Origin of the sequence: Frondihabitans sp. PAMC 28766 (assembly GCF_001577365.1) — a bacterium.
Classification (GTDB): domain Bacteria; phylum Actinomycetota; class Actinomycetes; order Actinomycetales; family Microbacteriaceae; genus Frondihabitans.
In genome coordinates this window covers 1,236,452-1,348,721 of record NZ_CP014513.1, presented here as the reverse complement: position 1 = coordinate 1,348,721, position 112,270 = coordinate 1,236,452, and the positions used below count along the sequence as shown (strand labels likewise).

General features: G+C 68.0%; 117 protein-coding genes and 2 pseudogenes (2 of these 119 cut by a window edge). 25 read left to right on the top strand and 94 right to left on the bottom strand.

Going from position 1 to position 112,270, the window contains the following annotated elements; genetic code table 11:
* From AX769_RS06595 to AX769_RS06570, 6 genes are all read right to left on the bottom strand, one after another.
* Positions 1 to 424, bottom strand: the start of a protein-coding gene (locus AX769_RS06595) for a 6-phospho-beta-glucosidase (protein WP_066277330.1). The gene continues 848 nt to the left of window position 1, outside the view; only the first 424 of its 1,272 coding nucleotides appear in the window; it begins with the start codon at positions 422 to 424; its stop codon lies off the left edge, out of view.
* 2 nt (positions 425 to 426) lie between these two features.
* Positions 427 to 1,308 carry a carbohydrate ABC transporter permease gene (locus AX769_RS06590; protein ID WP_082763538.1) on the bottom strand — a complete coding sequence of 294 codons (882 nt, stop codon included), beginning with the start codon at positions 1,306 to 1,308 and terminating at the stop codon, positions 427 to 429.
* Positions 1,305 to 2,300 (bottom strand): carbohydrate ABC transporter permease, encoded by a 996-nt coding sequence (locus AX769_RS06585; RefSeq protein ID WP_066277328.1) that lies wholly within the window; start codon positions 2,298 to 2,300, stop codon positions 1,305 to 1,307. The genes AX769_RS06590 and AX769_RS06585 overlap by 4 nt, the downstream gene beginning before the upstream one ends.
* Positions 2,300 to 3,652 carry an extracellular solute-binding protein gene (locus tag AX769_RS06580; protein WP_066277324.1) on the bottom strand — a complete coding sequence of 451 codons (1,353 nt, stop codon included), beginning with the start codon at positions 3,650 to 3,652 and terminating at the stop codon, positions 2,300 to 2,302. The genes AX769_RS06585 and AX769_RS06580 overlap by 1 nt, the downstream gene beginning before the upstream one ends.
* 120 nt (positions 3,653 to 3,772) lie before the next feature.
* Positions 3,773 to 4,990, bottom strand: coding sequence for an ROK family transcriptional regulator (locus AX769_RS06575; protein ID WP_082763537.1), 1,218 nt, complete (start codon positions 4,988 to 4,990; stop codon positions 3,773 to 3,775).
* Positions 4,991 to 5,067: 77 nt separating this feature from the next.
* Positions 5,068 to 6,330 (bottom strand): alanine racemase, encoded by a 1,263-nt coding sequence (locus tag AX769_RS06570; protein WP_066277320.1) that lies wholly within the window; start codon positions 6,328 to 6,330, stop codon positions 5,068 to 5,070.
* Positions 6,331 to 6,422: 92 nt separating this feature from the next.
* Here AX769_RS06570 and AX769_RS06565 point away from each other — a divergent pair, with 92 nt between their 5' ends.
* Positions 6,423 to 6,833, top strand: coding sequence for a RidA family protein (locus tag AX769_RS06565; protein WP_369824069.1), 411 nt, complete (start codon positions 6,423 to 6,425; stop codon positions 6,831 to 6,833).
* Positions 6,834 to 6,842: 9 nt separating this feature from the next.
* On the opposite strand, the gene AX769_RS06560 is transcribed toward AX769_RS06565, so the two are convergent.
* Positions 6,843 to 7,691, bottom strand: a complete 849-nt coding sequence (locus AX769_RS06560; protein ID WP_066277316.1) for an HAD family hydrolase — start codon at positions 7,689 to 7,691, stop codon at positions 6,843 to 6,845.
* A 130-nt stretch (positions 7,692 to 7,821) separates the two neighbouring features.
* Positions 7,822 to 8,436: an NAD(P)-dependent oxidoreductase gene (locus tag AX769_RS06555; protein ID WP_082763535.1), complete on the bottom strand. Its 615-nt coding sequence runs from the start codon at positions 8,434 to 8,436 to the stop codon at positions 7,822 to 7,824.
* Between the two features lie 134 nt (positions 8,437 to 8,570).
* Between AX769_RS06555 and AX769_RS06550 the strand changes: the two genes are divergently transcribed.
* Genes AX769_RS06550 through AX769_RS06535 form a run of 5 tightly spaced genes read left to right on the top strand, consistent with a single transcriptional unit; the run spans position 8,571 to position 13,729 of the window.
* A complete protein-coding gene (locus AX769_RS06550) occupies positions 8,571 to 9,857 on the top strand; it encodes an MFS transporter (RefSeq protein WP_066277312.1) in 1,287 nt (428 codons plus the stop codon).
* Positions 9,858 to 9,896: 39 nt separating this feature from the next.
* The gene (locus AX769_RS25660) at positions 9,897 to 10,139 is read left to right on the top strand and encodes an SDR family NAD(P)-dependent oxidoreductase (RefSeq protein WP_255359426.1); all 243 of its coding nucleotides are present in this window, start codon (positions 9,897 to 9,899) and stop codon (positions 10,137 to 10,139) included.
* Positions 10,136 to 10,672, top strand: coding sequence for an SDR family oxidoreductase (locus AX769_RS06545; RefSeq protein ID WP_255359425.1), 537 nt, complete (start codon positions 10,136 to 10,138; stop codon positions 10,670 to 10,672). Before AX769_RS25660 ends, AX769_RS06545 begins: the two co-directional genes overlap by 4 nt.
* A 43-nt stretch (positions 10,673 to 10,715) precedes the next feature.
* Complete coding sequence (locus AX769_RS06540; protein WP_066277309.1) at positions 10,716 to 12,200, top strand: FAD-binding oxidoreductase; 1,485 nt, start codon at positions 10,716 to 10,718, stop codon at positions 12,198 to 12,200.
* Positions 12,201 to 12,202: 2 nt separating this feature from the next.
* On the top strand, positions 12,203 to 13,729 hold the full coding sequence (locus AX769_RS06535) for an FGGY-family carbohydrate kinase (RefSeq protein WP_082763533.1): 1,527 nt from the start codon (positions 12,203 to 12,205) through the stop codon (positions 13,727 to 13,729).
* A gap of 11 nt (positions 13,730 to 13,740) precedes the next feature.
* On the opposite strand, the gene AX769_RS06530 is transcribed toward AX769_RS06535, so the two are convergent.
* From AX769_RS06530 to AX769_RS06500, 7 genes are all read right to left on the bottom strand, one after another.
* On the bottom strand, positions 13,741 to 15,300 hold the full coding sequence (locus tag AX769_RS06530) for an amidohydrolase family protein (RefSeq protein ID WP_066277306.1): 1,560 nt from the start codon (positions 15,298 to 15,300) through the stop codon (positions 13,741 to 13,743).
* 84 nt (positions 15,301 to 15,384) lie between these two features.
* A complete protein-coding gene (gene nagB, locus AX769_RS06525) occupies positions 15,385 to 16,170 on the bottom strand; it encodes a glucosamine-6-phosphate deaminase (RefSeq protein WP_066277303.1) in 786 nt (261 codons plus the stop codon).
* A 46-nt stretch (positions 16,171 to 16,216) separates the two neighbouring features.
* Entirely contained in the window at positions 16,217 to 17,881 is a 1,665-nt protein-coding gene (locus tag AX769_RS06520; RefSeq protein ID WP_066277302.1) for a beta-N-acetylhexosaminidase, read from the bottom strand.
* A gap of 8 nt (positions 17,882 to 17,889) precedes the next feature.
* Complete coding sequence (locus AX769_RS06515) at positions 17,890 to 18,846, bottom strand: carbohydrate ABC transporter permease (protein ID WP_204249331.1); 957 nt, start codon at positions 18,844 to 18,846, stop codon at positions 17,890 to 17,892.
* Positions 18,843 to 19,778: a carbohydrate ABC transporter permease gene (locus tag AX769_RS06510; RefSeq protein WP_066277300.1), complete on the bottom strand. Its 936-nt coding sequence runs from the start codon at positions 19,776 to 19,778 to the stop codon at positions 18,843 to 18,845. The genes AX769_RS06515 and AX769_RS06510 overlap by 4 nt, the downstream gene beginning before the upstream one ends.
* A 55-nt stretch (positions 19,779 to 19,833) precedes the next feature.
* Positions 19,834 to 21,180 (bottom strand): extracellular solute-binding protein, encoded by a 1,347-nt coding sequence (locus AX769_RS06505; protein WP_204249330.1) that lies wholly within the window; start codon positions 21,178 to 21,180, stop codon positions 19,834 to 19,836.
* A 94-nt stretch (positions 21,181 to 21,274) separates the two neighbouring features.
* Positions 21,275 to 22,438 carry an ROK family transcriptional regulator gene (locus AX769_RS06500; RefSeq protein ID WP_239451959.1) on the bottom strand — a complete coding sequence of 388 codons (1,164 nt, stop codon included), beginning with the start codon at positions 22,436 to 22,438 and terminating at the stop codon, positions 21,275 to 21,277.
* Between the two features lie 232 nt (positions 22,439 to 22,670).
* Between AX769_RS06500 and AX769_RS06495 the strand changes: the two genes are divergently transcribed.
* The gene (locus AX769_RS06495; protein WP_066277297.1) at positions 22,671 to 23,576 is read left to right on the top strand and encodes an ROK family protein; all 906 of its coding nucleotides are present in this window, start codon (positions 22,671 to 22,673) and stop codon (positions 23,574 to 23,576) included.
* 77 nt (positions 23,577 to 23,653) lie between these two features.
* On the opposite strand, the gene AX769_RS06490 is transcribed toward AX769_RS06495, so the two are convergent.
* The 5 genes and pseudogenes from AX769_RS06490 to AX769_RS06470 form a co-directional block, all read right to left on the bottom strand.
* A complete protein-coding gene (locus AX769_RS06490) occupies positions 23,654 to 25,864 on the bottom strand; it encodes an NADP-dependent isocitrate dehydrogenase (protein ID WP_066277295.1) in 2,211 nt (736 codons plus the stop codon).
* A gap of 134 nt (positions 25,865 to 25,998) precedes the next feature.
* A pseudogene (locus AX769_RS06485) lies at positions 25,999 to 27,092 on the bottom strand (ABC transporter ATP-binding protein).
* Positions 27,089 to 28,063 (bottom strand): ABC transporter permease, encoded by a 975-nt coding sequence (locus AX769_RS06480; RefSeq protein WP_082764027.1) that lies wholly within the window; start codon positions 28,061 to 28,063, stop codon positions 27,089 to 27,091. The pseudogene AX769_RS06485 and the gene AX769_RS06480 overlap by 4 nt, the downstream one beginning before the upstream one ends.
* Positions 28,060 to 29,034 carry an ABC transporter permease subunit gene (locus AX769_RS06475; protein WP_066277293.1) on the bottom strand — a complete coding sequence of 325 codons (975 nt, stop codon included), beginning with the start codon at positions 29,032 to 29,034 and terminating at the stop codon, positions 28,060 to 28,062. Before AX769_RS06475 ends, AX769_RS06480 begins: the two co-directional genes overlap by 4 nt.
* Before the next feature lie 4 nt (positions 29,035 to 29,038).
* Positions 29,039 to 30,193: an ABC transporter substrate-binding protein gene (locus AX769_RS06470; protein ID WP_239451958.1), complete on the bottom strand. Its 1,155-nt coding sequence runs from the start codon at positions 30,191 to 30,193 to the stop codon at positions 29,039 to 29,041.
* A 190-nt stretch (positions 30,194 to 30,383) separates the two neighbouring features.
* Here AX769_RS06470 and AX769_RS06465 point away from each other — a divergent pair, with 190 nt between their 5' ends.
* Positions 30,384 to 31,133, top strand: a complete 750-nt coding sequence (locus AX769_RS06465) for a phosphonatase-like hydrolase (RefSeq protein WP_082763531.1) — start codon at positions 30,384 to 30,386, stop codon at positions 31,131 to 31,133.
* Here the strand turns inward: AX769_RS06465 and AX769_RS06460 are convergent.
* From AX769_RS06460 to AX769_RS06430, 7 genes are all read right to left on the bottom strand, one after another.
* The gene (locus tag AX769_RS06460; RefSeq protein ID WP_066277289.1) at positions 31,068 to 31,574 is read right to left on the bottom strand and encodes a helix-turn-helix transcriptional regulator; all 507 of its coding nucleotides are present in this window, start codon (positions 31,572 to 31,574) and stop codon (positions 31,068 to 31,070) included. The genes AX769_RS06465 and AX769_RS06460 overlap by 66 nt on opposite strands.
* A gap of 468 nt (positions 31,575 to 32,042) precedes the next feature.
* Complete coding sequence (locus tag AX769_RS06455) at positions 32,043 to 33,242, bottom strand: IS110 family transposase (protein WP_066277286.1); 1,200 nt, start codon at positions 33,240 to 33,242, stop codon at positions 32,043 to 32,045.
* Between the two features lie 252 nt (positions 33,243 to 33,494).
* The gene (locus AX769_RS06450; protein WP_066277284.1) at positions 33,495 to 36,503 is read right to left on the bottom strand and encodes a glycoside hydrolase family 38 C-terminal domain-containing protein; all 3,009 of its coding nucleotides are present in this window, start codon (positions 36,501 to 36,503) and stop codon (positions 33,495 to 33,497) included.
* A gap of 91 nt (positions 36,504 to 36,594) precedes the next feature.
* A complete protein-coding gene (locus tag AX769_RS06445; RefSeq protein WP_066277279.1) occupies positions 36,595 to 37,431 on the bottom strand; it encodes a carbohydrate ABC transporter permease in 837 nt (278 codons plus the stop codon).
* Positions 37,432 to 37,433: 2 nt separating this feature from the next.
* Complete coding sequence (locus tag AX769_RS06440) at positions 37,434 to 38,432, bottom strand: carbohydrate ABC transporter permease (RefSeq protein ID WP_066277276.1); 999 nt, start codon at positions 38,430 to 38,432, stop codon at positions 37,434 to 37,436.
* Positions 38,433 to 38,442: 10 nt separating this feature from the next.
* Positions 38,443 to 39,804: an extracellular solute-binding protein gene (locus tag AX769_RS06435; protein ID WP_066277274.1), complete on the bottom strand. Its 1,362-nt coding sequence runs from the start codon at positions 39,802 to 39,804 to the stop codon at positions 38,443 to 38,445.
* A 148-nt stretch (positions 39,805 to 39,952) separates the two neighbouring features.
* Positions 39,953 to 41,215, bottom strand: coding sequence for an ROK family transcriptional regulator (locus AX769_RS06430; protein WP_239451957.1), 1,263 nt, complete (start codon positions 41,213 to 41,215; stop codon positions 39,953 to 39,955).
* Positions 41,216 to 41,342: 127 nt separating this feature from the next.
* Between AX769_RS06430 and AX769_RS06425 the strand changes: the two genes are divergently transcribed.
* Both AX769_RS06425 and AX769_RS06420 read left to right on the top strand, forming a co-directional pair.
* Positions 41,343 to 41,837, top strand: coding sequence for a GNAT family N-acetyltransferase (locus AX769_RS06425; RefSeq protein ID WP_066277272.1), 495 nt, complete (start codon positions 41,343 to 41,345; stop codon positions 41,835 to 41,837).
* 11 nt (positions 41,838 to 41,848) lie between these two features.
* Complete coding sequence (locus tag AX769_RS06420; protein ID WP_066277270.1) at positions 41,849 to 42,199, top strand: MGMT family protein; 351 nt, start codon at positions 41,849 to 41,851, stop codon at positions 42,197 to 42,199.
* Positions 42,200 to 42,321: 122 nt separating this feature from the next.
* On the opposite strand, the gene AX769_RS06415 is transcribed toward AX769_RS06420, so the two are convergent.
* The 9 genes from AX769_RS06415 to sucC form a co-directional block, all read right to left on the bottom strand.
* Entirely contained in the window at positions 42,322 to 44,166 is a 1,845-nt protein-coding gene (locus AX769_RS06415) for an ABC transporter ATP-binding protein (RefSeq protein ID WP_066277267.1), read from the bottom strand.
* Positions 44,163 to 46,019: an ABC transporter ATP-binding protein gene (locus tag AX769_RS06410; protein WP_066277265.1), complete on the bottom strand. Its 1,857-nt coding sequence runs from the start codon at positions 46,017 to 46,019 to the stop codon at positions 44,163 to 44,165. Before AX769_RS06410 ends, AX769_RS06415 begins: the two co-directional genes overlap by 4 nt.
* A gap of 131 nt (positions 46,020 to 46,150) precedes the next feature.
* Positions 46,151 to 46,273, bottom strand: coding sequence for a hypothetical protein (locus AX769_RS25655; RefSeq protein WP_255359422.1), 123 nt, complete (start codon positions 46,271 to 46,273; stop codon positions 46,151 to 46,153).
* A 132-nt stretch (positions 46,274 to 46,405) separates the two neighbouring features.
* Positions 46,406 to 47,590, bottom strand: coding sequence for an ATP-binding protein (locus tag AX769_RS06400; RefSeq protein WP_066277259.1), 1,185 nt, complete (start codon positions 47,588 to 47,590; stop codon positions 46,406 to 46,408).
* 76 nt (positions 47,591 to 47,666) lie between these two features.
* Complete coding sequence (gene purH, locus AX769_RS06395; protein ID WP_066277256.1) at positions 47,667 to 49,304, bottom strand: bifunctional phosphoribosylaminoimidazolecarboxamide formyltransferase/IMP cyclohydrolase; 1,638 nt, start codon at positions 49,302 to 49,304, stop codon at positions 47,667 to 47,669.
* The gene (gene purN, locus AX769_RS06390) at positions 49,301 to 49,894 is read right to left on the bottom strand and encodes a phosphoribosylglycinamide formyltransferase (RefSeq protein WP_066277254.1); all 594 of its coding nucleotides are present in this window, start codon (positions 49,892 to 49,894) and stop codon (positions 49,301 to 49,303) included. The genes purH and purN overlap by 4 nt, the downstream gene beginning before the upstream one ends.
* Before the next feature lie 44 nt (positions 49,895 to 49,938).
* Positions 49,939 to 51,315 (bottom strand): DUF6350 family protein, encoded by a 1,377-nt coding sequence (locus AX769_RS06385; protein WP_066277253.1) that lies wholly within the window; start codon positions 51,313 to 51,315, stop codon positions 49,939 to 49,941.
* Positions 51,316 to 51,397: 82 nt separating this feature from the next.
* Complete coding sequence (gene sucD / locus AX769_RS06380; RefSeq protein WP_066277251.1) at positions 51,398 to 52,285, bottom strand: succinate--CoA ligase subunit alpha; 888 nt, start codon at positions 52,283 to 52,285, stop codon at positions 51,398 to 51,400.
* A gap of 12 nt (positions 52,286 to 52,297) precedes the next feature.
* Positions 52,298 to 53,461, bottom strand: a complete 1,164-nt coding sequence (gene sucC, locus AX769_RS06375) for an ADP-forming succinate--CoA ligase subunit beta (protein WP_066277249.1) — start codon at positions 53,459 to 53,461, stop codon at positions 52,298 to 52,300.
* A gap of 208 nt (positions 53,462 to 53,669) precedes the next feature.
* On the opposite strand from sucC, the gene AX769_RS06370 reads away from it, so the two are divergent.
* The 4 genes from AX769_RS06370 (at position 53,670) to AX769_RS06355 (ending at position 56,454) form a co-directional block, all read left to right on the top strand.
* Positions 53,670 to 54,083, top strand: coding sequence for an ester cyclase (locus AX769_RS06370; RefSeq protein WP_066277246.1), 414 nt, complete (start codon positions 53,670 to 53,672; stop codon positions 54,081 to 54,083).
* 2 nt (positions 54,084 to 54,085) lie between these two features.
* Positions 54,086 to 54,298 carry a hypothetical protein gene (locus AX769_RS06365; protein WP_066277243.1) on the top strand — a complete coding sequence of 71 codons (213 nt, stop codon included), beginning with the start codon at positions 54,086 to 54,088 and terminating at the stop codon, positions 54,296 to 54,298.
* A gap of 105 nt (positions 54,299 to 54,403) precedes the next feature.
* A complete protein-coding gene (locus tag AX769_RS06360; RefSeq protein ID WP_157887490.1) occupies positions 54,404 to 55,165 on the top strand; it encodes a thioester domain-containing protein in 762 nt (253 codons plus the stop codon).
* Positions 55,087 to 56,454 carry a hypothetical protein gene (locus AX769_RS06355; RefSeq protein ID WP_066277237.1) on the top strand — a complete coding sequence of 456 codons (1,368 nt, stop codon included), beginning with the start codon at positions 55,087 to 55,089 and terminating at the stop codon, positions 56,452 to 56,454. Before AX769_RS06360 ends, AX769_RS06355 begins: the two co-directional genes overlap by 79 nt.
* Here the strand turns inward: AX769_RS06355 and AX769_RS06350 are convergent.
* Entirely contained in the window at positions 56,426 to 58,900 is a 2,475-nt protein-coding gene (locus AX769_RS06350; protein ID WP_066277233.1) for an ATP-dependent helicase, read from the bottom strand. The two genes, AX769_RS06355 and AX769_RS06350, sit on opposite strands and share 29 nt — an antisense overlap.
* A 51-nt stretch (positions 58,901 to 58,951) precedes the next feature.
* Positions 58,952 to 59,962 (bottom strand): glycerophosphodiester phosphodiesterase family protein, encoded by a 1,011-nt coding sequence (locus AX769_RS06345; protein WP_369824068.1) that lies wholly within the window; start codon positions 59,960 to 59,962, stop codon positions 58,952 to 58,954.
* 184 nt (positions 59,963 to 60,146) lie between these two features.
* Here AX769_RS06345 and AX769_RS06340 point away from each other — a divergent pair, with 184 nt between their 5' ends.
* Positions 60,147 to 60,968, top strand: coding sequence for a Bax inhibitor-1/YccA family protein (locus tag AX769_RS06340; protein ID WP_066283259.1), 822 nt, complete (start codon positions 60,147 to 60,149; stop codon positions 60,966 to 60,968).
* Between the two features lie 301 nt (positions 60,969 to 61,269).
* On the opposite strand, the gene guaA is transcribed toward AX769_RS06340, so the two are convergent.
* From guaA to groES, 11 genes and pseudogenes are all read right to left on the bottom strand, one after another.
* Positions 61,270 to 62,862, bottom strand: coding sequence for a glutamine-hydrolyzing GMP synthase (gene guaA, locus AX769_RS06335; protein ID WP_066277229.1), 1,593 nt, complete (start codon positions 62,860 to 62,862; stop codon positions 61,270 to 61,272).
* Positions 62,859 to 63,311 carry a DUF3817 domain-containing protein gene (locus AX769_RS06330; protein ID WP_066277226.1) on the bottom strand — a complete coding sequence of 151 codons (453 nt, stop codon included), beginning with the start codon at positions 63,309 to 63,311 and terminating at the stop codon, positions 62,859 to 62,861. Before AX769_RS06330 ends, guaA begins: the two co-directional genes overlap by 4 nt.
* A gap of 28 nt (positions 63,312 to 63,339) precedes the next feature.
* Entirely contained in the window at positions 63,340 to 64,185 is an 846-nt protein-coding gene (locus tag AX769_RS06325; RefSeq protein ID WP_082763530.1) for an SURF1 family cytochrome oxidase biogenesis protein, read from the bottom strand.
* Positions 64,186 to 64,188: 3 nt separating this feature from the next.
* Positions 64,189 to 65,697, bottom strand: a complete 1,509-nt coding sequence (locus AX769_RS06320; protein ID WP_066277221.1) for a cation:proton antiporter — start codon at positions 65,695 to 65,697, stop codon at positions 64,189 to 64,191.
* A 157-nt stretch (positions 65,698 to 65,854) separates the two neighbouring features.
* Positions 65,855 to 66,013: pseudogene (locus AX769_RS25065) on the bottom strand (hypothetical protein); the annotation flags it as partial.
* Between the two features lie 403 nt (positions 66,014 to 66,416).
* Positions 66,417 to 67,538, bottom strand: coding sequence for a GuaB3 family IMP dehydrogenase-related protein (locus AX769_RS06315; RefSeq protein ID WP_066277218.1), 1,122 nt, complete (start codon positions 67,536 to 67,538; stop codon positions 66,417 to 66,419).
* Positions 67,539 to 67,640: 102 nt separating this feature from the next.
* Complete coding sequence (locus AX769_RS06310; RefSeq protein ID WP_066277214.1) at positions 67,641 to 68,579, bottom strand: hypothetical protein; 939 nt, start codon at positions 68,577 to 68,579, stop codon at positions 67,641 to 67,643.
* Between the two features lie 139 nt (positions 68,580 to 68,718).
* Positions 68,719 to 70,221 (bottom strand): IMP dehydrogenase, encoded by a 1,503-nt coding sequence (gene guaB / locus AX769_RS06305; protein WP_066277212.1) that lies wholly within the window; start codon positions 70,219 to 70,221, stop codon positions 68,719 to 68,721.
* 126 nt (positions 70,222 to 70,347) lie between these two features.
* Complete coding sequence (locus AX769_RS06300; RefSeq protein ID WP_066277210.1) at positions 70,348 to 70,899, bottom strand: GNAT family N-acetyltransferase; 552 nt, start codon at positions 70,897 to 70,899, stop codon at positions 70,348 to 70,350.
* Between the two features lie 134 nt (positions 70,900 to 71,033).
* Positions 71,034 to 71,780 carry a hypothetical protein gene (locus tag AX769_RS06295; protein WP_157887489.1) on the bottom strand — a complete coding sequence of 249 codons (747 nt, stop codon included), beginning with the start codon at positions 71,778 to 71,780 and terminating at the stop codon, positions 71,034 to 71,036.
* Between the two features lie 158 nt (positions 71,781 to 71,938).
* Positions 71,939 to 72,235, bottom strand: a complete 297-nt coding sequence (gene groES / locus AX769_RS06290) for a co-chaperone GroES (RefSeq protein WP_066277204.1) — start codon at positions 72,233 to 72,235, stop codon at positions 71,939 to 71,941.
* Between the two features lie 234 nt (positions 72,236 to 72,469).
* Here groES and AX769_RS06285 point away from each other — a divergent pair, with 234 nt between their 5' ends.
* Positions 72,470 to 73,657, top strand: a complete 1,188-nt coding sequence (locus AX769_RS06285; protein WP_066277201.1) for a class I SAM-dependent methyltransferase — start codon at positions 72,470 to 72,472, stop codon at positions 73,655 to 73,657.
* A 26-nt stretch (positions 73,658 to 73,683) separates the two neighbouring features.
* On the opposite strand, the gene AX769_RS06280 is transcribed toward AX769_RS06285, so the two are convergent.
* The 4 genes from AX769_RS06280 to tsaB form a co-directional block, all read right to left on the bottom strand.
* Positions 73,684 to 74,505 (bottom strand): DUF4190 domain-containing protein, encoded by an 822-nt coding sequence (locus tag AX769_RS06280; RefSeq protein ID WP_066277198.1) that lies wholly within the window; start codon positions 74,503 to 74,505, stop codon positions 73,684 to 73,686.
* A gap of 246 nt (positions 74,506 to 74,751) precedes the next feature.
* Positions 74,752 to 75,804, bottom strand: coding sequence for a tRNA (adenosine(37)-N6)-threonylcarbamoyltransferase complex transferase subunit TsaD (tsaD, locus tag AX769_RS06275; RefSeq protein WP_066277195.1), 1,053 nt, complete (start codon positions 75,802 to 75,804; stop codon positions 74,752 to 74,754).
* Positions 75,801 to 76,352 carry a ribosomal protein S18-alanine N-acetyltransferase gene (gene rimI / locus AX769_RS06270; protein ID WP_369824067.1) on the bottom strand — a complete coding sequence of 184 codons (552 nt, stop codon included), beginning with the start codon at positions 76,350 to 76,352 and terminating at the stop codon, positions 75,801 to 75,803. The genes tsaD and rimI overlap by 4 nt, the downstream gene beginning before the upstream one ends.
* On the bottom strand, positions 76,349 to 77,059 hold the full coding sequence (gene tsaB, locus AX769_RS06265; RefSeq protein ID WP_066277193.1) for a tRNA (adenosine(37)-N6)-threonylcarbamoyltransferase complex dimerization subunit type 1 TsaB: 711 nt from the start codon (positions 77,057 to 77,059) through the stop codon (positions 76,349 to 76,351). The genes rimI and tsaB overlap by 4 nt, the downstream gene beginning before the upstream one ends.
* 90 nt (positions 77,060 to 77,149) lie before the next feature.
* Between tsaB and AX769_RS06260 the strand changes: the two genes are divergently transcribed.
* On the top strand, positions 77,150 to 77,836 hold the full coding sequence (locus AX769_RS06260) for a hypothetical protein (protein WP_066277191.1): 687 nt from the start codon (positions 77,150 to 77,152) through the stop codon (positions 77,834 to 77,836).
* A gap of 89 nt (positions 77,837 to 77,925) precedes the next feature.
* On the opposite strand, the gene AX769_RS06255 is transcribed toward AX769_RS06260, so the two are convergent.
* The 10 genes from AX769_RS06255 to glmS all read right to left on the bottom strand — a co-directional run bounded on the left by AX769_RS06255 (position 77,926) and on the right by glmS (position 87,439).
* On the bottom strand, positions 77,926 to 78,276 hold the full coding sequence (locus AX769_RS06255; RefSeq protein ID WP_157887488.1) for a hypothetical protein: 351 nt from the start codon (positions 78,274 to 78,276) through the stop codon (positions 77,926 to 77,928).
* Between the two features lie 399 nt (positions 78,277 to 78,675).
* Positions 78,676 to 79,347, bottom strand: coding sequence for a hypothetical protein (locus AX769_RS06250; RefSeq protein WP_157887487.1), 672 nt, complete (start codon positions 79,345 to 79,347; stop codon positions 78,676 to 78,678).
* Positions 79,348 to 79,360: 13 nt separating this feature from the next.
* Positions 79,361 to 80,029 (bottom strand): hypothetical protein, encoded by a 669-nt coding sequence (locus AX769_RS06245; RefSeq protein ID WP_157887486.1) that lies wholly within the window; start codon positions 80,027 to 80,029, stop codon positions 79,361 to 79,363.
* Between the two features lie 10 nt (positions 80,030 to 80,039).
* Positions 80,040 to 81,854 carry a WXG100 family type VII secretion target gene (locus AX769_RS06240; RefSeq protein WP_066277177.1) on the bottom strand — a complete coding sequence of 605 codons (1,815 nt, stop codon included), beginning with the start codon at positions 81,852 to 81,854 and terminating at the stop codon, positions 80,040 to 80,042.
* Positions 81,851 to 82,165 (bottom strand): WXG100 family type VII secretion target, encoded by a 315-nt coding sequence (locus AX769_RS06235; RefSeq protein ID WP_066277173.1) that lies wholly within the window; start codon positions 82,163 to 82,165, stop codon positions 81,851 to 81,853. Before AX769_RS06235 ends, AX769_RS06240 begins: the two co-directional genes overlap by 4 nt.
* Positions 82,166 to 82,335: 170 nt before the next feature.
* Complete coding sequence (gene tsaE / locus AX769_RS06230; RefSeq protein ID WP_066283253.1) at positions 82,336 to 82,818, bottom strand: tRNA (adenosine(37)-N6)-threonylcarbamoyltransferase complex ATPase subunit type 1 TsaE; 483 nt, start codon at positions 82,816 to 82,818, stop codon at positions 82,336 to 82,338.
* 41 nt (positions 82,819 to 82,859) lie between these two features.
* Positions 82,860 to 84,068, bottom strand: a complete 1,209-nt coding sequence (alr, locus tag AX769_RS06225; protein ID WP_066277171.1) for an alanine racemase — start codon at positions 84,066 to 84,068, stop codon at positions 82,860 to 82,862.
* Positions 84,065 to 85,177 carry an alanine racemase gene (gene alr / locus AX769_RS06220; RefSeq protein WP_066277168.1) on the bottom strand — a complete coding sequence of 371 codons (1,113 nt, stop codon included), beginning with the start codon at positions 85,175 to 85,177 and terminating at the stop codon, positions 84,065 to 84,067. Before alr (AX769_RS06220) ends, alr (AX769_RS06225) begins: the two co-directional genes overlap by 4 nt.
* Positions 85,174 to 85,572, bottom strand: coding sequence for a holo-ACP synthase (locus AX769_RS06215; RefSeq protein WP_239451956.1), 399 nt, complete (start codon positions 85,570 to 85,572; stop codon positions 85,174 to 85,176). The genes alr (AX769_RS06220) and AX769_RS06215 overlap by 4 nt, the downstream gene beginning before the upstream one ends.
* Positions 85,573 to 85,591: 19 nt before the next feature.
* Positions 85,592 to 87,439, bottom strand: a complete 1,848-nt coding sequence (gene glmS, locus AX769_RS06210; RefSeq protein ID WP_066277164.1) for a glutamine--fructose-6-phosphate transaminase (isomerizing) — start codon at positions 87,437 to 87,439, stop codon at positions 85,592 to 85,594.
* A gap of 65 nt (positions 87,440 to 87,504) precedes the next feature.
* Here glmS and coaA point away from each other — a divergent pair, with 65 nt between their 5' ends.
* The 7 genes from coaA to AX769_RS06185 all read left to right on the top strand — a co-directional run bounded on the left by coaA (position 87,505) and on the right by AX769_RS06185 (position 92,082).
* Entirely contained in the window at positions 87,505 to 88,458 is a 954-nt protein-coding gene (coaA, locus tag AX769_RS06205) for a type I pantothenate kinase (RefSeq protein WP_066277161.1), read from the top strand.
* Between the two features lie 277 nt (positions 88,459 to 88,735).
* On the top strand, positions 88,736 to 89,050 hold the full coding sequence (locus AX769_RS23770; protein WP_157887485.1) for a hypothetical protein: 315 nt from the start codon (positions 88,736 to 88,738) through the stop codon (positions 89,048 to 89,050).
* A 74-nt stretch (positions 89,051 to 89,124) separates the two neighbouring features.
* The gene (locus AX769_RS23765) at positions 89,125 to 89,739 is read left to right on the top strand and encodes a DUF5819 family protein (protein WP_157887484.1); all 615 of its coding nucleotides are present in this window, start codon (positions 89,125 to 89,127) and stop codon (positions 89,737 to 89,739) included.
* 173 nt (positions 89,740 to 89,912) lie between these two features.
* A complete protein-coding gene (locus AX769_RS06200; protein ID WP_066277158.1) occupies positions 89,913 to 90,719 on the top strand; it encodes an HTTM domain-containing protein in 807 nt (268 codons plus the stop codon).
* Between the two features lie 61 nt (positions 90,720 to 90,780).
* A complete protein-coding gene (locus AX769_RS06195; RefSeq protein WP_157887483.1) occupies positions 90,781 to 91,569 on the top strand; it encodes a serine hydrolase in 789 nt (262 codons plus the stop codon).
* A complete protein-coding gene (locus AX769_RS06190) occupies positions 91,566 to 91,751 on the top strand; it encodes a hypothetical protein (RefSeq protein ID WP_066277152.1) in 186 nt (61 codons plus the stop codon). Before AX769_RS06195 ends, AX769_RS06190 begins: the two co-directional genes overlap by 4 nt.
* A gap of 61 nt (positions 91,752 to 91,812) precedes the next feature.
* The gene (locus tag AX769_RS06185) at positions 91,813 to 92,082 is read left to right on the top strand and encodes a hypothetical protein (protein ID WP_066277150.1); all 270 of its coding nucleotides are present in this window, start codon (positions 91,813 to 91,815) and stop codon (positions 92,080 to 92,082) included.
* Positions 92,083 to 92,539: 457 nt separating this feature from the next.
* Here the strand turns inward: AX769_RS06185 and glmM are convergent, their stop codons facing one another.
* The 10 genes from glmM to infA form a co-directional block, all read right to left on the bottom strand.
* Positions 92,540 to 93,910, bottom strand: coding sequence for a phosphoglucosamine mutase (gene glmM, locus AX769_RS06180; RefSeq protein ID WP_066277148.1), 1,371 nt, complete (start codon positions 93,908 to 93,910; stop codon positions 92,540 to 92,542).
* A gap of 19 nt (positions 93,911 to 93,929) precedes the next feature.
* Complete coding sequence (gene rpsI, locus AX769_RS06175; protein WP_066277146.1) at positions 93,930 to 94,415, bottom strand: 30S ribosomal protein S9; 486 nt, start codon at positions 94,413 to 94,415, stop codon at positions 93,930 to 93,932.
* 29 nt (positions 94,416 to 94,444) lie between these two features.
* Entirely contained in the window at positions 94,445 to 94,891 is a 447-nt protein-coding gene (gene rplM / locus AX769_RS06170; protein WP_066277139.1) for a 50S ribosomal protein L13, read from the bottom strand.
* Positions 94,892 to 95,072: 181 nt separating this feature from the next.
* Positions 95,073 to 95,951 (bottom strand): tRNA pseudouridine(38-40) synthase TruA, encoded by an 879-nt coding sequence (locus tag AX769_RS06165; protein ID WP_066277137.1) that lies wholly within the window; start codon positions 95,949 to 95,951, stop codon positions 95,073 to 95,075.
* Positions 95,952 to 96,181: 230 nt separating this feature from the next.
* Positions 96,182 to 96,802 carry a 50S ribosomal protein L17 gene (rplQ, locus tag AX769_RS06160; protein WP_066277134.1) on the bottom strand — a complete coding sequence of 207 codons (621 nt, stop codon included), beginning with the start codon at positions 96,800 to 96,802 and terminating at the stop codon, positions 96,182 to 96,184.
* A 49-nt stretch (positions 96,803 to 96,851) separates the two neighbouring features.
* Entirely contained in the window at positions 96,852 to 97,844 is a 993-nt protein-coding gene (locus tag AX769_RS06155) for a DNA-directed RNA polymerase subunit alpha (protein ID WP_066277132.1), read from the bottom strand.
* 203 nt (positions 97,845 to 98,047) lie between these two features.
* Positions 98,048 to 98,446, bottom strand: coding sequence for a 30S ribosomal protein S11 (rpsK, locus tag AX769_RS06150; protein WP_066277130.1), 399 nt, complete (start codon positions 98,444 to 98,446; stop codon positions 98,048 to 98,050).
* Between the two features lie 43 nt (positions 98,447 to 98,489).
* On the bottom strand, positions 98,490 to 98,864 hold the full coding sequence (gene rpsM / locus AX769_RS06145; protein WP_066277124.1) for a 30S ribosomal protein S13: 375 nt from the start codon (positions 98,862 to 98,864) through the stop codon (positions 98,490 to 98,492).
* 155 nt (positions 98,865 to 99,019) lie between these two features.
* A complete protein-coding gene (gene rpmJ, locus AX769_RS06140; protein ID WP_055965025.1) occupies positions 99,020 to 99,136 on the bottom strand; it encodes a 50S ribosomal protein L36 in 117 nt (38 codons plus the stop codon).
* Positions 99,137 to 99,272: 136 nt separating this feature from the next.
* The gene (infA, locus tag AX769_RS06135; protein ID WP_055965022.1) at positions 99,273 to 99,494 is read right to left on the bottom strand and encodes a translation initiation factor IF-1; all 222 of its coding nucleotides are present in this window, start codon (positions 99,492 to 99,494) and stop codon (positions 99,273 to 99,275) included.
* A 219-nt stretch (positions 99,495 to 99,713) separates the two neighbouring features.
* Between infA and AX769_RS06130 the strand changes: the two genes are divergently transcribed.
* Entirely contained in the window at positions 99,714 to 101,018 is a 1,305-nt protein-coding gene (locus AX769_RS06130; protein WP_066277122.1) for an LCP family protein, read from the top strand.
* 86 nt (positions 101,019 to 101,104) lie between these two features.
* On the opposite strand, the gene map is transcribed toward AX769_RS06130, so the two are convergent.
* From map to rplD, 21 genes are all read right to left on the bottom strand, one after another.
* Complete coding sequence (gene map, locus AX769_RS06125; protein WP_066277120.1) at positions 101,105 to 101,938, bottom strand: type I methionyl aminopeptidase; 834 nt, start codon at positions 101,936 to 101,938, stop codon at positions 101,105 to 101,107.
* A 23-nt stretch (positions 101,939 to 101,961) separates the two neighbouring features.
* Entirely contained in the window at positions 101,962 to 102,576 is a 615-nt protein-coding gene (locus AX769_RS06120) for an adenylate kinase (protein ID WP_204249329.1), read from the bottom strand.
* Positions 102,573 to 103,895 (bottom strand): preprotein translocase subunit SecY, encoded by a 1,323-nt coding sequence (gene secY / locus AX769_RS06115; RefSeq protein WP_066277118.1) that lies wholly within the window; start codon positions 103,893 to 103,895, stop codon positions 102,573 to 102,575. Before secY ends, AX769_RS06120 begins: the two co-directional genes overlap by 4 nt.
* 66 nt (positions 103,896 to 103,961) lie before the next feature.
* On the bottom strand, positions 103,962 to 104,591 hold the full coding sequence (rplO, locus tag AX769_RS06110) for a 50S ribosomal protein L15 (RefSeq protein WP_066277115.1): 630 nt from the start codon (positions 104,589 to 104,591) through the stop codon (positions 103,962 to 103,964).
* Entirely contained in the window at positions 104,591 to 104,773 is a 183-nt protein-coding gene (rpmD, locus tag AX769_RS06105) for a 50S ribosomal protein L30 (RefSeq protein WP_173795167.1), read from the bottom strand. The genes rplO and rpmD overlap by 1 nt, the downstream gene beginning before the upstream one ends.
* Entirely contained in the window at positions 104,773 to 105,507 is a 735-nt protein-coding gene (gene rpsE / locus AX769_RS06100; RefSeq protein WP_066277113.1) for a 30S ribosomal protein S5, read from the bottom strand. The genes rpmD and rpsE overlap by 1 nt, the downstream gene beginning before the upstream one ends.
* Positions 105,504 to 105,875: a 50S ribosomal protein L18 gene (rplR, locus tag AX769_RS06095; protein ID WP_066283237.1), complete on the bottom strand. Its 372-nt coding sequence runs from the start codon at positions 105,873 to 105,875 to the stop codon at positions 105,504 to 105,506. Before rplR ends, rpsE begins: the two co-directional genes overlap by 4 nt.
* Before the next feature lie 2 nt (positions 105,876 to 105,877).
* Positions 105,878 to 106,414, bottom strand: coding sequence for a 50S ribosomal protein L6 (gene rplF / locus AX769_RS06090; RefSeq protein WP_066277111.1), 537 nt, complete (start codon positions 106,412 to 106,414; stop codon positions 105,878 to 105,880).
* Positions 106,415 to 106,420: 6 nt separating this feature from the next.
* A complete protein-coding gene (rpsH, locus tag AX769_RS06085) occupies positions 106,421 to 106,819 on the bottom strand; it encodes a 30S ribosomal protein S8 (protein WP_066283236.1) in 399 nt (132 codons plus the stop codon).
* A gap of 141 nt (positions 106,820 to 106,960) precedes the next feature.
* Complete coding sequence (gene rplE / locus AX769_RS06080; RefSeq protein ID WP_066277109.1) at positions 106,961 to 107,554, bottom strand: 50S ribosomal protein L5; 594 nt, start codon at positions 107,552 to 107,554, stop codon at positions 106,961 to 106,963.
* Positions 107,554 to 107,913 carry a 50S ribosomal protein L24 gene (rplX, locus tag AX769_RS06075; protein WP_066277106.1) on the bottom strand — a complete coding sequence of 120 codons (360 nt, stop codon included), beginning with the start codon at positions 107,911 to 107,913 and terminating at the stop codon, positions 107,554 to 107,556. The genes rplE and rplX overlap by 1 nt, the downstream gene beginning before the upstream one ends.
* A 3-nt stretch (positions 107,914 to 107,916) precedes the next feature.
* A complete protein-coding gene (gene rplN / locus AX769_RS06070; RefSeq protein ID WP_066277105.1) occupies positions 107,917 to 108,285 on the bottom strand; it encodes a 50S ribosomal protein L14 in 369 nt (122 codons plus the stop codon).
* A gap of 29 nt (positions 108,286 to 108,314) precedes the next feature.
* The gene (rpsQ, locus tag AX769_RS06065; RefSeq protein ID WP_066277104.1) at positions 108,315 to 108,611 is read right to left on the bottom strand and encodes a 30S ribosomal protein S17; all 297 of its coding nucleotides are present in this window, start codon (positions 108,609 to 108,611) and stop codon (positions 108,315 to 108,317) included.
* Entirely contained in the window at positions 108,611 to 108,970 is a 360-nt protein-coding gene (rpmC, locus tag AX769_RS25830) for a 50S ribosomal protein L29 (RefSeq protein ID WP_066277101.1), read from the bottom strand. Before rpmC ends, rpsQ begins: the two co-directional genes overlap by 1 nt.
* Positions 108,970 to 109,389: a 50S ribosomal protein L16 gene (gene rplP, locus AX769_RS06055; RefSeq protein ID WP_066277099.1), complete on the bottom strand. Its 420-nt coding sequence runs from the start codon at positions 109,387 to 109,389 to the stop codon at positions 108,970 to 108,972. Before rplP ends, rpmC begins: the two co-directional genes overlap by 1 nt.
* A gap of 2 nt (positions 109,390 to 109,391) precedes the next feature.
* Positions 109,392 to 110,183, bottom strand: a complete 792-nt coding sequence (gene rpsC / locus AX769_RS06050; RefSeq protein ID WP_066277097.1) for a 30S ribosomal protein S3 — start codon at positions 110,181 to 110,183, stop codon at positions 109,392 to 109,394.
* Entirely contained in the window at positions 110,183 to 110,575 is a 393-nt protein-coding gene (rplV, locus tag AX769_RS06045) for a 50S ribosomal protein L22 (protein ID WP_066277094.1), read from the bottom strand. The genes rpsC and rplV overlap by 1 nt, the downstream gene beginning before the upstream one ends.
* Before the next feature lie 26 nt (positions 110,576 to 110,601).
* On the bottom strand, positions 110,602 to 110,883 hold the full coding sequence (rpsS, locus tag AX769_RS06040) for a 30S ribosomal protein S19 (RefSeq protein ID WP_066277087.1): 282 nt from the start codon (positions 110,881 to 110,883) through the stop codon (positions 110,602 to 110,604).
* Between the two features lie 12 nt (positions 110,884 to 110,895).
* Positions 110,896 to 111,735, bottom strand: coding sequence for a 50S ribosomal protein L2 (gene rplB, locus AX769_RS06035; RefSeq protein WP_066277085.1), 840 nt, complete (start codon positions 111,733 to 111,735; stop codon positions 110,896 to 110,898).
* Positions 111,736 to 111,754: 19 nt separating this feature from the next.
* A complete protein-coding gene (rplW, locus tag AX769_RS06030; protein WP_066277077.1) occupies positions 111,755 to 112,054 on the bottom strand; it encodes a 50S ribosomal protein L23 in 300 nt (99 codons plus the stop codon).
* Positions 112,051 to 112,270: the 3' end of a 50S ribosomal protein L4 gene (gene rplD, locus AX769_RS06025; RefSeq protein WP_066277075.1), read on the bottom strand. 443 nt of this gene lie beyond the right edge of the window; the window shows 220 of its 663 coding nt (coding positions 444-663); its start codon lies beyond the right edge, outside the window; its stop codon occupies positions 112,051 to 112,053. Before rplD ends, rplW begins: the two co-directional genes overlap by 4 nt.

The window sequence follows — 112,270 nt, the reverse complement described above, 5'->3', positions numbered from 1 at the left end:
CGACGATCCAGGCGTCGGGCTTGGCGTACTTCCGCACCATCTCGGCGGCCTCGAGCACGACGGGAACGGTGCGGAGCGCCTTCGCGAACCCGCCCGGCCCCGTCGTCTCCTGCCCGATGCAGCAGAGCGCGTGAGGGAAGGTCTCGTCGCCGTGACGCGCCTGCTGCCCGCCGACGCGCAGCTGGAACATGACGGCGTCGGCGTCTTCGACCCCCTGGCGGAGGTCGTCCGTGACGTGGATGGTGCCGGGGTGGCCGGACCTCGCGAACATGCGGCGCGAGATGCCCCCGACGAGCTCGCGGCGCTCGGGGTCGGGGTCGACGAGCCACAGCTCGTCGATCGGCAGGACGTCTCGCAGCCGCGAGAAGCCGTCCACGAGCTCGGGGGTGTAGGTCGAGCCTCCCCCGACGACGGTGAGTTTCATGGTCAGCCTTTCACTCCGGATAGTGCGATGCCCTCGACGAATGCCTTCTGGGCGAAGAAGAAGATGATGACGACCGGCAGCATGATCACGACGGTGAGCGCCATGGTCATCGACCAGTCCGTGCCGTGCTCGCCGCGGAAGGTGGCGAGCCCGTAGGCCACCGGCCAGTTGGCCGAGTTCTCGGACGTGTAGAGCAGCGGCCCGTAGTAGTCGTTCCAAGAGTTGAAGAACATGAAGATCGCAGCGCTCGCGATGCCGGGGCGCGCCATCGGCACGATCACGCTCCAGAGCACCCGCCACTCCCCCGCGCCGTCCATGCGCGCGGCGTCGCCGTACTCGGCGGGGATCGTCATGAAGAACTGCCGCAGCAGGAAGATGCTGAACGCGTCGCCCAGCAGGTTCGGCAGGATCAGCGGCCACAGCGTGCCCGTCAGGTGCAGGCCGCTCCAGAGCACGTAGACCGGCACGGCCGTCACCTGCGGAGGCAGCAGCATCGTGATGATGATCGCCATGAAGATGAGGTTCGCGCCCTTGAACTTGATCTGCGCCAGCGCGTAGGCGGCTGGCACGCTCGACAGCAGCATGAAGAGCGTCGCGAGCACGGCATACATCGCCGAATTGCCGAACCACTGCGCGAGCGGCACCGTCGTGAAGACGCGCAGGTAGTTCGACCACTCCCAATGCGTGGGGATGATCGAGGCCGTCAGCGCCTGGTTGCTCGACATCAGCGACGTCAGCACCACGAACACGATCGGGGCGATGCAGAGGATCGCGACGGCGACGAGCGCCACGTGCTGGGCGATCCATCGCAGGATGCGGGGCCCACGGCCGGATTCGGCCCGTCGCGCTGCGGCCCCGGTGAGGGGTCTCGAGATGGTGGTCAATTGTCGACCTCCGGTCGGAAGACGGAAATGCGTCGGATGGTCAGCGCGAGCAGCACGGCGGTGATCACGAACAGCACCACCGCCATCGCCGAGGCGTAGCCGAACTGGAAGTTCGCGAAGCCGTGCTGGTAGAGCAGCTCGGTGTAGGTGAGCAGCGACGTGCCCGGATACCCGAGGTTGGCGCTCGAACCGCCGCCGACGGTCGCCTGCCCGCTCGCCACCCCGGAGGCGACGGCCGCCTCGGTGAAGTACTGCAGGGCCGCGATCACCCCGGTGACGATCGCGAAGCCGATCACCGGCGCGATCATCGGCAGGGTGATGTGCCGCACCTGCTGCACGCCGTTCGCCCCGTCGAGCGAAGTCGCCTCGTAGAGCTCTTTCGGCACATCGAGCAGCGACGCCAGGAAGATGATCATGATGTCGCCCATCACCCACACGCCGAGGATCACGAGCGACGGCTTCGACCACGACGGGCTGTTGAACCACAGCGGCCCGTGGATGCCGAAGAACTTCAGGATCAGGTTCACCGGCCCCGTTCCCGGGTTGAACAGGAAGACGAAGGCGACGACGCTCGCCACCGGAGGCACGAGGGCCGGCAGGTAGAAGATCGTGCGCCACAAGCCGGCGGCGGTGCGGGCACGGACCAGGAGGCCCGCCACCAGCAACGCGCAGACGATCCGGATCGGCACCAGGATCACGACGAACCACAGGGTGTTGAGAGCCGCCGCGCCCACCTGCGGATCCTGCGTGAACAGATAGCGGTAGTTGAGGAGGCCGACCCACTGCGGGCTCGAGAGCTGGTTGTAGCGGGTGAACGAGAAGTACACCGAGGCGAGCAGCGGATAGACGAAGAAAATGAGGAGGCCCGCGATCGCGGGGCTCAGCATGACCAGGGCGACGCGCCTCCGGCGGCGCTCGGCCGACCGCCGACGGGGCGCCGGGGCGGTCGCGCGCCGCCGGACGAGGCGCGAGGTGGTGGTGGGCGCGGTCATCACGGGCCCGTCAGCGCGTTCTCGTTGTCGATGTTCTTATCGAGCGTCTTCAGCTGCGCCGTGAGGTCGCCGCCGCCCGACTGGTACGCCGTCCACATCTTGGTGAAGGTGCCGATGTAGGCCGCGCCGTCGGAGGTGGCCGGCGAGGTGATCGTGGCGGGGTTCTTCGCGGCGTCGATGAACGTCTTGTAGTTCTTGTCGACCTCGAGCTTCGGCGAGTCCAGCGCCGAGGTGATGGTCGGCACGTTCTTCAGGCCGTTGCCGATCTGCACCTGCGCGTCGGTGTTCAGCGCGAGGTACTTGAGCAGGGCCCAGGCGAGCTCGGGGTGCTTCGAGCCCTTGGCGATGCCTGCGACGTTGCCCGCGATGTACGACGCGCCGTAGGTGCCGTAGCCGGACATCACCGGGGTCGGCGCGGACGAATACTGGAGGTCGGGCTTCTGCGACTGGATGAACGCGGTGCGGTACTCGCCGTCGATCACCATCGAGACCTGGCCGGTCTGGAAGGGGTTGTCGGCCGCGAACTCCTGGCCGAGACCCGAGGTGAACGCCTGCAGCTTGGCGTAGCCGATCTTGTCGACGTAGGCCTTCTGCCACTCGATCAGCTTCTTCCAGCCGGCGCTCGTGCCGATCTCCGACTTGCCCGACTTCGACAGCCACGTACCGTTGATCATCGGGGCGAAGTGCTCGGGGCTGTTCTCTTCGAAGCTCATGAGCGGGTTGAAGCCGAGCTGCTTGATCGAGCCGTCGGAGTTGTAGGTCGTGAGCTTGAGACCGTCAGCCTCGAGCTCGTCGAGGGTCTTCGGCGGGGTCGTGATGCCCTTCGCCGCGAGCTCCTTCGTGTTCATCAGGAGGCCGCTCGTGTCGGCGAGGGCCGGCAGCGTGCACTGGTTGCCCTTGTACGACGTGTAGCCGCGGACGACCTTCGGGATGTCCGACAGGTCGACCTTGTCGCGCTTGATGTACTGCCCGAGGTTGAGGAAGGCGCCCGACGAGCAGAAGCTGCCGACGATGGCGGTCGAGTAGGAGATGCCGACGTCGATGTTCTGGCCCGACGAGATCGCCTGCTGCAGCTTGGTGTCGTCCTGGCCGCTGTGGACGTCGACCTTGACGTCGGGGTACTTCTTCTCGAAGCCCTTCACAGCGGTCTGGACGACACCGGCTTCGCGGCCGGTGAAGAAGTGCCAGAGCGACACGGTGCCGCTCAGGTGCTTGGGGGCGGACGCGTCGATCTTGGCGCCGCCCGAGCCGGAGCAGCCGGTCAGCGCGAGCGCGCCGACCAGCGTGAGCGACGCCGCCGCGATCAGCCGTTTGCGGGTGACGTGTCGTCGCAGAGGGAGGGTGTTCTTCATGGTGGAGCCTCACTTCCTGGAAGGGTGGTGGAGCCTGACGTGGTGGAGCGCGGTGATGCGAGGGTGGTTTTCGGGCGCGCCGAACGGCCCTGCGAGAGGGCTCGATCGACGCGTGCGGGTCTAGGCGGGAACGACGGGCGGGTCGGCGCCGGGAGCGTCGGGCAGATGCGCGACGGCCTCGACGAGGGCCTGGCGCACGGCGTCGATGAGGACGTGCCGTGCACCGTGGAGGACGGGGGTCTGTGAGATCGAGGGGCCGACCACCGGGGTCGACCAGCGGCTGTGCTCGTGCAGCCAGGCCTCGACCCGCGACGCGAGGTCGACGCCGAAGGCCGTGCCGATGGGGCCGTGCAGGATGACCAGCTCGGGGTCGACGACGGCGAGGGCCGGCATCACCACGAGGCCGACGCGTGGTGCGAGCTCGTCGAGAATGGCGAGGCGGGCAGGATCCTGATCGATCGCCTCGAGCAGGTCGCCGAGGCTCTCGCCCTCGATCCCGTGCCGCCCGGCGAGCAGCTCGATCGTGCGGCTCGTCACCAGGTCGTCGACGAGACGTGCGTCGGAGTCGAACTCGGAGGCGTCGACGGGGGCGCCGAGGTAGCCGATCTCACCGGCCCCGCCCGCGGCACCGCGGTGCACGCTGCCGCCGAAGTCGAGAGCGAGGCCCAGGCCGTTGCCCATCCAGAGCAGGGCGAACGTCGTCGCCTCCTGCCCCGAGCCTTCGCGGCGCTCGGCGATGGCCACGAGGTTGGCGTCGTTCTCGATGATCACGTGGGCGCCGAGCGCTTTCGACAGGGTCTCGGTGACCTGGTGCCTCGGCCACCCGGGCAGCTCGTCGGTGAACACGAGGTCGTCTGTGCGGGGCTCGACCGAGCCCTGGATTCCGACGCAGACGACCGTCACGGACTCGGGATCGCGCCCGGCGGCGAGACACGCGCTCTCGATCGCGCGGGCGAGGTCGGCGTGGGCGTCGGTGCCGTCGGGGGCGTCGTCGGTCGCCTCGAACACGACGTGGTCGGGCCGGCCCGTCGCGTCGACGACCGTGGCGCTGATGCCGGCCGGCTGGACGTCGATCGCCACGCCGATGGCGCGATCGGTCAGCACGGCGTACTGCAGGGCGGCCGGGCCGCGGCCCGACGACGACTCGCCCGACACAGCGATGAGCTCGGCCTCTTCGAGGCGGCGGATCATCTCGGCGGCAGTGGGCTTCGACAGGCCGGAGAGGCGGGCGAGCTCGTTGCGAGTCATCGGGCCGTGCTCGAGCAGGAGGCCGAGCGCGGTGCGGTCGTTCAGCACGCGCAGAAGCGCGGGCGTCCCTGGGCGGCTCGGCGTTGGCATGCCACGACTGTAATAGACAACCTTCTTAACTGAAAGGTTTGTTTACAGATCGGAAACACGAGTCCCGATCGCGCAGGTCAGAACCGCGTCGTGATCCGGCCGGAGACCAGCGGCAAGCGCGGCTCGAGCCGGCCGTCTTCGATGGTGGCGATCTCCGACCACTTGTCGATGGTCGTGCACGGGTGCGAGATGCCGAGCCGCACCAGGTCGCCGACGGCGAGGGTCGAGCCGGCCGGCAACGACACGAAGGCGTGCTGGTCGTTCAGCCCCGTGACCGCGGCGCCGACGACAGCCCCCTCGACGCGCTGCGCGGGCCCGCGCCCCGGCCGGTAGGCCTCGAGCAGCATCGGCAGACCCTCGTCGTCGGCGGTGTCGCGCCGCCCGACGTTGAGCAGTGCCAGGGTCGGCTCGGGGCGCGAGAGCACGCTCGCCCAGAGGTCGAGCGCGGGCCGGAACCCGACGTCCGTCTCGGTGCGGGCGAACGGGGTGAGCCGCCGGTAGTGGTCGTGGTCGTGCGTCACGTAGGCCCCCGAGCGGAGTACCACGCGGGTCGGCACCCCGCGCTGGCCGAGGGGGTCGTGCCGGAAGCCGAGGGCCTCGACGACGCGGTCGAAGTAGATGCTGCCGCCCGCCGTCAGCACGACCTCGCCGCCGCGGTCGAGCCAGTCGGCGAACGAGATGCCGTCGAGCAGGTCGCGGAACTCGATGAGGGTCGCGAGGTAGTCGTCGACGAGATGCAGGGCGGCGGCATCCGTCTCGTGGCTGAGGGCCCCCTCGTAGCCGGCGATGCCGGCCAGCACGAGATTGTCCGCCTCGCGGACGGCCCGGGCCACGGCGAGCGCCGCGTCGAGCGACCGCGCGCCGGTGCGACCGCCCGAAGCACCGAGCTCGACCAGGATCGGCAACTGCCGCGTCGCGCCCCCGCGCGCGAGCGCCTCGTCGACGATCCGCACCCCGTCGACCGAGTCGAGCCACATCAGCACGTCGCTGCCGGGCTCGGCCAGACGCGCGAGAGCCTCGGGTGAGAACGACGTGCCCGCCAGGATGACGTGCCGCACGCCGGCCTCTCGCGCGACCTCGGCCTGGTAGGCGGTGGCGACCGAGATGCCCCAGGCGCCGGCGTCGAGCTGCTGCTGCCAGATCTCGGGTGCCATCGTCGTCTTGCCGTGCGGCGCGAGGTCGACGCCCGACTCGCGGCACCACGTGGCCATGGTGTCGATGTTGTGGGTGAGGGCGCTCCGGTCGACCGTCAGCAGCGGCGTGGGCAGCTCGTCGAGCGGGATGGGCCATGGCTGGTCGGTGAAGGCGACCTTGGTCGCCGATATGGCGTTGATCGCCATGCTCGTGCCTCCTGGTGAGAGTGGCGCTGTACTAGCTTCGAGTCAGAGCATCGACGACCGATCAACGCGATGAAGACAGAATGGACCCCTCCGTGACCGACAGCAAGACTTCCGTGAAGACCTCCGGCGCGCCGACCCCGTTGACGACATTCTCGCAGGGTGTGGCGAAGGGCGGGTTCCTGTCGGTGTCCGGTCAGGGCCCGCAGGATCCCGAGTCGGGCGCCTACCTCCACCCCGACGACCTCACCTCGCAGACCGTCCGCACGCTCGACAACGTCAAGGCGATCGTCGAGGCGGCCGGCGGCACCTTCGAGGACATCGTCTCGCTGCGCGTCTTCCTGACCAAGCGCAGCGACTTCGCCGAGATGAACGCGGCGTACGCCGAGTACCTCACGGCGAACGTCCCCTCCGGCGACTACCCCACCCGCACGACCGTCATGGTCGAGCTGCCGAACGAGGCGATGCTCGTCGAGATCGACGGCCTCGCGATCCTCTCCCGCTGACCGGCAGAGCTAGCGGGCGACGGCCCCGAGGCGGGCCGACAGCCAGCGCGCGACGCCGTCGTCGGCGTTCGAGCCGATGACGCCGGTGGCGGCGGCGAGCACCTCCGGGTGCGCGTTCTCGACGGCGTAGGCCTCGTCGGCGACTTCGAACATGTCGAGGTCGTTCAGGTTGTCGCCGAAGCACACGATGCGCTCGGCCCCGGTGAGATCGGCGAGCGTCCGCACACCCACTCCCTTCGTCGAGCCGGGCGCCGCCAGTTCGAGCCAGTACGTCCCCTCGACATACGTCTCCTCCTGCAGCGACACGGCGACGTCCCCGCCGAGATCCTGCCGCAGGATCCTGGCGACCGGTTCGAGCTCGGCCCACGGCCCGATGGCCACGATCGAGAACGTCCCGACGCGCGCCAACTCGCGCTGGTGCGCCACCGGCCGCCACCGTGGGTCGGAGCCGCGGTCGCCGAGGTACCACCGGATGCCCGCGCTCTCCTGCCCTGCCACCCAGCCGACGGTGTCGGCGCGATCGCCGGGCCGCACCGAGTAGACCAGCGGTGCGACACCGAGGCGGTCGAACGCCGCCAGCACCCCGTCGACGATCTCGGGGGCGACGGTCTGCTCGACGAGGTTCTCGCCGGTCGACAGGTCGACCACGAACGCGCCTCCGTAGACGACGGCGGGCCCGGCGAGACGCAGACCCTCGGTGACCATGCTCAGCGAGTGCAGCGACCGCGCGGTGGCCAGCGAGATCAGCTCGCCCGACTCGGCGAGGGCGTTGACGGTCTCGCGGGTGTAATCGCTGACCCGAGCGTCGGGGCCCAGAAGGGTGCCGTCGAGGTCGGTCACGTAGAGGGTGCGGGTCACGTCACCATTCTCACGCCGCAGGCCGTGTGTTCTCGCACCCGCGATGAGGGGGCAGGATGCGACGGGTCGGTGTCGTGACGGGTCGGTGTTGTAACGGGTCGGTGTTGTAACGGGTCGGTGTCGTGACGGCTCACCGCCCGGAGACGATGACCGTCTTGCGCGACCACTTCTCGCTCTCGAGCTGGTCGACCATGAACTGCGCGACGTCGGCTCGCGAAACCCTGCCGACGCCGGAGAAGCTCTCGACCGCGAGGACGCGCCCGGTGGCCGGCGTGTTCTCGAGCCGCGTCGGGTAGACCAGCGTCCAGTCGAAGGCGGACGAGCGCACGACAGCGTCAGCGGCCTCCTTCGCGGCGTAGACGCGGCGCAGCACCGACGAGAAGAAGACCCGCTGGAAGGCGTTCGCCCCGTCGCGCGACTCGCCGACGCCGAATGCCGAGCACACGATGAGGCGCGTCACGCCGGCCTTCGCAGCGGCCGGCAGCAGAACGCTGGTCGAGGCGGCCTCGACGGGGTGACGCAGGTCGCGCGAGCCGAGCGCGTTCAGCACGGCGTCTTGGCCGTCGACGGCGGCCGCGATGTCGATGGCGCTGGTCGCGTCGCCGGTGAGCGAGCGGACCCCCTGCAGTGTGCCGAGCTTGGTCGGCTCGCGTACGAGCGCCGTCACCTCGTGCCCTGCCGCGATGGCGCGCTCCAGCACCAGTCGCCCTGTCTTGCCCGTCGCGCCCAGTACGAGAACTCTCATCCCCCTACCCAACCACGCCGGGGGTTCTGCACGGCGACCTCGTCGAACAGGTGATTCATACCCGGAATTGACATTTCATACAGCGTCCGTCTATGGTCGTCGAGTTCGCTCCGATCCCACGACGAGGTGGCCCCATGACTTTCCCCCTGATGACGCTGCGCCCGTCCCGCAACACACTGACCTTCGTTCTCCTGTCGATGACAGGCGGGGTCATTTTCCAGGTGGCGTACATCCGTTTCGTCTTCCTCCCCGAGACCGCCGAAGCCCTCGGCTTGACCGGTCAGGAGTACGGCACGGTCGTCTCGGTCTTCGGCGCCACCGCGACGATCATGTACTTCGTCGGCGGCTGGTTCGCCGACCGGTACTCCCCACGGCTGCTCATCTGCGTGGCACTCGCCGGTGTCGGGCTGGCCGACCTCTATGTCGCGACGGCCCCGGGGCTCGTGGGCGCGCTGGTCGCACACGTCGCGATGGCCGTGCTGAGCACCGGCCTCTACTGGTCGGCGCTGGTCAAGTCGATCGGGCTGCTGGCCAAGCCCGGAAGCGAGGGGCGCAGCTTCGGGTTCTTGGAAGGCATCCGGGGCGTCACGTCGACGGTCATCGGCCTGATCGGCGCGGCCATCGTCTCGACAGCCGTCGTCCCGGCGACGGGCGTGCTCAGCCTCATCCGCGTCTACGGAGTCCTCTGCCTCGTCTTCGCGGTCGTCGTGTGGCTGGTCGTCCGCGAAGACGCGGCGAAGCTCGATGCCCTCGAGGCGACCACGGTCACGCTGACTCAGCTCGTCGCCGCGGCCCGGAACCCGCTGACCTGGTTGATCGGCACGACGATCGCCATGGCCTTCTGCTTCTACACGACCCTCGCCTACTTCTCGCCGCTGCTGCAGAGCGGCTTCGGCGTCGGGGTCACCGCGATCGCCGTGATCGGAGTGATTCGCAGCTACGTGTTCCAGTTCGTCGGAGGCCCCGCCGGCGGCGTCGTCGTCGACAAGGTCACGCACTCGACCCCGCGATTCCTCGGCTGGATGTTCGCCGCTTCAGCGCTGCTGGCAGCCGCGTTCCTGGTGCTGCCGAAGACGCCCGCTCTCGTCGGCGTCGCGCTCGCCCTCCTGCTCGTGCTCTGCCTCGCCGTCTTCATGAGCCGCGGTGTCTACTGGGCGACCGTCGGCGAGCTCGGCGTGCCCACAGCGCAACGGGGCGGGGTGATCGGCCTCGCCTCGGGGATCGGCTATCTGCCCGACGCGTTCCTGCCCGCCCTCTGCGCCTGGTGGATCGGCGACTCCGCGGCCGGAGTGCCCGAGCAGGGCGGCGGCTACACCAGCCTGTTCGGCCTGCTCGTCGTCGCCGGCCTCGTCGGTTTCGGCCTCACCGTCGCCACGCGGCGCTTCGTCGCCCGACGCGCGGCCGCACCCGCTCTCGTCTGACCTCCGTTTCCCCTTCTTCCCCTCTTCGAAAAGGACCCCGTGGACATCTCCGACTTCTCGCTCGACCACTTCTCGCTCGCCGGCCGCACCGCGATCGTCACGGGCGGCAACACCGGTCTCGGTCGAGCGTTCTCGCTTGCTCTGGCGAAGGCCGGTGCCGACGTCTTCGTGCCCGCGATCGTCGACGACGACGGCACGACCCGCGACCTCGTCGAGGCCGAAGGGTCGCGCTACGAGTTCGTCGAGATCGACATCACGTCGCCGGGGCGCCGAGGGTCGTGATCGACAGCTGCGTCGAACGCCTCGGATCGGTCGACATCCTGGTGAACTCGGCAGGGATCTGCCGCCTGGGCGCCGTCGACGACTTCGGCCGCGACGACTGGGACCCCATGATCGCCGTCAACCTGACCGCGCCGTTCGAACTGGGCCACGAGGCCGCTCGCCGCATGGTCGAGCAGGGCTCGGGCAAGATCATCAACATCGCGTCGCTGTTCGCCTTCCTGGGCGGTCAGCAGTCGCCGGCCTACGCGGCCACGAAGCACGGCATCGTCGGTTTCACCCGCGCGTACTGTGACGAGCTGGCGCAGCACGGCGTGCAGGTCAACGCGATCGCGCCGGGCTACTTCGCAACGAAGATCACCGAGGCGACCCGCTCGGATCCTGTCACCAACCAGCGCGTGCTCGACCACATCCCGGCTGCTCGCTGGGGCGACGTCGCCGACCTCATGGGCGCCACGGTCTTCCTCGCGAGCCGCGCCTCCGACTATGTCAACGGGCACGTGCTGACCGTCGACGGCGGCTACCTCGTGCGCTGACGCACCCCGCACTCCAGACAACCCATCGACAGAAAGCATCCCCATGATCGAGTCCGTCTCCACCCTCGAACGCTCGCAGATCGTCGCAGCCCTCGCCGAGATCGTCCGCGCCGACCAGATCGACACCGACCCCGACCACCTCGCCGAAGCGAGCGTCGACCGGTTCAAGAAGTACCAGTCGGTGCACGGCATCTTCGACGCCCCGCCGCCCGCCGCGATCGTCTACGCCGAAAGCACCGGCGACGTCAGCGCCGTGCTGGCGTTCGCCGATCGCAACCTCGTCAACGTCGTGCCGCGCACCGGGCGCACCGGCACGGAGGGTGGGCTCGAGACGAGCGTCGTCGACACGGTGGTGCTCGACGGGTCGAGGATGAGCGCGATCCTGCGCGTCGACGAGACCAACATGCAGGTCACCGTTCAGGCCGGCACCCCGCTCCAGACGGTCGAGGACACCCTCCGCCCCCTCGGCTACACCACCGGCCACTCGCCGCAGTCGAAGCCCCTCGCGCAGTACGGGGGCCTCGTCGCGACGCGCTCGATCGGCCAGTTCTCGACTCTCTACGGGGCCATCGAAGACATGGTCGTCGGGCTCGAGGCGGTCTTCGCCGACGGCTCGGTCACGCGCATCAAGAACGTTCCGCGCCGCTCGGCCGGGCCCGACATCCGCCACGTGGTGATCGGCAACGAGGGCGCGCTGTGCTTCGTCACCGAGGTGACCGTCAAGATGTTCCGCTGGCAGCCCGACAACAACGAGTTCCACGGGGCCCTGGTGGACGACATGGAGACCGGCCTCGCGATCCTGCGTGAAGTGCTCGTGGGCGGCTTCCGGCCCTCGGTCGCCCGTCTCTACTCGCCCGAAGACGCCCGTCAGCACTTCGCGCACTTCTCGGACGGCAAGTGCGTCGTCGTCTTCGTCGCCGAAGGGCCGGCGGGGATCGTGAGAGCCACCAGTCACGAGATCCAGCGCGTCTTCGGCGAACACCGCCATGACAAGGTCGACCCGCTCCTGATCGAGGCGTGGTTCGACGGCCTCAACTGGGGCCCCGACAAGATCGAGGCCGAAAAAGAGGTGATGCGCGATCAGGCGCACCTCGGCTACACCACCGAGATCTCGGCCGACTGGTCGGAGGTCGGCGCGATCTACGACACGGTCATGCGCAGGATCCGAGACGAGTTCCCGTTCGCCTCCGACCTCACCATGCTCGGCGGCCACTCGTCGCACAGCTACCAGACCGGCACGAACCTCTACTTCGTGTACGACTACCGGATCGACTGCGCGCCCGAAGAGGAGATCGAGAAGTACCACGTCCCTCTGAATGCGATCATCGTCGAAGAAGCCCTCCGCCGCGGCGGTTCGATGGTGCACCACCACGGCATCGGCAAGTACCGCACCCCGTGGACCCTCGAGGAGCACGGCTCGGCCTACGCCATCCTCGAGGGGCTCAAGACCCAGTTCGACCCGAACGGGATCATGAACAAGGGCACGATCTTCCCGGTCGACGGCGCGGGCGTCGCGCCCCGTACCTGATCGTGGCGCGCTATCTGGTCGGCATCGACAACGGCTCGCAGTCGTCGAAGGTCACCGTCTTCGACGCGCTCGGCACGGTCGTCGCGAGCGGACGCTGCCCGCTCCGGCCCTATGACACCCCGGTACCCGGCGTCGTCGAGCACCCGGGCGACGACCTCTGGGAGTCGATCGGTGCGGCGTCGCGCGCAGCGATGGCGGCGTTCGACGAGAGGGGGCTGGACCGCACATCGATCGCGGGCGTCGGGCTGTGCACGATCCGGTTCTGCCGAGCCCTGCTGCGAGCGGACGGCTCGCTCGCGTCGCCGGTACTGAGCTGGATGGACTCCCGCGTCTCCCGTCCCTACGAGCACACCGACGAGGCGGTGGCCCGCGTCACGACGTCCTCGGGCTACATCACGCACCGGCTGACGGGCCGCTTCGTCGACACGAGCGCCAACCATCAGGGGCAGTGGCCGATCGACGCGGCGGCTTGGCGATGGCTTCCCCAGGGCGACGAGTTCGCCTCGTTCGGCATCCGGCGTGATCAGCTGGCGCAGCTCGTCGACCCGGGAGAGCTCCTCGGCCACGTCACGACCTCGGCGGCGGCCACAACGGGCCTGCCCGAGGGCCTGCCGGTCGTCGCTACGGCGAACGACAAGGCGGTCGAAGCTCTCGGCAGCGGGCTGTCCGAACCCACGACCCTGCTGATCTCGCTCGGCACGTACATCACGAGCATGACCCTCGGCTCGTCGAGTCGACCGTCGGCTTCGGGCTTCTGGTCGAACTTCGCCTCGGTGCCCGGCGAATACCTCTATGAGAGCGGCGGCATCCGTCGCGGCATGTGGACGATCAGCTGGTTCCGGGATCTCCTCGGGCCGGCCTGCGCCGCCGAGGCGTCGGCGCGCGGGCAGAGCCTCGAAGAGCTGCTGGGCCTCGAGGCCGAATATGTCCCGGCGGGCTCGAACGGGCTGTTGACGGTGCTCGACTGGCTGGCGCCCGACGACGCACCCCACCGTCGCGGATCGATCCTGGGCTTCGACGGCCGCCAAGGGCGTGGACACGTCTACCGCTCGCTGCTCGAGGCCATCGCCCTGACCATGAAGCAGCGGGCCGACCTGATGGCCGGCGAGCTCGGCATCGCGTTCGAGCGGGTGCTCATCTCCGGCGGCGGGAGTGACTCGCCACTGCTGGCGCAGATCATCAGCGACACGTTCGGCCTGCCCGTGCGGCGCCCCGCGACCACCGACGGCGCCGGACTCGGCGCGGCCATCTGCGCGGCCGTGGCTCTCGAGGTGCACCCGTCGTTCGCCGCCGCGCAGGCCGCGATGGTGACGGTGCGCGACGAGTTCGTGCCCGACCCGGCGCGGCACGAGCTCTACGGCCGCCTCGGCGAGGTGCACGCCGCGATCACGTCCGCTACCGATCCGCTCTACGCGCGCCTCTCTGTCGCGGCGGAGTCCTGCGACCTCCTCACGGCCGATCCCGGTCAGGCCCTTACCTTTTCGGCACGTACTTCCCCAGAGGACGGTCAGGACCTGCCGGAAAGGTAAGGGCAGTGCCGCTAGGCGGCGAGGAAGCGACCGGCGGGGGCTGTCGTGACCGCAACGCCGGCGATGTGGACAGCGCGCAGGCCCGCGGGGCCGCGTCGCGGCTCGGCGTAGCTGGCGCGGTCGGCGTAGGCGGCAGGGTCGATCAGCTGCAGGTCGGCGGCGAAGCCGGGGGCGAGGCGGCCGCGACCGGCGATGCCGAAGCGGGCCGTGGCATCCTGCGTCATCCGCCTGATCATGCGGGCACGTGCGGCAGGGGCGGGGCCCGCCAGGGCGAGCGCGGCCGGGAACGTGCCGAAGAGCCGCGGGTGCACGAAGCCGGTCTCGCGCGGCAGGCCGTCGCTGCCGACGAGGGTGTGCTCCCATTCGAGGGCGTTGCGCATGCCGTCCGCGTCGGTGTGGAAGACGATCACGGTGAGCTGCGCGTCGGTGGCGACGACGAGGTCGGCGAGGGTCTCGAGCGGGTCCTGGCCGCGCGACGCCGCGATCGCGTCGACCGACAGACCCTCATAGGCGACGAGAGCATGGTCCGAGAACCCGGCCACCACGATGCGCGCCGGCCCGATCGCGGCCCACTGGTTCTCGAGGGCCGTGCCCTCCCACGGGCTCGCGAGGCTCGCCAGCACCTCGGCCCGCCCGGCCGTCGACGAGAGCAGCCGCACGAGCCCGGCAGCACCGCCCGACTGCGCCCACGGGGGGAAGAGCGAGACCACCGTGGTGCTGCCCGCGTCGTACGGGTAGACGTCGCAGGTGATGTCGAGACCGTCGCCCCGAAGGTCGTCGAGGTGCTGCAGGATGCGAGGCATGCTGCCGCGGTTCGCCGGCCCCGTGACCTTGAGGTGGCTGATGTGCACGGACGCACCGCTCGAGAACCCGAGCGACGCCAGCTCGTCGATCGACTCGAGCAGGTGGTCGGCCTCGTTGCGGATGTGGGCCACGAGCAGCTTGCCGCGCGAGGCCGCCGCGCGCGCGAGGGCGAGCAGCTCGGGGCGCTCGGCAGAGTCGCCGGGCGAGTACATCAGGCCGAGCGAGATGCCGGCCGCGCCCGCGTCGAGTGCGTCGCGGGCTGTCCCTGCGATCAGGTCGATCTCAGCAGGGCTCGCCGGCCCGCGCTCGAGCCCGCGGGCGGCCGCGCGCAACGGCGCGTGCGGCACGAGCGCCACCGTGTTGACCGACCGAGCCGACGCGGCGACCGCCACCAGATAGTCGCCGAACGTCGCCCAGGTACCGGCGGGGAACGGCCCGAGCACCGGTGCGGCGCTCTCGGCGAGCCCGGGCGACGACGGCGCGACGCCGAGGCCGCAGTTGCCGATCACCGTGGTCGTGACACCCTGGCCGGTCTTCGGCGCCAGGGCGCCCGCGCGGAAGAGCGCCGCGTCGTCGTGCGAATGGACATCCACGAAGCCCGGCAGGATCTCCAGCCCCTGCGCCTCGACCACCGTCTCTCCGGGCAGAACTGCCAGCCCCGCCCCGACCTCCGCGACGAGCCCGTCGCGCACGCGCACGTCTGCTCTCTGCGGCGCCCCGCCCGAGCCGTCGAACACGGTGCTACCGCGCACGACGAACCCGCTCACGGCCGCCCCCACCCTTATCTTTTCGGCACACCCTGCCCCGCAGGACTACCAGATCCTGCCGAAAAGGTAAGGGTGGCCGGGCGCTCACTCGAACCGCTGCCACTCCGGCTTGTTGGCGTACGTGTATTTGTAATAGTCGGTCAGCGTGAGCTGCGCGGCAGCGGCCTCGTCGACCACGATCGTCGCGTGCGGGTGCAGTTGCAGCGCCGACCCGGGGCACATCGCCGCGAGGGGGCCCTCGACGGCGCGAGCGATCGCCGCCGCCTTGCCGGAGCCCTGCGCCACGAGCACGACCCGCTTCGCGTCGAGGATCGTGCCGAGCCCCTGCGTCAGGCAGTGCGTCGGCACGTCGGCCGGATCGTCGAAGAAGCGCGCGTTCGCCTCGCGGGTCGACGGCGCGAGCGTCTTGATGCGAGTGCGCGAGGCGAACGACGACGTCGGCTCGTTGAAGCCGATGTGCCCGTTCGCCCCGATGCCGAGGATCTGGATGTCGACTCCCCCGGCGAGAGCGATCGCCTCGTCGTACTCGCGCGTCGCCTTCTCGAGGTCGGCGGCGCGGCCGTCGGGCACGCGCACGCGGGCGGGGTCCATGCCGAGCGGCTCGACGACGTCGCGAGCGATGACCGCCGCGTACGACTCGGGGTGCTCGAGCGGGATCCCCACGTACTCGTCGAGCGCGAAACCCGACGCCTGCGACACGTCGAGCGACCCGTCGGCGACCCGGGCGGCGAGCGAACGGTAGATGTCGAGGGGCGACGAACCGGTGGCGAGGCCGAGCACGGCGTCGGGCTTGTCGGTCACCACGCGGGCGATCAGGGCCGCGGCCACGCGGCCGACGTCTTCGGGGGTGGGCAGGATGATGATCTCCACGGCGGGCGTGTTCCTTACGTCGAGCGGGCGGTACGCCAGCTAGGGGTCAGTCGGTGATGGCGGCGACGAGCTCCTCGAAGTACGCCGCGCGCTCCTCGCGGGTCGCCGGCCGCCCGGGAACGCCCGGGCGCTTCTGCCACGGCAGCGGCCCCGACTCGCGGTGGTACTCGACACCGATCGCGTCGAGGCGCTCGAGGTGCACGGCCATGCGCGCCGAGAACTCCTCGAAGTCGCGTTCACCGGAGTCGGGCCTCGGCGACCACACGGCCTCGGCGAGCGCGCAGAGGCGGGGGAAGACGAGGTAGTCGACGGTGCGGGCCGAGTCCATGTGCTCCGTCCAGATGTTGCCCTGGCCGCCCAGCACGTGCTCGGCTTCCGACGAAGACAGCGAAGCGGGCACGGGCTCGAACCCGTACACGTCGCGAAGCGTGAGCGGGATCGACACCGGGATCGGCTCGTCGGGCAGCTCGGTCTGGCGGTAGTCGAGGTAGACCTGGTCGTCGGGGCACGCGACCACGTCGTGACCCCGGCGGGCGGCCGTCACTGCCCCGGTCATGCCGCGCCACGAGGCGACGATCGCCGACGACGAGACCTGACCCTCCAGGATCTCGTCCCAGCCGTAGATCCTGCGCCCGTGGTCGGTGATGTGGGCGTCGAGCCCCTGGATGAACCACTCCTGCAGCTGCGCCTCGTCGGAGAAACCACGTTCGCGCATGATCGCCTGCGTGCGTGGGTCGGCGCGCCACTGGTCGCGCGGGCACTCGTCGCCGCCGACGCCGATGACGGGCGACGGGAAGAGCTCCATCAGCTCGGTGAAGACGTTCTTGTAGAAGTCGAGCGTCGACTCCTCCATGTTGAGCACGTCTTCGATGATGCCCCAGCCGGTGTGCACGTCGCGGTGCACGGCGGCGCCGCCGACGCCCAGCTCGGGGTAGGCGGCGATCGCGGCCTGCGAGTGGCCGGGCACGTCGATCTCGGGCACGACCTGGATGTGTCGGGCTCGCGCGTAGGCGACGATCTCGCGGATGTCGGCCTGCGTGTAGAAGCCACCGTGCGGGCGCCCGTCGAAGGTGGCGTCGGGCCCGGCGCCGACCTGCGACTCGTGCCGCCACGACCCGACCTCGGTGAGCCGCGGGTAGCGCAGGATCTCGACCCGCCAGCCCTGGTCTTCGGTCAGGTGCCAGTGCAGCACGTTGAGCTTGTGCAGCGCCATCAGGTCGAGGAAGCGCATGACGTCGTGCTTGGGCATGAAGTGCCGCGCGACGTCGAGCATGGCTCCACGCCAGCCGAACCGTGGTCTGTCGACGATCGTGACCGCGGGCACGGCCCAGGTGACGCCCTCGACGAGGCTACGACGGTAGATCTGCGGCGGCAGCAGCTGCAGGAAGGTCTGGCAGCCGGCACAGAGGCCGGCCTCGTCGCCGCCCTGCAGCACGACGCCGTCGACGGTCACCTCGAGGCGGTACTCGGCAGGGGCGAGCTCGGCGGTGATGCCCAGCACGATGGCCCGCGACACGGGCTGCCGGGCGTCAGGGCCGCCCGCCCGCAGGAGGAGGCCCGTGGCCGGCCGGAGCGCCGACTGCAGCCACGCGACGGTGCCGGCCAGCTCGTCGGGCGCGACGATCTGCGTCGCGCCGTCGAGGAGGAACTCACCCACGCCCTCCTCCACGGAGACGGGTGCGGGGACGACGGAGACCGTGGTGCTTGTCATTGCGTGGTTTAGCCCTTCACGGCGCCGGCGGACATGCCCGACACCAGATTGCGCTGGATGATCATGAAGAAGACGACGACGGGCAGCGAGAAGAGCACCGACGCGGCCATCTGTCCACCGTAATCGGTGCCCGTCGTCGGGGTCGAGAACGACGCCAGCCACAGCGGCAACGTGTAGTGCGACTGGTCTTTCATGAAGACGTAGGCGACGAGGTAGTCGTTCCAGGCGGCGATGAAGGCGAACACGCCGGTCGCGATGACACCGGGCATGACGAGCGGGAAGAGCACCTTCGTCAGGACCTGCCAGGTGTTCGCGCCGTCCGTGCGGGCGGCCTCTTCGACCTCCATCGGGATCGCCAGGAAGAACCCGCGCATCACCCAGATCGAGAACGGCAGCACGCTGCCGACGTACGCCAGGATCAGGCCGGAGTACGTGCCGAGGAGGCCCGCCTGGTTGAAGAGCAGGAAGAGCGGGATGAGCAGCGCCGTCGACGGCAGCATCTGCACGACGAGGATGAACACCATGATCGTGCGGCGCCCGGCGAACTGGAAGCGCGAGAGAGCTGCCGAAGCGAAGAGCCCGAGCAGGATCGACAGGATCACCGCGGCCACGACCACGACCGCACTGTTGCGCAGGTCGATGAGGAAGTCCGACTGCGTGATGGCGTCGACGAAGTTGGCGATCGTCGGGTGCTCGGGTGCGAACAGCGGCGTCGTCGTCATCACCTCGTACGTCGGCTTGAACGCGGTGTTGACCATCCAGTAGACGGGGAAGATCCAGATCGCGCAGAAGACGACGGCGATCGTGTTGCTGCCCCAGCGGCGCTTGCGGCGGCGGCGCGGCTTGGTCGTCGAACGAGGCCCGTCGGTCGCGCGCTCGGTTGCGGCAGCGTCGGCCACGGCGTTCGCCTCGGCCTTCGACTCGGGCTGGGTGGTTCCGGTTCCGGTGGGTGCTGTGGTCGTCACAGGTCTTCTCCCGATCGAAGCAGGTTGCGGATGTAGAACGAGGTCATGATGAGCAGCAGGATCGTCGTGATCACCGAGATCGCCGCGCCCTTGCCGATCTGGAACCCGACGAAGGCCGTCACGAACGAATAGACGCCGAGGGTCGAGGTGGCACTGTCGGGTCCGCCCTGCGAGACGAGCCAGATCTGGTTGAACACGTTGAAGTCCCAGATCACCGACAGGATGGTGACGAGCAGCAGCGTGGGCTTCAAGAACGTCAGCGTGATGATGCGGTAGACGCCCCACTCGGAGGCGCCGTCGAGGCGAGCGGCCTCCTTCAGTTCGACCGGGATCTGCGTCTCGGCCGCGTAGAGGGTGAGGGCGATGAAGGGCACGGCCTGCCACACAATCAGCAGCCAGATCTCGAGGTACGACAGGCCCGCCGAGTTGCTCCACGCCGTGTTGGTCATGTCGCCGAAGAGGTGGGTCTGGGTGAGCAGCCAGTTGACGATGCCGTAGCCGGGCTGGAAGAGCCACTTCCAGACGATCGACGACGCGACGTTCGGCATCGCCCAGGCGAAGATCAGCACGATCGTGACGGCGTAGCGCATCGCGGTGCCGAGCCTCGTCAGCAGGTGCGAGATGCCCGTGCCGACGAGGATGCTGCCGAGCACCATCGCCGCCGTGAAGAGCACGGTGCGGACGAGCGACCACCAGAAGGCGGGGTCGGAGAGGAGCGCCGTGTACTGCGACAGCCCGACCGCGTCGTACGCCCCGGTGAACAGCGAGCGCTGGTTGTAGTCGGTGAACGACGTGAAGACGAGGTAGACGATCGGGGCGACCGTGACCGCGAGGATCACGATGCCGGCGGGAGAGAGCAGCCAGAGCGGCGCCCAACTGCGACGTTTCTTGGCGCGAGTCGGCGCTGACGGTCTCGCAATCGAGATGGCCATGGCTGATCTCTCCCTTTCCGATCGGTGGTGCGTGGTGAAGCGGTGTCAGTCGGTGCTAGTTGGTGGTGTTGAGCTGCGTGTTCGCGGCCGAGTCGAAGGTCTGGGCCGCAGCCTCAGGCGTCTTCGATCCTGACGCCACTGCTTCGAACAGCTGGTTGATGTCGCTGTTGCCCTCGAGAGCTGCCCAGTTGCCGGAGGCCGGTGTGGCCTTCGAGTTCAGAGCGGCGTCGAAGAAGCCCTTCTGGAAGGGGTCGACCGTCGCGTCGGCGGCCTTGATGCCCTCGGTCGAGTTCGGGATCCAGCCGTCGTTGCCGTAGACCCACTTCGACTGGATCGACGGGCTCGTGGCGAGCTTCGTCCACTCGAGCGCGAGGTCGGAGTTCTTCGACTTCTGGGCGATGCCCCAGTCGGAGCCGCCGAGCATGGCCGGCTGAGTCGAGCCGGACTTGCCGGGGAAGGGGAAGCTGCCGAGGTCGGCGTTCGTCAGCTTGGGGTTGGCCTTCTGGATCAGGCCGAGCGCCCAGTTGTTGTCGAGGATCGCGCTGGTCTTGCCGTCGGCGAAGAGGGTCTCCTGTGCCGGCGTGTCGGTGTCGAGGGTCTGCGAGGCCTTGGTCGAGTAGGTGTTCTGGAAGGTCTTGAAGTCACTCAGACCCTTCTGCGCCTTGGCGGACGTGAACCCGGCCGTCCACTTCTTGCCGCTCGGCGTGGCGATGTCTCCGCCCGCGTCCCAGACGAACTGCATGCCGGCGTACCAGTACTGCCCGGGCAGGTAGAAGGGCGAGAAGTCGGAGGCGGTGTTCTGCGCCTTGACCTTGTCGAGGTCGGCCGTCAGCTCGGAGTAGGTGGTCGGGGCGGTGGTGATGCCGGCCTTCGCCCACATCGGCTTGTTGTAGATGACCGCGCGGGCGCCGGCGAACCCGGGCACCGCGTAGAGCTTGTTCGAGATCGTCGCGGGCTGCTCGAGGCCGCCCAGCCAGGTCTGCCCCTGCTCGAGGTCTTTCTTGTACGAGGTCAGATCTTTGAGGGCGCCGTTGGCGGCGTAGCTGGCGACCTGGGTGTTGCCGAGGTCCAGCACGTCGGGCGGGGTGCTCGTGGCGAGGGCCGTCGAGATCTTCGTGGTGATGTTCGTCCACTGCTGGGTCTGGACGTTCACCTTGGCGCCGGTCTTGGCGGTGAACTCCTTGTTGATGGCGGCGATGGTCTTCGGCGTGTAGTCGCCCGTCATCACCCAGACGGTGAGGGTCTTGCCCTTGCCGGAGGTGGTGGGGACCTTCTGCGCCGAGCCCGAGCCGGCGGCTGCGTTGCCGCCGCTCGAGCAGGCGCTGAGGGCGAGGACTGCCGCGAGGCCGAGGCCGGCGACGGCTGCGGCTCGCTTCTTCGATGCCACTGCTTTGTATCGCACTGTGTTTCTCCCTGTGTGTGGTGGTGAGGCGATGTGTCGGGGTGGTGGGTCGGTGGGTCAGGAACGATGGGTCAGGATCTGGAGGTGGAACGGGTCAGGAGACGCCGAGCTCGGCCTGCAGCACGAGCGAGGCGCCGCCGAGCAGCACGAGGTCGGCGTCGCCCGAGGTCGTCCGCATGGACAGCCCGTTGCTGACGGCCGAGAGGGTGCGAGCCCGGACGGTCTCGAGGGCGGCGTCGCTGAACGGGCCGTCGAGAAGATGGCGAGGGCCCGAGAGGACGACCTCGTTGAGGTTGAGAGCACTGATCACGGGCGCGGACACGACTGCCAAGGCACGCCCGGCTTCGCGGAGCACCTCGTCGCGAGCGTCGTCGTCGAGACCTTCGATGCGGTCGCTGAGGTAGCGCGCACCGATCACGGTCTCGAGGCAGCCCCGGCGGCCGCAGGTGCAGAGGTCGCCCTCGCCGTCGGCGCCGACCGTGACGTGGCCGATCTCGCCGGCCGAGAACTGCTCGCCCTCGACGAGCGCGCCGCCGATGATGAGGCCGACGCCGACGCCGTGCTCGATCGTGACGACCATGAGGCTGAGCCCCGGGATCTCGCGGAAGGTGTGCACGCCGAGAGCGGCGACGTTGGCGTCGTTGGCGACGCGCACCGGCACGCGGAAGTGCTCTTTCAGGCGCTGCTTCAGCGGCAGGTCGAACCACTCGAGGTGGAGCGCCTCACGGACGACGCCCTGGTCGTCGACGATGCCGGGCGAGCCGACCCCGATGCCCAGGATGCGACGGGTCGTGAGAGCGGACAGCCTCTCGCCGAGCCGGATCACGCGGGTGATCGCATCTTCTCGCACGGCGCCGTCGAGCTCGATCTCGGCCCGGTCGACGACCTCGCCGCGGAGGTTCACGACGGCGCCGACGAAGCGGTCGGCGCTCGACAGGTCGAGCACGATCATGTGGAACGAGTCCGAGTTGATCTCGACGAGAGTCGCGGGCTTGCCCACGCGGGCGTCTTCGCGCTGGCCGATTTCGGAGACGATGCCGTCGGCCTCCAGCTCGGCGACGAGCACCGACACGGTCGGCCGCGTCAGGCCCGATTCGCGAGCGAGATCGGCGCGACTCATGGCACCCTGGTGAAAGAGCGCCTGCAGCACCACGGCGCGGTTGTGAACGCGGTTGTGCTGCGGCAGCGCCTTCGTCGACACACGGCGGCGGCGGGGGCTGCTCTGGCTCGATGCCGTGGTCATCACGTCGTCGGTCATGACTGCTCGCTTTCGTCTCGTCGAGGCCCGCCGGGTGGCCGGTGGTGTTAGTAAATTGCCCTTACAAACAAAAGTCAAGAGGCGAACGGCGAGTTAACGCCGCCGAAACACATCAGCAATCCCGGCGTCTTTCGACGTAAAGAAGTGAACGGGGCGGTTGCGCCGAATCCGATTCGTAAGCTTTACTAACAAACATGTCCGCTCCATCAGCCTGCGCAGAGAGGCCCGCCGCATGAGAGTCGGCCTCGACATCGGGGGCACGAAGATCGACGCCGTCGCCATTGACGACGACGGCGCCCCCATCGAGAGCCTGCGCCTCGCGTCCGGCTTCGGCGACCTCGCCGTGCTCACGAACGCTGCGGAGGCCCTGGCACGGCTGCGCGATGCGACCGGCCACGACTTCGAGTCGATCGGCGTAGGGATCCCGGGGCTCGTCGACCCGTCCACCGGTCGCGTGCGGCACGCGGTGAACCTCGGCTTCGACGACGTCGACTTCGGGCACGACCTCTCGGCCCTGACCGGTGTTCCCGTCTCGGTCGAGAACGACGTCAACGCCGCTGCCCTCGGCGCCTACCACCTCATGGGGCTCGACGGCCCAGTCGCCTACCTCAACCTCGGAACCGGCCTCGCCGCCGGAATCGTACTCGACGGCCGACTCTGGCGGGGTGCCCGCGGTGTCTCAGGCGAGATCGGCCACATCCCGATCGACCCGTCCGGCTTCGTCTGCCCGTGCGGGCAGCGCGGCTGCCTCGAGACGATCGCCTCGGGGTCGGCGATCGCGCGCCAGTGGCCCACGGGGGCCGAGCACCCCGCCCAGGCGCTGTTCGCGGCGGCCGACGCCGGCGACCCCGAGGCGCGCCGCATCCGCACGGCTCTGGCCACGGGCGTGGCCGCGGCCGTCAGGATCCTGGTGCTCACCGTCGACGTCGAATCGGTCGTGATCGGCGGCGGGCTCAGCCACGTCGGGCCGCCGCTGCTCGAGTGCGTGCGCGACGTGCTCGACGACTGGGCCGCCCAGTCGGAGTTCTTGGCGTCGCTCGACCTGCCCGAGCGCATCCGCCTGCTGCCCGAGGGCCTTTCGGTCGCCGCTGTCGGGGCGGCCATGCTGGGCCGCCCCGAGAGCGTGCTGCGCGCCTGAGCCTGGCGAAACCCGCGAGACCTCAGAATCGGCGGCTTCGCGAGGTCGAAAGCCGCCGATTCTGAGGTCTCGGACTGCTAGAGGCTGGCGAGCGCCCCGTTGAGCGTCTCGCTGGGGCGCATGATCGCGCTCGCCTTGGCGTCGTCGGGGCGGTAGTAGCCGCCGATGTCGACGGGGTGACCCTGCGGGGCTATGAGCTCGGCGGTGATCGTCTCCTCCGACTCGGCCAGCAGCTTCGCCAGCGCAGCGAAGTCGGCTGCCAGCTCGGCGTCGACCGTCTGCTTGGCGATCTCCTGAGCCCAGTAGAGGGCGAGGTAGTAGTGGCTGCCTCGGTTGTCGATCGAGCCGACCGAACGCGACGGCGACTTGTTCTCGTCGAGGAAGGTGGCCGTGGCCTTGTCGAGCGTGTCGGCCAGGATCTGCGCGCGGGCGTTGTCCGTCGTGGTCGCCAGGTGCTCGAAGCTCGCGGCCAGCGCGAGGAACTCGCCGAGGCTGTCCCAGCGCAGGTAGTCCTCCTTCACCAGCTGCTGCACGTGCTTCGGCGCGGAGCCGCCGGCGCCGGTCTCGAACAGCCCGCCACCGTTCAGCAGCGGCACGATCGACAGCATCTTGGCGCTCGTGCCGAGCTCCATGATCGGGAACAGGTCGGTGAGGTAGTCGCGCAGCACGTTGCCGGTCACCGAGATCGTGTCTTCGCCGCGGCGGATGCGCTCGAGCGAGTAGTCGATCGCGTCGACCGGCGACAGGATCTCGATCGTGAGGCCCGCGGTGTCGTAGTCGGCGAGGTACGTCTTCGCGAGGCCGATGAGGACGGAGTCGTGAGCCCGGGTCTCGTCGAGCCAGAACACGGCGGGCGTCTGCGACGCGCGGGCACGGGTGACGGCCAACTTGACCCAGTCGCGGATGGCGGCGTCCTTCGTCTGGCACATGCGCCACACGTCGCCCGACGAGACGGCGTGCTCGAGCAGGGTGGCGCCCGAGGCGTCGATGACGCGGATCGTGCCGGTGCCCGGGGCCTCGAAGGTCTTGTCGTGCGAGCCGTACTCTTCGGCTGCCTGGGCCATGAGCCCGACGTTGGGCACGGAGCCCATCGTGGCCGGGTCGAACGCACCGTGGGCGCGGCAGTCGTCGATGGTCGCCTGGTAGATGCCGGCGTAACTCGAGTCGGGGATGACGGCGAGCGTGTCGTGCTCGGCGCCGTCCGGGCCCCACATGTGACCCGAGGTGCGGATCATCGCGGGCATCGACGCGTCGACGATGACGTCGCTCGGCACGTGCAGGTTGGTGATGCCCTTGTCGGAGTCGACCATCGCCAGGGCGGGGCCGGCGGCGATCGCGGCGTCGAAGGCGGCACGGATCTCTGCGCCGTTCGACAGCGACTCGAGGCCGTTGTAGATGGCGTTCAGGCCATCGTTCGGGTTGAGACCGGCGGCGGCGAGGTCGGCGCCGTATTTCTCGAAGACGTCGTCGAAGAAGGCGCGGATCGCGTGGCCGAAGATGATCGGGTCGGAGACCTTCATCATCGTGGCCTTGAGGTGCACCGAGAACAGCACGTCGTCCGCAGCGGCGCGGGCGATCTGGGCCTTCAGGAACTCGCGGAGCGGACCGACGCGCATGACGGTGGCGTCGATGACCTCGCCCTCTTTCAGCGCGATGCCGTCGCGCAGCGCCGTGACCGTGCCGTCGTCGCCGGTGAACTCGATCTTCGCGCTCGTCGCGGCCGGCACGATGACCGACTTCTCGCTCGAGCGGAAGTCATCGACGCCCATGGTCGCGACGTTCGTCTTCGAGTCGGGGCTCCACGCGCCCATGCGGTGCGGGTGCTTGCGGGCGTACTGCTTGACCGACGCGGGTGCGCGGCGGTCGGAGTTGCCCTGGCGCAGCACGGGGTTGACGGCCGAGCCCTTGACCTTGTCGTAGCGCGCCCTGACGTCTTTGTCCTCATCGGAGGTCGGCTCGTCGGGGTAGTCGGGCAGGTCGAAGCCCTGCGAGCGCAGCTCGACGATCGCGGCCTTCAGCTGCGGCACCGATGCCGAGATGTTGGGCAGCTTGATGATGTTGCCCTCGGGTGTCTCGGCGAGGTCGCCGAGCTCGGCCAGGGTGTCGGGCACGCGCTGGGCGTCGGTGAGACGCTCGGGGAAGTGCGCCAGGATGCGGGCTGCGAGCGAGATGTCGCGGGTCTCGACGTCGACACCCGCCTTCGCCGCGTACGCCTCGATGATGGGAAGGAACGAGTAGGTCGCGAGTCGCGGCGCCTCATCGGTCAGGGTGTAGATGATCTTGCTCATTCGCGTGACGGCTCCTTAGGTCTCCAGACAGCAATGTATCTCGATATCAAGATACATTGTCTGGCCGAGTGCGGGCTGCGCGAGGCGGCAACCGGCCGCTTCGACGTCGCAACCAGCCTATTGCAGGCCGCCCGTCAGGCGGCGGGAGCAGGAGCGACCGCGACCGGGCGACCGGTGAGGCGCAGCGTCACGGAGTCGCCGAAGAGGAACTGCAGCTCGACGCCGTGCTGCACCGAGACGATCGTGTCGTCGTCGAGGCGCACCGTGGTGCGGCGCAGCGAGCCGAGGAAGCTCGTCGAGGCGACCGTGCCGCGGATGGCATCGGGGCCGGCGGACGGCTCGTCGACGAACACGATGTCCTCGGGGCGGACATAGGCGAGCACCTCGCCGTCGGCAGCCGTCGGGTCGATGGCCGGAAGCCGGGTGCCCCGCACCGTGACGGTGCCGGCCTGCTTGACCCCCGCATCCTGTTGCTGACCCCGACGAAGTCGGCGACGAACGACGAGGCGGGAGTGAGGTAGAGCTCCTCCGGGCTGCCGATCTGCTCGATCTCGCCGGCGCGCATGACGGCGACCCGGTCGGCGACCGCGAGGGCCTCCTCCTGGTCGTGCGTGACGAAGAGGGTCGTGATGCCGAGCTCGGTCTGGATGCGGCGGATCTCCTCGCGTAATTGCACGCGCACCTTCGCGTCGAGCGCCGAGAGCGGCTCGTCGAGCAGGAGGACGCGGGGCCGGGTGACGAGAGCGCGGGCGAGGGCGACGCGCTGCTGCTGGCCGCCCGAGAGCTGGTGCGCGTAGCGCTGCGCCAGGTGATCGAGGCTGACCATCTCGAGCGCCTCGAGCGCACGGCGCTTGCGCGTCGGCCCGTCGACCTTGCGCATCTGAAGGCCGAACTCGACGTTCTGCTGCACTGTCATGTGCGGGAAGAGCGAGTACTGCTGGAAGACCATGCCGATGTCGCGCCTGTTGACCGGCGTCGACGCGACGTCAACGCCGTCGATCCTGATCGAGCCGCCGTTGATCTGCTCGAGCCCGGCGAGCGAACGCAGCGCCGTCGTCTTGCCGCAGCCGGAGGGGCCCAGCAGGGCGACGAACTCGCCGGGGGCGATGGTGAGGCTGAGCTCGTTGAGGGCCCGGGATCCTGAATACTCTTTGACCACGTCGATCAGCTCGACGGTGGCCCCCTCGCCGAGGCGCTCGAGGGTGGGGGCGGGGCTGGTGGAGGTCATGGGTTGTTCCTAACGGGGCCGCTGGCGGACGAGAGACCGGACGAGGCGAGTGCGGCGGCGGCGGATCGAGCCTCGCGGCGGGCGAGGCCGGCACCGGGGCGGCGGTTGCCGAGGCGCCCGATGAGCACGAGCAGGATGAAGGCGAAGACGAGGGCGGCGAGCGCGAAGATCGTCGACACGTAGGGGTCGGTCTGGCTGATGAGCAGTAGAGCGGTCTGGAACGTGTTCTGGCTGAGGAAGGAGGCGATCGTGTATTCGCCGAGCACGACCGCGACCGTGAGGAAGACCGAGCTGACGATGCCGCGGCGCATGTTCGGCAGCACGATGCGCCAGATCACGACGACCCAGTTGCCGCCGAGCGACCGGCCCGCCTCGGTGAGCGTCACCAGATCGAACGCCGAGATGTTCGTCGCGATCGGGCGGAACGCGTAGGGCAGCACGATGATGCCCACGGCGAAGGCGAGGGTCCACGGGGCGCTGCCGAAGACGGCGGCGACCTTCTGGTAGACGGGCACGAACCCGACGACGAGCACGATCGAGGGGATCGTGATCGGCAGGATGCAGACGAACTCCAGGATGCGACGGAACCGCGGGTAGCGCAGCTCGACCAGCAGCATGGTGGGCAAGAGGAGCAGCAGCACGATCGCGACGGTGATCACCGTGATCGTGAGCGAGTTGCCGATGCCCTGGAAGAGCGGCGAGTAGTCGACGCCCGCGGCCACGTTCGGATGGAAGATCGACGCGTAGTGGTCGAAGTTCAAGGTGGACTTGCCGGTGACCTTGAGGGTGAACTCGAACATCGAGGCGAGCGGCACCAGGAAGACGAGGCCGACGACGATCAGGATCACGAGGCGCGCGGTCGTGGAGGGCTCGGCACCGAAGCGGGGCTGGCGGCCTCGCTTCATCGGCTTGACCGTGCCTGCCTCGTTGGTCGGCTCGACCGAGACCGACGTGAGCGGAATCGCGCTCATCGCTGCCACCTCGCAGCCCGGCGCTGGAGAAGCGAGTACGCACCCATCACGATGACCATGATGATCAGCATTCCGAGGGCGAGGACGCCGGCCGTGTTCGCGACGCCGACGACCGTCTCGCTGGTGAGCTGCTGCTTGATGTTCAGCGGGATGATGCCGCCCTGGCTCAGGAGCGCCGCCGCCGTGGCGAACGACGAGAACGCGTTCGCGAAGAGGAGGAGGACGCTGCCCCAGAAGGCAGGTGCGAGCACGGGCATCGCGATCTTCGTCCAGTAGCGGAGGCGCGTGGCGCCGAGGGTGGCCGCGGCCTCGCCCCAGGTGGCCTTGAGGCCCTCCATCGCGGGCATGAACGTGAGCACCATGAGCGGCACCTCGAAGTAGGTGTAGGGGATGATCAGGCCGGGCACGCTGTAGAGCAGCCCGCCGTTGCTGGCCCCGTTGAGGTTGAAGCCGAACGCGCTCTGCAGCCAGAGGGTCAGAAGGCCCTGGAATCCGATCGTCGCGATGAAGGCGAACGCGAGCATCACACCACCGAACTGGGCGAGCACGCTTGACGCGGCGTCGATCGTCGTGCGGAGGAAGCCGTCTGGGCGGGTGCCCAAGAGCGCGAAGCAGACGATCGCACCGATCACAGCTCCGAGGAGAGCGCTGATCGCCGAGACCATGAACGACCCCTGGAAGGCCGAGAGGATCGTCGAGTCGCCGAGCGCCTTGAGGTTGGCGAACGTGAACGAGCCGGAGTCGCTGAAGAAGCCGCTCGCCACCGCGATGACCGCGGGGATGGCGAGGAACAGCACGACGTAGGCGGCGAACGGGGTGAAGCCGAGGAACGCGAGGCTCAGGCGCCGGGGCCGCTTCGAGGTGATCGAAGCGGGCCCGGAGCCGCGCGCCGGAGGCGACGACACAGCGGTCCCCGCCGACCCCTTGCCGGGGTCGGCCGAAGCCGTGTCGGGGATCGTCTGTGTCGTCATGGCGCTACTTGACCGCTTTGGCCCAGCCGGCCGTCAGCAGGGTGGCCGCCTTGGTGGCCTGGTCTGCTGTCAGCTGCGTGAAGTCGCTGGGCGCGCCGCCGACCTTGGTCAGGGTGGCCTTGTCGACGGTGCCGTTCTTCTCCATGGCCGAGAGGGTCGCGGGGAAGGCGCCCGAGGCGAGGTAGAGGTTCTGCACCGCGGGGCTGTAGATGTACTCCTCCCAGAGGCGAGCAGCGGCCGGGTCGGGCGCGTCGGCGTTGATCGTCTGGTTGTAGTAGCTGCCGAGGGCCGTGCCGGGCAGGATGACCGTCTTCCAGTTCGGGTTGCCGGCGCTGCCCGCAGCGGGGCCCCAGGCGAGGTTGTTGTAGCTCCACTGCAAGACGACGGGGGTCTCGCCCGAGTTCACCGTGGCCTGGGTGGGCAGCGTCGAGATGAAGTTGCCCTTCGACTTGAGTTCTTTGAAGAAGTCGATGCCGGGCTGGATGTTGTCGGCCGAGCCGCCGTTGCCGAGAGCGGCGAGGTAGACGGCGCTGGCGGCCTCGTTGGCCTCCGTCGGGTCGCCCTTGATGGCGACCTTGTTCTTGTACTCGGAGCCGAGGAGGTCCGTGATCGACTTCGGTGCCGTCTTGATCTTCGACGAGTCGTAGCCGACCGACATGAGGCCGGTGTAGTCGTAGTACCAGGTGCCGTCGGCATCCTTGAAGTCGGTGGGGATGTCCGACCAGTTCGAGACCTTGTACTTCGCCATCAGGTCGAGGTTCTGGTTGAGCACCGCGGTGCCGATGTCGAAGACGTCAGGGGCGGTCGACTGGCCCTTGAGCGACTTGGCGGCGGCGACCTCGTCGGCGCTGGAACCGTTGGGGTTGGCCGAGACGATCTTGATCTTCGGGTACTTCTTCTCGAAGCCGGCGATGATCTTGCCGTAGTTGGCCCACGACGGCGGAAGGGTGATGACGTTGAGCTGGCCCTCGGCGTTGGCCGCGGCGACGAGGCCCTTCATGCCACCGAATGCCGAGACGCTGGTGGCCTTCTCGGCCTGGGCCTTGGTGACGGAGCTGGTCGCGCTCCCGCCGGCATTGGACGACGACGAGCAGCCGGTCAGCACGACGGCGACGGCCGCCGCGAAAGCCATCCCGGCGACGATGCGGTTCTTCTTCACTGTGTGTTCCTCCTGATCGCCGAGCGGTGCGTCCGTGGTGCCGGACGAGGGGGAGCCGCGGGCCGATCGGGGTAATGGTTGCCGTCCCCCGTTACGCGGACACACGACTTCGGTGAATGGTTCGCCAACATCGGCTGACCACTGGCCCCCGCAGTTCAGGCAGCTCACCCCCCGCCTCTACGCTCGGACCATGATCGATTTGGCAGTCTTCGACATGGCAGGAACGACGATCGACGACGGCGGGGTCGTCTACCGGGCCCTGTCGTCCGCCGTGACCTCCGCCGGCGCGACGGTCGACCCGACCGACCTGCAGACCTGGATGGGCACCGACAAGGTGACCGCCATCACGGCCCTCCTCCCCCTCGGCGGCGTCACCGCGACCGACTCTCTCGTCGCCTCCTGCTTCGCCACGTTCAAGTCCTTCCTCGACGAGGCCTACCGCACCACGCCGCCCACCGCCTTTCCCGGGGTCTCCGCCGCGATTGCCGAGCTCCGTTCGCGCGGCATCAAGGTCGCGCTGACGACGGGGTTCGATCGCGAGGTGACCGATGGCATCCTGTCGTCGGTCGGCTGGGCCGTGGGGCAGGATCTCGACGCGGTCGTCACCACCTCGGACGTCACGTCGGGCCGCCCCGCGCCCTACATGATCCACCACGCCATGGAGCTGACCGGCGTCGTCTCGGTCACCTCCGTGCTGGCCGCCGGCGACACCCTCGTCGACCTCGAGGCAGCCCGCAACGCCGGTGCGATCGCGGTCGGCGTGCTCACGGGGGCCCTTTCGGAGGCGGACCTGTCGCAGGGGCCGCACGACTACATCCTGGCCGGCGTCGCCGAGATCCCGTCGCTCGCCGAGTGCCGGCCGGCGACGGCCGCTTCACCCGCTGCGTCGCCCGCTGCGTCGCCCGTCGTGTCGCCGGCCGCGTCGACCGCCGTCAGCTGAGCCCGCCTCCCCCGTCGCTATCGGGCGACTCGGCGCTTCGCCCGACACCCCAGGCCGCCTGGTCGTGCAGAGTTCTGCCGCGGCGCCCCGCGTCTCGCAGATCGTCTCGGGCCAGTCGAACGGCGACGGCACGAGGTCGGCGAATCCGAGACCCCTGATTACTGCGTGTTCCTCCCAGGGGCGCTTCAGGGCGTCGACTTCACGCTGAATCACCTCGAGCCAGTCGTCTTCGAGCACGTACCAGCGCAGCATCTCGTCGGGGATGACGCGAACGAGCCCCGATCGGCGCAGCGTGACGAGGTGGCGCGACGTCGCCGACCACCCGATGCCGAAACGCTCGAATACCAGCGACGCCAGGTCGCCCGACGTCTGCTCGCCCACGCACAGTGTCTCGAGCAGGAAGAGCCGCACCGGCTCGCTGAGAAGCTGGAACGCTGTCATCGCGCGCTTGCTGGGTGACTCCTGACGCCTGTTCATGCCCGCCAGAATGCATGATCCCGCTGCCCCGCCGGCGCTGGTCACCGTCGATCTGTGGACAAGTCGGCACCGGTGTCGGCCTGTGGAGGACCGCAGGGCCGGCCTCTGGTCGGCAGCGCCGCCCGGAGAATCGTTCTCTCTTCTGGCCGCTCAACTCCGTAGTCGAGCACGAGTCTGGCCGCTCAACTCCGTAGTCGAGCGGCGCGGCTTCGGGCTCAACTACGTAGTTGAGCAATGCGGTGGGTCGCTCAACTACGTAGTTGAGGGGGGTGAAAGCAAAAGCGTTTCTCTGGGGCGGGGCCGACCCGACGCACGACAGTCAGCGCGCGACCCCGTCCACCGAAGCGGGCGGGGTCACGCGCGCCCTCAGACGAGGGGCGGGGCGGGGCGGGGGCGGAGCGGGGGGCGGGGGGGGTGCCCCTATGTGTTTTGTCAAGCAGCAAGGGCGTGATCGGTTTCGTAGAGGGTGCCGTCGCGGAGCATTGCGAAAAGGACGTCGCAGCGGCGTCGTGCGAGTGCGATGAGGGCTTGGTTGTGGCGTTTGCCTTGGGCGATCTTGCGGTCGTAGTAGGTCCGTGAAGTTGGGTCGCGGAGGGCTGCGAAGGCGGACAGGAACAGGGTGCGTTTGAGGATCTTGTTGCCTCGCCGGGACGGATGTTCGCCCCTGATCGACGACCCCGATCTCCGAGTCACCGGCGCCAAACCCGCGTAAGCGGCGAGGTGGCCAGAGGTCTCGAAGTGTTTGCCGGCGACTTCGGTGAGGAGCCTGGCTGCGGTCCTGGCGCCGACTCCCGGCATGCTCGTCAGGACGGGCGAAAGAGGGTGCGCCTCCACCAGCTTCTCCACCACCACGGCGATCTCTGATCGCTGCCGTCGCAGCGCCGCGAGTTGCTCCGCCAGGCGCGGCAAAACAGTCGCGGCCGCGTTGGTGCCGACCACCACGACGGTCTGCTGGCTCAGGGCCTGGGTGATTTCCTCGGCCAGACGGCGTCCCATCCGCGGGGCCAGCTTCAGCAGCCGGGTTGACATGCGGGTGGTGCCGGCCGACTTCATCGCGGCCGGGGACGGGTAATGCTGGAGCAGGTCGAGCATCGCGGGGTGGTCCAGGTGAGGCCCGACAACCCGCTCCAATGCTGGGTGGATCTGGGTCAGCAGGCCGCGGATTCGGTTGCTGGTGGCGGTCATCTGCTGCAGGATGTCGTCGTCGAAGCCGCAGAGCATGGACAGCTCCGCGACGGATTCGTCGGCCATCTGGATCGACCGCAACGCATGCGGCAACGTCCGCGCAGCTTGGGCGATGATCGCTGCATCGCGGGCGTCGGTCTTCGCTTCACCGGCGTGGAGGTCGGCGATGCGTCGCATCGCCAGCCCGGGCAGATACCCGACGAGGACACCCTCGGACTGCGCGACGGCGATCGGTAGCGCACCGATGGTGGCCGGCTGATCGACGACCACGAGGACCGTGCCGTGGTCTTTGAGTTTCTGCAACACGGCGCGCATCTTGGTTTCATCGTTGGGCAGGGCCTTGTCGAAGACGACTTTGCCGGCCCGGTTCAGGGCAACGGCGTGGTGTTCGCCTTTGCCCACATCGACACCGACGAACACGTCGACGCTGTCGTAGTTCTCGATCATCACTACTCCATCCACTCGGTCGAAGTGGCCTGGTCACGGCGTCAAGTCTCGGCATCCACGTTACGAACGACCTCGGCAACTTCACCTAGTCGAGCCCCTATTAGCGATCACCCGACGCCAATCGAGCCCGGTGACAACACCCCCGGATCATCAACGACTGGGGGCAACAATCATGCCGGGCCCGACAGGCCAACACCCTCCCAGTTCACACCGTTTGGGCCTACGAAGAAAGTAACGGGGCAGGGCCCGGGGTCAGGCGCGAGCGACGCGCAGCGTCACGATCTCGAAGGGGCGGAGGGTCAGCGCGACGGCTTCGCCGGCGGCCCAGGCGGCGTCGCCGAGGTCACGCTCGAGCAGGTCGGTGCGCCGGACGGACGACACCTCGAGGCCAAAGGAGACATCGGTCGTCGCCCGGGCGCCCTGCGCCTCGTAGAGCCGCACGATCAGGTCGCCCGAGCGGTCTTCGGCGAGCTTGACCGCCTCGACGAAGACGGAGGGCGACGACACGGTGACGATCGGGGCGACGACCGCATCTGCGGCACCCTGCACGGTGCGAATCGGCAGGTTCAGGCGGTAGCCCGCCTCGGCCGCGCCGAGCACATCGACGGCCGGGCCGACGGAGGTGCGCAGCACGTGCACCCCCTGGTCGGCGTGCGGGTCGGGGAAGCGCGGGGCGCGCAACAGCGACTCGCGCACCAGGGTGGTCGTGCCACCGTCGTCGCGCGTCGTCCGCGTGATGTCGTGCCCGTAGGTCGACCCGTTGGCGACGACCGCCCCGAAGCCGGGCTCGCCCACGTGCACCCAACGGTGAGCGATGGTCTCGAAGCGAGCGTGGTCCCACGACGTGTTGACGAAGGTCGGCCGGGAGATGTGCCCGAACTGGATCTCCGACGAGGAGTAGTCGGTGCGGAGGTCGAGCGGGAAGGCGAGCTTGAGCAGCTTTTCGCGCTCGTGCCAGTCGATGGTCGTCTCGATCTGAAGTTCGGTCGCGTCTTCGGGCAGCCAGTAGCGCTGGCTGATCGTGGATTCCCCGTGCTTGTGCGTGACAACCAGCGCCGACCCGTCGATCGCGACCGACTCGGGGCTACGCAACTCGGTGACGTTGTGGCGGTACTCGCGGTCGATGTCCCACGCGTCCCACTGGTTGGGCGTGTCACGGAAGATCTGCAGCAGCGACGCGACCTCGCCCGGTGCGACGAGGTCGCGACCGGTGGCGACGTCGACGAGCGACACGAGGAGGCCCGCGGCGTCGAAGACCGCAGCCACGACCCCGTTGTCAACCCGGTAGCCGCCATCGGCGTCCGCCTGCGGCGCCACCGACTTCTCGGCCGTCGCGACCGACGCGCCTAGTGGGGCCACCCCCCGAGCCGACACAGGCGCCGCGTTGAACACCAGAGGGGTGTCGCCCTCCCCGGCCAGAGCCTGCTGCGCGGTACGGATGATGACGTCGAGATCTCCGGCGATGCGGCGGTAGTTGGCCTCCGCCTGCTGGTGCACCCAGGCGATCGACGACCCGGGCAGGATGTCGTGGAACTGCTGGAGCAGCACCGTGTGCCAGATCTTCTCGAGCGCATCGTAGGGGTAGTCGAGGAGGCCACGCGCAGCCGCCGTCGCGCTCCAGAGCTCGGCCTCGCGCAGCAGGTGCTCGCTGCGCCGGTTGCCCTGCTTCGTGTTGGCCTGGGTCGTGTAGGTGCCGCGATGCAGCTCGAGGTACATCTCGCCCGACCAGACGGCAGGATCGGCAAGGGTCGCCTTGGCCTCGTCGAAAAAGGCCCTCGGGGTGCCGAGCGTCACGCGCGGCGAGCCTTCGAGGTCGCGCGTGCGGTGAGCCGCCGCGAGCATGTCACGCGTCGGGCCGCCGCCGCCGTCGCCCCAGCCGTAGAGCCCGATCGAGACGTTCGAGACTCCCTTCTCGGCGTACTGCCGCTGCGATTTCGCGAGGTCGGCGCCCGAGAGGTCGGAGTTGTAGGTGTCATTCGGCGGGAAGTGCGTGAAGATGCGCGACCCGTCGATCCCCTCCCACAGGAACGAGTGGTGCGGCATCCGGTTGGTGTCGTTCCAGGAGATCTTCTGGGTCAGGAAGCTGTCGGATCCTGCCCCCTTCGCGATCTGCGGAAGGGCGGCGGTATAACCGAACGAGTCGGGCAACCAGACCTCGCGCGGCTGGTAGCCGAACTCGCGCTCGAAGAACTTCTGACCCTGCACGAACTGGCGCACCAGCGCCTCACCGCCGGGCATGTTCGTGTCGCTCTCGACCCACATGCCGCCGACGGGAACGAAGCGCCCCTCGGCCACCCGGGCACGGATGCGCTCGAACAGCTCGGGGTAGAACTCTTTCATCCAGGCGAACTGCTGCGCGCTCGAGCAGGCGAAGACGAAGTCGGGGTCGTTGTCCATCAGCTCGAGCACGTTCGAGAACGTGCGAGCGCATTTGCGCACCGTCTCGCGGGTGGGCCACAACCATGCCGAGTCGATGTGAGCGTGGCCGACAGCCGTGATCGAGTGGGCGCTCGCGTAGGCCGGCGAGGCCAGCACGGCCGCCAACGCCTCGCGGCCTCGAGAGGCGGTGCCGGCGACGTCGTCGGGGTCGACCACGTCACACATCCGGTCGAGGGCCTTCAGGATCTCGGCACGGCGCGGAAGAGACGGCTCCAGTTCGCGATGCAGCCCGTGCAGGCTCCAGACGTCGCGTTCGAGCTCGTACACGGTGATGTCCCGCTCGACGACGTCGACTCGACGCAGCGTGTAGATCGGCTCCGACCCCGCAGTCGCCTTGTCACCCAAAGGTGTCGGGATGTAGAAGTAGTTGCCGCCGACGTCGGGGTTCGACGCCGCCTCGACATAGAGATCGATCGCCTCGCCGGCGCCGAGCCCGAGCGCGACGTGCCCGTTGAAGGGCTCGATCGCCTTGAGGATCGAACCATCGGGGCGGTAGACGAGACCCTCGGCCTGGAACCCGGGCTGCCGCGTGCTGAAGCCGAGGTCGACCAGCAGCTCGATCGCGACACCGTCGCCGCCCCACCCGGCCGGCACCTCGCCCGTGATGTGGAACCACGTCGTGCCCCACGGCTTGCTCCAGGGCGTGCCGACGGCGAACGGCGAGAACGTCTGCGTCATGGCTTCGCTGAAGGGGACCGGCTCGTCGGGCACCTCCCAGGCCTCGATCGTCAGCGGCGACACGCGCCGTTCGATCGCAGGCACGAGACGCTCGAGGACGAATCGGTCGACGCGGACCTCGACGTGGGTGCTGTTGTCATGCATAGGTGTGCTCCTGCGCCGGCGACCCGGCAGTGGGTGGGGGTGTGCGAAAGACGGTGAAGCGGTCGGGGTGACCGGGACGATCTGCTGGAAGTCAGCCCTTGACCGCGCCGGCGAGCGCGGACGACCCTCCCAACGTTCGAGACACCACGACGTAGAGCGCGATCACGGGTACCGAGTAGACGATCGAGAAGGCCGCAAGCTGCCCGTACGCCACCGAGCCGTACTGCCCGAAGAAGTTGAAGATGCTGACCGCTGCCGGCTGGTTGCCCGGGCTGAGCAGGAGGATGAACGGCACGAAGAAGTTGCCCCAGGCCTGGATGAACACGAAGATGAACACCACCGCGATGCCCGGTCGCATGAGAGGGACGACGACCCGGGTGAGCGTGGTCATCATGGAGGCGCCGTCCGTCCACGCAGCTTCTTCGAGCGAGATCGGCACGGAGTCCATGAAGTTCTTCGCCATCCAGATCGCCATCGGCAGGCTGGACGCCGCGAGGAAGAAGATCGTGCCGGCCATCGAGTCGATCAGGTTGAGCGACACGAACAGGCTGTAGACGGGCACCATGATCGCCGTGATGGGCAGGCAGGTGCCGAAGAGCACTCCGTAAAGGAACGGCTTGTTGATGCGCATCCGGTAGCGCGAGAGCGGATAGGCCGCCAGGATCGCGACGATCACGGTCACGATGGCGCATCCGCCCGACAGGATGAGGCTGTTGAGCAGCGGGACGAACGAGATGTCGGGTGTCAGCACCTTCTGGAAGTTCTCGAGGGTGAAGGCCGTGGGGATCTTGACCGACAGGGTGGCCGACGAGTCGAACGACGCGAGCACGAGCCAGGCCAGCGGCACGGCAAAGCAGAGCGCGACGATCAACAGGACCGTGTTGGATACGGCTTTGAGGCTGCGGCCGCTGGGCGATGTCATGGCCATGGTCAGTCGACCTCCGGTTTGAGGGCCCGGATGTAGACGATCGAGAAGACCGCGCCGACGAGCAGCATGATGGTCGCGATCGCCGTGCCGAAGCCGAGCTGCGAGAACTTGAACGCCTCTTGGTAGGCCAGGATCGGCAGCGTCGAGCTGTTGGTGCCGGGGCCGCCGCCCGTCATCACGAAGATGAGGGTGAAGACCGAGAGCGTCTGCAAGGTGGTCAGCATGAGGTTCGTGGAGATGCTGCGGCGGATGACCGGCAGCGTGATGTAGATGAGCCGCTTGAAGCCGCCTGCACCGTCGACCTCGGCCGACTCGGTGATCTCGGGCGGCACCTCCTGCACGGCCGCGGCGTAGACCAGCATCGAGAACGCGGTGCCCCGCCAGATGTTGGCCAGGATGATCGAGATCATCGGGAAGGTGTACAGCCAGTTGGCCCCGTGGATGCCGAACCATGCCAGCACGGTGTTGAGGGTGCCCGTCTGGTTGAAGAACGCGTAGGCGGCGAACGCCGCGACGATCTCGGGCAGCACCCAGGCGGCGACCACGAACGTGCCGACGATGCCGCGGACGACACGGTGCGCCGACCGCATCAGGATCGCGAGACCCAGCCCGAGGACGTTCTGGCCGACGACCGCCGACGTGAACAGGAAGACCAGTGTCAGCACGACCGACTTCGGGAAGTCGGGGTCGGCGAAGAGCTTCGTGTAGTTCTGCAGGCCGATGAACTTCGACGTCTGTGCGGCGGCACCGGTCAGTGACGAGTTCGTGAACGACCCGTAGAACGACGAGATGATCGGCCCGAGGAGGAACAGGGCGAGCAGCACGACCGAGGGCAGCAGCGGCAGCGCCCGGGCGACCGAGCGGCGGCGGTGCGCCCGACCGGCGCCGGGGCGGGGCCCGGCCGTCGACGTGCGACGGCCGGGTCCTCCCCCGGCAGTGCCTGCGGTCAGGCCCGCACGATCGCTACCCGCCTCGACCGGGATCGGTGCGACTGTGGACATGAGTCTCGACCTACTTCGTGGTGATCGACTTGGCGCCGACTATGCCTTGCAGCGCCGTGTCGTACGCCTTCGCCGCTTCGGCCGGCGTCTGCTGCCCCGTCATGACCGACTCCATGGCCACCGTGATCTGGTTCGAGATCTGGCTGTAGTCGGTGGTGGCGGGCCGGAAGTGGGTGTCCTTCACGAGCGACGAGAAGAATGGGAACGTCGGGTTCGAGTTCGCGTAGGCAGGGTCGCTGGCGACGTCGCTGCGGACGGCGATCTGGCTGGCCGCGATGTCGTACGACTGCGACCCGCTCTTGTTCAGCGCCTCGCTGATGAACTGGAAGGCCTTCCCCGGGTTCTTGCTCTTCGCACCCACGGCCAGAGTCCAGCCGCCCGACATGCTGTTGACCCCGGGGGCGCCGCCCTTCTCGGTCGGCATGGCGGTCACGCCCATGGTGCTGCTCCACTGAGGCCAGGGGTTGGTGCCCGACGAGAGCCACGTGCCACTCACCCACGACCCGTCGAGGTCGATGGCGAGCTTGCTCTGGGGCAGCCACTGGCCCGTCACGACCGTCGCCGCGTTGGTGTCGAGGGCCTGCTCGGGTGTCGGCCCGAGATTGCCCTGGTACACCGACTTGATGAAGCCGAGCGAGCTGGTGAAGTTCTTCGAGCCTGACACCCACTTCTTGGTGCTCGAGTCGTAGAGCGTGCCGTCGGGGGTGCCGTAGAGCAGCATCTCGAAGCCCTGCATCGTCGAGCCCTCGCCCTGCGGCTTGCCCGAGTAGACGTTCATCGGCACGACGCCGGGCAGCTTCGATTTGATCGTCTTGGCCGCCGCGAGCACGTCGTCCCAGGTCTTGGGCTTCCACGGCACGGGCAGGCCGGCCTTGGCGAAGAGCTTCTTGTTGTACCAGAGAGCACGCGTGTCGGTGCCCATGGGGATGCCGTACGTCTTGCCGTCGGTACCGACGCCCGCCTGCTTGGCGCTGGCGAAGAACTTGCTCCAGTCGGACCACTTCGCGGTGTACTTGTCGAGCGGCAGCAGGTAGCCCGCGGCCGCGTCGGCCTTGACCTTGAACGTGTCTTCGTAGATCACGTCGGGCGCCGTCGCCGGTGAGCGCTCCATCAGCGCCAGCTTCGTGTAATAGTCGTCGTTCTGCGCCGCGATCGGCTCGAGCTGGACCTTCATGCCCGGGTTCGCCTTCTCGAAAGTCTTGGCCACGGCCTTGAGGTGGGTGTCGAGTTGGGTGAAGGTGCCGAACTTCTCGTACGCGATCTTGATCGTGTTCGAGCTGCTGCCGCCGGCGCCGCTGCACCCGGTGGCGAGGAGGGCGGTCGCGACGACACCGGCGGTGATCGTCAGGACCCTGCGGGTGTTGCGTTTCATGGTGCTCCTTTGCTCCACAAGGGACCGAGGCGAAATGGTGAGAGTCGCGCGGCCCTGCCCGGCATCGTCGCCGGACCGCTGATGGCAATAACTAAAACGTATGGAGTAACTCGTGTCAAGACCTCTGCGGCGATCGGCACGGCTGGTCTCAGACCGAGATGAGCATCGCCGACGGGCGCGGCGAGAACGCGTAGTCGAGCACCAGGCAGGCGGCGCCGACCGCCGCGACGTCCTCGCCGATGCTCGAGCGCACGAACGTCAGGGCGTGCTTGGGGATGAGCGCGGGCGACGACTCGACGGCGTACGGGATGACTTCGAGCAGGGCGTCGCCGATCTCCTCCCAGAACGGGCCGCCGAAGACGATCTCGTCCAAGTCGAGGAGGTTCACGATGACCACGAGGGCCCGAGCGAGATGTCGCCCGGCAGCGTGGAGGATGCTGATGGCGGCCGGGTCGCCGGATCCTGCGCTCTCGGCCAGCTCGTAGAACGCGCGCGTGATCGTCGTCATGTCGAACGGATCGTCAGGATCGACGGCGGGTCGAGCCAGCACGCCGGCCTCGACCGCCTGCGTCACGAGCGACCTCGGCGTGATGAGATCGCCGATGCAGCCCGTGCGTCCGCACCGGCAGACGATCCCGTCGGGATCGACCGTGATGTGGCCGGCGTCTCCGGCGTTCGAGCTCGCGCCTCGGATCGCCTCGCGACCGATCACGAGACCTGTGCCGAACCCGGTGCCGTAGTAGACGAACGCGAAGTTGGCGCGCGACGAGCCGGTCGCGAACCACAGCTCGGCGACGGCGGCGGCGGTCACGTCCTTCTCGAGGAGCACGGGCAGGCCCGTCGCCTCGCTCAGAGCGGCTCGCAGAGGCACGTCCTGCCAGCGCGGCAGCATGGGCGGATCGAGGACGGTGCCCGACTCGGCGTCGATCGGCCCGGGCGAGGCGATGCCGACGCCGAGCACCTTCGAACGGTCGACACCGGAGTCGTCGATGAGATGCCGGATCGACCGGGCCATGAGGTCGACGACGTCACCCGGCCTCGAGGCCGACGGCGTCCGCGTGCGCGAGTGCGCAACCACCCCGCCCCGCAGGTCGAGCACGACGTAGGTGATGACGGCGGGGTCGATGTGTACGCCGACGGCGAAGCTGCCCTGCGGGCGCAGCTGCAGGATCGTGCGGGGCTTGCCGCGCCCGTTGACCACCTTCCCCGTCTCCTCGACGAGGCCGGCCTCCAGCAGCCGCCTCGTCACGTTGCCGATGGTCTGCGCGCTGAGCCCGGTGCGCTCGGCCAGCTCGACGCGGCTCAGACCCTCGGAGGCGCGGCGGACGGCGTCGAGGACGACGGCCTGGTTGTAGCCGCCGATCGCAGGCATGTTGGTGCCGGTTCGCAACTCGCGCTCGCCTCCCGTCACCTGTCGCGCATCGTGCCGAGCGCACTCGCACCCTACCCGTCGCGTGGGGGCTCATCGCCGAGAGAGTTATCCACAGGCACAGTTGCCTCCTGTTGCCGACCGGGGCGAGGCAGGTAGCCTGAACCCCATGGACGACCTCCGCCTCGAAGAGCTCTCCGCCGCCACTGCGGTCGCGGCCAACTCCCTGACCCTCAAACCGGGCCAAGAGCAGTACGCGGCGCCGGTCTCGCATTCGCACGCCTCGGTCAGCCCGTCGGCCGCGTGGCCGCGCGTGGTGCTCGACGGCGACGAGGTCGTCGGCCTCATCGTCGGCTCGTTCGACCCCGACAACGATCGCGAAGAGCTGCGCAGCTGCATCTGGAGCATCAACGTCGAGGCCTCGGCGCAGGGCCGAGGTGTCGGTCGATTCGCGATCCACGCTCTGGCCGAGGAGGCCCGCAGCCGTGGCTTCGGGCGTCTCACCGTCATGTTCGAGCCCGGCGCCGACGGGCCCGAGGCGTTCTTCCTGCACATCGGGTTCGTCGTCATCGGCGAGACCCCGTACGGCGAGCACCTCGCCGCGCTGTCGATCGCGAGCGACCCGCACGTCGACGGGGCCGAGCCGGCCGGCGCCACCGCCTGAGCGCGGCGTCGGTGACCGACCGCGCAGACGCGACGACTCCAGATCCTGGTGCGGTCGTCGATCCTGACGACTGGTTCTCTGCTGTGATCGGGGTCGTGGAATCGATCCCCCAGGGTCGCGTCATGACCTACGGCGGCGTGGCGGCCGCCCTCGGCTCGCGAGCGTCCCGCGGCGTCGGCAAGGTCATGGCGCACGCGGGAGGCGAGCTGCCCTGGTGGCGCGTCGTCCGAGCGTCCGGCCATGCTGCCGTCGGCCACGAGCAGCGCGCCCTCGAGATGTATCGCGTCGAGGGCACGCCGCTGAAATGGTCGCGCGCCGGCGCTTGGCGCGTCGACCTCGACGCCGCCGAGTGGCACGGCTGACACAGCCCGCTGCCCCTCCCCGGCCCGTTCTACCTATAGGTGCGGCCTTCGCGCACCGAAATTTCTGTGCGGCAAACGCTTACCTATAGGTAAAACGGGGGGCGGGGCGGGGCGGGCGGGGGTCAGACCAGCGACTCCCGCCAGGCCGCGTGCAGCTGCGCGAAGCGCCCCGTGCCCGCGATGAGGTCGTCGGGCGTGCCGTCTTCGACGACGCGGCCGTACTCCATCACCAGCACGCGGTCGGCGATGGCCACCGTCGACAGGCGGTGAGCGATGATCAGCGCCGTGCGGTCGGCAAGCAACGTCTGCAACGCCTCCTGCACGAGCCGCTCCGACGGGATGTCGAGAGACGCCGTCGCCTCGTCGAGGATGAGCACCGCCGGGTCGGCGATGAACGCCCGCGCGAACGAGAGCAGCTGCCGCTGCCCGGCCGAGACTCGACCGCCGCGCTTGTTCACATCGGTGTCGTAGCCGTCGGGCAGCGCCATGATGAACTCGTGCGCGCCGACCGCCCGGCCCGCGCGTTCGATCTCGTCACGCGTGGCATCCGGCTTTCCCAGCGCGATGTTGTCTGCGACGGTGCCCGAGAACAGGTACGCCTCCTGCGTGACCATGACGATGGCTCGCCGCAAGTCTTTCGGGTGCAGATTGCGCAGGTCGACGCCGTCGAGGTGGATGCTGCCGCGCGTCGGGTCGTAGAACCGCGCGATCAGCTTCGCCAGGGTCGACTTGCCCGCCCCGGTGGAGCCGACGAGAGCGATCGTCTGGCCGGCCGGCACGTGCAGGTCGAACTCCGGCAGCACGATGGCGTCACTGTTGTAGGCGAACTCGACGTCGTCGAAGTCGATGGCGCCCTTCGCGTGCCACAGGTCGGTCGGGTGCGCCGGGTCGGGAACGCTCGGCTCCTCTTCGAGCACGCCCGAGATCTTCTCGAGCGCGGCCGATGCCGACTGGTAGCCGTTGTAAAACGTCGCCAGCTCTTCGGCAGGGTCGAAGAAGCGCTTCGCGTAGAGCGCCACCGCTAGCAGCGCGCCGAGCTCGAGGTGCCCCTCGATCACACGGAACCCGCCCCACAGCACCACGACGGCGAGCGTCAGGTTGCCGATCAGCACGAGGCCAGGGTCGAACGTGCCGAAGATCGAGAAGACCTTCGCGTTGGCCTTCCGGTAGTCCTCGACGTAGCCGCCGTACTCGTCTTCGTTGCGCTTCTCCTTGCGGAAGGCCTGCACGGCGCGGATGCCCGTCATGGTCTCGACGAAGTGCACGATGACTCGAGCGCTCGTGACGCGCGTCGCCCGGAAGAGCTTCTGCGAGCGCACCTGGAACCAGCGCGTCAGGAAGAACAGCGGGATGAGCGCGACACCCAGCACGAGGCCGCTCGGGGCGTCGAGGCTGACCAGGGCGATGGCCGTGAAGACCATGTAGAGCAGGCCCTGCACCAGTTGGTTGATGCCCGAGTCGAACAGCTCGCGGATCGAGTCGAGGTCGCTCGTCTGCCGCGAGATGATGCGACCCGACGTGTAGCTCTCGTGGAACTCGAGGCTCAGCCGCTGCGTGTGGAGGAACAGCCGCTTGCGCAAGTCGAACAGCAGGCTCTGGCTGACGCGCGCGAACAGCACGGTGTACTGCGCCATCAGCACCGCGCCGATGACACCGATAGCCAGGTAGAGGGCGACGACGACGACCGTCGGCGCCCAGTCCTGGTGCTTCAGCAGGGCCGGCAGCGCGTTGTCGATGCCGTACGCGATGAGGGTCGGCCCAGCCACCTGCGCGCCGGTCGAGATGACGACGATGATCGCCGTCACCACGATGCGGACGCGCAGGGGCTCGAGCAGCGAGGCGAGAAGGGTGCGCGAACGCTCCCTCAGACGCCTGGTCTCGTCGCGGGTGAAGTTCTCGCGCTCTTCACCGCGGACTCCCTGGGTCGTGGACTGGGTCGTGGACTGGGTCGTGGACTGGTCGCTCATGCGTAGACCTCCTCTCGGCTGTTCTGGTCGTCGTCGTCGAGGGACGAGATGACGTAGCGGTAGTGCTCGTTGGTCGCGATCAGGTCGGAGTGCCGGCCGACCGCGGTGACCCGGCCGTTCTGCAGCAGGGCGACCCGGTCGGCCAGGTTGACGGTCGACGGGCGGTGGGCCACGATCAGTGAGGTCGTCGAGGCCAGGACCCGACGGAGCCCGGCCTCCACCCTCGCCTCGGTGTCGACATCGAGGGCCGACAGAGGGTCGTCGAGCACCAGGATCGCGGGGCGGGCAGCGATCGCGCGCGCCAGAGCCAGACGCTGCCTCTGACCGCCCGACAGGCTGAGCCCCTCCTCGCCCACCTTGGTGTCGACTCCATCGGGCAACCGCTCGACGAAGTCCGCCTGAGCGATCTCGAGAGCCTCGCGCATCACACGCTCGGCCTCCTCCCCCGACAGGTCGGGGCGCCCGAGCAGGACGTTCTCGCGGACCGTCTGGCTGAACAGGGTCGCATCCTCGAAGGCCATGCCGACGTGGCGACGCAGCTCTTCGCGGGTGAGGTCGCGCACATCGACGTCGTCGATCAGCACGGAGCCGCCCGTGACGTCGTAGAGCCGCGGCACGAGCGCGAGCAGCGTGGTCTTGCCGGAGCCGGTGAGGCCGACCAGAGCCATCGTCTCGCCGGGCTCGAGCACGAGATCGACGCCGTCGACGAGGTCGGGATACTGCGCCTGTGAATCCTGATACCGGAAGTGGGTCGCCTTGAACTCGAGGCGCCCAGTGGGGTGCGCGATCGTCTTGGGGTGCTCGGGGTCGGTGATCGTGTTCTCGCTGTCCATCACCTCGAAGAAGCGGTCGACGGCTGTCCGGGTGTCGAAGGTCATCGACAGCAGGAAGCCGATCGACTCGACGGGGAAGCGCAGCACGGTCGCGGTCGCGAAGAACGCGAAGAGCTGGCCCACGGTGAGGTGGCCCTGCGACGCGAGCCAGATGCCGGCGAGCAGACAGAAGGCGAAGGCGACGTCGGGCACCAGCAGCAGCCAGAACCACAGCCCGGCGACAGCCTGCGACTTCTCGATCTCGGTGCCGCGAAGACTCTCGGCACGACGCGCGAAATCCTGCAGGGAGTGCTTGCCGCGACCGAACGCCTTGAGCACCCGGATCCCGTGCACCGACTGCTCGACGCTCGTGGCGAGGTCGCCCACCTGGTCTTGACTGCGGCGCGCGATGGTCGAGTACTGCTTCTCGAAGCGCAGGCCGACGATCCAGATCGGCACTGACGCCACCAAGAAGATGAGGCCGAGCACCCAGCTGTAGAAGAAGAGCACCACGAAGCCGACGGCGATCGTGATGAAGTTGACGATCAGCAGCACGATGCCGAAGGCCAGCCAGCGGCGGATCAGGCTCAGGTCGCTGACCGAACGGCTGAGCAGCTGCCCGCTCTGCCAGCGGTCATGGAAGGCGACGGGCAGGTCTTGCAGTTTCTTGTAGAGGCTGTTGCGCATGCTCGTTTCGACGTACGTGCTCGGCGTGAGCACGAGGAAGCGGCGCGCCATGATCATGGCGGCCTCGACCACACCGAGGCCCAGGACGAGCCAGAAGGCCGGCCACACCTGGCGCGGGTCGTGGCTCGCCAGAGGCCCGTCGACGAGTCGCTCGAGCACGAAAGGCACGAAGAGCGCGACGACCGAGGCGATGAGCGCGGCGACCATGCCCAGGATGATGCGAGACAGGGCGGGGCGCAGGTAGGGGTAGAGCCGCGCGATGCTGCGCAGGGTCGACGGACGCTGTGTCGACTCAGGCTGCGTCGACTGAGGCTGCGTCGTGGCGTCGGCGGATGACGGGGGATGTGAAGACATCGTGAGTTCTCGATCTCGTGGAGCGGGGTCGGCGGTACGACCCGAAAATGAGGTGCGGCGCCTCCGTGGCAGAGCACGAGGCGGGGTGGGGCGCGACGGAGCGCGCGGTAGGGCTGGAGAGGGCGGAGTCGCTAGTCGGCGATGACGCCGGCGACGGCGTCTCCGGTGAACCCCGTGCGGCGGCGGGACCCGGCGACGAGGGCGCCACCGGCGACGGTCACCGTCTGGACCGTGTACTGGGCTGTCTTCGTCATGATGTCCTCCGGGGCGTTCTCGGTTACGTGTGTGTGATCGTTCGACGCCCTCGCCCGAAGGCGGTTCGTCGGCTGCACGCAGCCTTACAGACTATGACGAGGCTCAGATTGAACGCAAGGGTTCGGTCCAATTCAATTCTCGCCGTCCAAGTCCATGTAGCGCTTCATGAAGACGTCGAATTGCGGAACGGTGAATTTGGCGAAGCCGAACCGGGGCGTGAACAGGAGCCCCTTGTTGATCAGACGGGCTCGAAGGGGCGCCACTTGTTCCGATGTCTTACCGAGAACCTCGGCGACTTCTGCCGCCTTCTGCTCCTCGGCTCCTAACTCGGCCATGGCTCGCATATAACGAAGTTCCTCCTTGGTGGAGCGTTGCACGCGCGTCCGAAAGTAGCTCTCATCGAGCTCCGCCTCCACCTCGACTCGTGCGGCTTCGACGTCTTCGAGAGAGATACCCGGGCCCGGCGCCACGTTCCACGCCGCCCGGCCGTACTCCTGAATGAAGTACGGATAACCCTGGCTGTAGTGGTAGACGGCCTCCGCCGCCGCCGCGTCGAACGGCACGGACTCGTCCTCCGCAGGTTGGGCAACGGCACGAAGCGCGTCGTCTTTCGCAAGCTCTTGAATCGAGACGTACCGAAGAAGGCGTTCCGCGTACGACTTGGCGTCTCCTGCGAGCCCCGGAACCTGCGGCAGCCCGGCACCGGAAAATGTGACCGGCAGTCTTCGATGCACAGCGCGATGAACGGCAGCGAGTAGGGCCTCTAGCTCCATGGCCGAGAGGAATTGAATCTCGTCGAAGAGGAAGACGACGCCGGAGCCCCGCTCTCTGGCCGCCTCGCCGATGGCTTCGAACACATCCGGCAGATCGTCGATCAGCTGACCGGTGTCCGCGGCTCCGAATGCAGGGTCGACGTCGAGACCAGCGGTCAGAGAGCCATCAGGTTGGACAGAGAGCGAGAACGATTTGATGACCGCTGCGGCACGCTTCGCCTTGGCGCCCCATTTCGCCTTGGGCGAGACCTGGAACAGGGCCTTGCGGGCGAGCATCGCCAATTGCGTCTCGAACGAAGTGTTCTTCGATACTTCGCCAGTGACCGCAGTCCACCCGTAGCTGTTCGCGATCTGTTCGTACTCGCGAAGCAGCACCGTCTTGCCAACGCCCCGGAGACCAGTGACCACGAGTGCGCGTTCTGGCCGACCGAGAGCGAGCCGCTGGAGGAGGATCCCGAAGTCTTCGAGCTGGACGCGACGCCCGGCAAGGAACGGCGGCTGGGCGCCGGCGTTGGGCGTGTAGGGGTTCCTCGTCCGGTCCATTCATCGACCTTATCGACATTAGCAAGGTTTATCGAAAGTTGATAAACCTTGCTAAGGCTGTCAAATTTATTGAAAATCAGTGGAAGAAGTGGCGATCGCCCGCCAGGTACATCGTCACGCCGGCCTTCTCGGCCGCGGCGATGACCTCGTCGTCGCGCTTCGACCCGCCGGGCTGCACGACGGCGCGCACACCCGCCTCGAGCAGCACTTCGAGGCCGTCGGCGAAGGGGAAGAACGCGTCGGAGGCCGCGACGGATCCTGCCGCCCGGTCGCCCGCGCGACTGACCGCGAGGTGGCTCGAGTCGACCCGGTTGACCTGGCCCATGCCGACGCCGACCGACGCTCCCTCGTGGGCGAGCAGGATGGCGTTCGACTTGACCGCACGGCAGGCGACCCACGCGAACTCGAGGTCGGCGCGCGTGGCGTCGTCGGCCTCGGCACCCGAGACGAGCTTCCAGTCGGCGGACGACCAGCCGGCGAACCGGTCGCTGTCCTGGACGAGCACGCCGCCCGAGATCTGCTTGAACTCGCGCTCGGCGAGAGCGAACCCGTCGGGCAGTTGGATCAGGCGGATGCTCTTCTTCGCGGACAGGATCTCGAGGGCCTCGGGCTCGAACCCCGGGGCCACGACCACCTCGGTGAAGATGTCCTTCACCGTCTGAGCCATCGCCACGGAGACGGTGCGGTTGGCCGCGATGACACCACCGAAGGCCGACAGCGGGTCGCAGGCGTGCGCCCGGCGGTGCGCGTCGGCGATCGGGTCCTCTTCGAGGGGCCCGGCGACGGCGATGCCGCACGGGTTCGCGTGCTTGATGATCGCGACCGCCGGGCCGCTGAAGTCGAAGGCGGCGCGCACAGCGGCGTCGGCATCGACATAGTTGTTGTACGACATCTCCTTACCGTGCAGCTGGGTCGCCTGCGCGATGCCCGTGCCTCCGGCGAGAGCGTAGATCGCCGCCTGCTGGTGGCTGTTCTCGCCGTATCGCAGGGTGTGCTGGAGCGTCGCCGACACCGTGAAGACGGGGTCGAAGGAGGCCATGGCATCCTGCGCCTCGGTAGCGGAGGGCGAGACGGAGGCCCGCACGCCGACGTTGGCGGCGAAGTAGGCGGCGACCGCCGCGTCGTAGGCGGCGGTGTGCGCGAACGCCTCACCCGCGAGGCGCTGACGCTGCGCGAGGGTGGTGCCGCCGAGGGTGAGCGACTTCAGGATCTGCGGGTACGACGCAGGGCTGACGGCGATGGCGACGTTCGCGTGGTTCTTGGCCGCGGCACGGACCAGCGCAGGCCCTCCGATGTCGATGTTCTCGATGACGACGGCGGTGTCGGCACCCGACGCCACCGTCTCGACGAACGGGTAGAGGTTGACGACGACGAGTTGGAACGGCTCGATGTCGAGGTCGCGCAGCTGCTGCTCGTGGCTCGCGAGACGCAGGTCGGCCAGGATCCCGGCGTGGACGGCCGGGTGCAGCGTCTTGACGCGCCCGTCGAGCGACTCGGGGAAGCCGGTGACGGCGCTCACATCGACGACGGCGACTCCCGCGTCGCGGATCGCCTGAGCGGTCGAACCGGTCGACACGATCTCGACACCCGCCGCACCGAGAGCAGTGGCCAGCTCGACGAGGCCCGTCTTGTCGCTCACCGAGATCAGCGCACGCTGGATCGGGATGGCGTCGCGGTCGCGGTAGAGGCTGGGGTCGATGGTGTGGCCGCTCATGCGGGTGTCTTCTCCGTCAGGTCGATTGTTCCGGTGGCGATGTCGAGGATGGTCTGCACGAGCATGCGGCGCTCGACGGGCTTGATGCGATCGTGCAGGCTCGCCTGCGTGTCGCCCGGCAGCACGGGGATGCGCTCCTGCCTGAGGATCGGGCCCGAGTCGACTCCGTCGTCGACGACGATGACGCTGGCGCCGGTCTCGTCGACACCGGCCGCGAGGGCGTCGCGCACACCGTGCGCTCCGGGGAACTCGGGCAGGTAGGCGGGGTGCGTGTTGATCAGGCGTGGGCTGAACGCCTCGACGACCCGCGGCGGCACCAGGCGCATGAAGCCGCTGAGCACGACCAGGTCGGGCTGCCACGACCGGATCTGCTCGAGCAGCTCGTCGCCCCACGCCTCGCGATCGGCGAAGCTCGAGAAGGGCACGGTGAAGGTGGGGATGCCGAACGCCTCGGCGTGCTCGAAGCCTTCAGCGTCGCGGTCGGCGCCGACGGCTATCACGCGGGCCGGGTAGTCGGCGTCGCGCGTGGCCTCGAGGAGAGCCCGAAGGTTCGACCCCCCGCCGGAGATGAGCACGACGAGCTTCAGCACCCGGTAAGCCTACCGTGCGGGCCGCGTGCGCCTCTCGGTGCGCGTCAGCGCGAGAGACCGTCGATGCGCTCGGTGACGATGTCGTCTTGAGACGCCGGCTTCGACCCCGGCTTCGACCCCGGCTTCGACCCCGGCTTCGACCTCGGCTTCGAGGGCGACGGCGGCGGCGCCGTCGTCGTCTTGGCGGCGCGCGGCGTCGGCAGGGCGAGCCGCTCGGGCTGCCGGATGACGAGGGCGATCACGCTCGGCACTGCGACCTCGAGGGCGGCGAACGCCCCGACGACGAGACCGTTGGCCCCCACGACCGAGAGCCGACCGGGCCCGGCCGAGCCCGACGCGACAGCGGCCACGAGCCCGATGATCAGGCCCGCCGCCACACCGGTCGAGACGCCGCAGACGACACGCATCACGAGGGTGTCGTCATCGTCGAGAGCCTCCTCGATGGCCGGGCGCAGCAGGGTCGTGAGCACGAACGAGGCGACGACGGGCACCAGGATGCCGATGAAGCCGAACGTCGCCGATCCGGTCGGAAGCGCGCCGAGAAAGGGGATCGCCGGCATGGGCCCGATGGTCGTGCCGAGCGGCGAGACCGACGAGCCGGCGCCGATGGCGAAGCCGGGGCCGACGAACCACGACGCCGCCCAGGCGACGGCATTGGGGATCAGGGCGATCTCGCCGAGGGTCATCGCGATCCCGCCGAGCACCCCTGCGTGAGCACCCTCGTAGAGGGTGATGATCGACGCGTAGTGCGTGACGAGCAGCAGGGCGACCGCGATGCCGGCGACGCCGAAGACCGACGCGGCCACGGCGGATCCGGCCCTCACGGCGACCAGGGCCACGCGCCGCCCGATCTCCGGGATGCGGTCGACGGCGTCGAGGACCGCGGCGGTCACCGGATCTGGCGGGGCGCTGCGCCGACGCCGGCTCACTTCGGCCGCGACCACGAGCGGCACCCCGAAGACGAGCGTCGGCCAGACGAGGCCCTCGGCGATCGACGGCCGCGCGCCCGAGGCGTCGGCGGAGATCACGATGGCCAGCGACAACACCGCGAAGACGCCGATCGCGCTCGCGCTGCCGATGGCACGATGCGGAGTCTCGGCAAGACGCCGGCCGGTGCGAGCGCCGAGGAGAGCCGTGAGAACGGCGAAGCCGAGCGCCGCGATGGAGATGACGATCGGTGCGCTCGCACCGCTGATGCCGGTGGCCGCCGCGGCCTTCGTCGACAGGGTGAGGGTCAGGTCGACGCCGTGGCCGACCAGCCAGATGTCGGCGCCGGCGCGCCAGAAGACGCTCCAGTCGATCTGCAGGCCGTATTGGAAGGCCCAGACGAACGTGAGCGCCACGACGGGGATGCCCACGCCGATGCCCACGACGAGAAGGGACTCGAGCGCGGCGAAGACGGCGGTGACGGGGCGGTTCATAACGGCCACGACTGTACCGGCGGCCACCGACGCCGAAGGGTCGCCCCGCCGTGGCGGAGCGACCCTTCAGAAAGAGGCGTGTCTACAGGCTTGCGTAGACCTCGCGCAGAAGGGACGCAGTCTCGGACGGCGTCTTGCCGACCTTGACCCCGGCTGCCTCGAGGGCCTCCTTCTTGGCCTGCGCGGTGCCCGCCGAGCCCGAGACGATCGCGCCGGCGTGGCCCATCGTCTTGCCCTCGGGGGCCGTGAAGCCGGCCACGTAGCCGACGACCGGCTTGGTCACGTTGGCCTTGATGAAGTCGGCCGCCCGCTCTTCGGCGTCGCCGCCGATCTCACCGATCATGACGATCGCCTTCGTGTCGGGGTCGGCCTCGAACGCGGCGAGCGCGTCGATGTGCGTCGTGCCGATGACGGGGTCGCCGCCGATGCCGATGGCGGTCGAGAAACCGAGGTCGCGAAGCTCGAACATCATCTGGTACGTCAGCGTGCCCGATTTCGACACGAGGCCGATCGGGCCCTTGCCGGTGATGTTGTTGGGCGTGATGCCCACCAGCGACTCGCCCGGGGTGATGATGCCGGGGCAGTTCGGCCCGATGATGCGGGTCGCGCCGCCCTTCGACTTGGCGAGGGCCCAGAACTCCGCGGCATCCTGCGCCGGGATGCCCTCGGTGATGACGACGACCAACGGGATGCCGGCCTCGATCGCCTCGACGACGGCGTCTTTGGCGAAGGCCGGGGGCACGAACACGATCGACACGTCGGCGCCGGTCTCGGCGATGGCCTCGCTGACCGTGCCGAAGACGGGCAGAGTGACGTTGCCGTGCGTGACGGTCGTGCCGGCCTTGCGCGCGTTCACTCCGCCGACGACCTGGGTGCCGGCCTTCAGCATCAGGGCGGTGTGCTTGGAGCCCTCACCGCCGGTGATGCCCTGCACGATGACCTTGTTGTCTTTGTTCAGAAAAATCGACATTGCGCAGTCTCTCTACTTCGAAGCCAGCTCGGCGGCCTTGTCGGCAGCCTCGTCCATGGTCGGCACGACGGTCACGAGGGGGTGGTTGGCCTCGGCCAGGATGCGGCGCCCCTCGTCGACGTTGTTGCCGTCGAGACGCACGACCAGCGGCTTGGTGGCCGCGTCGCCCAGGATCCCGAGGGCCGCGACGATGCCGTTGGCGACGGCGTCGCACGCCGTGATGCCGCCGAAGACGTTGACGAAGACGCTCTTGACCTGCGCGTCGCCCAGGATCACGTCGAGGCCGTTGGCCATCACCTCGGCGCTCGCTCCGCCGCCGATGTCCAGGAAGTTGGCGGGCTTCACGCCGTTGTACTTCTCGCCGGCGTAGGCGACGACGTCGAGCGTCGACATGACGAGCCCGGCACCGTTGCCGATGATGCCGACCTCGCCGTCGAGCTTCACGTAGTTGAGGCCGGCGGCCTTCGCCTTGGCCTCGAGCGGGTCGGCAGCCTCGGCGTCTTCCAGCTCGGCGTGGTTCGGGTGGCGGAAGTCGGCGTTCTCGTCGATCGACACCTTGCCGTCGAGGGCGACGATGTCGCCCTGCTCGGTCAGCACGAGCGGGTTGACCTCGACGAGGCTCGCGTCCTCACCTTTGTAGACGTCGTAGAGCTTGACGAGCACCGGTGCGACCTTCTCGATCAGGTCGTCGGGGAACCCGCCGGCCTTCGCGATGGCCTTCGCCTTGTCGAGATCGATGCCAACCAGCGGGTCGACCTCGACGCGAGCGAGCGCGTCGGGGCGTTCGACGGCGAGCTCTTCGATCTCCATGCCGCCCTCAACGCTGCAGAGCGACAGGTACGAGCGGTTGGCCCGGTCGAGCAGCACTGAGAAGTAGAACTCCTGCTTGATCTGCGCACCGCCGGCGACCATGACCCGCTTGACGGTGTGGCCCTTGATGTCGAGGCCCAGGATCGCGTTCGCCGCAGCTTCGGCGTCGTCCGGGGTCTTCGCGACCTTGACGCCGCCGGCCTTGCCGCGGCCGCCGACCTTCACCTGCGCCTTGACGACCGTCACGCCGCCCAGCTTCTCCGCCGCGGCACGCACCTCGGCGGGGGTGTCGGCGATGATGCCCGGCAGGACCGGGACGCCGTAGGCCTCGAAGAGGTCTCTGGCCTGGTACTCGAAAAGATCCACGCTGTTCTTCCTATCCGCATCGCTGCGTCTGCACTGTTGTCCAGTGTGCCCGGTTCTCTGCCCCGACCTCTGTGGGGAGGGAGTCATCTCTCTCGACGTCGAGACAGTCGGCCGCAAATCAGCCTAGCGCCTGAGCATCGGGCCCCGGTGTACCCCTTCTGAACGGCATGGCAACCTCGCGGCCAGCCGGCCGGAGTAGACGAGACGCATGTCGAAAGAGAAGAACCTCCAGACCCAAGAGAAGCTCGGCGAGATCCTGACCGCCAAAGACGCGTCGCGACTCGGGGAAGGCTTCCACCAGAACGTCGTCGACCACGATCCGGTGCCCGGAGCACCCTCGGGGCTGGCAGGCATCCAAGAGTTCTGGTCGGGCTTCTTCGAGGCCTTCCCCGACGGCGCCTTGAGCGTGGAGACCATCGTGGCCGACGACGACCAGGTCGCGGCCGTCTTCACCATCACGGGCACCCAGACCGGACCGTTCCAGGGAGCCGCGCCGACCGGCAAGGCCTTCACGGTGCGCGGCATCCAGGTGGCGAAGTTCGACGACGACGGCCTCATCGTCGAGCGCTGGGGGTCGACTGACCAGGCCACCATGCTCCAGCAACTCGGTCTGGACGGCTGACCATGAGCGACTCTCCGTTCACCGATTCCGCCGACCCGGGCGAGCAGTTCGCCGAATCGGAAGACATCGTGACCAACGACGCGGTGGCCGGCGCGACCGTCGAGCCCGGCATCGGAGAGGGCAACGACGGCCCGACCGGCGGATCTCCACGCGAGGGCGAGCCCGAATACGCCGAGAACGACCTCGCGGGCGAGGACATCGACCTGGACGAGTAGGGCCAGGATCGTCCTGTCCTCCACAATCGCGGGGACGGGGCGGTTCTCCACCGAGTGACCAAATGACGGATCGTCGGCAGAGCACACTGCTGCAGGGTCTCCGCCATGAACCTTCACCACTCGTTCCCGCACCCGCCCAGCCCACCGGCCGGCACAGGGGCGCGACCCTCTCCGTCCTTCTTCAGCGTCGAGCCACAGGATCCCGTGCCTCGCCGGTTGCCGCGAGGGCGCCTCGGCATCGCCGTGGTCCTGTTGCTCGCCGCCGCAATCACGCTCGTCTTCCCCTCCTCCGCATCGGCCCTCACCTCGACCGGGCACGGGGTCGGGCACCTGTGGGCGGGCGACAACGTGTCATGGCTCGGGTCGTACCGGCTGGACGACGGCCGACTGGCCTTCTGTCTCGAGGCGGGTAAGTCGTCGCCCGTCGGCAACGACTACGACCTCACGACCGGCTCCACGGCGCTCGGGCTCTCGAAGACGGACATCGCCAAGCTCGCCTACATCGCCAGGCACTGGTCGCCCACTCGCGATTCGAACACCGCTGCCGCGGCGCAGCTCGCCGTCTGGTCGATCACGGGTCTGAACGGCCACACGCAGAGCTACTACGCGGGCCGCGCCAACGACCAGCGTGCGGTCGTTCTCGCCCGGGCCAACGAGATGCTCTCCGAGGCGGCCGCTCGCGCGACCGTATCGGCGAAGGCCTCCGTCACGATCTCGCTCGATTCGACGGGCGCAGGCACCGTTCGCGCCGATGTGACCTCGACCCTCGCAGCCGGGGCCAGTCGTCCGTGCCCGCCGGAACAGTCGTCGGGTCGGTCGCCCTGGCCGGGGCGGCTTTCGACGGGGGCGGCCCCGCCGCTGTCGTGACGAACGGCAAGCCGGTGCCGATCAGCACGACGGGGACCGGCGCGACACTGACGGTGAAGGCCGACGCCCGATTCGAGAATCTGGCCTTCGACGCGATCATCACGGTCGGCTCCAGCCCGGCCCAATCTCAGATGCTGCTGTTCTCCCCCAAATCGACGGGGACGGCCACTGCGACGACGACGACGACCAGCGTGTCGCCGCGTCCGTTCCAGCCGCGCGTTCAGACGCAGACGAGCGAGGCCTCAGCCGCCCCCGGCACCACGATCACCGATGCCGTGCATCTCGACGTCGCCCCCGGCGACGGGCTGCTGTCCGAGTGGGGTGTGTACAAGTCGGGGACGTCCGCGGCGCCCGTTCCGGTCACGATCCGAAGTTCGCTCCTCGGGCCGTTCGCCGTCCAGCCGAGCGAAGCGGCCGAGTGGCCGAGTGCTGCCCCCACCGTCTGCGAGGTCAGCGTCGTCGCGACGAATGGCCCGGGGGATTACACGACTCCCGAATGCACCCTGCCGTCGGGCGGCTACTACGTCTGGGTCGAGACCATCGACCCTGCCGACACTCCGGTCGACAAGGGGCGCGACCACGTCCGCTCGTGGCGGTCGCCCTTCGCGGCCGCGACCGAGGTCACTCGCTCGTCCGTGACTCCGTCTGTCAGCACGGTCGTCTCGCCGCCGAACGGCGACGCCGACGCCGTCGCACCGGGCGACTGCGTCACCGACGAGCTGACCGTCGACGACCTGGGCTCGGCCGGGCTTCCCGCCGTAGACGTCGAGTCGATCCTGGTCGGCCCGTTCGCGGAGGCACCCCTCGACGGCCACGACTACTCAGCGGACGACTTCGACCGGCTGCCCATCGCCGGCCGGGCGACGACGAGCGTCGACAGGGACGGCACCTACCGCGCGCCGTGCATCACGGTGAATCAGCCCGGACACTACGTGTTCGTGTTCCGGTCGGAAGGCAGCGATCCCGATGCGTCCGGCGGGCAGGTGATCGCGCCGTTCGCCGATCTCGTCGCCCACCGCAGCGAGATGCTTCGCGTGCCGGCGCCCGTCACTCCACCCGAGAAGCCGAACGTGCCCCGAGTGCCCCCGGCGCCGCACCACCCCCAGGCGCCGAGCAAACCGGTGCAGCCGCAAGCCCTCGCCTACACCGGGGCGAGCGGGGTCGAACCCACTGTGCTCGCCGGATTCGGAGCCCTCTCGGTCGGCCTGGCCGCCGTCCTCGGCACCGTGCTGACGCGAGTCGTCAGGCGACGTCTCGCGGTCAGATCTTCTCGATCGGAGCAACCTTGATGAGCAGCTTCTTGCGCCCGGCCGTGTCGAACTGCACCTCGGCGATCCGTCGCGGCCCGACACCGGTCACCGCGACCACACGCCCCTCGCCGAAGTCGACATGCGAGATGCGGTCGCCCGCGTCGAGCTCGAGATCGCCATTGTCACGAACGGTGCCGGTGACTCGATTCGCCCACTCGGTCTTCGGCTTGGTCTTCGACGCAGCGGTGGCGCGGTCGTAGCTGCCCGACCCGTAGCCGGAGGCGGCGCGGGGGCGACCTCCGAACCCACCGGAGTCGCCCCCGATGCCGCCGTCTCGGCGCGCATTGAGGGCCCGGGGCTGGGTGCCACCGCGGCTGTTCGCCATGCCAGGAGACTGCTTCCAGTCGATCAGCTCGGCAGGGATCTCTTGCAGGTAGCGCGACGGCATGGCGACGTTCACCTCGCCGAACTGGGCCCTCGTCATCGCGAGCGACAGGAAGAGCCTCTTCTTGGCCCGCGTGATGCCGACGTAGAACAGCCGTCGCTCTTCGGACGGGCCGCCCGGCTCGGAGGCCGACATGCGGTGCGGCAGCAGGTCTTCTTCGACCCCGGTCAGGAAGACGGCGTCGTATTCGAGGCCCTTCGCGGTGTGCAGGGTCATCAGCGACACCGTGCCGCTCGTGTCGTCGAGATCGTCGGCAGCGGCGACGAGAGTGACCTCGGTGAGGAAGTCGAGCAGGACGCCGTCAGGGTTGTTCTTCTGGAACTCGCGCGTGACGGCAACCAGCTCGTCGATGTTCTCGGCCCGCGCCTCGTCCTGCGGGTCGCGCGAGGCCCGCAGAGCGGTCACGAGACCGCTGCCCTCGATCAACGCGGCGAGGATGTCGTGCACCGGGTCGGTCGCCGCGGTCGCCGACACGTCGTCGAGGAGCTTCGCAAGGCCCGTGATGGCGCCCGTGACCTTCGGCCCGAGTCCCAGCTCGGACGCGTGGCGCATGGCGTCGCGCAAGGTCGTCTCGTTCTGGTCGGCCCAGCGCTGCAGCGCCGTCTCGGTCGCGGGCCCGATGCCGCGCTTGGGAGTGTTCATGATGCGGCGGAGAGCCATCGGGTCGGCCGGGTTCGCGACGGCGATGAGATACGCCATCGCATCCTTGATCTCTGCCCGCTCGTAGAACTTGGTGCCGCCCAGCACCCGGTAGGGGATCGCCGACCGGATGAAGATCTCTTCCAGGGCTCGCGTCTGCGAGTTGGTGCGATAGAAGACGGCCACGTCTTTGTAGGCCGTGCCCGACTCGTGCAGGGCGGTGATCTCGTCGGCCACGAACTGCGCCTCGTCGTGGCCGGTGTACCCGGTGAAGCCGACGATCTTGTCACCCGTTCCGACCGTCGTAAAGAGGTTCTTGGCCTGGCGGTCGAAGTTGTTGGCGATGACGGCGTTCGCGGCGTCGAGGATGTTCTGGGTCGAACGGTAGTTCTGCTCGAGCAGGATCACCTTCGAGTGCGGGAAGTCGTGCTCGAACTCGGTGATGTTGCGGATGTCCGCCCCGCGGAAGGCGTAGATCGACTGGTCGGAGTCGCCGACGACGGTGAGCGAGGCGCCCGGGATCCTGCCGCTGCCATCGCGGAGAGTCTGCACGAACTGCCCGCCGCGCTCGAGGTCGTCGACCAGATCGGTTTCGACAGGCCGGGTCAGCTCGCGAATGAGGGAGTACTGCGCGTGGTTGGTGTCTTGGTATTCGTCGACCAGGATGTGACGGAAGCGGCGCTGGTAGACGGCCGCCACGTGCGGGAAGGCTCTGAAGAGGTAGACGGTCTGCGCGATGAGGTCGTCGAAGTCGAAGGCGTTGGCACGCTGTAGCTCACGCGTGTATTGACGGAAGATCTCGAGGAACATGACCTCTTGCGGGTCGCCCATGTTGATCTGGCGCGAGTACGACTCGACATCGCTCAGCTCGTTCTTGAGCTTGGAGATCTTGCCGGCGGCCTGGCTGACGGTGAAGCCGAGGGAGTCGGCGTCGAGCTCTTTCAGGATGCGCTTGAGCAGGGCGCGCGAATCGGCGGAGTCGTAGATCGTGAAGCTCTTGGTGAAGCCGAACTGCTCGGCCTCACGGCGCAGGATGCGAACGCAGGCCGAGTGGAACGTCGAGATCCACATGCCCTCCGACGACTGCCCGATCAGCGCCGCCACGCGCTCTCGCATCTCGGCCGCCGCCTTGTTGGTGAAGGTGATGGCGAGGATCTGGCTCGGCCACGCCTCGCGCGAGTCGATGAGGCCCGCGATGCGCCGCGTCAGCACGCTGGTCTTGCCCGAGCCCGCACCCGCGACGATCAGCAGCGATTGCCCGCGGTATTCGACCGCCTCTTTCTGCTGGGGGTTGAGGCCCGCCGTCAGCCGGTCGTTCTGAGCCCCGCCGGGCCCGGGCCCGCCGGCCCGCGAGGGCGCGCCGTCGGAGGAGTTGTCGAAGGGCTCGAGAACGATCGTCATGGTCGTACAAGCTTAAGCGCGACGACCGTCATCGGCGCCCTGCTCGGCAGCTCAGGCGTTGGCGTGCGCCCGATGCAGGATCTCGACGGCCAGATCGGGGTAGTCGGTGAAGATCCCGTCGACCCCGGTGCCGATGACCCGCTCGAACTCGGCGCGCCAGTCGCCGAACGCCGCCTTGTCCGGCCCCGTGCGCAGGGCTTTCACCACGAACTTGTTCTCGGGCCGGAGAGTCCACGTGAACACCTCGAGCCCGTGCGCGTGCGCCCGGCGGACGAGCGATGCGTCGGGCCGACCGTACTTGGTGATCAGCAGCCTCTTGGGCACGCTGACGCCCTCGACCTCGGCGGCCAGGCGGGCCAGCCCCTCGTCGGTGAGTTGTTCGGCGTAGGTCGTCGCGGCCGTGCCGTCGCGAGCGACGAGGTCGAACGGCGCGCCTTCGTCCTCGAGGAGGTAGACGGATCGGCCGCCCACCCCTGCCGCCTTGAGCTTCATCAGCACAGACTGCTCGAAGCTCTCGATCGTGAGACGCGGGTCGTCGATCCAGCCGGCCGCCTGCAGCTCGGCGGCGAAGAGCTCGTCGAGCGGAAGCCCGATCGACTCGAAGTAGGTGGCGTGCTTGATCTCGGCGACGAGCGCCACGGGGTGCCCGGCGACCGCCTCGGAGTCGAGCAGCGAGAGGAGGTCGGTGAGCCGCTGGATCCTGCCCTCGCCGTCGTGAAGGGCACTGGCCGGGCGCAACTCGGGCAGCCGCTCGCGAATGCTCAGGGTCGACAGCTCGGCCCAGGTGAAGTCTTCGGTGAACCAGCCCGCGACCATCTCGCCGTCGACGGATTTCGTGGTGCGGCGGTCGGCGAATTCGGCGTGGTCTTCGATGTCGGTCGTGCTCGAGATCTCGTTCTCGTGTCGGAGCACCAGGATGCCATCGCTCGTCGAGACGATGTCCGGCTCGATCGCCCCCGCACCGAGGTCGATGGCGAGGCGGTAGGCGTCGGCACCGTGCTCGGGCCGGTGGCCGCTCGCGCCACGGTGGGCGATGACGACGGGTTCGTGACTCACCCGCACACGCTAGCGGCCCTTCGCCGCCAGCAGGCGGGGCGCCAGGTGAACAAACGGTGTGCATCGCCTGCAAAGGTGCGCGCCCTGCAGTTATGCCGCTGGCGAATCGGCCTCTCATCAGGTGAATTCTCAGTCGGGCCCCGACGCCGAACCGTTACGCTAGTAGTCCAGCCGATCCATGGAGGACCAGATGGCACGATCGAACCCCGGCTTCAGTCAGTCGCCGGCTTTCTCGAACAACGGGCGCGACCTCGACAAGTGGCGCGCCTCGCAGGCCTCCGGTGCCCTGAGCGCCACCGAACTGCAGGACATGTACAACCGGCCGAGTGCGACGCCGCGCGACACCGACCGGATGACGTACGAAGACACGATCGCCAAGACCGTGGGCGTATTCGCGCTTCTCGTCGCGGGTGCGGTTGTGGGTTGGTTCGTCCCCGGCGTGTGGGTTGTCGGCGGCATCGCGGGGTTCGTCCTCGCCCTGGTCAACATCTTCAAGCGCCGCCCGTCGGCTGCGCTCGTGCTCCTCTATGGCGCTGCAGAAGGTCTCTTCATCGGTGGCATCTCGCAATTCTTCAATGCGATCTGGCCCGGCATCGTGCCTCAGGCAGTGTTCGGCACGCTGGGTGTGTTCGCCGTGACCCTGGCACTCTTCGCATCCGGCAGAGTCCGCGCATCCAAGCGAGCAACGCAGATCTTCCTCGTTGCGATGGTCGGCTATGCCGCATTCTCTCTGGTCAACTTCGTCCTCATGCTGACAGGCGTCACCAACAGCACCTTCGGCTTGCGAAGCGCTGAAATCTTCGGTATCCCGATCGGCTTCCTGCTCGGCATCTTCGTCGTGATCATGGCGGCATACTCCCTCGTGCTCGACTTCACGCAGATCAAGATGGGCGTCGAGCGGGGCGCCCCGCGCATCTTCGGCTGGCAGGCCGCCTTCGGCCTGGTCGTCACGATCGTCTGGCTCTACACCGAGATCTTGCGCATGCTCGCGATCCTGCGCGGCAACAACTAGCCACTCGCCAGCACCGCCGAAGCGGGCCGCCCCACGTGGGGCGGCCCGCTTTCGTCCGCCCCGGCCGCCACCCTCGATGAGCGTGCGCAACTCACCGCTCACGTTCGGCTGAGGCCGCACTTTGCGCACTCTCCGCGCGCAGAGTGCGCAACTCGCCGCTCACTTTCGGCTGAGTCAGCACTTTGCGCACTCTCCACGCGCGCCAGCCGAGCGATCCTGTCGCCAAACCACGAATCGGCCGAGACACACCGCCCAGGGCGGGTGTTTCGGCCGATCCGTGGTGCCTAGCGGCAGAGGGGAGCTACTCCCACTCGATCGTGCCCGGCGGCTTCGACGTGACGTCGAGCACGACGCGGTTGACCCCGGCCACCTCGTTGGTGATCCGATTGGAGATGCGCGCGAGCACGTCGTACGGCAGGCGAGTCCAGTCGGCCGTCATGGCGTCTTCGCTGGAGACGGGGCGCAACACGATCGGGTGACCGTAGGTGCGGCCGTCGCCCTGCACGCCGACCGAGCGGACGTCGGCCAGCAGGACGACGGGGCACTGCCAGATCTCGCCGTCCAGGCCGGCGGCGGTGAGCTCGGTGCGGGCGATCTTGTCGGCCTGGCGCAGCAGCTCGAGACGTTCGTGCGTGACCTCGCCGACGATGCGGATGCCGAGCCCGGGGCCGGGGAAGGGCTGGCGCCCGACGATGACCTCGGGGAGACCCAGCTCGCGGCCGATGGCGCGCACCTCGTCTTTGAAGAGGGTGCGCAACGGCTCGACCAGCTCGAACTGCAGATCGTCCGGGAGGCCACCCACGTTGTGGTGGCTCTTGATGTTGGCGGTGCCGGTGCCGCCGCCCGATTCGACGACGTCGGGATAGAGCGTGCCCTGCACCAAGAACTTCACTTCGCCGTCGCCGTCAGACGACGCCGCGGCCTCGAGCACGAGGGCCGACGCGGCCTCTTCGAACGAGCGGATGAACGAAGCTCCGATGATCCTGCGCTTCTGCTCGGGGTCGGTGACTCCGGCCAGGGCGTCGAGGAACTGCTGCTCGGCATCGATGGTGACCAGACGGACTCCTGTCGCCTCGACGTAGTCTTTCTCGACCTGGGCGCGCTCGTCGGCGCGCAGCAGACCGTGGTCGACGAACACGCAGGTGAGCTGATCACCGACGGCCCTGTGCACGATCGCCGCGGCGACCGCGGAGTCGACTCCACCGGACAGGCCGCAGATGACGCGGGCGGAACCCACCTGCGCCTGAATGCGGGCGACCTGCTCGGCGATGACGCTGCCGCTGTTCCAGTCGGCGGGGATGCCGGCGGCACGGTGCAAGAAGTTCTCGAGCACGGCCTGGCCGTAGGCGGAGTGCTTGACCTCGGGGTGCCACTGCACGCCGTAGAGGCGACGGGCATCGGAGGCGAAGGCCGCAACCGGAGTCGACGCGCTCGAAGCGAGCACCTCGAATCCTGCCGGCGCCTTGCTGACGGAGTCACCGTGGCTCATCCACGTCGTCTGGTCTGCGGGCTGGCCATCGAGCAGAGTCGAGGCAGAGCCGGTGCCCGAGACGTGCACATCGGTGGCGCCGTATTCGCGCAGGCCGGTCTGCGCGACCTCGCCGCCGAGGGCGACGGCCATCGCCTGGAACCCGTAGCAGATGCCGAGCACGGGCACGTCGAGCTCGAGGATCGCAGGATCGAGGGACGGCGCACCCTCTTCGTAGACACTGGACGGCCCGCCCGAGAGCACGATGCCGACGGGGCTCTTCGCCGCGACCTCGGCCGCCGTGATGGTGTGCGGGACGATCTCGCTGTAGACGCCTGCCTCGCGGACGCGGCGGGCGATCAGCTGGGCGTACTGGGCGCCGAAGTCGACGACCAGGACGGGCTTCTGAGCGGTCTCGTCGCTCACGCGGTGGCACCCTGAGCGGCAAGGGCGATTTCGCGCTCGGCCCGGAGGGTCTCATATTCGGAGAGGGCGATCTTGGCCATGTGGGCCTCGACGAAGAACGACATCAGCGGGATGACACCGCCGAGGGCGATGAGCACGAAGCGCGTGAAATTCCAGCGCATGATGCTCCAGAGCCGGAAGTCCATGAAGAGGTAGACGACGTAGAGCCAGCCGTGCACGATCAGGATGCCGAGCGACAGGTCGAGCGCCGGGTGGCGGATCGTGCCGGCCGGCACGAGGAGCCCACGGGGGTCGCCGAGCGCGAACTCGACGTGCAGGGGCGTGTACTTCAGCACCATCTCGAGGCAGAGCAGAAGCAGCATCACACCGGTGACGTAGGCGGAGATCTTGTACAGGCGCACGGCCCCCGGGATCTTGGGGATGTTGCGCGGCCGAGGCTTCAGAGGCATGAAATCCAGTCTAAATGTTGATCTGCGCCTAGTCGGCGCTGGGCGGCGAACTGACAGCGGAGTCGAGGAGAAGGGCCCGATCGGCGGCCGCGGCCTCTTCGGCCTCTTCGATCTGGCGCTCGAAGTCGTCGCGCACGAGGCGATACCAGAGGAAGATCGCGAAGCCCGCGAAGACGACCCACTCGACGGCGTAGAAGATGTTGAGCCAGTTGACGGTGGCCTTGTCGATGGGCGGCGGCGAGTAGATCGCGGTCATGCCGCCCCAGGTGCGGTCGGTGACGATGTAGCCGTTGTACACGTCGCCGCCGTCGAAGTCGGGCCACTCGTTGATGACCTGCGCAATGGAGAGGACGGTCGCCTCGTTCTGCTCGTACTTGCCGTCGTCGACGTCTTCGGTCGGGAGGTAGCGGCCGCCGATCGACAGGGTGGTCGGTGAAGTCGGCACCGACGAGATCGCCTGACGCGCACCGGCGGCGGTCTTCGACCAGCCGAGGGCGACGACGACGGAGGCGTTCTGCGACGTGTAGTCGAACCGGCCGATGAGCCAGTAGCCCGAGTCTTCGTGCTGCAGGCGGTCGCTGAGCACGCTGAAGTCTTTCGTGTCGAAGGTGCCGGTGAGGCTCACCTTCTGGCCGGTGAACTTGTCGAGGAACTTCTTCTGCGGCGCCTGCACGCTCGAGAGCGGCACGCGCGTCTCCGTCGCGGTGTGTGCGGGCTTCAGGCTCTCGACGCTTCGGTCGAGCTGCCAGTGACCGAGGAAGGCGAAGAGCGCTGCCAGCGCGAGGGCGAAGACGAGGGCTGCGATCCACTTCGGCGTGCGAGCGACCTCCCACATGGTCTCGGGAAGGTCGTCGCTCACTCGTGTGTCGGACATCTTCTAATACTCGGGGTCTCTCTGCCGGGGCTCGGCTCGCCGGGTGGCTCGCTGGTCGGACTGCTGCCCAGCCTGCTCTGCTGCCGGGTCGACCGGGACACCGTCGTCGTAGTCGCTGTCGTCGATGGAGTCGCTCTCGTCGCCGTCGTCGGCCTCGAAATCGAACGACTCGGGGTCGAACGCCGCTGGGCGTGCCACCTCGGTGCCGTCGGAGTCGAGGTCGGTCGACATGACTTCGTCGGGCCGACCCGGCAGGCTCTCGCCCGCCAGTGCGGCCTCCATCAAAGCTATCTCTTCGCTTCCGCGAGAGGCAGCCGTGCGGGGTGGGCCGCCATCAGCGACTTTCTTCCGCGAACGCAAGAGTACGCCACCAATCCTTTCGGAATTGCTGGCAAGGAGCGGCCCGACGATGGCCATCACGAGCACGTAGAGCCCGGCGAACGGCTGGATGCGCGCGTCGAGACCGGCCCCGGCCGACAGCGTGGCCAGGATCAGTGCGAACTCGCCCCGGTTGTGCAGGATGAACGACGTGTTGAGCCCGGCCCTCGGGCCGAGGTGGTTGAGCCACGCCACGAACTGCCCCGCCCCTAGGTTGACGAGCATCGTCATCAGGCAGGCGGCGAGCACCGGCCAGAGCACTTCGGGGAACAGGCTGGGGTTGAGGCCCAGGCCGAAGTTGAGGAAGAAGAACGCGGCGAAGACGTCGCGCATGGGCAGCGCGAACGTCTCGATGCGCGTGCGGTAGCGGGTGGCGCCGCAGATCAGGCCGATCAGGAAGGCACCGATCGCGTCGGTCACGCCGAGCAGCTCGCCGATGCCGGCGAATGCCACGGCCAGACCGAAGAACAGAACCGTGAAGAGCTCGTCGTCGCGCGTGCGCATCAGTCGCGAGACGAGTGCCCCGCCTTTTCGCGCGATCGTGAACATGACGATCAAGAAGACGAATGCGACTACCAGCTTGCCGATGATGGGCACCGGGTTGGTCTCGCCACTCAGCACGACCGAGACGATGGCGAGGTAGATCGCGATGAAGATGTCTTCGACGACGGTGACGCCCAGGATCATCGGCGTCTCGGCATTCGCCAGGCGGCCGAGCTCGATGAGCAGCTTGGTGACGATCGCGCTCGACGACGTCGCCGTGATCCCCGCGACGATCAGGGCCTCGCGCGTGCCCCAGCCCAGCCAGAAGCCGAACGCGAGCCCGACGACCATGTTGGCGAAGATGTAGCTGCCACCCGAGAGCACGAGGCGGCCGACGTTGCCGAAGAATTCGTCCTGGTCGAACTCGAGCCCGAGGTTGAACAACAGCAGGATCAGGCCGAAGATCGCGATGAGCTCGATCTTGTTCTGCCCGAAGCTCAGCGGGAAGAAGCCGACGTGCGGGCTCGCCAGCAGCCCGACCACCATGTACACGGGGATCGTGGGCAACCCGATGAGCTTGGCGAGCCGGCCGAGCACATAGGCGATGAGCAGCAGGATGCCGAGGACGAGGAGCTCTTCGCCCAGGTCCATCCCTGCTAGCTTCCGGGGTAGGGGCTGGCCCCGGCGGGGAGTCGACCGAGGCGGTGCTCGCCACAGGAGGCTTGAAGCCGCCGCTGCGGTAGAACGAGAACGCCTTCGCCACCTTCTCGGGTGACCCGGCCACCACGAGGGTGTCGCCGGGGAACACGCGGAAGTCGCCCGACGGCGCCGGGTTGGCGGTCTCGCCGCGCACCACGGCGACGACGGTGAGGCCGACGACGCCCTTCGCGGCGAGGTCACCCAGGGGCTGGCCGGCGATGTTGTCGTCGTAGTCGACGGTGAACCAGTCGATGCTGAGGCCGGGCATCTGCTCGAGCGCCGACAGCGACTCGGTGATGCGGGTGCCGCCGAGCAGCTCGGCGAGGGTGTGCGCCTCGTCTTCGCTCAGACGGAGCGACACCTTCTTGACGTCCTTGCCGTCGCCCTCGTCGCTGAACGTGATGAGGTCGCTGTGACCCGAGCGATGCGTGATCACGCCGCACTTGCCACCGTCGTCGGTGATGAAGGTGTGCAGAACCCCCACACCAGGGAGTTTCACACGACGCACGTCAACCATGGGCTGGTCTCCAGAAGAATCAGGGGCAGTCGTCTCAGCCTACCGTCGGCCGTGCGCCGAGGAGCCGGGCTGCTCGTTCGTGGAGACAACCAGGATCCGGGGCGACTGATTCCCTGAGGGGCCCTCGGTTCGCCCGAGGCGTAGGGAAGGTCGGTCAGTGCGGGTGGTACGGGGCCACCACGACTTCGACCTTCTGGAACTCCTTGAGGTCGCTGTAGCCGGTCGTGGCCATTGAGCGGCGCAGGGCGCCCATGAGGTTCGCGGTGCCGTCGGCCGTCGGCGTCGGGCCGTAGAGGATGTTCTCGAGGGTGCCGGTCGAGCCGACGTGCACGCGGCGGCCTCGGGGCAGCTCGGGGTGGTGCGCCTCGGCGCCCCAGTGGTAGCCGCCGCCGGGCACGTCGGTGGCGCGAGCGAGGGCCGCGCCGAGCATCACCGCGTCGGCGCCGACAGCGACGGCCTTGACGAGGTCGCCGCTCGTGCCGAGGCCACCGTCGGCGATGACGTGCACGTAGCGCCCGCCCGACTCGTCGAGGTAGTCGCGCCGAGCGCCTGCGACGTCGGCGAGAGCCGTCGCCATCGGCGCGTGGATGCCGAGCGTGGAACGCGTGGTCGAGGCGGCCCCACCGCCGAAGCCGACGAGCACGCCGGCGGCGCCGGTGCGCATGAGGTGCAGCGCGGCGGTATAGGTCGAGGCGCCGCCCACGATCACGGGCACGTCGAGCTCGTAGATGAACTTCTTCAGGTTGAGCGGCTCGCTGCTCTTCGACACGTGCTCGGCCGAGACGGTGGTGCCGCGGATCACGAACACGTCGACCCCGGCGTCGACCACCGTCTGGTAGAGGTCTTGCGTGCGCTGAGGGCTGAGCGCCCCCGCGACCACGACACCCGCTGCGCGGATCTCGGCCAGACGAGCGGTCACGAGATCGGGGCGAATGGGGGCGGCGTAGATCTCTTGCATCCTGGTGGTCGCGGCGTCGTCGGACAGCTCGCGGATCTCTTTCAGGATCGCGTCGGCGTCGTCGTACCGCGTCCACACGCCTTCGAGGTCGAGCACGCCGAGGCCGCCGAGCTGCCCGATGCGGATCGCCGTCTCGGGGCTCATCACGCTGTCCATGGGGGCCGCGATGATCGGGGTCTCGAACTGGAACGCGTCGATCGACCAGCCGACGTTGACGTCGCGCGGGTCTCGCGTGCGTCTTGACGGGACGACTGCGATGTCGTCGAATGCGTACGCTCTGCGGGCGCGCTTGCCGACGCCGATCTCTACCTCAGTCACGCCCCAACCTTACCGGTCCCCCGTTTTACCTATAGGCAGGCGTCCCCCGCACAGAAACTTCCTGTCGCTCGGGCCGCAACCCTGCGGGGAGCGTCGCGCGGGCTATCGCGGCACTCCGGCCCGAGCCAGCAGCCGGTAGAGGCGGTCCGGGTGCATGACGTCGTCCCAGGTCCACCGCACGACGCGGCGGACTCGACGATCGGCCAGGAGACGCGATTCGCGTTCTTTCTCCGCGACGACGACGTCGGACGGCGTTCGCCCGTTCAGCATCCCGGGGTCGGAGTATTTCTCGAAGCCGTCGAACTCGCCGACGACACCGGCGCGCTCCCACCAGAAGTCGACGAAGGCGTTCGTGCCGCGGCCGATGTCGAACGGCTCCTGCAGTCGCGGCGAAGCGAAGCCGAGCTCGGCCATGACGACGCGGGACGCACTCTCACCCGGGTTGGCGGCCCCATGGTCGGCGAACTCGAGCACGCGTCGAGCCGTCTTCTGCCCGTGGACGCGCTCGCTCGCATCCACTTCGCGCCTCACTGCGGCGAGAAGCACTTCTCGACCGTCTTCCGTCTCCTGCTGGTGCAGCGCGGAGTCCAGAGCGGCGACGCCGTCCCGAAACGGCGTGGTCAGCGCGAGGTCGGCCGCCGTCCGCGCTGTGCCGGTCGCTCGGAAGGGCTCGAGACCGAGAGCTTCGTGTCGATCCGGGCTGCCCGCGTGGATGACGAGACCGCTGACTGTTCTGGTCGTCCGCGCTCGGGGGTCGACGATGTGCACCCGGTCGTCTTCGCTGAGAGTCCGGATGCCCAGGACGGCCGCCGCTGAGTGATGCGACAGCAGGTCGGCGAAGCCGCGGGTCGAGCTCACCGCGGCGATCCGCAGCAGGCTCTTCTCGCGGGGCCGCGCCTGGTGCCACAGCGAGGCCAGGACGTAGGCGCCGCGCCGAACGCGCACGATCTCGCCTCGTGCGCAGGATCTCCGAAGGGCACGATCGTCGGCGACGGAATGGGCAGCGTAGACACCCTCGATGGGGCAGGCGGGAAGATGCATCCTGACAGGGTGTCGGGCCGATGTGGGCGGTCGCCCGGTTCTCCACAGGCCCCAGGCATTCTCCACAGGGAAGCGGCCCCGCCGACAGGAAGTTTCCTGTCGGGAGGGCCGCACCTATAGGTAAAACGGGGGGGAGGGGCTAGCCGCGGTAGTTGGGCGCCTCGACGACCATCTGCAGGTCGTGCGGGTGGCTCTCTTTGAGGCCAGCCGCCGTGATGCGCACGAACTTGCCACGGGCCTTCAGCTCGGGGACGGTGCGGCCGCCGACGTAGAACATGGACTGGCGCAGGCCGCCGGCCAGCTGGTAGACCACATTGCCGAGCGCACCGCGATAGGGCACCTGGCCCTCGACGCCCTCGGGGATGAGCTTGTCGTCGGAGGGGACGTCGGCCTGGAAATAGCGGTCTTTCGAGTACGAAGTGTTCTTGCCGCGAGTCTGCATGGCGCCGAGCGAGCCCATGCCGCGGTACGCCTTGAACTGCTTGCCGTTCAAGAAGACCATGTCACCGGGGCTCTCGTCGCAGCCGGCGAGAAGCGAGCCGAGCATGACGGTGTCGGCGCCGGCGACGAGCGCCTTGGCGATGTCGCCGCTGTACTGCAGGCCACCGTCGGCGATGACGGGCACGCCGGCCTCGCGGGCGGCGAGCCACGCCTCGTAGACCGCCGTGACCTGCGGCACGCCGACGCCGGAGACGACGCGGGTGGTGCAGATCGAGCCCGGGCCCACGCCGACCTTGATGGCGTCGGCACCGGCGTCGATCAGCGCCTGGGCGCCCGAGCGGGTCGCGACGTTGCCGCCGATGACGTCGATGTGGTCGAAGGTCGGGTCGGCCTTGATGCGCTTGATCATGTCGATCTCGCCGGCGCTCTCGCCGTTGGCGGTGTCGACGACGAGCACGTCGACGCCGGCGTCGCGAAGCGCCTGCGCACGCTGCCAGGCATCACCGAAGAAGCCGATCGCAGCGCCCACGCGCAGGCGACCTTCGTCGTCCTTCGTGGCGTCGGGATACTTCTCGCTCTTGTCGAAGTCTTTGACCGTGATGAGACCGCGCAGCTTGCCCGCCTCGTCGACGAGGGGCAGCTTCTCGATCTTGTGCTGCGCGAAGATCGCGACGGCCGAGTCGGGGTCGACACCCTCGCGCGCGGTGATGAGGTTCTCGGAGGTCATGACGTCGCGGACGAGCGTGGTGGCCATCTCGAACTGCGACACGAAGCGCATGTCGCGGTTGGTGATGATGCCGACGAGCGTGCCGTCGCGCTCGACGACCGGCAGACCGGAGACGCGGAACTGGCCGCAGAGCGCGTCGACGTCGGCGACGGTCGCGTCAGGTGACGTGGTGACCGGGTTGGTGATCATGCCCGACTCCGAGCGCTTGACCTTGTCGACGTGCGCCGCCTGGTCTTCGATCGAGAGGTTGCGATGGATGATGCCGATGCCGCCCTGGCGCGCCATGGCGATGGCCATGCGCGACTCGGTGACGGTGTCCATCGCGGCGGAGAGCAGCGGGACGGCCACCCGGATGCGCTTGGTGAGCTGCGACGAGGTGTCCGCCTCGGAGGGGATGACGTCGGTCTGCCCGGGCAGGAGCATGACGTCGTCGTACGTGAGTCCGATGAATCCGAAGGGGTCCGGCTGGTCCATGTGCCACCTTGTGCGCGAGAAGTGAATGAGAACCCGGATTCGCCGTCGAAGACCGGTAATGCATCTTAACTCAGAGCGGCGGATTCTATTCCAGAGGTGTAGAGGCAGGATGCGACGGCCGCAGGATCACGCGGCGTACAGAATCCGCTGGAACAGCCGGTGATCCTGCCATCGACCAGCGATGAAGAGGTAATCGGGCGCGATGCCGATCTCGGTGAAGCCGGTGTGCCGCAGCACCGCCTGCGAGGCCGCGTTGTGGAGCAGCGTGCCGGCCTGCAGGCGATGCAGCCGGGTCTCGGTGCGGGCGATGTGGGCCACAGCCTCCACTGCGGCCGACATGACGCCGCGCCCGGCCAGGCGCGCGTCGACCCAGTAGCCGAGATTGGCGCTGTGGAAGACACCGCGGACGATGCCCGAGAGATTGACGCGGCCCACGATCTCGCCCGATTCGGCCGCCACCAGCACGAACGGAACCGCTCGCCCCTCATCCTGGTCGAGCAGCAGGCGCTCGATCTCGACGCCCTGCACGGCCGCGGTGAAGAACGCCTCGGAGCGCACAGGATCCCACGGGGCCAGATGGTCACGATTCACCGTGTACGCAGACGCGAGCGCCGCGGCATCGCCGAGAGCGAGAGGCCGAAGCACGGCGCCGCTCGGCAGCTGGATCTCGGAAGGCACCCTCCGACGATACCGGGCCGGGCGGAGGCCTCAGCGCGCAACCGACGAGGCCGGCGTCAGCGCTTGACGGAGGAGGCGAGGGTCAGCGCCGCAACGAAGACGCAAGCGTCAGCGCCGCAACGAAGACGCAAGCGTCAGCGCCGCAACGAAGACGCAAGCGTCTCGGCCCACGCATCGTGCATCGTCTTCCACGAGAACATCCGCTTGATGTACATGTCGCCGATGCGCCACGTGGGGAAGGGCACGAACGTGAGGCCAGGCGTCACCGCCGCGACCTCGGCGCTGGCCGCGTTGAGACGCTCGACCTGCTGGTTGATGACGCGGCGGACGGCCATGCCGATGGGGCGGAAATCCGACAGCGGGGGGATGCCCGAGATGAAGACGCGACAGGCGCGGAGACCCGACTCGGCCTGGATCCTGCGCGTCACGGTCTCGAGATGGGCGGCCCAACGCTCGGGCCTGGTGCTGAGGAGGACGTCGGGGATGCCGAGCAGGAGGAAGGCGACCTCGACCCCCTCGGCGTCGAAGGAGCGGCGCGAGGCGAGCTTCCGCAGCGTGAGGTCGGGCTCGGCGACGATCGACCAGACGGCACCCCGATTCGACTCGCTCGCGATGTGCTCGGCCGTCCGCGTGGCGACCGTCAGCCCGTGGCTCAGGACGCCGTGCCCCGAGGCGGCGACGTCGCCCACGAAGAGCAGGCGCAGCGGGTCGACGCCCGCGACACGCAGCACCGGGGCGTCGCGCGGGTAGAGGTTGCGGCGCACCTCGAGCTGGTAGAGCGCGAACGAGACGTAGAGCAGCGGTCGGCCCACGGCGAACAGCGCGTCGGTGAGGCGACTACGCGGGGGTGGCGTCGGCCTCGCGTCGGGGAGCGATGACATCGACACCATCGTGGCACGCGGTCAGCGTTCTCACGGCATCGACTGTCGGCAAAAGAGAGGACACGCGGGTGATTCTGGCGCTGACCCGCCCCGTGGTCGCCATCGGCACGACGAAGGGCCCCTCTCGTGACGAGAGGGGCCCTTCGGCTGAAGCGGTGCTACTTGACGATGACCGCCAGAACGTCGCGAGCCGAGAGCACGAGCAGGTCTTCTCCGCCGTACTTCACCTCGGTTCCGCCGTACTTCGAGTAGATGACCTTGTCGCCCGTGGCGACGTCGAGGGGGACGCGGTTGCCGTTGTCGTCGATGCGGCCGGGGCCTACGGCGACGACTTCGCCCTCCTGGGGCTTCTCTTTGGCGGTGTCGGGGATCACGAGGCCCGAGGCAGTGGTCTGCTCGGCCTCGACCTGACGGATGACGATGCGATCTTCGAGCGGCTTGATGTTGACCGACACGGGTGACCTCTTCTTTCTCAACGAGCTGCGACAGCGGAACTGTAATCCGTGGACTACGGATTTCCATGGACTCATGCGTTTCTCATGAGCCCGGGAGATCCGTGGTTAGCACTTCACGTAGGTGAGTGCCAGAAGAAGCTTAGGGCTCCGCTGGCACTCGGTCAATCCGAGTGCCAAGTCCAATGGCCTCGTCCGGAGGCATTCTCCAAATGTCCCGGTCCGTAAGCTCGCAGTATGGAAACCTCCGAGCTCCGCGAACTCCTCACCCCCGAGGGCCTGCGGCTGCTCGACTCCCTGCCGCCCTTCGAGGCAGGATCAGATGTGCTCGCGCAGGTCAGCGGCCTCCGCAAGCAGGGCCACTCCCCCGCTCTCGTGGCGGCAGTGTTGACGCAGGCCCGCCTGCGCGCCAAGGGCCACGCCAAGTTCGGCGACTTCGCCGACCGCATGCTCTTCACCGAGGCGGGCCTCGAGCAGGCCACGCGCCTCCCCGTCGCCTCGACGCACGCCGGGCGATTCCGCCGCGCCGGCCTCCAGACCGTCGCCGACCTCGGCTGTGGCATCGGCGGAGACGCGATGGCCTTCGCCGCCCTCGAGCTCGGGGTGGTCGCCATCGACCGCGACGAGGTCACCGCCGCGGTCGCCACGTACAACCTCGCCCCGTGGGAGGCCGCAGAGGTACGACTCGGCTCGGCCGAAGACGCGGATCTCTCCGGCGTCGACGGCGTCTTCCTCGACCCGGCCCGGCGCACGAGCGGGCACTCCTCGACGACGCGGCTGCAGGATCCTGCGAGCTGGTCGCCGTCTCTCGACATCGCGTTCGGGCTCGCCGAGCGCCTGCCCACCGGGGTGAAGCTCGGCCCCGGCATCGACCGCGACCTGCTGCCGGGCGACGCCGAATGTCAATGGATCTCGGTCGACCGCTCGGTGGTCGAGGTCGGCGTGTGGTTCGGGCCGCTGGCCCGACCGGGCATCCGGCGCGCCGCACTCGTGCTCGGCGCCCACGGGGCCGCCGAGCTGACCGCCGCGGGCGACACCGAGGACGCCGAGGTCGGCGACCTGCAGGAGTACGTCTACGAGCCCGACGGCGGGGTCATCCGCGCACGCCTCATCGGCGACCTCGCGCGGCAGCTCGACGCCACGATGATCAGCCGCGACATCGCCTACCTGACCTCGCCGCTCGTGGAGTCGACGCCGTTCGCGCAGTGCTTCAGGGTGCTCGAGACCTTCCCGCTCGACGAGAAGCGCCTGAGGCAGGAGCTCAAGAAGCGCGGGATCGGCCGCGTCGAGATCAAGAAGCGCGGTGTCGACGTCGACCCGGCGGCCTTCCGTAAGCGCCTGCAGCTGTCGGGGTCGAACGAGGCGACCCTCATCTTGACTCGTGTCGCCGGGCGGCACACAGCACTGCTCTGCGAGCGCGTCTAGGCGCCTGCGAGCGGGTCTGGGCGCCGCTACTGCCCAGAGTCGAAACTGTGGTTGTTGGCGACGGCCACGCCGATGATCACGACGAAGACGATGAACACGATCGCGATCAGGATCGCGACGAAGCCGAGGATGATGCCGGCGACGGCGAGACCGGAGCCGCCCTGCGGATTCTGCCGAATGCGACTGCGGGCCATGAAGCCGAGGATGACGGCGGCGATGCTGGGCAGCACGAACGGGACGACGAAGCCCGCGATGCCGAGGATCAGCGAAGCGACGGCGAGGCCCGAGGTCGTGCCGGTCGGGGCGCCGTAGTTGTAGCCCTGTGTCGCGTAGGGGTTCGGCTGGCCGTAGGACGGCTGTTGGGCGCCGTACTGCTGCTGACCGTACGACGGCTGCGTGTAGCCGGGCTGCTGCCCGTAAGGCTGTTGGCCGTAACCGGGCTGCTGGCCGTAGCCGGGCTGCTGGCCGGACGACGACTGCGCGCCGTAGGCCGGAGGCTGCTGCTGCGCGCCGTAGGCCGGAGGCTGCTGCTGCGCGCCGGCGGCGGGCGCCTGCCTTTCGCCGTACTGCGGCAGGTCGTCGGCAGCGGGTGCGGCCGGCGACGGGTTCGCGGCTGAGGGTTCCTCCCGTGTCGACGACGACCACGCCTGGCCGTAGGCGGGCTGCGCGGGCTCGCTCGGCTCGGCCACGGGCTGCTCGGCAGGCCGCTCGGCGGCAGGCCGCTCGGCGGCAGGCCGCTCGGCGGCAGGCCGCTCGGCCGCGGGCTGCTCGCCGGCTGGCTGCTCCGCGGCGGCCTGCTCGGCGGCGGGCCCCTCGGGGTCGGGCTGGGAGGAGGTCTGATCGGACATGCTCGCTGCTCTGCTTTCTCGTCGACCCGGCGTCTTCATCGACCTCGGATGCTCGTCGCACCGGAGTGCGGGCGCCCCCACGTCCGGCCGCGCCCGTGACCCGGGCGCTGCTTGCCGACGACTCTACCGCCGCGCCCCCACTCCAGCCCGCCGCCGCAACACTCCGACGACCGGCACGCGCTCTAGTCCGCGGGCTAGATCCTGTGCCGGTCGGTGGAGTTCGAGAAGGGTCGAGCCCGTACGCTGCTAGACGGCCTGCGCCTGCGTGACCGGCAGTGTCGAGTCCGCCCCGAACGACAGCGGCGAGGGCTGCCGACCGCGCGCGACCATCTCGGCTCCGAGAGCCGCGATCATCGCGCCGTTATCGGTGCAGAGCGAGAGCGGCGGGATGCGCAACTCGACCCCGGCACTCTCACAACGCGACGCGGCGACGGAGCGCACCCGCGCGTTCGCCACGACACCGCCGCCGAGCAGCAGCCGTGGCACCCCGCGATCGGCGCACGCAGCTAGAGCCTTGGTCAGCAGCACGTCGACGACCGCCTCGCGGAAGCTGGCTGCGACGTCGGCCGTGGGCACCTCTGATCCTGCGTTCTCGAGCTTCTCGACGTGGCGCGCCACGGCGGTCTTGAGGCCCGAGAACGAGAAGTCGTAGCGGTGCTTGTCGAGGTCTTTCGGCAGCGTGAGACCGCGGGGGAAGCGGATGGCGGCAGGATCGCCCGAGGCCGCGACGCGATCGATCTGAGGTCCGCCGGGGTAGGGCAGCCCGAGCAGCCGCGCCACCTTGTCGAAGGCTTCGCCCGCGGCGTCGTCGATCGTCTCGCCGAGCAGTTCGACGTCGTCGAGGAGATCGCGGACGTGCAACAGCGACGTGTGGCCGCCGCTCACCAGCAGGGCGATCGTCGGCAGCTCGATCTCGGTGCCATCGTCTCTCAGCACGTCGGCACCGACGTGCCCGACGAGGTGGTTCACGGCGTACAGCGTCTTGCCTGCGCCGAGCGCGAGCGCTTTCGCCGCTCCGACGCCGACCATGAGGGCGCCGGCGAGGCCCGGGCCGCTCGTGACCGCGATCGCGTCGATGTCGTCGAGCGTGAGGTTCGCCTCGGAGAGCGCCGCCTGCAGCGTGGGCTGCATCGCCTCGAGGTGCGCCCGGGCGGCGATCTCGGGCACGACGCCGCCGTAGCGCGCGTGCTCGTCCATCGACGACGCGATCACGTTGGCGAGGAGGGTGCGGCCGCGGACGATGCCGACGCCGGTCTCGTCGCAGCTGGTCTCGATGCCGAGCACGACGGGTTCTGTCACGAGAGGCCTCCAGCGGGCGTGTCGGGGGCGCGGTGCCGCACCCGCATCACGAGCGCGTCCACCCCGTCGGGCATGTAATAGCGGGGTCGCACGGCGATCCCTTCGAACCCGAGCGACTCGTACAGCGCCTGCGCACCCGGGTTGTCGACGCGCACTTCGAGAAACGTCTCGCGGGCGCCTCGGTCGATCGCCTCGGCCATCATGCGCTGCATGAGGTCGCGCGCGATGCCGTGACGGCGAGCGCCGGGCGCCACGGCGATGGTCTGGATGTCGGAGTCCGGTGATCCGATGGGCGCCAGCATGCCGGCGTAGGCGACGATCTCGCCCGCCGACGAGGTCACGACGAGGTAGTAGCCGGTCGAGTTCGTCAGCTCGGCGGCCATCAGCTGGGGGCTCCACGCGTCGCTGACGAAGATCGACGTCTCGAGCAGCATGATCGCGTCGAGGTCGTCGGGTGTGGCCCGGCGTACCGTAAAACCGTCCGGTGCAGAGACATCGTCCGGCTCAGAGACACCGTCCGGCGCATTGACACCGTCGACGGGGCTCACGACACCCTCTTCGGCGCACCCGGCACGGTCACGTCGGGCGACCGCAGGTAGAGCGGCACGTCGGCGGCGAACGGCCGGCCGTTCGCGAAGAGCGTCTCGCCGAGCATGCCGAGGGAGCCTGCCGAGATGGCCGTGTCGGCCGGGTCGGTGCGTGCCGCAGCCTCCGCGAAGTCACGGCCGCAGGATGCCACGACCACCTCGTCGAGGTCGGCGGGGCGCACCAGAGACGGGCCGGCGAGCCGCACGGGCAGACCCCGATCGTCGATGCCGGTGTAGGCGCTCCAGTACACCTCGCGGCGGCGCGCGTCGGTGACGACGAGCAGCGGCGACCCTGCCGCACCCACGTCGTCGGGGTCGGCTGCGGCGGTGCGCTTGCCGGTCGCGCGGGCGAAGCCGCCGGTGAGCTCGAATGCCACGGCGTCGTGGCTGATCAGGGGCAGGCACGGCTTGTCCGCACCGAATGCGAACGCGCGAGCGGCGGCGATGCCGACACGCAGCCCCGTGAACGGCCCCGGCCCCATGCCCGACACGACTGCGCTGAGATCCTGCGGCCTGACGCCTGCCGAGTCGAGGCAGAACGCGATCGACTCGCCGATCACCTCGGCGTGACGGCGGGTGTCGAGCTCGGTGACCTCGGCCAGCACGCCGCCTTCGCGATCGACGACGGCGACGGAGGTTCCCGACGAGGTGTCGATCGCAAGCAGCATGCCTCAATCGTAGGCGGCGCCCGATCGCGTACCGACCGGCGCCCGGGACGTGCCCGGCCGTGATCCTGCTCGACCGGTATCGTCGCCCGCATGGAGCCGATCAACCTGCTGAGCGACGACGAATTCGACGAGCTCGAGCCCGAGCGGGTCTCGCCGGTGCTCTGGCGCTTCACGCAGCACCTCAGCGAGGGCTGGGACAGGGCGCAGGACCGCGACGCGATGGCCAGGCTCATGGAGTACCTCCCGCGCATGGCCGGCACCCTCGGCGACGGCCACGAAGACCTGCGCCCCTACCTCGCCACCGACTGGCTCGTTCGCACCTTCCTGCCCCGCTGGCTCGACCTCGCGGGCGAGACCGCGCTCGCCCGTCAGCTCGCCGACCTCGCGCCGCTCGTCGACGAGTCGTCGACGGAGGACGCCGCCGAGCTCACCGACGCCGTGCTGTGGAAGTCGGTCGAGCTCCGTGACGCCCGCGGCCTCGGCGCGATGTGGGAGCGCACTCCGGGCGAGAAGGCTCGCGAGAAGTACGCCCGGGGCGTCGGGGCCGAGCTCGCGATGACGACCGCGGCCTCGGACGCCGTCCAGGTCGCCGCGACCGGCGACCCATGGCAGGAGGGCGTCATGCAGGAGGAGCAGGCCTCGCCGAGAGCCAGCTGCGAGATCACGTGGCGGGCCAGGTGTGGGACGCCGCGACCTACCTCGGCGGGGTCATCGGCTGGGATGCCTCGACGGGCGCCAGCGGCGCCGAGGCCGAGGCCCTCGTCGACGCGAGCCTGATGCCTGCGGCGCTCTTCTTGCAGAACGCCGTCTTCGGCCTCCTCGAGCGCATGATCGACCCGAGCGCCTGGTAGCCGCCGGCCTGGGCGTCAGTGCATTCCCGGCAGCTCTTTCATCGCGGCCTCGAGCCGCACCCGCTCGGCCTCCAGCCGCTCGACCGGCCACTCTGCCGAGCCGCCGTAGGCCCACATCGTCGACATCTTCGACAGGTCCATCAGAAAAGGCCCTGGCCGCTCGGAGACGGGCAGGATGTCGAACGGCTCGTTGGTGTCGAGCCCCACGTTGGCGCGGGTCGCCGGGTCATCGAGGGGACGCATGAGGCTCTCTCCCGAAAGGAAAAGCGGCTTGTAACCGGGCGGATCGAATGCGGCGGGCGTCAGCCGTTCGATCACCGATCGCAATCCAGCCCGGACGGCGTACCAACGAGCACCGTTGATCATGTCGCGAATGGGCTCGAATGGCCCGGATTCGTGTTTTCGCACCGTCGCCAGGCGGTCGGCGATGAACTCGACTCGTTCCCACTGCCCGTCTGCCAGAAGCAGAAAGAAGGCCTGCCGAAGACAGCCGACCGAACGCTGACTCGTGAAGACGACCGACTTGGCGCTCCGAGCGGCGAGGTACGTGGCCACCCGCGGAAGGGTGATCCCCGTCGGGTCGACCGCGCCCGCGATAGCCCTGCCGTGCCGCCGAGTCGCCTCCGCGAGAAGGCCGCGGATATGGCGACGCCGAGCGTCGGCATCCCCACCTCCCTGATAGCCGGCAAAGCTCACGGGGGGCTCATACCGGAACGCACCCAGACATCTCGAGCGCCCGCGTCGAGAGCGTCGAAGCGAGCGGCGCTAAGCAAGGGGCTCCATCCCAGGCAGCTCCTTCATTGCTCTCTCGAGTCGCTCCCGTTCTGCCTCGAGCCGCTCGACAGGCCACTCTTTCGACCCGCCGTAGCCCCACATCGTCGCCATTTCGGCCAGGTCAAGCAGAAAAGGCGACGGGCGAGCGCTTTCGACGAATGCGTCATTCGGTCGGTCTGGGTCCAGGCCGACATTGGCTCTCCGGACAGGATGGTCCAGCGGCCGTCGGAGACTAGTGCCATCGAGAATGAGGGGCCGATACCCGTCCGGCTGAAATGCGGCAGGCGTCAGCTCTTCGGCGGCTTCGTCAAATCCGTGTCGCACCGCATACCAACGTGCACCATGGAGCATGTAGCGAAGAACGGCGAACTGACCCGTTCCCAGGTTCTTGATCTGTGAGAGCGTGACGGCTATGGGCGACGCTCGATCCCACTTGTCGTAGGCCAGGAGGACGAAGAAAGCCTGCAATAGGTCCACCTTCGATCTGTCGCTCGTGAAGACCACTGACTTGCCCGCTCTCTTCACCAGGAGCGTGGCGACCTTGGGGAGACCGAGGCCTTCCACGGTCAAAGCCGACGATATGGCGGGCCCGTAGTCACGAGTCGCCGCCGCCAGCGTCGAACGAATGGCACCCCGAGGTTCACGCGACTCCTCGACGCCCACGATTCCGCTAGAGCTAGCCAAGCGGCGCCATCCCCGGCAGCTCCTTCATGGCTGCTTCAAGCCGCTCCCGTTCTGCCTCGAGCCGCTCGACCGGCCACTCCTTTGACCCGCCGTAGCCCCACATCGTCGACATCATCGCAAGATCGTCGAGGAAATGCAGCGGGCGATCATTGGTCGGATAGGCATCGTTCGGACGTGATGGGTCCAGTCCAACGTTCGCTCGACTGCTTGGCTTGTCAAGCGGCCTCTTCAGGATGCCTCCGTCCATGAACAGCGGCTCATAATCGCTCGGCTGGAAGGCAGATGCTGCTAATTCATCGACGATTTCGTGCAATCCATGCCGTGCGGCGTACCACCGGGCACCCTGGAGCATGTCGCGAAGGGGTTCGAACTGCCCCCACCGTAGCTTCGGAATGTCGGCCACCTCCCGGGCAATGCGCAGGGCGCGGTCCCAGACGTCATAGCTCAAAAAGAGGAAGAATGCGGCAGAGAGATTGTCGACCGACGACTCACTGGTCAACCGTACGGACTTCGAACTCTTTCGCAGCAGATAAACCGCGACATTCGGCATGCATAGCCCCGTTGGATCCGTGTCCGCCATGAGCGCTGCCGAGTGGCCCTTGTTCGCCTCCCGCAAAATGGTGGCTATGGCGCGATCGTCGTCATCCTGCTCGAACGTCATGCCGAACATGCTACTGAGGCCAATTGTCCTGCGCCTCGGGGACGCTCACGCCCATAGGTGGCTGAATCAACACGACGCGCTTGTATTGCGTCCCACGCTCGTCCTTGGCAATCTGTTGCTGAATCTGAGCACCGATACTTCGATTGACACTTTTGTCGAGGGGTTGCATGTTGGCGACATCGTCTTCACCTCCGAGTTGCAGCTCGTGAATGTGGTCAACGTCTTTGCCGGCTAAGTCGGTCCCGGGATGTTCCTGGAGAAAGCGCTTCCGAAGATTCTTGACTTTGCCCCGGCGGACCCGAGTCCTGCGGAGGCCTCCATCTTCGCCCGAAACAGCAATGGCATTGAGTTCGGCAGTTTTTAAAGCGGCTTGCTTGACCTGACTCTCGTCCCACCCCGGCTTGATCATCAGCACGAGCGTCCGCTCGTTCTTCTTCGGCTGCTTCTGCGTCAGCGTCTTGCCATCGGGCAGGGGCAGAGGCCCGGGCAACGGGATGGGCCGGTTCTGCTCGCCGTCGCGCGGGCCCTGCGGGTAGTAGGGCTTCGCTTTCTTGTTCGGCGGGCTGATCGTCGATACGACGTACTTGGCGATCCTGATGCCCTCGAGGATGGCACTGGCCGACGAGATCTGGACGTGCAGGTCTTCGAGCGTCGACTCGGCCATGCCGACGAACGCGGCGACGATCGCGATCTGCGCGGCGATCTTCGCTGCGGCGGCAGCGACCTCGGCGGCATCCGCGAGAGCCGCGCCCGCATCCGAGCCGCCGAAGGTGAACAGCGTCAGCGCTACACCGGCACCGGTCGTAGCGGTGACGGCCGCGCCGAGAGCAACAAGGGTGATGACGGACGATGCCCGCACGGCATCGATCTGATCGGCATAACCGCTCGTCGCCGACTGCAGCCCCCGCGCTTGAGACGCCACCGAGGTGAGCTGGGCCGAGGTCGTGTGCACGGTCGTCTGGATGTGCGGGATCTCAGCCGACATGAACGAGTCGATGGGTGCCGTCGAGTCGCGCAGGTGCGCCGAGTGCACACCCTCGATGCCGTCAGCGAGACGGCCCCAGGCCGCGGCGGTCGCGCGCAGTTTGCCGGTGTCGCCGCTCGGCCAGGCGACGCCGACCGCATCCTTGACGAGATCCCAGCCCGTCGGCGGCGAGGACGAACCGCCTGCCGACGAGGGCGGTGACGAGAAGGCGACAGGATGCGGGGTGCTGAAGCCGGCCCACGCAGCCAGCCCCTTGCCTGCCGAGGCCGAATCGGAGTTCGCGTGGTTCTGCCCGGTCACGTCGATGCCGTGCGAGATGCTCGCCATGGTGCTCGACGCGGCGGTGAGGGCACGGAAGACCGACGCGGCCACCGGATCGTAGGCGGCGGCCCAGCGACTGCCGACCGGGTCGGAGCCGGCCATCCCTGCCGAGGCGGCCAGCGATCCGAGTGCGGACTCGGCGTGCGACGTCAGCGACGAGATCGCGCCGTTGAACGTGTGCGCGACCCCGGCGTAGGCCGAGGGGGTCACTTTGACGGTAGTCACCGGGTCACCCCCACATCCGCAGGTTGGCGTCTTGGTGCGACTGTAGTTTTCGTGCGCGATGCGTGCCGTCTGCGTGATGAGGGCCATGCCCTCGGCCATCTCGGCGGCGCCCGCGGCCCACTGCTGCTGCAGCTCGGCGAACTGCGCCTCGGCCTGGCCCGACCAGGTGCCGCCGAGGCGTGCGGCGAGCGCACCGATCTTCGCGCGCAGCTCTTCACAGTACGTCGCGGTCTCGTCGAAAGTGCGAGCCGACTCGTTCAGGTAGTCGAGGTCGACCTCGTGCGAGCCGTTCACTGCGCGCCTCCGCCCGCGGCAGCCGAGCTCGCCCCGGCGACGTCGTCGTCGGTGGTCTCGTAGGTGACGGACGCCTGCTCGAGCAACCGCGCGATGCCCGAGAGCGCCTCGCGAACGGTCGCGGCACCCTCCTGCCACTCGGTCACGCCCTCGCCGAACACGCTGGCGGCATCGCCCGACCAGGCCGAGCCGACCAGAGTCGTCTTCACGGCGTGCGCCTGATCGAGCCGCCCGTCGAGCTCGGCGATGGACGCCGCGATCTCGGCCGACGCGGCCGAGAGCTCGGCCGGTGAGACGCGACAGTCGGCCATCTCTCCCCCTCGACGATCCCCACGAAAATGCTGAAGTACTACATCCACCCTCCGCCGAACCCCCGACGCGGTCAGTGGGCACTTCGACCCACACGGCCCTCCCCCTTACCTTTTCGGCAGGATCCGACCTCCCCGTCGGGCCGCCGGGGCCGAAAAGGTAAGGGCTGGCGCTAGGCGGGCAGGGCGACGCCCGACCACCGGGGGCCGTGGGCCTCGATGCGGACGCGACGGGGCTCTTCAGGCGCGTCGTCCGGATCCTGCAACGCGTCGGGATCCTGCGCCCCGGGCCCCCCGCTCGCCCCGGTCGGCCGTTCGATCTGCACGTCGAGCCACGACTCGGCGACCCCGTCGAGCATCCCCGCGCCCCACTCGACCACGACCACCGACGAGGCGTAGTCGAGGTCGAGGTCGTCGAGCTCGGCGGCCGAGCCCAGCCGGTACGCGTCGACGTGCACCAGCGGCACCCCACCCGGGCGGAGCGCAGGATGCGTGCGAGCCAGCACGAACGTCGGCGACGCCACCTGCCCGCGCACGTCGAGCCCGCGCCCGAGCCCGCGCGTCAGCGTCGTCTTGCCCGCCCCCAGCGGCCCGGTCAGCACGAGCAGGTCGCCGGCGCGCAGCAACGTCGCCAGCCGCGCGCCGAAGTCGTCCATGCCGACCGACGAGGCGATCACACCCTCGAACAGCACCTGGCTCACGGCACGTACACCCGCGGCACGCGCGCGCCGATGTCGCAGCAGAGCTCTTCGCCGATGGTGCCGATGAGGTCGGCCCATTCGCCGACCGTGAGCTCGCCGCCGGCACCGGTGCCGAACAGGGTCACCTCATCGCCGACCGCGACGGCGTCGTCGCCCACGTCGATCAAGAACTGGTCCATGGCCACGCGGCCGACGATCGGGTAGCGCTTGCCGCCGAGCGCGACGGAGGCACCGACGGCGCCGACGGCGCCGACATCTCCGACCCCGAGCTGCGACGCCCGCGGAATCCCGTCCGCATAGCCGATGGGCACGAGCGCCACCGTCGTCTCCTGCGGAGCCCGCCAGGTGTAGTCGTACGACACCCCGGTGCCTGCCGCGATCCGTTTGACTCGCGCCACCCGGGCGCTGAGCGTCATCACCGGCACGAGGCCGCGATCGGCCGCCGACACCCCGTCCGTGACCGGGATCCCGTACGTGTTCGACCCCATCCGCACCATGTCAAGCCGTAGCTCGGGCCGCTCCATGCCGGCGCTCGAGGCCGTCAGGTGCCGCCGCTCGAACCGCGCGCCCAGCTCGGCGGCGCGCCCGACGGCTTCGGTCAGCGCGACGGCGGCATCGGTGTCCTCCTCGTCGGACGCCTCGGCCAGATGCGAATACACCCCTCGAAGGCGCAGGATGCCACGGCTCGCCAGCTCGACGGCCCGCGTCACGATCGCCTCCCACTCGTCGCTCGTCGCCCCGTCGCGATGCAGGCCGGTGTCGAGGCTCAGGTGCACCAGCCCCGGGAGGTCGACCGGCGTGCCCTCTCCGGCGTCCGGCGCCGCGGCCCGCGCGACCGACGTCACAGCGGTCGCGACGGCGTCCAGCTGCGCCAGGGTCGAGATGCCGAGGTCGATGCGCTCCGACACCGCGCGCTCGAAGGTCTCGGTGGGGGCGTACTGCCAGGCGAACAGGTTGAGCGAGACGCCGGCGGCCCGCAGCTCGTGCGCGTTGGCGAGCTCGAGCACGCCGAGCCACTCGACGCCGGCCTCCGCGGCCGCGTGAGCGATCGGCACGGCGCCGTGGCCGTAGGCGTCGGCCTTGACGATCGCCATCAGCTCGGCGGGCGCAACGACCTCCTGGAGGTGCCGGAGGTTGGCGCGGTAGGCGCCGAGGTCGATCGTGGCGCGGCGCAGCCAGGGCGCCTCGAGTGGCTGGTCGCTCACACGTACCTCCTCGGCAGGCGCGACGAGAGCCGCGCGACGACCTCGTAGTTGATCGTTCCGGTCTCGCGGGCCCACGCGTCGACGGGAGGGTGGCCGGCCTCGGGGTCGCCGAAGAGCACGGCCTGGTCGCCGATCGCCACGCTGTCGCCGACGCCGTCCGCGTCACCCGCGCCGCCGAGGTCGACGGTCATCGCGTTCATCGCAATACGTCCGACGACCGGGCAGAGCCGGCGGCCGACGAGCACGTGTGCGTTGTTGCTGGCGACGCGCTGGATCCCGTCGGCATAGCCGATGGGCAGCAGAGCCAGGGTCGTGTCGTGCGTCGCTCGCCACGTGAAGCCGTACGACGTGCCCTCGCCGGCGGCGACCTTCTTGAGGCCGATCACCGGAACGGTCAGCGTCAGCGACGGTCGCAGGCCCAGGTCTTTCGAGGTGCGGTCGTCGAACGGGCTGAGGCCGTAGGCGGCGAGACCGAGCCGCACCATCGTGATCCTGCTCGACCCGTACGACAGGGCGGCAGCGGAGGCCGCGAGGTGCTGCAACGGCGGCGTGATGCCGCGCTCGATCAGCATGCCGGTGGCCCGCACGAACGCAGCCATCTGGTGGCCGTCCTCCTGGGGCGAGGCGTTCGAGAGATGGCTCATCAGGCCCTCGACGCGCACCGAGTCGGCGAGCTCGGCTGCGCGGTCGAAGAGCGCCCCCCACTCCGACTCGATCGCGCCATTGCGGCTGAGCCCCGTGTCGATGCAGAGGTGCACCGCGGGCACGCCGGCCACGGCGCACGCCTCGAGCTGCGCGAGGTCGGAGACGGCCGGGGTGATGTCGTGCTGCACGGCGCGCTCGAACGTTTCGCCCGGGGCGTGCAACCAGGCCAGGATCGGCACGCTGACGCCAGCCGCACGCAGCGCGGCGGCCTCGGTCAGGTCGACGACGCCCAGCCAGTCGACACCGGCGTCTTCGAAGGCTCGAGCAGCCCCCTCGACTCCGTGGCCGTACGCGTTCGCCTTGACGACGGCCATGACCGCGGCCGACCCGACGGCCGAGCGCAGCACGCCGATGTTGTGACGAAGGGCCGCCGTGTCGACGGTGACGAGGGCTTCGGAGGTCACGAACCGACCTCCGACGAGGCAGGCGGCACGGCTTCGGCGATGACGAAGGCCGTCGCCACCCCGGCGTCGTGGCTCAGCGAAAGGTGAACTTTCGTCACGCCTCGCGACGCGGCCAGCGACGCCGCCCCACCCGACAGCGCCAACGACGGTGCGCGCTGGTCGTCGGCGCCGACGACCATGTCGTGCCAGAACACCCCCTGCGATCCGCCGAGCGCCTTGATCAGCGCCTCCTTCGCGGCGAACCTAGCGGCCAGTGACTCGACCCGGCGTGGCTCGCCGTCTCGCAGAAGCTCGGCCGGGGTGAAGAGCCGCTCACGCAGGGCCGGCGTGCGGACGAGGGATCGACCGAAACGCTCGACGTCGACGACGTCGACTCCGATGCCCACGATGCTCACGTAACCCGGTGCCGCTCTCTTATTCGACCGTGACGGACTTCGCCAGGTTGCGCGGCTGGTCGACGTCGAGGCCCTTGGCGCTGGCGAGCTCCATGCCGAAGATGTGCAGCGGCACGACGCTGAGCAGCGGCTCGAACAGCGGCGAGGCCAGCGGGATGTGCAGCACCTCGTCGGCGAACGGCAGCACCGCGGCGTCGCCCTCTTCGGCGATCGCGATGACCCGGGCGCCGCGAGCGCGGATCTCCTGGATGTTCGAGACGACCTTCGGGTGCAGCGAGCGCGGGTCGCGAGGCGAGGGGACGATCACGAAGACGATCTGGCCCGGCTCGATCAGCGCGATCGGGCCGTGCTTCAGCTCGCCCGCGGCGAAGCCCTCGGCGTGGATGTACGCGAGCTCTTTGAGCTTGAGCGCACCCTCGAGCGCGATCGGATAGCCGACGTGACGGCCCAGGAAGAGCACGGAGCGGGTGTCGGCCATCCAGCCGGCCAGCGTCTTGATCCGGTCGCCCGTCTCGAGCACCCGGCGGATCTTGTCGGGAATGGCCTTGAGGTCGTCGACCTGCTCGGCGATCGCCTCGGTCGACATCGTGCCGCGGATCGTCGCGAGATGCAGGCCCAGCAAGAAGAGCGCGGTGCCCTGCGCGACGAACGCCTTCGTCGACGCGACGGCGACCTCGGGCCCGGCGTGGGTGTAGATGACGGCGTCGCTCTCGCGCGGGATCGTGGCGCCCTGCGTGTTGCAGATCGACAGCACCTGCGCGCCCTGCTCACGGGCGAACTTGACGGCCATCAGAGTGTCCATCGTCTCGCCCGACTGGCTGATCGAGACCACCAGGGTGTGCTCGTCGAGCACCGGGTCGCGATAGCGGAACTCGTGAGCGAGCTCGACCTCGACGGGCAGTCGCGACCACTGCTCGATCGCGTACTTGCCGAGAATGCCCGCGTAGGCGGCCGTGCCGCAGGCGATGATGATGATGCGGTTGACCGTCAGCAGGCGCTCGCGGATCGGCTCGAGATCGTCGAGGTGCACGGCCCCGTCGACGGCGCGACCGAGCAGCGTGTTGGCGACCGCCTCCGGCTCCTCGCTGATCTCTTTCGCCATGAAGCTCGACCAGCCGCCCTTCTCGGCGGCGGCGGCGTCCCAGGTGACCTCGAACTCGCTGGCCTCGACGGGGCGACCGTCGAAGTCGATGACCGACACCCGGTCTGGGGTGATGGTCACGAGCTGATCCTGCCCGATCGCCATGGCGCGGTGCGTGAACTCGATGAAGGCGGCGACGTCGCTGCCGAGGAAGTTCTCGCCGTCGCCCAGGCCGATCACGAGCGGCGAGTTGCGGCGGGCGCCGACGACGACGCCGGGCTGGTCGGCATGCACGACGAGCAGGGTGAAGGCGCCCTCCAGGCGGTTCACGACGGTGCGCAGCGCCTCGGTCAGGTCGCCGGTCTCGCGGTAGGCGCGGGCGACGAGGTGCGCCGCGACCTCGGAGTCGGTCTCGGAGGTGAAGATCGTGCCTTCGAGCAGCAGCTCTTCTTTGAGCTCGGAGAAGTTCTCGATGATGCCGTTGTGGATGAGCGCCAGCCTGCCGCCGTCGGAGAGGTGCGGGTGGGCGTTCTCGTCGGTCGGGCCGCCGTGCGTCGCCCAGCGGGTGTGACCGATGCCGGTGGCGCCGTTCGGCAGCGGCGAGGCCTCGAGATCGTCGACGAGCATCTGGAGCTTGCCGGCCTTCTTGCGCATGCCGAGGTGGCCATCGGGAGCGATGACGGCGATGCCCGCGGAGTCGTAGCCGCGATACTCCAGCCGCTTGAGACCGCCGAGGAGGACCTCGACACTCTTGTCAGAACCGACGTAACCCACGATGCCACACATGCGGGCCAGCCTATTCGACCGAGGCTTGGCGCCTCGTCCGCCTGGCGGTGGATACGCTCTTCCCCATGGCCTCCGACATCGCCGCCCAAGCGAAGCCCGCCCACCCCACCCCGTTCGTCGAGATCGACCGCGCCGCGTGGGCTGCGCTCGCCCCCGTCGCGAAGAACCCGCTGACCGAGAACGAGCTGGTGCAGCTGCGCGGCCTCGGCGACCGGCTCGACCTGCAGGAGGTCAGCGACGTCTACGTGCCGCTCAGCCGTTTGGTCAACCTCTACGCGTCGGGCGCGAGCGATTTGCATCGCCGCACGAGCGATTTCCTGGGCGAGCGCGCGCGTCGCACCCCCTTCGTCATCGGGGTCGCAGGATCAGTGGCGGTCGGCAAGTCGACCGTCTCGCGTCTCCTCCGCGAGCTCCTGTCGAGATGGAGCGACACCCCGCGGGTCGAACTGATCACCACCGACGGCTTCCTCTACCCCAACGCCGAGCTCGAACGCCGCGGCATCATGGACCGCAAGGGCTTCCCCGAGTCGTACGACCGGCGATCGCTCTTGAAGTTCGTCACGAACGTGAAGAGCGGCGCCGGCGAGGTGCGCGCCCCCTTCTATTCGCACATCGAGTACGACATCGTGAAAGACGCCGAGGTCGTCGTGCGCCAGCCCGACATCCTGATCGTCGAGGGCCTCAACGTGTTGCAGCCCGCGACCGGCGGCCGGCTCGCCCTGAGCGACCTCTTCGACTTCACGATCTACGTCGACGCCCGCACGCACGACATCGAGAACTGGTTCGTCGAGCGCTTCCGCAAGCTGCGCGAAGGCGCCTTCAGCGACCGGGCGTCGTTCTTCCACCGCTTCAGCGAGATCCCCGAGGAGACCGCGCTCGGGTTCGCCCACGACGTGTGGCGCACGGTCAACGAACCGAACCTCCGCGAGAACGTCATGCCGACACGATCGCGGGCGACGCTCGTGCTGCGAAAGGGCGCCGACCACAAGGTGTCGAGCGTGCTCCTCCGCAAGATCTAGCCTCTGCCCTTACTGCGCCGTACGTCACCGAACCTTCCTTTTCAGCACGATCCCCACGAATGGGCCGAGAGATCCTGTCGAAGAGGGCGATGCGGAAGTCACGACCGCGCCGCCGGAGAGCCCGAATACCGAATCCTGAAATGCTTGAGTAACATTCAATCTTTTAACTTCCAGTTAAAGATGCAGAACGTTTCTTTCACCCCGCTAATTTGGGGCCAGCTGTAAATCACAGCCCCATAAGGAAGGTGAATCGATTGAAAAACCACGCCTCGACGTAATGCTCGCCGCAACCGCTCTGACGGTCATGCCCATCGCTGGTATTGCCCTCACGAGCGCATCGGCGTCGGCCGCGACTACGGTCAACGTCGCCCACGATGAGGCCGCGAGCATTCCCGGCTCAGGTAATCACAGCGCATCGAGCGACACTCACGACACGCGCTTTTTTGGGGTCGTCAAAGCAGTCGCTCGAGGCTTTACGGCAGCAAAAGCTCCGCAAGCGGCCGGTCGAGTTCTGCAGCAGGCAGGCGTACTCGGCTACTCGTCTACATCGACGGCGTCGAAGGATGTCGAAGCCGCCTTCTTCGATCACTGATTCGCGGTCAGAACGAAATCACACACTCGGCCCCGCATCGCCGCCTCGGCGGTGCGGGGCTCTCGGAGAAATTCATGCCTTTTCAGCGATCTTTGCTAACAGCCGCGTGCCTTTCAGTCGTCACTGCCTTCACGGCGTGCGCTCTGGTGTCGGCAGGACCGACGACTCCAATTACATTTGCCCTTAGCCCGATCGCCGACGCATTAGACCCATACTTCACGCAAAACTGGAACCTATTCGCGCCCGACCCAGTCAGCGAAGACCGCGCGGTCCTTGCGAGAGTTCGATGCGGTAACGAACGAGCGTCAAAGTACTTCGACATCACAAGCCCGGCCACGTCGCTCGTCCAACAGCAACGATTCTTTCCTTCGCGCGAGAGTCGGATCATCAGCAACGGAATCCTCGAACGTTTTTACAAGGACGAAGTCATCGAGAGGCTCGAGGCCAAAGAGCAAGGTGACGCTGCGGTCCGAAAGTTACGGAAAGACGAGCGGCAGGCGCAGCGAAGCGCCGAGTTCGTCCTGGCTCGCTATGCGGCCAGGAAGATCCCTTGTGCCGGGAACTCGAAAAAGATTAGAGCCGTGCAATTGCGCTACGTGTTCTATAAATTTCCTGGATGGTCGCAGCGGACTAATCCTGCCGTGCGGGGGACCACATCGGCCTTCAACTCAAAGTGGATAGACCTATGAGCCTAATAAGCGAGGCCCGCTCGGTATCGGACTGGGTCACATCTCGGCCGCGCGCTGCAGCTGCGACGAGTCTCCTCCGACTGACCATCGGTCTGGTCTCGATTTTTTATTACTCTCGACACTATGCCGACCGAGGCTTGTTCTTTGGACCAGATGGCGTTTACGGCACAGGCATGGTCAGAGCACAGTTGGGGTCCTCGGGCTCATTCAGCATCTATGCCCTGACGCCCTCCCCATTATTTTTCCAAGTAGCTTTTCATCTCGGTTTGGTGATTGCCGTAGCGGTCACCCTGGGAATCGGGGGCCGTCCGATTCTGGCTCTCCACTATGTGTTCCTTTGGTCGCTCTACATGACGAACTCGTCCTTCATGGATGGAGGCGACGCTCTTGTAGCCGCGGCTATCCCATTCCTTCTGTTGACCCGGTGCTACACGAACTTCACACTGAACGGGCTCAGGGTGACGCGTTCAGGTCACGCTCGCCCTGCCGGAGCCCTCATTTCCGCGCTGAACAATACAGGAGTGCTGCTCATCGCCGCACAGCTCTCGATCGTCTACTTGATGGCTGGGCTCTATAAGGTTCAAGGACGGCTTTGGCAGGACGGCACCGCGCTCTATTACATCCTGCGTGTTCCCGAGTTCTTCTGGCCGGGCATCACTCCCTTGGTCTTTTCTCAAGGTTGGCTCCTTGTCATCGGCGCCTACGGTACGGTCCTTGTTTCGATATTCTTTCCTGTCTTGGTCTGGTTTCGCGCCGGCAGGCCAGTCGCCGTTCTCTCGATGGTTGGATTCCACATCGCGATCGGACTCCTCATGGGTTTGACTTCCTTCGCGTTGATCATGATCGCCGCAGACACGGTATTCGTCAGCCAACATGTGGACGGGCTTCGACTAAGAGTTCGTTCCTATGCCAGGCGAACGTCTCAAACGTTCGTTCGATTGTCAGAGTTGATTGTCCGAGGTGGCCGTGTCGTCCCGTGACGCGAGCGTCATTCGGGGTGCGTGGAGGGGCAGCGTCCGCAACGCAAATGGCTGGCAGGAAGTGCGCGATGCCACGAAGCCATACAAACCTGGCGGGCTGATCGAGTGGGGCAGCATCACCAAAGGAGCGACCGCAGCCGCCGTCGAAGCAGCCATCGACGGCGGATTGATCCGGGATGACACACCGGTTTCGGAGATCCTTCCAGAACTCGACATGGCGATCTACACGGTGCGGGATCTGATCGAGCACACGAGCGGCCTGCCGAGAAGTCATGAGGGCATGTCCGGTGGGATCTTCGTCGACCCGTACCAACCGATTGTCGGCGTGACACTGCACCCGCAGGCCTTCCGCCCAACCGGTGCCCCCAAGTTCAGCTATTCAAACCTTGGGTACGCACTTCTGGGGGCCGTGCTGGATCGCACCTCGGGCGACTGGTGGCAGTGGTGCGACGCACATGTCCTGAGCCCCGCCGGAATCGTGTCCGCCACCCTGGCTCCCTCGCTGAGTGCCTGCACGACACCGAAGACATGGCGGGGCAGAGCCGAGAAGCCGTGGCCAATAGGGCAGACCTTGTATGCGCCAGCCGGCGGAATCTGGTCGACGTTCGACGATCTCATCAGGTTTGCCGAATGGTCGCTCGGCGACCGACGCCGACGCACTGGTTGGCGCACGCAAGGTGACGCCATCTGGGTGAATGGGCAGACCCGCAGTAGTGGCGCCTGCATACTCGCCTTTTCTGATGAAAAGTCAGCTTCCCTCGTTCACGCTCTTGCCAAGGGTCCATACGCCGCCGACAAGATCGCGCTGCGACTTCTCCGCAAGGCCTCGCCGCTGTCCCGCGCACGGTGACCACCGCGCCCGCCGAAAGCAGGCATGAGGCCGCCACCTCGAAACGACGGCGCGTCGCGAAAGCGAGCACGCAGAGCACCGCCATCACCGCCGCGAAGCGGACGCCGGTCGCCGACCGGCAGACCAGCCATTCAGCGACGCCCGCCGGGATCGAGATCGCCAGGAAGACCACGACGAAGTAGGCGCTTGTCGCTTTGACGCGCTGATCGTCCGGCGCCGCCGCCGTGATGGCACGCAGCCTAGGTGAAGAGCAGACCCGGCCCCGGCGCCCGAGATGACGCCCGACACGACCAGGATCCACAGGGAGGCCGCCGGCAGGGCGACTGCGAGCAGCGCCATCCCGACGAAAGCAGCACGGCGCCGAGCGCGATCGCGGTCGGCGCGGCAAGCCGGCAGGGTACGATCTGCGCCACGGTCGGCTCCGCCAAGAGCGATGCCGTCACGACGCCGGCCACGAGACCGGGGGGAATGCCGAGCACCCAGCAGATGAAATTCGCCGCGACCGACGAATAGACCCCGGACACCGCGACGCCGGCGATCGCACCGGATCGCAGCCGAGAACACGCAGCGGACCTCTTCGGGTACTCCGGGCCGCCGGAGTCCAAATTGTGCGCACCTCTGCTTCTCGACCATCTCGGGGATCACCAGCAGCGCGAACCCCGCGATGATGGGAGGGATCGCGGTGAGCACGAATGGCCCGCGAGAACTCCGCCTGGAATGCCGGGTGGATCGGCCTGGGGAGAGTCGTTCGCATCATGACCACGGCGAACACGAAGAGAGTGGCCGCGAAGCCGACGGTCGTTGGAGTGCGCGTCGCCGACAAGGTCGCTGCTGTCGTCACTCATCGACCCTACGACGCGGCGAGCCAGTCTGACCCTTTTGTCGCAAAAGTCATTCGAGCCTGGCCTCTCGGAGCGTGCTGACCTCCGAGTGGGTCAGGACGGGCCGGAAAGGTGAGGGCCCGGGCAACTCACGCGGCCGAGCTACCGAGCTGCGACCGCACGACTTCGGCGAGGCTGTGCGCGATGCGATCGGCGTCGGGTTGAGACGCGGCCTCGACCATCACGCGTACCAGCTGCTCGGTGCCCGACGGGCGCAACAGAACACGGCCCGAGTCGCCGAGTTCGGTCTCGGCCTCGGCGACCGCGGCCGCGATGACGGCGTCGCCGACGAGCCCCGATCGGTCGACATCGCGCACGTTGAGCAGCACCTGCGGGAAGACGGTCATGACGCTGGCGAGCTCGGCCAGCGACTTGCCCGTCCGTGCCATCTCGGCGACGAGCGACAGGCCGGTAAGAACGCCGTCGCCGGTGGTCGCGTGCTTCTTGAAGACGATGTGGCCCGACTGCTCACCGCCGAGGCTGAAGTCGTGCGCGTTCATCTCTTCGAGCACGTAGCGGTCGCCGACACCGGTCTCGATCACGGTGATGCCGTGGTCGCGCATGGCGCGCTTGAGGCCGAGGTTCGACATGACGGTCGCCACGAGGGTGTTGTCGTGCAGGTCGCCGCGCTCTTTGAGGGCGACAGCGAGAATGGCCATGATCTGGTCGCCGTCGACGACGTTGCCCTGCGCGTCGACCGCGAGGCAGCGGTCGGCGTCGCCGTCGTGCGCGATACCGACATCGGCGCCGTGCTCGAGCACGGCTCGCGACAGGTTGTCCAGGTGGGTCGAGCCCACGCCGTCGTTGATGTTGATGCCGTCGGGGTCGGCGCCGATCAGCGTGACCTGGGCGCCGAGGTCGGTGAAGACCTCGGGCGACACGGCGGACGCCGCACCGTTGGCGCAGTCGAGCACGACGTGGATGCCGTCGAGACGGCCCGGGACCGCGCCGAGCAGATGCACGACGTAACGGTCTTCGGCATCGGCGAACCGTCGGATCCTGCCCACGTCGCCTCCCACCGGCATGAGCCGCGGGGCGTCCATGGTGGCCTCGATGCGATCTTCGACCTCGTCGGGCAGCTTGGTGCCACCGAAGGCGAAGAACTTGATGCCGTTGTCGGGCGCCGGGTTGTGCGACGCCGAGATCATCACGCCGAAGTCGGCGCCCGAGTCGTCGACCAGAAAGGCCGCAGCGGGCGTCGAGATCACGCCGGCGTCGAGGACGTCGACACCGGAGGATGCGAGCCCGGCTGCCACAGCGGCCGCCAGGAACTCGCCCGAAATACGCGGGTCGCGCGCCAGCACGGCCATGGGGCGTCGGCCCTCACGGCGGCGCGCGTCGGCGTGCTGGCCCTTCGTGAGCACGACCGCACTCGCCTGGGCAAGGCCCAGGGCGAGCGCGGCCGTCAACTCACGGTTGGCAAGGCCCCGAACTCCGTCGGTTCCGAAAAGTCGCGTCATCGCGAAGCCTCGCCGAGTGTTAGCGCTTGGAGAACTGAGGAGCCTTACGGGCCTTCTTGAGGCCGGCCTTCTTGCGCTCCTTGACGCGAGCGTCGCGGCTGAGGAAGCCCGCCTTCTTGAGCTCGGCGCGGTTGTTCTCTTCGTCGATCTCGTTCAGCGTGCGGCTGATGCCGAGACGGAGGGCGCCGGCCTGACCCGAGGGGCCACCGCCGGAGATCTTCGCGACGACGTCGTACGAGCCGAGCAGGTCGAGCACCTTGAACGGGTCGTTGATCAGCTGCTGGTGCAGCTTGTTGGGGAAGTACTCGTCGAGCGCGCGGCCGTTGACGGTGATGACACCGGTGCCGGGCGTGAGGCGCACGCGAGCGATGGCCTGCTTGCGACGGCCGACGGCGCCGCCGCCGACGGTGAGGACGGGGCGGGGGGTTGCAGCCTCGACGGGAGCTGCGCTCTCGGTCGTGAAGCTCTCGGGGGTGGATTCGATGGAATCGGCGATGCTTGCCACTGTAGGGATCCTTAAGTCTTCAGCGGTCGCTACTGGGCGACCTGGTCGAGGGTGTACACCGTGGGCTTCTGCGCGGCGTGAGGGTGCTCGGGGCCCGCGTACACCTTCAGTTTCTGGATCTGGGCGCGGCCCAGCGAGTTCTTCGGCAGCATGCCGCGGATGGCCTTCTCGACGGCACGCGTCGGGTGCTTCTCGAGCATCTCGGAGTAGGTCTGAGCCGTGAGGCCGCCCGGGTAGCCCGAGTGACGGTAGGCCAGCTTCGTCTGCAGCTTCGAGCCGGTCAGCGCGACCTTCTCGGCGTTGATGACGATGACGAAGTCGCCCATGTCCATGTGGGGGGCGAAGGTGGCTTTGTGCTTGCCGCGGAGGAGGGCGGCGACGTGGCTGGCGAGACGGCCGAGGACGATGTCGTTGGCGTCGATGATCAACCACTCCGGCTGGATGTCAGCCGGCTTGGGAGAGAAAGTGCGCGTCACAGTAGTGCTGCTTTCTGGTCGAGGTGAGAGGTTCGTGAATCCCGCTCCGTTGCCGTTCGTGCTGATGACAGCTTCCGCGATGCGGACGAACGAGTCAGGTGGAGGGCTCAACTTCGGGTGAAGCGCGCAGTTGCGCAGACACCAAGGGGATACATTACAGGATCACGAGGCACCCGGCAAACTAGAGCGCCGCGCGCGTGGCCCGGGTCAGCTTCGCTCTCGACTCGAAGTGCTCCTCGTCGGGGTAGGCCACGTGCATCAGCGTGAGACCGTGCGCCTGCGAGACCTTGAACTCGCCATTTCGAAGGCGAGCCTCCTGGATCCTGACCGCGTCCTCGACCGAGAGGCGCCCCTCACCCACGGCGAGCGTCGCGCCCACGAGCGACCGCACCATGCTGTGGCAGAAGGCGTCGGCGCGCACACGGGCCACCAGGATGCCGTCGGGGTCGCGTCGCCAGACGAACTCCTGCAAGGTGCGCACCGTCGTCGCTCCCTCCCGAGGCCTGCAATAGGCGGCCCAGTCGTGCAGCCCCAGCAGCGACAGCGCCGTCGCGTTCATGAGGTCGAGGTCGACGGTGGCGTCGAACCAGAGCGTGTCGTAGCGGCGCACGGGGTGCCGCGGGCCGCTGAGGTCGGAGACGCGGTACTCGTACTCGCGGTAGAGCGCCGAGTAGCGCGCGTCGAACGTCGATGGCACGATCGACGCGTGAGTCACGTGCAGGTCGTCCTCGGCGCCCGCGAGGCCGTTGAGGCGTCGCGTCAGGCGCATGGCGGGCGGGAAGGGCGGGTACTTCGTCCGGTTGCGGTGCGGCACCGACAGGAAGCCGAGCTGCTCGGCCGTGAGGTCGAGGTGAACGACCTGCCCGATCGCGTGCACCCCCGTGTCGGTGCGGCCGGCGACGACGAGCCTCGGGGCCGGCAGGTAGCGCTGCAGGGTCGTGGCGAGGGCCGCGTTCAGCTCGCCCTCGACGGTGCGGAGGCCGGGTTGCTGGCTCCAGCCGTTGAACCGGGTGCCGTCGTACGACACGTCCAATCGGATCCTGGTCACCTCGTCCACCACGGCGCACCAGTCTACCGACTCCCGTTTTACCTATAGGTGCGGCCCTGCCACACGGATATTTCCTGCCGCGAAGGCCGCACCTATAGGTAAAACGGGGGCAGGCCTGCACCCCGGGGTAAAACGAGAGCGAGCCTGCACCCCGCGTGAAACGGGGGCAGGCCTGCACCCCGGGGTGAAACGAGAGCAGGCCCGGCCCCGAAGGGACAGGCCTGCTGGCAGAACGAAGAAGGCTACTTCTCGTCCTTGGGGGTCTCGGTCGTGGCCTCGATGATCGCCTCGTCCGACGCGGTCAACTCGTCGGCCGGCTCGCTCTCGAGCTCGGCGGTCGTCTCCGGGGTCTCGTCGGTGTCGACGGGAGCCTCGGTGGTGGCCTCGATGATCGCCTCGTCGGACGTGGTCAGCTCGTCCGCCGGCTCTTCGAGGAGGGCCTCGGTCGTCGCGGGGACGGCGGCCTTCTTCGACGAGGTGGACGACTTCTTGGTCTTCGGGGTGACGGGCTCGAGCACGAGCTCGATCTGCACCATCGAGGCGTTGTCGCCTTTACGGAAACCGAGCTTGGTGATGCGGGTGTAGCCGCCCTCGCGCAGTTCGAGCAGCGGCGCGACCTCCGAGAACAGGATGTGAGTGGTCTCTTTGTTGCGGAGGATGCTCAGCACGCGACGACGCGAGTGGAGGTCGCCGCGCTTGGCGAACGTGACCAGGCGCTCGGCGACGGGGCGGAGACGCTTGGCCTTCGTCTCGGTCGTCTTGATGCTCTTGTACGTGAACAGCTGACCCGCCATGTTGGCGAGGAGAAGGCGCTCGTGCGCCGGGCCGCCGCCGAGGCGGGCACCCTTGGTGGGCTTGGGCATTGTCTATTCCTAAGTGTGTGAGTGGATACGGCGAGAAGAGCCAGGAGACCTAGTTGGTCTCCTCCTCGTCGTAGCCGCTGTAGAAGTGGGCGCCGTCGAACCCGGGCACGGTGTCTTTCAGCGAGAGGCCGAGCTCGACGAGCTTGTCCTTCACCTCGTCGACCGACTTCTGACCGAAGTTGCGGATGTTCATCAGCTGCGTCTCGGAGAGAGCGACCAGCTCGGAGACCGTGTTGATGCCCTCGCGCTTGAGGCAGTTGTAGCTGCGCACCGAGAGGTCGAGGTCTTCGATCGGGGTCTGCAGCTCGCTCGAGAGGACGGCGTCGACCGGCGCCGGGCCGATCTCGATGCCCTCGGCGGCGGTGTTCAGCTCGCGAGCGAGACCGAACAGCTCGGTCAGCGTGCGGCCGGCCGAAGCGATGGCGTCGCGGGGGCTGATGGCGGGCTTGGTCTCGACGTCGACCACGAGGCGGTCGAAGTCGGTGCGCTCACCGGCGCGGGTCGCCTCGACGCGGTACGTGACCTTGAGGACCGGCGAGTAGATCGAGTCGATCGGGATCTGACCGGCCTCGGAGAACTCCGAGCGGTTCTGCACGGCCGACACGTAGCCGCGGCCACGCTCGATCGTGAGCTCGAGCTCGAACTTCGCCTTGTCGTTCAGCGTCGCGATGACCAGTTCGGGGTTGTGCACCTCGACACCGGCGGGGACCGAGATGTCGGCGGCGGTGACCTGACCGGCGCCCTGCTTGCGCAGGTAGGCGGTGATCGGCTCGTCGTGCTCGCTCGAGACGACGAGGCTCTTGATGTTCAGGATGACCTCGGTGACATCTTCTTTGACACCGGGGACCGTCGTGAACTCGTGGAGCACGCCGTCGATGCGGATGCTGGTGACAGCGGCTCCGGGGATCGAGGAGAGCAGGGTGCGACGCATCGAGTTGCCGAGCGTGTAGCCGAAGCCTGGCTCGAGGGGCTCGATCACGAAGCGGGAGCGGAACTCCGAGATGTTCTCCTCGGTGAGAGTGGGGCGCTGTGCAATGAGCACTGTGGATTCCTTTCGGCGAAGAGCCCTGCATATGACTCTTGGCGGTACGACTGGGTGGCTGTCAGTCGGTCTGTTGAGTTATGAGAAAGGGAGCGGCGGACGCGAGAGGCGTCGTGGCCGCGGCCGTGCTGTCGAGCACTGCGATGAACGCCGTAACCCCCGGGCCTGCTTTCGCGGGCCCGGGGTCACGGGGACTCAACTGACTAGACGCGACGGCGCTTCGGCGGGCGGCACCCGTTGTGCGCCTGCGGGGTGACGTCGTTGATCGAGCCCACCTCGAGGCCGGCGGCCTGGAGCGAGCGGATCGCGGTCTCGCGGCCCGAGCCCGGGCCCTTCACGAACACGTCGACCTTCTTGACGCCGTGCTCCTGCGCCTGACGCGCAGCCGACTCGGCGGCGAGCTGCGCCGCGAACGGGGTCGACTTGCGCGAGCCCTTGAAGCCGACGGCGCCGGACGAAGCCCAGCTCAGCACAGCACCCGAGGGGTCGGTGATCGAAACGATGGTGTTGTTGAACGTCGACTTGATGTGGGCCTGGCCCACGGCGATGTTCTTCTTCTCTTTACGGCGGGGCTTACGCGCGGCCGACTTCGGTGCTGCCAATTTTTTCTCCTACAACCTTGGATGGCGACGGCGGAAGCCGGGCCTATCGAGCCTTCTTCTTGCCGGCGACCGTGCGCTTCGGGCCCTTGCGGGTGCGAGCGTTGGTCTTGGTGCGCTGGCCGCGGACGGGCAGGCCACGACGGTGGCGGATGCCCTCGTAGGAGCCGATCTCGACCTTGCGGCGGATGTCGGCGGCGACCTCGCGGCGGAGGTCACCCTCAACCTTGTAGTTGCCTTCGATGTAGTCGCGGAGCAGGACGAGCTGGTCGTCGCTCAGGTCTTTGACGCGGATGTTGCCGTCGATCGAGGTATCGGCGAGAGTCTTGAGCGCGCGCGTGCGGCCGACTCCGTAGATGTAGGTCAGTGCGACTTCCACGCGCTTGTCGCGCGGGATGTCAACGCCTGCTAGACGTGCCATTGTGGCTTCTCCTTGAGAGATGGTGGAGGTGTGTCACAGCACCGGTGCCAGGGCCTCCGCCCTGGGTGTCCCCACCCGTGCTCTCGCACGGGCGGATCTGGTGCTGCTTGGGGTGTTGCTCGTGACCTGAGGTCGGCGGCCCGAAGGCCGGCCGACTAACCCTGGCGCTGCTTGTGGCGCGGGTTGCTGTTGCAGATCACCATGACGCGACCGTTGCGGCGAATCACCTTGCAGTGCTCGCAGATGCGCTTGACGCTGGGCTTGACCTTCATGTTGCTTCCTTTTGACTCGCTGGCCTCGTGCCCGACGGGTGCGTCGGGCCGTTCCTTTCCAGCACATGTTGTCTTTCGACAACACAACCTGCCTTCCGGCGGCCCTGCCTCGCGGCGGGGCTGCCGAGCGCAAGCCCTACTTGTAGCGGTAGACGATCCGGCCGCGGGTCAGGTCGTAGGGGCTGAGTTCGACGATCACACGGTCTTCGGGCAGGATGCGGATGTAGTGCTGACGCATCTTTCCGGAGATGTGGGCGAGAACTTTGTGTCCGTTGCTCAGCTCAACGCGAAACATCGCATTGGGCAGCGCTTCGACCACTGCGCCTTCGATTTCGATGACACCGTCTTTTTTGGCCATAGCCTCACTGTCGCTAAAAATTGGTTGTGCTGGTCTTGCGGGGATCGGTGTCCTGCCCAAGGGCTTGACCACTGGGGGAACGCACAGAGACGTCCCAGGACACCAAGGATCGATCTTATTCGATTGCGCTATGGTTTGCCAACCCGGCAGGTCAACTCGACACGCCGATGTCCTCTTGCAAGTCGTGTCGACTCGCCGCCGGAACGAAAGGGAGCCTCTGTGCCCGGAGAACGCTCGCGCCTCAGGAGCGCCGACCACCACTCGCTCGCCCGCCATGGTCGATTGCGCCGCCACAAACCCGCCCGCTTCGTAGGCCTCCTCGCCGCTGTCACCGCGGCCGTGCTCGTCGTCAGCGCCGGTTCGGTGGCGGCTATCGCCGTCGGCACCGTCAAGAGCGACATCAAGAGCGTCTCGATCGGAGCCAAAGACGACAAGATCGCCGAGCACACCTCGATCGGCGCGATCGCGGGCGGGGCGAACATCCTGTTGGCGGGCAGCGACACCCGAGTCGACCAGACGCAGGTGCAGGCCGGGGTGGCCGACGGAAGCCGCAACGACGTCACGATCCTGATCCACATCTCGGCCGATCACAAACACATGACCGCCGTCAGCTTCCCTCGCGACCTCATGGTCGACACCCCGTCGTGCACCGGAAACGGGGGCGCGACATACCCCGCACAGACTTATGTGCAATTTAACACCACATTGGGAGAAGGCCTCGGCTGCACGGTCGCGACCGTCGAGTCGATGACCGGCCTGACCATCCCCTACGCGGCCGAGATCACCTTCGACGGCGTCATCGAGATGTCGAACGCCCTGGGCGGTGTCAACGTCTGCGTGGCCTCCCCCATCGACGACCCGTACACCGGCCTGAACCTCTCGGCGGGCACCCACACGCTCCTCGGCCTCCAGGCCCTCGAGTTCCTCCGCACCCGCCACGGCGTCGGCGACGGCAGCGACCTCGCGCGCATCTCGTCGCAGCAGGTCTTCCTGGCGGCGATGATGCGCAAGATCGTCTCGGCCGGCACGCTCTCGAGCCCCCTGAAGCTCTACGGCCTCGCCTCCGCGGCGGTAAAGAACATGACACTCTCGACCAGCCTCGCCAACACCTCGACACTCATCGAGCTCGGGCTGGCCATGAAGAGCGTCAGTCTCTCCAACGCCCTGTTCGTGCAGTATCCGTCGATGACCGACCCGACGGACGTCGAACGCGTCGTGCCCGACACGACCGATGCGGCGATCCTGAACGCCGATCTGAAGTCGGACACGCAGTTCACGCTGGGCGCCGACAGCCTCGGCCGTGCGTCGACCACGGAGGGCTCGACGAGCACCGGGTCCACGGGCACAGGATCAACGGGCACCGGATCAACGGGCACCGGCACGGCCACGACCCCGGCCACGACGCCTGCAACGGGCACGTCGGGCACCAGCGCGGCGACGCCCACCCCGACGCCGACAGCGCTGCCCTCGACGATCACCGGGCAGGCGGCCTCCGAGCAGACCTGCTCGGCCGGCAACGGCTAGCCGCCCTCCCCGCAGCCGCCCCTACCGCTTCGGCACGCTCTGCCCGTCGTGACAGGCCGGACGAGCCGAGAAGGTCAGGGGGAGACTCAGGGCAGCGGGACGGGGCGGATGCCGAGGGCGGCGAGCCCGGAGGCGCCGCCGTCGGCCGCGGTCAGCACCCAGATGCCACCCTCGTGGACGGCGATGGAGTGCTCCCAGTGGGCGGCGTCCGAGCCGTCGGCCGTCGTGACCGTCCACTCGTCATCCTGCGTGATCGTGTCGATACCACCGGCGGTGACCATCGGCTCGATGGCGACGACGAGGCCCGGCTTGACCGTCGGGCCGTTGCCGCGCACTCGGTAATTGAACACGGGCGGGTCTTCGTGCATGTCGCGCCCGATTCCGTGGCCCACGTAGTCTTCGAGGATTCCGTAGTCGCCCTGCGACTCGATGAACTCTTCGATGGCGGCGCCGACCTGGTTCAGGTGGCGCGCTGAAGCGAGGGCGGCGATGCCGTGCCAGAGCGACTGCTCGGTGACCTCGTTGAGACGCCTGCGTGTCTCGTCGAGGGCAGGATCCGCGCCACCCGGCACGACGAACGTGCGGGCGCTGTCGCCGTTCCAGCCCTCGAACTGGGCGCCCGAGTCGATGGAGACGATGTCGCCGGCCTCGATCACCCGGCCGCCGGGGATCCCGTGCACGACGTCGCTGTTGACCGACGCGCACACGGTGTGGAAGTAGCCGGGCACGAGCTTGAAGTTGGGCTCACCGCCACCCTCGACGATCGCCTTCTCGGCGAGGGCATCGAGCTCACCGGTCGTGATGCCGGGGCGGATCGCCGCGGCCACCACGTCGAGCGACGCCGCGGTCAGGAGACCGGGCGCGACCATGAGTCGCATCTCTTCGGGCGTCTTGTAGATGCCCGATCGTCGGAAGGCCACCGCGCTCTCGCTGCTGCCGCGGCTCAGGCGGCGGCCGTGGGGCGGATGCCCCGCGAAGCCAGGGCATCGTCGATGCGGCCGGCGACCTCGTCGACACTGCCGAGGCCGTCGACCTCGAGCACCAGCTCGCGCTCACCGTAGGCGTCGATCAGGGGGCCGGTCTCGCGCAGGTAGACCTCCTGGCGGTGCCGGATGGCCTCTTCGGTGTCGTCGCTGCGACCCTGCTCGACGGCGCGCTTGCGCAGGCGCTCGACGATCTCGTCCTGGTCGGCGACGAGCTGCACGACGGCGGTGAGCTGCTCGCCCTTCGACTCGAGCAGCGCGTCGAGGAAGGCGACCTGGTCGTTCGTGCGGGGGTAGCCGTCGAGGAGGAAGCCGCCCTCCGCGTCGGGCTGCGCGAGACGATCCTGGATCAGCTCGTTGGTCAGCGAGTCGGGCACGTAGTCTCCCGCATCGAGGATGGCCTTCACCTTGACGCCGAGGGGTGTCTCGTTCTTGACGTTGGCACGGAAGATGTCGCCCGTCGAGATCGCGGGGATGCCGTAGCTCTCGGCGATCCTGACGGCCTGCGTGCCCTTGCCGGCCCCGGGAGGGCCGACGATGAGCAGACGAGCACCCTGGTCGGCGGCCGCGCTCATCGGAGGAGACCCTCGTAGTGGCGCTGCTGCAGCTGGGAATCGACCTGCTTCACGGTCTCGAGACCGACCCCGACGATGATCAGGATGCTGGCACCACCGAAGGGGAAGTTCTGGTTGGCGCCGACCGTCGCGAGAGCGATCAGCGGGATGAGCGCGACGAGGCCGAGGTAGAGCGACCCGGGCAGGGTGACTCGCGTCAGCACGTAGTCGAGGTAGTCGGCGGTGGGGCGGCCGGCACGGATGCCGGGAATGAACCCGCCGTACTTCTTCATGTTGTCGGCGACCTCTTCGGGGTTGAAGGTGATCGCGACGTAGAAGTAGGTGAAGCCGATGATGAGCAGGAAGTAGAGCACCATGTAGAACGGCTCGTCACCCGACACCAGGTTGGCCTGGATCCAGCTGACCCACGCCGCAGGCGCCGACCCGTTTGACGGGGTGTTGAACTGCGCGACCAGAGCCGGCAGGTAGAGCAGCGACGAGGCGAAGATGACGGGCACGACGCCGGCCATGTTGACCTTGATGGGTATGTACGTGTTGTTGCCGCCGTACGTTCGCCGCCCGACCATTCGTTTGGCGTATTGCACCGGTATTCGTCTCTGCGATTGTTCGACGAAAACGACCAACCCCATGATGATGATTCCGATGGCGATCACGCCCAGGAAGATCTCGAAGCTCTTGGCCTGCTTGATGGCCCAGAGGGCGGTGGGGAACTTGGCGGCGATCGACGTGAAGATCAGCAGCGACATTCCGTTGCCGATGCCGCGCTCGGTGATGAGCTCGCCCATCCACATGATGAGGCCGGTGCCGGCGGTCATGGTGATGACCATCAGCAGGATCGCGTACCAGGCGTTGTTCGAGATCAGCGAGTTGCACTCGGAGACGGTCGACGAGCCGAACAGCGCACCCGAGCGGGCGACCGTGATCAGCGTGGTGGACTGCAGGATGCCGAGAGCGATGGTCAGGTAGCGCGTGTACTGCGTCAGCTTGGCCTGGCCCGACTGGCCCTCTTTGTAGAGAGCGTCGAAGTGCGGGATGACCACGCGGAGCAGCTGCACGATGATCGACGACGTGATGTAGGGCATGATGCCCAGCGCGAAGATCGACAGCTGGAGGAGCGCGCCACCCGAGAACAGGTTGACGAGCTCGTAGAGGCCCGACGTCGACTGGTTGCCCGACAGGCAGGCCTGCACGTTGCTGTAGTCGACGAATGGGGCCGGGATGTACGACCCCAGCCGGAAGAGCGCGATGAGGCCGAGTGTGAACCCGATCTTTCGACGAAGGTCGGGCGTGCGGAAAATTCTCGCAACTGCTCTGAACACGGTGGCCTCCCGGTATGAGGATAGACGACTGATGGGGGTGGCTCTTCCGAGCCACCCCCACAGGTATTACTTGGTGACGGTCCCGCCGGCGGCGACGATCTTCTCTTCGGCCGAAGAGGAGACCTTGTCGACCGCGACGCTGAGCTTGACGGCGAGGTCGCCGCCACCCAGAACCTTGACCTTCTCGTTCTTGCGAACGGCACCCTTGGCCACGAGGTCGCTCACGGTGACCTCACCGCCCTGGGGGTAGAGGTCGGTCAGCTTGTCGAGGTTGACGACCTGGTACTCGACGCGGAACGGGTTCTTGAACCCCCGCAGCTTCGGGGTGCGCATGTGCAGAGGCATCTGCCCACCCTCGAAGCCGATCTTGACCGAGTAACGGGCCTTGGTTCCCTTGGTACCGCGACCCGCGGTCTTACCCTTCGAGCCCTCACCGCGACCGACGCGAGTCCGAGCCTTCTTGGCACCGGGAGCCGGACGAAGGTGGTGGACTTTGAGGACCTGGGGGCGCGCGACGTCGTCGGAGGCCGACTTGGCCGCGGGGGCCGCCTTGGTGCTGGTGGTGGTCGAAGCGGCGGCCTTGCTGGTCGCCGGCTTCTTTGCAGCTGCAGCCTTGGGGGCGGCGCTGGATTTAGATGATGCTGCCTTGGGAGCGGCCTTGGGAGCCTTCTCCTCGTTGGTGGCGTCGTCAGCCATTAGTCAATCTCCTCGACTTTGACGAGGTGAGCAACCGTCGAGACGTAGCCGCGGTTCTGCTTGTCGTCGGGGCGGACGACCGTCTGGCCGATCCGCTTGAGACCCAAGCTGCGCAGCGTGTCCCGCTGGTTCTGCTTCTCGCTGATTTTGGACTTGATCTGCGTCACGCGGAGTTGAGCCATCAGGCACCCGCCTTCTCGGTAGCAGCGGCACGCGCAGCAGCCTCGTCGCGGAGCAGACGAGCGGGGGCGACGTGGTCGATGTCCAGGCCACGGCGAGCCGCGACGGCGCGCGGCTCTTCCAGCTGCTGCAGCGCCGCGACAGTGGCGTGCACGATGTTGATGGTGTTCGACGAGCCGAGCGACTTGCTCAGGACGTCGTGGATGCCGGCGCACTCGAGCACGGCGCGGACGGGGCCACCGGCGATGACACCGGTACCGGCAGCAGCCGGACGCAGCAGGACGACGCCTGCAGCGGCCTCACCCTGGACGGGGTGCGGGATCGTGTTCGCGATGCGGGGGACGCGGAAGAAGTTCTTCTTCGCCTCCTCGACACCCTTCGAGATCGCAGTCGGCACCTCGCGGGCCTTGCCGTAGCCGACGCCCACGAGACCGTTGCCGTCGCCGACGACGACGAGAGCGGTGAAGCTGAAGCGACGACCACCCTTGACGACCTTCGACACGCGGTTGATGGTGACGACACGCTCGAGGAACTGGCTCTTGTCGCGGTCGTCACGACCGCCACGGCCCTGGTTGCGGTCGCCGCGACCGTTGCCGCCACGACGGTCGGTACGACCGGCGTTGGCACCTTCGCGGTTGTTCGACTCGGAGCCGGCAGCGGTCTCGACCGGGCGGTCGACGACGGCCTCGACCGGCGTCTCCGGCGTGGCCGGAGTCTTGTTCGTTTCGTCGCTCACAGGTTCAATCCACCTTCCCGGGCGCCCTCGGCGATTGCCGCCACGCGTCCGGCGTACTTGTTACCACCGCGGTCGAACACGACCGCTTCGATTCCGGCAGCCTTGGCACGCTCGGCGACGAGCTCGCCGACCTTCTTGGCCTTGGCGGTCTTGTCACCGTCGAACGTGCGCAGGTCGGCCTCGAGGGTCGATGCGCTGGCGACGGTGTGGCCCTTGCTGTCGTCGACGACCTGCACGAAGACGTGACGGGCCGAGCGGTTGACGACGAGACGCGGGCGGAGTTCGGTGCCCACGACCTTCTTGCGCAGGCGGGTGTGACGGCGGCTCGTAGCGGCCGACTTGCTTTTACCTCTGGTTCCGAGACCCATGATCATTTACCTGACTTTCCGGCCTTGCGGCGGACGATCTCGCCGGCGTAGCGGACACCCTTGCCCTTGTAGGGCTCGGGCTTCCGCAGCTTGCGAATGTTCGCGGCGACCTCGCCGACGGCCTGCTTGTCGATGCCGGTGACGGTGAGCTTGTTGTTGCCCTCGACCGTGAAGCTGATGCCCGTGGGCGGCTCGACGGTGATCGGGTGCGAGTAGCCGAGGGCGAACTCGACGTTCTGGCCCTTGGCCTGCACGCGGTAACCGGTGCCGACGATCTCGAGGCCCTTGGAGTAGCCCTCGGTGACGCCGATGATCTGGTTCGCGATCAGGGTGCGGGTGAGGCCGTGGAGCGAGCGCGACGAGCGCTCGTCATCGGGACGGGACACCAGCACGGTGCCCTCCTCGACCTTGGCTTCGATGGGGTTCGCGATGACGAGCGAGAGCTCGCCCTTCGGGCCCTTGACTGTGACGGCCTGGCCGTCGATCTTCACATCGACCCCGGTGGGGATCGAGATGGGGAGGCGTCCGATTCGTGACATGTCGGGTTACCACACGTAGGCGAGAACTTCTCCGCCCACGCCCTTCTGCTCGGCCTCGCGGTCGGTCAACAGACCCGAGGAAGTCGAAAGGATGGCCACGCCGAGGCCGCCGAGCACCTGAGGGATCTCGGTGGACTTCGCGTACACGCGAAGACCGGGCTTCGACACGCGCTTGATGCCCACGATGGAGCGCTCACGAGCGGGGCCGTACTTGAGGTCGATAGTGAGGGTCTGACCGACGCGAGCGTCTTCGACCTTCCAGCTGTCGATGAAACCCTCTTTTTTGAGGATGTCTGCGATGTGGGACTTGAGCTTGGAGCTCGGCAGCGACACGGTGTCGTGGTACGCCGAGTTCGCGTTGCGCAGTCGGGTCAGCAGGTCTGCGACCGGATCTGTCATCGTCATGCGGTTGTCTTCTTTCTCGTGCGGTTTCGACTTCCGGTCCACCGGGAGCCGACCTACCCGATCGGGGTTGCTCGGAGGAGTGCCTCCGAACATGGGTGTCGGCCGGGCACTCCGAAAACCGGAGTACCCGACCGGACGATCTTAGTTGGCCTGTTCGGCCGTGCGGAACGGGAAGCCGAGAGCCTTGAGCAGAGCCCGACCCTCGTCGTCGTTCTTCGCGGTGGTAACGACTGTGATGTCGAAGCCGCGAACACGGTCGATGCGGTCCTGATCGATCTCGTGGAACATGCTCTGCTCGTTGAGACCGAAGGTGTAGTTGCCGTTGCCGTCGAACTGGCGGTCGCTCAGACCGCGGAAGTCGCGGATGCGGGGCAGAGCCAGCGACAGCAGGCGGTCCAGGAACTCCCAGGCGCGGTCGCCACGGAGCGTGACGTGAGCGCCGATGGGCTGACCCTCGCGCAGCTTGAACTGCGCGATGGACTTGCGGGCCTTGGTGACCTGCGGCTTCTGGCCGGTGATGGCGGTGAGGTCTTTGACCGCGCCGTCCATCACCTTGGAGTCGCGAGCTGCCTCGCCGACGCCCGTGTTGACGACGATCTTCACGAGACCGGGCACCTGGTGCACGTTCGTGAAGCCGAAGTCGCTCTTGAGCTGCGACTGGATCTCGGACTGGTACTTGGCCTTGAGGCGCGGCTGAACGCGAGCCTCGGGCGCCTGGGTAGCGGTGTCGCTCATCAGAGGTCCTCCCCCGACTTCTTGGCATAGCGCACGCGGACGGTCTTGGTGACGCCGTCCTTCGTGACCTGCTCTTCGCGGAATCCGACGCGGGTCGGCTTCTTGGACTTGGGATCGATCAGCTGCACGTTCGACACGTGGATGGGAGCCTCGTGCGTCTCGATGCCGCCGGTCTTGGTGCCACGCTGCGTCTGGCCGACACGGACGTGCTTGGTGACGAAGTTGACACCCTCCACGACCACGCGGTCTTCGGCCCTGAGCACCTCGATGACCTTGCCCTGCTTGCCGCGGTCTCCGCCGCGAGCCTGCGAGGGCCCGGAGATGACCTGAACGAGGTCACCCTTCTTGATGTTTGCCATAACTTAGATAACCTCCGGCGCCAGCGAGATGATCTTCATGAACTTCTTGTCGCGAAGCTCGCGACCGACCGGCCCGAAGATGCGCGTACCGCGGGGGTCTCCATCGGCCTTCAGGATCACTGCGGCGTTCTCGTCGAACTTGATGTAGGAGCCGTCTCCACGACGGACCTCCTTCTTGGTGCGAACGATGACCGCCTTGACGACGTCACCCTTCTTCACGTTGCCACCGGGGATGGCGTCCTTCACCGTGGCGACGATGACGTCGCCGAGCCCCGCGTAACGACGGCCGGAGCCACCGAGAACGCGGATGGTGAGGATCTCTTTGGCACCGGTGTTGTCGGCGACCTTGAGGCGGGATTCCTGCTGAATCACTTCTGTCTCCTTCTGGAGTAGGCCGAGGCCTACTTCGCCTTCTCGAGGATCTCGACCAGGCGCCAGCGCTTGGAGGCGCTGAGCGGACGGGTCTCGCTGATGACGACCAGGTCCCCGACACCGGCCGTGTTGGCCTCGTCGTGGACCTTGACCTTGGAGGTGCGGCGGATGACCTTGCCGTACAGGGGGTGCTTCACGCGGTCCTCGACCTCGACGACGATGGTCTTCTCCATCTTGTCGCTGGTCACGTAGCCGCGACGGGTCTTGCGGTAACCGCGGACGAGAACAGGAGTCTCGGCAGCCGCGGTCGTCTTCTCGGTAGCCATTACTTGGTCTCCTCGGCGGTGTCGGCGATGTCCGCAGCCTCGGCGGCAGGAACCTCGTCAGCCTCTGCCTTGGGAGCAGCGGCCTTCTTGGTCGACTTCTTGGCGGCTGCCTTGGGGGCGGCCACGACCGGGGCGGGGGTGGCACGGATGCCGAGCTCGCGCTCGCGCAGGACCGTGTAGATGCGAGCGATGTCACGCTTCACGGCGCGCACGCGGCCGTGGTTCTCGAGCTGGCCGGTGGCCGACTGGAAGCGCAGGTTGAACAGCTCTTCTTTCGACTTCTTGAGCTCGTCGACGAGACGCTCGTCTTCAAAGGTGTCGAGCTCGGGGGAAGCGAGCTCCTTGGATCCGATCGCCATTATGCGTCGCCCTCCTCGCGCTTGATGATGCGTGCCTTCAGGGGCAGCTTGTGGATTGCACGAGTGAGCGCCTCTTTGGCGATCTCCTCGCTGACGCCGCTGAGCTCGAAGAGCACGCGACCCGGCTTGACGTTGGCGACCCACCACTCGGGCGAACCCTTACCGGAACCCATGCGGGTCTCGGCGGGCTTCTTGGTCAGCGGGCGGTCGGGGTAGATGTTGATCCACACCTTCCCGCCGCGCTTGATGTGGCGCGTCATGGCGATACGAGCGGACTCGATCTGACGGTTGGTGACGTAGGCAGGCGTGAGGGCCTGGATGCCGTACTCACCGAAGCTCACTCGCGTGCCACCGGTCGCCTGGCCGGTACGGCCGGGGTGGTGCTGCTTGCGGTGCTTGACTCGACGGGGGATAAGCATTGTTAGGCCTCAGCTCCTGCGGTGACCGGTGCGTCCTGCGTCTGCGGGGCACGGGTGTTGCCACCACGCGGCCCACGGTCGCGGTCGCCGCCACGGTCGTTACGACGCTCGGGGCGCGACGACTTCTGGTTCGCCTGCTCGCGCGCGAGCTCTTTGTTGGTGATGTCGCCCTTGTAGATCCAGACCTTCACGCCGATGCGGCCGAACGTCGTCTTGGCCTCGTAGAAGCCGTAGTCGATGTTGGCGCGCAGCGTGTGCAGGGGCACGCGGCCCTCGCGGTAGAACTCGGAGCGGCTCATCTCGGCGCCGCCGAGGCGACCCGAGACCTGGATGCGGACACCCTTGGCGCCGGCGCGCTGAGCACCCTGCAGACCCTTGCGCATCGCGCGTCGGAAGGCCACGCGGGCGGAGAGCTGCTCGGCGATGCCCTGGGCGACCAGCTGCGCCTCGGCCTCGGGGTTCTTCACCTCGAGGATGTTGAGCTGGATCTGCTTGCTCGTGAGCTTCTCGAGGTCGGCACGGATGCGCTCGGCCTCGGCGCCACGACGACCGATCACGATGCCCGGGCGGGCGGTGTGGATGTCGACGCGGACGCGGTCGCGGGTGCGCTCGATCTCGATCTTGGCCACGCCGGCGCGGTCGAGCGAGGTCTTGAGCAGGTTGCGGATCTTGATGTCTTCGGCGACGTAGTCGCTGTACTTCTGACCCGACTTCGTGCTGTCCGAGAACCAGCGCGACACGTGGTCGGTGGTGATTCCTAGACGGAAGCCGTACGGGTTTACTTTCTGGCCCATTACTTGCTCGCCTTCTTCGACGTCGTGGCCGCTTCGGCCTCTTCCGGCGTCGCGAGGACGACCGTGATGTGGCTGGTGCGCTTCAGGATCTGGAACGCACGGCCCTGGGCACGCGGCTGGAACCGCTTGAGGGTGGCACCCTCGTCGACGTAGGCGCTCGAGATGTAGAGGTCTTCGTCGTTGAGGTAGCTGTTGGTCGCGTCCGCCTTGACCCGGGCGTTGGCGATGGCCGACGCGACGAGCTTGTAGACGGGCTCGGACGCACCCTGGGGCGCGAACTTCAGGATGGCCAGGGCCTCGAGGGCCTGCTTGCCGCGGATCAGGTTGACGACGCGACGGGCCTTCATGGGGGTGACGCGGATGTGACGCACGCGTGCGATCGACTCCACCATTTCTCTCCTCCTTCTTCGCCACCGCGCTAGCGGCGGCGACCCTTCTTGTCGTCCTTCACGTGGCCGCGGAAGGTGCGGGTGGGCGCGAACTCGCCGAGCTTGTGGCCGATCATGGATTCGGTCACGAACACGGGGATGTGCTTGCGCCCGTCATGCACGGCGATGGTGTGGCCGAGCATGTTCGGGATGATCATCGAGCGACGCGACCAGGTACGGATCACGTTCTTCGTGTTGGCCTCGTTCTGGCCGATCACCTTGCGAAGCAGGTGGTCGTCGACGAAGGGGCCCTTCTTCAGACTGCGTGGCATCTTCTACAACTCCTACTTACGCTTGTTTCCAGCGTTACGGCGGCGGACGATGAGCTTGTCGCTCTCCTTGTTGGGGTGACGCGTGCGGCCCTCTTTCTGGCCCCACGGGCTGACCGGGTGGCGACCACCGGAGGTCTTGCCCTCGCCACCACCGTGTGGGTGGTCGACGGGGTTCATCGCGACACCACGGACGGTCGGGCGAACGCCTTTCCAGCGCATCCGGCCGGCCTTGCCCCAGTTGATGTTCGACTGCTCGGCGTTTCCGACCTCGCCGATGGTGGCGCGGCAGCGGGCGTCGACGTTGCGGACCTCGCCCGACGGCAGGCGGAGCTGCGCGTAGGGGCCGTCCTTGGCGACGAGACGAACCGAGGCACCGGCGGAGCGGGCCATCTTGGCGCCCCCGCCCGGCTTCAGCTCGATCGCGTGGATGATCGTACCGACCGGGATGTTCTTGAGCGGCAGGTTGTTGCCGGGCTTGATGTCGGCGCCGGTACCGGACTCGACGATGTCACCCTGCGACAGCTTGTTCGGCGCGATGATGTAGCGCTTGGTGCCGTCCACGAAGTGGAGCAGGGCGATGCGAGCCGTGCGGTTGGGGTCGTACTCGATGTGCGCGACCTTGGCGTTGACGCCGTCCTTGTCGTTGCGACGGAAGTCGATGACGCGGTACTGGCGCTTGTGGCCGCCACCGATGTGGCGCGTGGTGATGCGACCGGCGTTGTTGCGGCCACCGGTCTTCGACAGCGGGCGCAGCAGCGACTTCTCGGGCGTCGAGCGCGTGATCTCGGCGAAGTCGGCGACGGACGAACCGCGGCGACCCGGAGTCGTGGGCTTGTATTTGCGAATAGCCATTCTTATATCCCTCCGAGCCCTAGCCGACAGCCGTGAAGATGTCGATGGTGCCCGACTTGAGTGTCACGATGGCGCGCTTGGTGCTCTTGCGCTTGCCGAGACCGAACTTGGTGCGACGGGTCTTGCCCGGGCGGTTCAGCGTGTTGATGCTGTCGACCTTGACGTCGAAGATCTTCTCGATGGCGAGCTTGATCTCGGTCTTGTTCGAGCGGGGGTCGACCAGGAAGGTGTACTTGCCCTGGTCGATCAGGGTGTAGCTCTTCTCGGAGACGACCGGCGAGATGACGATGTCGCGGGGATCTTTGTGGATGCCGCTCATGCGGTGGCCTCCTTCTTGGTCTTCGAGGCCACGAAGCCGTCGAAAGCGCTCTTGGTGAAGACGATGTCGTCGGAGACGAGGACGTCGTACGCGTTGAGCTGGTCGTAGGTGATGACGTGGACCTCTTCGACGTTGCGGACGCTCTTGAGCGTCAGCGTGTCTTCGCGGTCGGTGACGATCAGCACGTGCCTGCTCGACGAGATGCCGGCGAGCAGG

What these genes read in the sequence shown, in the direction of transcription:
- AX769_RS06280 (WP_066277198.1), bottom strand. Translation starts at nt 74,505, where the DNA reads ATGTCCGATCAGACCTCCTCCCAGCCCGACCCCGAGGGGCCCGCCGCC.
- AX769_RS06245 (WP_157887486.1), bottom strand. Translation starts at nt 80,029, where the DNA reads ATGACGTTCGAGCAGGATGACGACGATCGCGCCATAGCCACCATTTTG.
- rplQ (WP_066277134.1), bottom strand. Translation starts at nt 96,802, where the DNA reads ATGCCCAAGCCCACCAAGGGTGCCCGCCTCGGCGGCGGCCCGGCGCAC.
- AX769_RS06425 (WP_066277272.1), top strand. Translation starts at nt 41,343, where the DNA reads ATGGACGACCTCCGCCTCGAAGAGCTCTCCGCCGCCACTGCGGTCGCG.
- AX769_RS06320 (WP_066277221.1), bottom strand. Translation starts at nt 65,697, where the DNA reads ATGGACCTGGGCGAAGAGCTCCTCGTCCTCGGCATCCTGCTGCTCATC.
- AX769_RS06370 (WP_066277246.1), top strand. Translation starts at nt 53,670, where the DNA reads ATGTCGAAAGAGAAGAACCTCCAGACCCAAGAGAAGCTCGGCGAGATC.
- rpmC (WP_066277101.1), bottom strand. Translation starts at nt 108,970, where the DNA reads ATGGCGATCGGATCCAAGGAGCTCGCTTCCCCCGAGCTCGACACCTTT.
- AX769_RS06580 (WP_066277324.1), bottom strand. Translation starts at nt 3,652, where the DNA reads ATGAAGAACACCCTCCCTCTGCGACGACACGTCACCCGCAAACGGCTG.
- rplF (WP_066277111.1), bottom strand. Translation starts at nt 106,414, where the DNA reads ATGTCACGAATCGGACGCCTCCCCATCTCGATCCCCACCGGGGTCGAT.
- AX769_RS06450 (WP_066277284.1), bottom strand. Translation starts at nt 36,503, where the DNA reads ATGCATGACAACAGCACCCACGTCGAGGTCCGCGTCGACCGATTCGTC.
- AX769_RS06235 (WP_066277173.1), bottom strand. Translation starts at nt 82,165, where the DNA reads ATGGCCGACTGTCGCGTCTCACCGGCCGAGCTCTCGGCCGCGTCGGCC.
- AX769_RS06540 (WP_066277309.1), top strand. Translation starts at nt 10,716, where the DNA reads ATGATCGAGTCCGTCTCCACCCTCGAACGCTCGCAGATCGTCGCAGCC.
- AX769_RS06575 (WP_082763537.1), bottom strand. Translation starts at nt 4,990, where the DNA reads ATGCCAACGCCGAGCCGCCCAGGGACGCCCGCGCTTCTGCGCGTGCTG.
- rplB (WP_066277085.1), bottom strand. Translation starts at nt 111,735, where the DNA reads ATGGCTATTCGCAAATACAAGCCCACGACTCCGGGTCGCCGCGGTTCG.
- AX769_RS06555 (WP_082763535.1), bottom strand. Translation starts at nt 8,436, where the DNA reads ATGAGAGTTCTCGTACTGGGCGCGACGGGCAAGACAGGGCGACTGGTG.
- AX769_RS06585 (WP_066277328.1), bottom strand. Translation starts at nt 2,300, where the DNA reads ATGACCGCGCCCACCACCACCTCGCGCCTCGTCCGGCGGCGCGCGACC.
- rpsQ (WP_066277104.1), bottom strand. Translation starts at nt 108,611, where the DNA reads ATGGCTACCGAGAAGACGACCGCGGCTGCCGAGACTCCTGTTCTCGTC.
- AX769_RS25655 (WP_255359422.1), bottom strand. Translation starts at nt 46,273, where the DNA reads ATGACGAAGACAGCCCAGTACACGGTCCAGACGGTGACCGTCGCCGGT.
- rpsH (WP_066283236.1), bottom strand. Translation starts at nt 106,819, where the DNA reads ATGACGATGACAGATCCGGTCGCAGACCTGCTGACCCGACTGCGCAAC.
- AX769_RS06385 (WP_066277253.1), bottom strand. Translation starts at nt 51,315, where the DNA reads ATGAACCGCCCCGTCACCGCCGTCTTCGCCGCGCTCGAGTCCCTTCTC.
- AX769_RS06490 (WP_066277295.1), bottom strand. Translation starts at nt 25,864, where the DNA reads ATGAGCAAGATCATCTACACCCTGACCGATGAGGCGCCGCGACTCGCG.
- AX769_RS06520 (WP_066277302.1), bottom strand. Translation starts at nt 17,881, where the DNA reads ATGACAAGCACCACGGTCTCCGTCGTCCCCGCACCCGTCTCCGTGGAG.
- AX769_RS23765 (WP_157887484.1), top strand. Translation starts at nt 89,125, where the DNA reads ATGCCTTTTCAGCGATCTTTGCTAACAGCCGCGTGCCTTTCAGTCGTC.
- rpmD (WP_173795167.1), bottom strand. Translation starts at nt 104,773, where the DNA reads ATGGCTCAACTCCGCGTGACGCAGATCAAGTCCAAAATCAGCGAGAAG.
- rpsC (WP_066277097.1), bottom strand. Translation starts at nt 110,183, where the DNA reads ATGGGCCAGAAAGTAAACCCGTACGGCTTCCGTCTAGGAATCACCACC.
- AX769_RS06260 (WP_066277191.1), top strand. Translation starts at nt 77,150, where the DNA reads ATGGAGCCGATCAACCTGCTGAGCGACGACGAATTCGACGAGCTCGAG.
- sucD (WP_066277251.1), bottom strand. Translation starts at nt 52,285, where the DNA reads ATGTCGATTTTTCTGAACAAAGACAACAAGGTCATCGTGCAGGGCATC.
- AX769_RS06410 (WP_066277265.1), bottom strand. Translation starts at nt 46,019, where the DNA reads ATGTCTTCACATCCCCCGTCATCCGCCGACGCCACGACGCAGCCTCAG.
- rplP (WP_066277099.1), bottom strand. Translation starts at nt 109,389, where the DNA reads ATGCTTATCCCCCGTCGAGTCAAGCACCGCAAGCAGCACCACCCCGGC.
- AX769_RS06435 (WP_066277274.1), bottom strand. Translation starts at nt 39,804, where the DNA reads ATGAAACGCAACACCCGCAGGGTCCTGACGATCACCGCCGGTGTCGTC.
- AX769_RS06500 (WP_239451959.1), bottom strand. Translation starts at nt 22,438, where the DNA reads ATGACCGACGACGTGATGACCACGGCATCGAGCCAGAGCAGCCCCCGC.
- AX769_RS06445 (WP_066277279.1), bottom strand. Translation starts at nt 37,431, where the DNA reads ATGGCCATGACATCGCCCAGCGGCCGCAGCCTCAAAGCCGTATCCAAC.
- rpsS (WP_066277087.1), bottom strand. Translation starts at nt 110,883, where the DNA reads ATGCCACGCAGTCTGAAGAAGGGCCCCTTCGTCGACGACCACCTGCTT.
- AX769_RS06285 (WP_066277201.1), top strand. Translation starts at nt 72,470, where the DNA reads ATGGAAACCTCCGAGCTCCGCGAACTCCTCACCCCCGAGGGCCTGCGG.
- rplX (WP_066277106.1), bottom strand. Translation starts at nt 107,913, where the DNA reads ATGGCAAACATCAAGAAGGGTGACCTCGTTCAGGTCATCTCCGGGCCC.
- AX769_RS06475 (WP_066277293.1), bottom strand. Translation starts at nt 29,034, where the DNA reads ATGACGACACAGACGATCCCCGACACGGCTTCGGCCGACCCCGGCAAG.
- rpmJ (WP_055965025.1), bottom strand. Translation starts at nt 99,136, where the DNA reads ATGAAGGTCAAGCCCAGCGTCAAGCGCATCTGCGAGCACTGCAAGGTG.
- AX769_RS06360 (WP_157887490.1), top strand. Translation starts at nt 54,404, where the DNA reads ATGAACCTTCACCACTCGTTCCCGCACCCGCCCAGCCCACCGGCCGGC.
- AX769_RS06200 (WP_066277158.1), top strand. Translation starts at nt 89,913, where the DNA reads ATGGTCAGAGCACAGTTGGGGTCCTCGGGCTCATTCAGCATCTATGCC.
- rplV (WP_066277094.1), bottom strand. Translation starts at nt 110,575, where the DNA reads ATGGTGGAGTCGATCGCACGCGTGCGTCACATCCGCGTCACCCCCATG.
- AX769_RS06415 (WP_066277267.1), bottom strand. Translation starts at nt 44,166, where the DNA reads ATGAGCGACCAGTCCACGACCCAGTCCACGACCCAGTCCACGACCCAG.
- AX769_RS06340 (WP_066283259.1), top strand. Translation starts at nt 60,147, where the DNA reads ATGGCACGATCGAACCCCGGCTTCAGTCAGTCGCCGGCTTTCTCGAAC.
- AX769_RS06400 (WP_066277259.1), bottom strand. Translation starts at nt 47,590, where the DNA reads ATGGACCGGACGAGGAACCCCTACACGCCCAACGCCGGCGCCCAGCCG.
- AX769_RS06460 (WP_066277289.1), bottom strand. Translation starts at nt 31,574, where the DNA reads ATGACAGCGTTCCAGCTTCTCAGCGAGCCGGTGCGGCTCTTCCTGCTC.
- AX769_RS06350 (WP_066277233.1), bottom strand. Translation starts at nt 58,900, where the DNA reads ATGACGATCGTTCTCGAGCCCTTCGACAACTCCTCCGACGGCGCGCCC.
- glmS (WP_066277164.1), bottom strand. Translation starts at nt 87,439, where the DNA reads ATGTGTGGCATCGTGGGTTACGTCGGTTCTGACAAGAGTGTCGAGGTC.
- AX769_RS06510 (WP_066277300.1), bottom strand. Translation starts at nt 19,778, where the DNA reads ATGGCCATCTCGATTGCGAGACCGTCAGCGCCGACTCGCGCCAAGAAA.
- AX769_RS06455 (WP_066277286.1), bottom strand. Translation starts at nt 33,242, where the DNA reads ATGATCGAGAACTACGACAGCGTCGACGTGTTCGTCGGTGTCGATGTG.
- purH (WP_066277256.1), bottom strand. Translation starts at nt 49,304, where the DNA reads ATGAGCGGCCACACCATCGACCCCAGCCTCTACCGCGACCGCGACGCC.
- AX769_RS06570 (WP_066277320.1), bottom strand. Translation starts at nt 6,330, where the DNA reads ATGGCGATCAACGCCATATCGGCGACCAAGGTCGCCTTCACCGACCAG.
- rplR (WP_066283237.1), bottom strand. Translation starts at nt 105,875, where the DNA reads ATGGGTCTCGGAACCAGAGGTAAAAGCAAGTCGGCCGCTACGAGCCGC.
- AX769_RS06295 (WP_157887489.1), bottom strand. Translation starts at nt 71,780, where the DNA reads ATGTCATCGCTCCCCGACGCGAGGCCGACGCCACCCCCGCGTAGTCGC.
- guaB (WP_066277212.1), bottom strand. Translation starts at nt 70,221, where the DNA reads ATGGACCAGCCGGACCCCTTCGGATTCATCGGACTCACGTACGACGAC.
- rplW (WP_066277077.1), bottom strand. Translation starts at nt 112,054, where the DNA reads ATGAGCGGCATCCACAAAGATCCCCGCGACATCGTCATCTCGCCGGTC.
- AX769_RS06310 (WP_066277214.1), bottom strand. Translation starts at nt 68,579, where the DNA reads ATGCATCTTCCCGCCTGCCCCATCGAGGGTGTCTACGCTGCCCATTCC.
- AX769_RS06440 (WP_066277276.1), bottom strand. Translation starts at nt 38,432, where the DNA reads ATGTCCACAGTCGCACCGATCCCGGTCGAGGCGGGTAGCGATCGTGCG.
- AX769_RS06255 (WP_157887488.1), bottom strand. Translation starts at nt 78,276, where the DNA reads ATGATCAACGGTGCTCGTTGGTACGCCGTCCGGGCTGGATTGCGATCG.
- AX769_RS06550 (WP_066277312.1), top strand. Translation starts at nt 8,571, where the DNA reads ATGACTTTCCCCCTGATGACGCTGCGCCCGTCCCGCAACACACTGACC.
- AX769_RS06330 (WP_066277226.1), bottom strand. Translation starts at nt 63,311, where the DNA reads ATGCCTCTGAAGCCTCGGCCGCGCAACATCCCCAAGATCCCGGGGGCC.
- rplO (WP_066277115.1), bottom strand. Translation starts at nt 104,591, where the DNA reads ATGGCTGACGACGCCACCAACGAGGAGAAGGCTCCCAAGGCCGCTCCC.
- AX769_RS06120 (WP_204249329.1), bottom strand. Translation starts at nt 102,576, where the DNA reads ATGAGCGCGGCCGCCGACCAGGGTGCTCGTCTGCTCATCGTCGGCCCT.
- AX769_RS06365 (WP_066277243.1), top strand. Translation starts at nt 54,086, where the DNA reads ATGAGCGACTCTCCGTTCACCGATTCCGCCGACCCGGGCGAGCAGTTC.
- tsaB (WP_066277193.1), bottom strand. Translation starts at nt 77,059, where the DNA reads ATGCTGCTTGCGATCGACACCTCGTCGGGAACCTCCGTCGCCGTCGTC.
- coaA (WP_066277161.1), top strand. Translation starts at nt 87,505, where the DNA reads ATGGCCTCCGACATCGCCGCCCAAGCGAAGCCCGCCCACCCCACCCCG.
- AX769_RS23770 (WP_157887485.1), top strand. Translation starts at nt 88,736, where the DNA reads ATGCTCGCCGCAACCGCTCTGACGGTCATGCCCATCGCTGGTATTGCC.
- AX769_RS06465 (WP_082763531.1), top strand. Translation starts at nt 30,384, where the DNA reads ATGATCGATTTGGCAGTCTTCGACATGGCAGGAACGACGATCGACGAC.
- rplE (WP_066277109.1), bottom strand. Translation starts at nt 107,554, where the DNA reads ATGAGCGACACCGCTACCCAGGCGCCCGAGGCTCGCGTTCAGCCGCGC.
- infA (WP_055965022.1), bottom strand. Translation starts at nt 99,494, where the DNA reads ATGGCCAAAAAAGACGGTGTCATCGAAATCGAAGGCGCAGTGGTCGAA.
- rpsM (WP_066277124.1), bottom strand. Translation starts at nt 98,864, where the DNA reads ATGGCACGTCTAGCAGGCGTTGACATCCCGCGCGACAAGCGCGTGGAA.
- glmM (WP_066277148.1), bottom strand. Translation starts at nt 93,910, where the DNA reads ATGACGCGACTTTTCGGAACCGACGGAGTTCGGGGCCTTGCCAACCGT.
- AX769_RS06325 (WP_082763530.1), bottom strand. Translation starts at nt 64,185, where the DNA reads ATGTCCGACACACGAGTGAGCGACGACCTTCCCGAGACCATGTGGGAG.
- AX769_RS06495 (WP_066277297.1), top strand. Translation starts at nt 22,671, where the DNA reads ATGAGAGTCGGCCTCGACATCGGGGGCACGAAGATCGACGCCGTCGCC.
- tsaE (WP_066283253.1), bottom strand. Translation starts at nt 82,818, where the DNA reads ATGGACGACTTCGGCGCGCGGCTGGCGACGTTGCTGCGCGCCGGCGAC.
- AX769_RS06480 (WP_082764027.1), bottom strand. Translation starts at nt 28,063, where the DNA reads ATGAGCGCGATTCCGCTCACGTCGGTCTCGGTCGAGCCGACCAACGAG.